At 36.5% G+C, this 105135-nt stretch carries 93 protein-coding genes and 1 riboswitch (1 of these 94 cut by a window edge); of the genes, 16 read left to right on the top strand and 77 right to left on the bottom strand.

The window, feature by feature from the left end:
* Nucleotides 1–248: hypothetical protein (locus ACVYAD_RS17155; protein WP_476427264.1), on the top strand; the 248-nt coding region annotated here is incomplete at its 5' end.
* Nucleotides 249–309: 61 nt separating this feature from the next.
* On the opposite strand, the gene cstA is transcribed toward ACVYAD_RS17155, so the two are convergent.
* The 5 genes from cstA to ACVYAD_RS17130 all read right to left on the bottom strand — a co-directional run bounded on the left by cstA (nucleotide 310) and on the right by ACVYAD_RS17130 (nucleotide 6224).
* Nucleotides 310–2103: a carbon starvation protein CstA gene (gene cstA / locus ACVYAD_RS17150; RefSeq protein ID WP_349661328.1), complete on the bottom strand. Its 1794-nt coding sequence runs from the start codon at nucleotides 2101–2103 to the stop codon at nucleotides 310–312.
* Between the two features lie 118 nt (nucleotides 2104–2221).
* Nucleotides 2222–2968 carry a LytR/AlgR family response regulator transcription factor gene (locus ACVYAD_RS17145; protein ID WP_349661329.1) on the bottom strand — a complete coding sequence of 249 codons (747 nt, stop codon included), beginning with the start codon at nucleotides 2966–2968 and terminating at the stop codon, nucleotides 2222–2224.
* 4 nt (nucleotides 2969–2972) lie between these two features.
* A complete protein-coding gene (locus ACVYAD_RS17140; RefSeq protein ID WP_349661370.1) occupies nucleotides 2973–4724 on the bottom strand; it encodes a sensor histidine kinase in 1752 nt (583 codons plus the stop codon).
* Between the two features lie 23 nt (nucleotides 4725–4747).
* Nucleotides 4748–5245, bottom strand: a complete 498-nt coding sequence (locus ACVYAD_RS17135) for an NUDIX hydrolase (protein WP_349661330.1) — start codon at nucleotides 5243–5245, stop codon at nucleotides 4748–4750.
* A 526-nt stretch (nucleotides 5246–5771) separates the two neighbouring features.
* Nucleotides 5772–6224, bottom strand: a complete 453-nt coding sequence (locus tag ACVYAD_RS17130; protein WP_386830640.1) for a MarR family winged helix-turn-helix transcriptional regulator — start codon at nucleotides 6222–6224, stop codon at nucleotides 5772–5774.
* A gap of 136 nt (nucleotides 6225–6360) precedes the next feature.
* On the opposite strand from ACVYAD_RS17130, the gene ACVYAD_RS17125 reads away from it, so the two are divergent.
* Complete coding sequence (locus ACVYAD_RS17125; protein WP_349661333.1) at nucleotides 6361–6852, top strand: CarD family transcriptional regulator; 492 nt, start codon at nucleotides 6361–6363, stop codon at nucleotides 6850–6852.
* A gap of 1023 nt (nucleotides 6853–7875) precedes the next feature.
* On the opposite strand, the gene ACVYAD_RS17120 is transcribed toward ACVYAD_RS17125, so the two are convergent.
* Complete coding sequence (locus ACVYAD_RS17120; RefSeq protein ID WP_349661334.1) at nucleotides 7876–8250, bottom strand: HesB/IscA family protein; 375 nt, start codon at nucleotides 8248–8250, stop codon at nucleotides 7876–7878.
* Between the two features lie 291 nt (nucleotides 8251–8541).
* Between ACVYAD_RS17120 and ACVYAD_RS17115 the strand changes: the two genes are divergently transcribed.
* On the top strand, nucleotides 8542–9234 hold the full coding sequence (locus tag ACVYAD_RS17115) for a DUF2225 domain-containing protein (RefSeq protein WP_349661335.1): 693 nt from the start codon (nucleotides 8542–8544) through the stop codon (nucleotides 9232–9234).
* Between the two features lie 49 nt (nucleotides 9235–9283).
* Here the strand turns inward: ACVYAD_RS17115 and ACVYAD_RS17110 are convergent, their stop codons facing one another.
* Entirely contained in the window at nucleotides 9284–9520 is a 237-nt protein-coding gene (locus ACVYAD_RS17110; protein ID WP_010857481.1) for a NifU family protein, read from the bottom strand.
* Nucleotides 9521–9603: 83 nt separating this feature from the next.
* Here ACVYAD_RS17110 and ACVYAD_RS17105 point away from each other — a divergent pair, with 83 nt between their 5' ends.
* On the top strand, nucleotides 9604–9939 hold the full coding sequence (locus tag ACVYAD_RS17105; protein ID WP_476427263.1) for a YuzD family protein: 336 nt from the start codon (nucleotides 9604–9606) through the stop codon (nucleotides 9937–9939).
* A 137-nt stretch (nucleotides 9940–10076) separates the two neighbouring features.
* Here ACVYAD_RS17105 and ACVYAD_RS17100 read toward each other — a convergent pair whose 3' ends face one another.
* Entirely contained in the window at nucleotides 10077–11141 is a 1065-nt protein-coding gene (locus ACVYAD_RS17100; RefSeq protein ID WP_386830647.1) for an NAD(P)/FAD-dependent oxidoreductase, read from the bottom strand.
* A 324-nt stretch (nucleotides 11142–11465) separates the two neighbouring features.
* Here ACVYAD_RS17100 and ACVYAD_RS17095 point away from each other — a divergent pair, with 324 nt between their 5' ends.
* Nucleotides 11466–11702 carry a YuzB family protein gene (locus ACVYAD_RS17095; RefSeq protein ID WP_079561500.1) on the top strand — a complete coding sequence of 79 codons (237 nt, stop codon included), beginning with the start codon at nucleotides 11466–11468 and terminating at the stop codon, nucleotides 11700–11702.
* 203 nt (nucleotides 11703–11905) lie between these two features.
* Here ACVYAD_RS17095 and ACVYAD_RS17090 read toward each other — a convergent pair whose 3' ends face one another.
* Together ACVYAD_RS17090 and ACVYAD_RS17085 are read right to left on the bottom strand one after the other, a co-directional pair.
* Complete coding sequence (locus ACVYAD_RS17090) at nucleotides 11906–12658, bottom strand: TIGR01457 family HAD-type hydrolase (RefSeq protein WP_476427262.1); 753 nt, start codon at nucleotides 12656–12658, stop codon at nucleotides 11906–11908.
* Nucleotides 12655–13107 carry a DUF86 domain-containing protein gene (locus ACVYAD_RS17085; RefSeq protein ID WP_349661339.1) on the bottom strand — a complete coding sequence of 151 codons (453 nt, stop codon included), beginning with the start codon at nucleotides 13105–13107 and terminating at the stop codon, nucleotides 12655–12657. Before ACVYAD_RS17085 ends, ACVYAD_RS17090 begins: the two co-directional genes overlap by 4 nt.
* A gap of 89 nt (nucleotides 13108–13196) precedes the next feature.
* Here ACVYAD_RS17085 and ACVYAD_RS17080 point away from each other — a divergent pair, with 89 nt between their 5' ends.
* Complete coding sequence (locus ACVYAD_RS17080; protein WP_079561497.1) at nucleotides 13197–13463, top strand: DUF3055 domain-containing protein; 267 nt, start codon at nucleotides 13197–13199, stop codon at nucleotides 13461–13463.
* A gap of 180 nt (nucleotides 13464–13643) precedes the next feature.
* On the opposite strand, the gene ACVYAD_RS17075 is transcribed toward ACVYAD_RS17080, so the two are convergent.
* The 17 genes from ACVYAD_RS17075 to sufC all read right to left on the bottom strand — a co-directional run bounded on the left by ACVYAD_RS17075 (nucleotide 13644) and on the right by sufC (nucleotide 29283).
* Nucleotides 13644–13838, bottom strand: coding sequence for a hypothetical protein (locus ACVYAD_RS17075; RefSeq protein ID WP_142510565.1), 195 nt, complete (start codon nucleotides 13836–13838; stop codon nucleotides 13644–13646).
* A 64-nt stretch (nucleotides 13839–13902) separates the two neighbouring features.
* On the bottom strand, nucleotides 13903–14430 hold the full coding sequence (locus ACVYAD_RS17070; protein ID WP_476427261.1) for a D-glycero-alpha-D-manno-heptose-1,7-bisphosphate 7-phosphatase: 528 nt from the start codon (nucleotides 14428–14430) through the stop codon (nucleotides 13903–13905).
* A gap of 591 nt (nucleotides 14431–15021) precedes the next feature.
* Nucleotides 15022–15375 carry a YutD family protein gene (locus tag ACVYAD_RS17065; protein WP_349661342.1) on the bottom strand — a complete coding sequence of 118 codons (354 nt, stop codon included), beginning with the start codon at nucleotides 15373–15375 and terminating at the stop codon, nucleotides 15022–15024.
* A 32-nt stretch (nucleotides 15376–15407) separates the two neighbouring features.
* The gene (lipA, locus tag ACVYAD_RS17060) at nucleotides 15408–16331 is read right to left on the bottom strand and encodes a lipoyl synthase (RefSeq protein WP_197143327.1); all 924 of its coding nucleotides are present in this window, start codon (nucleotides 16329–16331) and stop codon (nucleotides 15408–15410) included.
* 105 nt (nucleotides 16332–16436) lie between these two features.
* Nucleotides 16437–17240 carry a sporulation protein YunB gene (gene yunB, locus ACVYAD_RS17055; RefSeq protein WP_349661343.1) on the bottom strand — a complete coding sequence of 268 codons (804 nt, stop codon included), beginning with the start codon at nucleotides 17238–17240 and terminating at the stop codon, nucleotides 16437–16439.
* Nucleotides 17241–17263: 23 nt separating this feature from the next.
* Nucleotides 17264–18373: an HD-GYP domain-containing protein gene (locus tag ACVYAD_RS17050; RefSeq protein WP_476427260.1), complete on the bottom strand. Its 1110-nt coding sequence runs from the start codon at nucleotides 18371–18373 to the stop codon at nucleotides 17264–17266.
* A 38-nt stretch (nucleotides 18374–18411) separates the two neighbouring features.
* On the bottom strand, nucleotides 18412–19779 hold the full coding sequence (locus ACVYAD_RS17045; protein WP_476427259.1) for a bifunctional metallophosphatase/5'-nucleotidase: 1368 nt from the start codon (nucleotides 19777–19779) through the stop codon (nucleotides 18412–18414).
* A 114-nt stretch (nucleotides 19780–19893) separates the two neighbouring features.
* Complete coding sequence (locus ACVYAD_RS17040; RefSeq protein ID WP_349661346.1) at nucleotides 19894–20715, bottom strand: sulfite exporter TauE/SafE family protein; 822 nt, start codon at nucleotides 20713–20715, stop codon at nucleotides 19894–19896.
* Complete coding sequence (locus ACVYAD_RS17035; RefSeq protein WP_349661347.1) at nucleotides 20715–21572, bottom strand: DUF72 domain-containing protein; 858 nt, start codon at nucleotides 21570–21572, stop codon at nucleotides 20715–20717. Before ACVYAD_RS17035 ends, ACVYAD_RS17040 begins: the two co-directional genes overlap by 1 nt.
* Before the next feature lie 358 nt (nucleotides 21573–21930).
* Nucleotides 21931–22533 (bottom strand): nitroreductase family protein, encoded by a 603-nt coding sequence (locus ACVYAD_RS17030; RefSeq protein WP_476427257.1) that lies wholly within the window; start codon nucleotides 22531–22533, stop codon nucleotides 21931–21933.
* Between the two features lie 97 nt (nucleotides 22534–22630).
* Nucleotides 22631–23230 carry a DsbA family oxidoreductase gene (locus ACVYAD_RS17025; protein WP_349661349.1) on the bottom strand — a complete coding sequence of 200 codons (600 nt, stop codon included), beginning with the start codon at nucleotides 23228–23230 and terminating at the stop codon, nucleotides 22631–22633.
* Between the two features lie 81 nt (nucleotides 23231–23311).
* Nucleotides 23312–23749, bottom strand: coding sequence for an Rrf2 family transcriptional regulator (locus ACVYAD_RS17020; protein WP_349661371.1), 438 nt, complete (start codon nucleotides 23747–23749; stop codon nucleotides 23312–23314).
* Between the two features lie 280 nt (nucleotides 23750–24029).
* Nucleotides 24030–25427: a Fe-S cluster assembly protein SufB gene (gene sufB / locus ACVYAD_RS17015; RefSeq protein WP_031417705.1), complete on the bottom strand. Its 1398-nt coding sequence runs from the start codon at nucleotides 25425–25427 to the stop codon at nucleotides 24030–24032.
* Nucleotides 25428–25530: 103 nt separating this feature from the next.
* A complete protein-coding gene (gene sufU, locus ACVYAD_RS17010; RefSeq protein WP_349661351.1) occupies nucleotides 25531–25959 on the bottom strand; it encodes a Fe-S cluster assembly sulfur transfer protein SufU in 429 nt (142 codons plus the stop codon).
* Nucleotides 25949–27178 (bottom strand): cysteine desulfurase, encoded by a 1230-nt coding sequence (locus tag ACVYAD_RS17005; protein ID WP_079561482.1) that lies wholly within the window; start codon nucleotides 27176–27178, stop codon nucleotides 25949–25951. The genes sufU and ACVYAD_RS17005 overlap by 11 nt, the downstream gene beginning before the upstream one ends.
* On the bottom strand, nucleotides 27178–28485 hold the full coding sequence (sufD, locus tag ACVYAD_RS17000) for a Fe-S cluster assembly protein SufD (RefSeq protein ID WP_349661352.1): 1308 nt from the start codon (nucleotides 28483–28485) through the stop codon (nucleotides 27178–27180). The genes ACVYAD_RS17005 and sufD overlap by 1 nt, the downstream gene beginning before the upstream one ends.
* Nucleotides 28486–28503: 18 nt before the next feature.
* Nucleotides 28504–29283 (bottom strand): Fe-S cluster assembly ATPase SufC, encoded by a 780-nt coding sequence (sufC, locus tag ACVYAD_RS16995; RefSeq protein ID WP_476427255.1) that lies wholly within the window; start codon nucleotides 29281–29283, stop codon nucleotides 28504–28506.
* A 768-nt stretch (nucleotides 29284–30051) separates the two neighbouring features.
* Between sufC and gltC the strand changes: the two genes are divergently transcribed.
* From gltC to ACVYAD_RS16980, 3 genes are all read left to right on the top strand, one after another.
* Complete coding sequence (gltC, locus tag ACVYAD_RS16990) at nucleotides 30052–30954, top strand: glutamate biosynthesis transcriptional regulator GltC (protein ID WP_349661353.1); 903 nt, start codon at nucleotides 30052–30054, stop codon at nucleotides 30952–30954.
* A gap of 403 nt (nucleotides 30955–31357) precedes the next feature.
* Nucleotides 31358–32068, top strand: coding sequence for a LytR/AlgR family response regulator transcription factor (locus ACVYAD_RS16985; RefSeq protein WP_476427254.1), 711 nt, complete (start codon nucleotides 31358–31360; stop codon nucleotides 32066–32068).
* Nucleotides 32069–32667: 599 nt separating this feature from the next.
* Nucleotides 32668–33351: a sensor histidine kinase gene (locus ACVYAD_RS16980; RefSeq protein ID WP_476427253.1), complete on the top strand. Its 684-nt coding sequence runs from the start codon at nucleotides 32668–32670 to the stop codon at nucleotides 33349–33351.
* A gap of 193 nt (nucleotides 33352–33544) precedes the next feature.
* Here the strand turns inward: ACVYAD_RS16980 and ACVYAD_RS16975 are convergent, their stop codons facing one another.
* The 26 genes from ACVYAD_RS16975 to ACVYAD_RS16850 all read right to left on the bottom strand — a co-directional run bounded on the left by ACVYAD_RS16975 (nucleotide 33545) and on the right by ACVYAD_RS16850 (nucleotide 68022).
* Complete coding sequence (locus tag ACVYAD_RS16975; RefSeq protein ID WP_476427252.1) at nucleotides 33545–34237, bottom strand: hypothetical protein; 693 nt, start codon at nucleotides 34235–34237, stop codon at nucleotides 33545–33547.
* Nucleotides 34238–34273: 36 nt separating this feature from the next.
* Nucleotides 34274–34984, bottom strand: coding sequence for an ATP-binding cassette domain-containing protein (locus ACVYAD_RS16970; protein WP_476427251.1), 711 nt, complete (start codon nucleotides 34982–34984; stop codon nucleotides 34274–34276).
* 6 nt (nucleotides 34985–34990) lie between these two features.
* Entirely contained in the window at nucleotides 34991–35764 is a 774-nt protein-coding gene (locus ACVYAD_RS16965) for an ABC transporter permease (RefSeq protein WP_476427250.1), read from the bottom strand.
* Nucleotides 35754–36680, bottom strand: coding sequence for an ABC transporter ATP-binding protein (locus ACVYAD_RS16960; protein WP_476427249.1), 927 nt, complete (start codon nucleotides 36678–36680; stop codon nucleotides 35754–35756). The genes ACVYAD_RS16965 and ACVYAD_RS16960 overlap by 11 nt, the downstream gene beginning before the upstream one ends.
* Nucleotides 36681–36712: 32 nt before the next feature.
* Nucleotides 36713–37597 (bottom strand): hypothetical protein, encoded by an 885-nt coding sequence (locus ACVYAD_RS16955; protein ID WP_476427247.1) that lies wholly within the window; start codon nucleotides 37595–37597, stop codon nucleotides 36713–36715.
* A 7-nt stretch (nucleotides 37598–37604) separates the two neighbouring features.
* Nucleotides 37605–38735: a ThiF family adenylyltransferase gene (locus tag ACVYAD_RS16950; protein ID WP_476427246.1), complete on the bottom strand. Its 1131-nt coding sequence runs from the start codon at nucleotides 38733–38735 to the stop codon at nucleotides 37605–37607.
* A gap of 898 nt (nucleotides 38736–39633) precedes the next feature.
* Nucleotides 39634–40680 carry a glycosyl hydrolase family 18 protein gene (locus ACVYAD_RS16945; RefSeq protein ID WP_476427245.1) on the bottom strand — a complete coding sequence of 349 codons (1047 nt, stop codon included), beginning with the start codon at nucleotides 40678–40680 and terminating at the stop codon, nucleotides 39634–39636.
* Between the two features lie 21 nt (nucleotides 40681–40701).
* The gene (locus tag ACVYAD_RS16940; protein ID WP_476427244.1) at nucleotides 40702–42453 is read right to left on the bottom strand and encodes a polysaccharide deacetylase family protein; all 1752 of its coding nucleotides are present in this window, start codon (nucleotides 42451–42453) and stop codon (nucleotides 40702–40704) included.
* Complete coding sequence (locus ACVYAD_RS16935) at nucleotides 42450–44312, bottom strand: glycosyltransferase family 2 protein (RefSeq protein ID WP_349661357.1); 1863 nt, start codon at nucleotides 44310–44312, stop codon at nucleotides 42450–42452. The genes ACVYAD_RS16940 and ACVYAD_RS16935 overlap by 4 nt, the downstream gene beginning before the upstream one ends.
* A 5-nt stretch (nucleotides 44313–44317) precedes the next feature.
* Nucleotides 44318–45754 (bottom strand): polysaccharide deacetylase family protein, encoded by a 1437-nt coding sequence (locus tag ACVYAD_RS16930; RefSeq protein ID WP_476427243.1) that lies wholly within the window; start codon nucleotides 45752–45754, stop codon nucleotides 44318–44320.
* Nucleotides 45755–45764: 10 nt separating this feature from the next.
* Entirely contained in the window at nucleotides 45765–47090 is a 1326-nt protein-coding gene (locus ACVYAD_RS16925; RefSeq protein ID WP_476427242.1) for a nucleotide sugar dehydrogenase, read from the bottom strand.
* Nucleotides 47091–47825: 735 nt separating this feature from the next.
* Nucleotides 47826–48989 (bottom strand): dicarboxylate/amino acid:cation symporter, encoded by a 1164-nt coding sequence (locus ACVYAD_RS16920; protein WP_476427241.1) that lies wholly within the window; start codon nucleotides 48987–48989, stop codon nucleotides 47826–47828.
* A 608-nt stretch (nucleotides 48990–49597) separates the two neighbouring features.
* Nucleotides 49598–52777 (bottom strand): hypothetical protein, encoded by a 3180-nt coding sequence (locus ACVYAD_RS16915; protein ID WP_476427240.1) that lies wholly within the window; start codon nucleotides 52775–52777, stop codon nucleotides 49598–49600.
* Entirely contained in the window at nucleotides 52774–54198 is a 1425-nt protein-coding gene (locus ACVYAD_RS16910; protein ID WP_476427239.1) for a glycosyltransferase family 2 protein, read from the bottom strand. The genes ACVYAD_RS16915 and ACVYAD_RS16910 overlap by 4 nt, the downstream gene beginning before the upstream one ends.
* The gene (locus ACVYAD_RS16905; RefSeq protein WP_476427238.1) at nucleotides 54195–55241 is read right to left on the bottom strand and encodes a HEAT repeat domain-containing protein; all 1047 of its coding nucleotides are present in this window, start codon (nucleotides 55239–55241) and stop codon (nucleotides 54195–54197) included. Before ACVYAD_RS16905 ends, ACVYAD_RS16910 begins: the two co-directional genes overlap by 4 nt.
* Nucleotides 55238–56122, bottom strand: a complete 885-nt coding sequence (locus ACVYAD_RS16900; RefSeq protein WP_476427237.1) for a response regulator — start codon at nucleotides 56120–56122, stop codon at nucleotides 55238–55240. Before ACVYAD_RS16900 ends, ACVYAD_RS16905 begins: the two co-directional genes overlap by 4 nt.
* A gap of 461 nt (nucleotides 56123–56583) precedes the next feature.
* Nucleotides 56584–57441, bottom strand: a complete 858-nt coding sequence (locus tag ACVYAD_RS16895; RefSeq protein ID WP_476427236.1) for a MetQ/NlpA family ABC transporter substrate-binding protein — start codon at nucleotides 57439–57441, stop codon at nucleotides 56584–56586.
* 108 nt (nucleotides 57442–57549) lie between these two features.
* Nucleotides 57550–58218, bottom strand: coding sequence for a methionine ABC transporter permease (locus tag ACVYAD_RS16890; protein WP_349661366.1), 669 nt, complete (start codon nucleotides 58216–58218; stop codon nucleotides 57550–57552).
* Entirely contained in the window at nucleotides 58208–59236 is a 1029-nt protein-coding gene (locus ACVYAD_RS16885; protein WP_476427235.1) for a methionine ABC transporter ATP-binding protein, read from the bottom strand. Before ACVYAD_RS16885 ends, ACVYAD_RS16890 begins: the two co-directional genes overlap by 11 nt.
* Nucleotides 59237–59553: 317 nt before the next feature.
* Nucleotides 59554–59658: riboswitch (SAM riboswitch) on the bottom strand.
* A gap of 62 nt (nucleotides 59659–59720) precedes the next feature.
* Nucleotides 59721–60023: a thioredoxin family protein gene (locus tag ACVYAD_RS16880; RefSeq protein ID WP_349661368.1), complete on the bottom strand. Its 303-nt coding sequence runs from the start codon at nucleotides 60021–60023 to the stop codon at nucleotides 59721–59723.
* A gap of 15 nt (nucleotides 60024–60038) precedes the next feature.
* Nucleotides 60039–60380: a toprim domain-containing protein gene (locus ACVYAD_RS16875; RefSeq protein ID WP_349661369.1), complete on the bottom strand. Its 342-nt coding sequence runs from the start codon at nucleotides 60378–60380 to the stop codon at nucleotides 60039–60041.
* Between the two features lie 380 nt (nucleotides 60381–60760).
* Complete coding sequence (gcvH, locus tag ACVYAD_RS16870) at nucleotides 60761–61141, bottom strand: glycine cleavage system protein GcvH (protein ID WP_079561463.1); 381 nt, start codon at nucleotides 61139–61141, stop codon at nucleotides 60761–60763.
* A 190-nt stretch (nucleotides 61142–61331) separates the two neighbouring features.
* Nucleotides 61332–61688 (bottom strand): arsenate reductase family protein, encoded by a 357-nt coding sequence (locus tag ACVYAD_RS16865; protein ID WP_386830184.1) that lies wholly within the window; start codon nucleotides 61686–61688, stop codon nucleotides 61332–61334.
* 818 nt (nucleotides 61689–62506) lie between these two features.
* Nucleotides 62507–64291: an acyl-CoA dehydrogenase family protein gene (locus ACVYAD_RS16860; RefSeq protein ID WP_476427234.1), complete on the bottom strand. Its 1785-nt coding sequence runs from the start codon at nucleotides 64289–64291 to the stop codon at nucleotides 62507–62509.
* 120 nt (nucleotides 64292–64411) lie between these two features.
* Nucleotides 64412–65584, bottom strand: a complete 1173-nt coding sequence (locus ACVYAD_RS16855) for an acetyl-CoA C-acetyltransferase (protein ID WP_349661641.1) — start codon at nucleotides 65582–65584, stop codon at nucleotides 64412–64414.
* Nucleotides 65585–65637: 53 nt separating this feature from the next.
* Entirely contained in the window at nucleotides 65638–68022 is a 2385-nt protein-coding gene (locus tag ACVYAD_RS16850; protein WP_476427233.1) for a 3-hydroxyacyl-CoA dehydrogenase/enoyl-CoA hydratase family protein, read from the bottom strand.
* A 410-nt stretch (nucleotides 68023–68432) separates the two neighbouring features.
* On the opposite strand from ACVYAD_RS16850, the gene ACVYAD_RS16845 reads away from it, so the two are divergent.
* Both ACVYAD_RS16845 and ACVYAD_RS16840 read left to right on the top strand, forming a co-directional pair.
* Nucleotides 68433–68750, top strand: coding sequence for a thioredoxin family protein (locus ACVYAD_RS16845; protein ID WP_349661643.1), 318 nt, complete (start codon nucleotides 68433–68435; stop codon nucleotides 68748–68750).
* Between the two features lie 255 nt (nucleotides 68751–69005).
* Nucleotides 69006–69509, top strand: coding sequence for a C39 family peptidase (locus ACVYAD_RS16840; protein WP_386830180.1), 504 nt, complete (start codon nucleotides 69006–69008; stop codon nucleotides 69507–69509).
* Nucleotides 69510–69917: 408 nt separating this feature from the next.
* On the opposite strand, the gene ACVYAD_RS16835 is transcribed toward ACVYAD_RS16840, so the two are convergent.
* From ACVYAD_RS16835 to ACVYAD_RS16800, 8 genes are all read right to left on the bottom strand, one after another.
* Complete coding sequence (locus tag ACVYAD_RS16835) at nucleotides 69918–70805, bottom strand: 5'-3' exonuclease (protein WP_476427231.1); 888 nt, start codon at nucleotides 70803–70805, stop codon at nucleotides 69918–69920.
* Between the two features lie 132 nt (nucleotides 70806–70937).
* Entirely contained in the window at nucleotides 70938–71927 is a 990-nt protein-coding gene (locus ACVYAD_RS16830; RefSeq protein WP_476427230.1) for an agmatinase family protein, read from the bottom strand.
* A gap of 590 nt (nucleotides 71928–72517) precedes the next feature.
* Nucleotides 72518–73543 (bottom strand): polysaccharide deacetylase family protein, encoded by a 1026-nt coding sequence (locus ACVYAD_RS16825; RefSeq protein WP_349661646.1) that lies wholly within the window; start codon nucleotides 73541–73543, stop codon nucleotides 72518–72520.
* The gene (locus ACVYAD_RS16820; RefSeq protein ID WP_386830175.1) at nucleotides 73531–74277 is read right to left on the bottom strand and encodes a hypothetical protein; all 747 of its coding nucleotides are present in this window, start codon (nucleotides 74275–74277) and stop codon (nucleotides 73531–73533) included. The genes ACVYAD_RS16825 and ACVYAD_RS16820 overlap by 13 nt, the downstream gene beginning before the upstream one ends.
* Nucleotides 74258–75940: a GNAT family N-acetyltransferase gene (locus ACVYAD_RS16815; RefSeq protein WP_476427269.1), complete on the bottom strand. Its 1683-nt coding sequence runs from the start codon at nucleotides 75938–75940 to the stop codon at nucleotides 74258–74260. The genes ACVYAD_RS16820 and ACVYAD_RS16815 overlap by 20 nt, the downstream gene beginning before the upstream one ends.
* Nucleotides 75933–77060, bottom strand: coding sequence for a glycosyltransferase family 4 protein (locus ACVYAD_RS16810; protein WP_349661649.1), 1128 nt, complete (start codon nucleotides 77058–77060; stop codon nucleotides 75933–75935). The genes ACVYAD_RS16815 and ACVYAD_RS16810 overlap by 8 nt, the downstream gene beginning before the upstream one ends.
* A 14-nt stretch (nucleotides 77061–77074) precedes the next feature.
* Complete coding sequence (locus ACVYAD_RS16805) at nucleotides 77075–77710, bottom strand: sugar transferase (RefSeq protein ID WP_476427229.1); 636 nt, start codon at nucleotides 77708–77710, stop codon at nucleotides 77075–77077.
* 305 nt (nucleotides 77711–78015) lie between these two features.
* On the bottom strand, nucleotides 78016–78459 hold the full coding sequence (locus ACVYAD_RS16800; protein ID WP_476427228.1) for an SACOL1771 family peroxiredoxin: 444 nt from the start codon (nucleotides 78457–78459) through the stop codon (nucleotides 78016–78018).
* Between the two features lie 552 nt (nucleotides 78460–79011).
* Between ACVYAD_RS16800 and ACVYAD_RS16795 the strand changes: the two genes are divergently transcribed.
* Entirely contained in the window at nucleotides 79012–79701 is a 690-nt protein-coding gene (locus ACVYAD_RS16795; RefSeq protein ID WP_476427226.1) for an NUMOD4 domain-containing protein, read from the top strand.
* Between the two features lie 335 nt (nucleotides 79702–80036).
* Here ACVYAD_RS16795 and ACVYAD_RS16790 read toward each other — a convergent pair whose 3' ends face one another.
* Together ACVYAD_RS16790 and ACVYAD_RS16785 are read right to left on the bottom strand one after the other, a co-directional pair.
* Nucleotides 80037–81734 (bottom strand): GNAT family N-acetyltransferase, encoded by a 1698-nt coding sequence (locus ACVYAD_RS16790; protein ID WP_476427225.1) that lies wholly within the window; start codon nucleotides 81732–81734, stop codon nucleotides 80037–80039.
* A 275-nt stretch (nucleotides 81735–82009) separates the two neighbouring features.
* Nucleotides 82010–83698 (bottom strand): FAD-binding protein, encoded by a 1689-nt coding sequence (locus ACVYAD_RS16785; RefSeq protein WP_476427224.1) that lies wholly within the window; start codon nucleotides 83696–83698, stop codon nucleotides 82010–82012.
* Between the two features lie 671 nt (nucleotides 83699–84369).
* On the opposite strand from ACVYAD_RS16785, the gene ACVYAD_RS16780 reads away from it, so the two are divergent.
* A complete protein-coding gene (locus tag ACVYAD_RS16780; RefSeq protein ID WP_476427268.1) occupies nucleotides 84370–85056 on the top strand; it encodes a ZIP family metal transporter in 687 nt (228 codons plus the stop codon).
* Nucleotides 85057–85095: 39 nt separating this feature from the next.
* Here ACVYAD_RS16780 and ACVYAD_RS16775 read toward each other — a convergent pair whose 3' ends face one another.
* The 14 genes from ACVYAD_RS16775 to ACVYAD_RS16710 all read right to left on the bottom strand — a co-directional run bounded on the left by ACVYAD_RS16775 (nucleotide 85096) and on the right by ACVYAD_RS16710 (nucleotide 103073).
* Nucleotides 85096–86118, bottom strand: coding sequence for an S-layer homology domain-containing protein (locus tag ACVYAD_RS16775; RefSeq protein WP_476427222.1), 1023 nt, complete (start codon nucleotides 86116–86118; stop codon nucleotides 85096–85098).
* Between the two features lie 482 nt (nucleotides 86119–86600).
* The gene (locus ACVYAD_RS16770) at nucleotides 86601–87269 is read right to left on the bottom strand and encodes a M15 family metallopeptidase (protein ID WP_476427221.1); all 669 of its coding nucleotides are present in this window, start codon (nucleotides 87267–87269) and stop codon (nucleotides 86601–86603) included.
* A complete protein-coding gene (locus ACVYAD_RS16765; RefSeq protein ID WP_476427220.1) occupies nucleotides 87266–87670 on the bottom strand; it encodes a phage holin family protein in 405 nt (134 codons plus the stop codon). The genes ACVYAD_RS16770 and ACVYAD_RS16765 overlap by 4 nt, the downstream gene beginning before the upstream one ends.
* Nucleotides 87671–87764: 94 nt before the next feature.
* The gene (locus ACVYAD_RS16760) at nucleotides 87765–87959 is read right to left on the bottom strand and encodes a hypothetical protein (RefSeq protein WP_049669061.1); all 195 of its coding nucleotides are present in this window, start codon (nucleotides 87957–87959) and stop codon (nucleotides 87765–87767) included.
* Nucleotides 87960–87988: 29 nt separating this feature from the next.
* On the bottom strand, nucleotides 87989–89794 hold the full coding sequence (locus ACVYAD_RS16755) for a prophage endopeptidase tail family protein (protein ID WP_476427219.1): 1806 nt from the start codon (nucleotides 89792–89794) through the stop codon (nucleotides 87989–87991).
* A 332-nt stretch (nucleotides 89795–90126) separates the two neighbouring features.
* Nucleotides 90127–90360 (bottom strand): hypothetical protein, encoded by a 234-nt coding sequence (locus ACVYAD_RS16750; RefSeq protein WP_476427218.1) that lies wholly within the window; start codon nucleotides 90358–90360, stop codon nucleotides 90127–90129.
* Between the two features lies 1 nt (nucleotide 90361).
* Nucleotides 90362–93940, bottom strand: a complete 3579-nt coding sequence (locus tag ACVYAD_RS16745; RefSeq protein ID WP_476427217.1) for a tail fiber protein — start codon at nucleotides 93938–93940, stop codon at nucleotides 90362–90364.
* A gap of 22 nt (nucleotides 93941–93962) precedes the next feature.
* The gene (locus ACVYAD_RS16740; RefSeq protein WP_476427216.1) at nucleotides 93963–94775 is read right to left on the bottom strand and encodes a distal tail protein Dit; all 813 of its coding nucleotides are present in this window, start codon (nucleotides 94773–94775) and stop codon (nucleotides 93963–93965) included.
* Nucleotides 94772–99811 (bottom strand): phage tail tape measure protein, encoded by a 5040-nt coding sequence (locus ACVYAD_RS16735; protein ID WP_476427215.1) that lies wholly within the window; start codon nucleotides 99809–99811, stop codon nucleotides 94772–94774. Before ACVYAD_RS16735 ends, ACVYAD_RS16740 begins: the two co-directional genes overlap by 4 nt.
* Before the next feature lie 188 nt (nucleotides 99812–99999).
* The gene (gpG, locus tag ACVYAD_RS16730) at nucleotides 100000–100326 is read right to left on the bottom strand and encodes a phage tail assembly chaperone G (protein ID WP_476427214.1); all 327 of its coding nucleotides are present in this window, start codon (nucleotides 100324–100326) and stop codon (nucleotides 100000–100002) included.
* A gap of 104 nt (nucleotides 100327–100430) precedes the next feature.
* The gene (locus tag ACVYAD_RS16725; RefSeq protein ID WP_476427213.1) at nucleotides 100431–101006 is read right to left on the bottom strand and encodes a major tail protein; all 576 of its coding nucleotides are present in this window, start codon (nucleotides 101004–101006) and stop codon (nucleotides 100431–100433) included.
* Between the two features lie 20 nt (nucleotides 101007–101026).
* Nucleotides 101027–101374, bottom strand: coding sequence for a hypothetical protein (locus tag ACVYAD_RS16720; RefSeq protein WP_476427212.1), 348 nt, complete (start codon nucleotides 101372–101374; stop codon nucleotides 101027–101029).
* A 251-nt stretch (nucleotides 101375–101625) separates the two neighbouring features.
* A complete protein-coding gene (locus ACVYAD_RS16715) occupies nucleotides 101626–101934 on the bottom strand; it encodes a hypothetical protein (protein ID WP_476427211.1) in 309 nt (102 codons plus the stop codon).
* 740 nt (nucleotides 101935–102674) lie between these two features.
* Entirely contained in the window at nucleotides 102675–103073 is a 399-nt protein-coding gene (locus ACVYAD_RS16710; RefSeq protein WP_386830155.1) for a hypothetical protein, read from the bottom strand.
* A 342-nt stretch (nucleotides 103074–103415) separates the two neighbouring features.
* Here ACVYAD_RS16710 and ACVYAD_RS16705 point away from each other — a divergent pair, with 342 nt between their 5' ends.
* The 3 genes from ACVYAD_RS16705 to ACVYAD_RS16695 form a co-directional block, all read left to right on the top strand.
* On the top strand, nucleotides 103416–104048 hold the full coding sequence (locus ACVYAD_RS16705) for a LexA family protein (protein ID WP_386830154.1): 633 nt from the start codon (nucleotides 103416–103418) through the stop codon (nucleotides 104046–104048).
* A gap of 279 nt (nucleotides 104049–104327) precedes the next feature.
* Nucleotides 104328–104861, top strand: coding sequence for a hypothetical protein (locus tag ACVYAD_RS16700; protein WP_476427210.1), 534 nt, complete (start codon nucleotides 104328–104330; stop codon nucleotides 104859–104861).
* A gap of 156 nt (nucleotides 104862–105017) precedes the next feature.
* Nucleotides 105018–105135: the beginning of a 3-hydroxyacyl-CoA dehydrogenase gene (locus tag ACVYAD_RS16695; RefSeq protein ID WP_476427209.1), read on the top strand. Its footprint extends 782 nt past the window's final position; 118 of the gene's 900 nt are visible here — the first part of the coding sequence; its start codon is at nucleotides 105018–105020; the stop codon falls past the right edge of the window.

Below are 105135 nucleotides of genomic sequence, written 5' to 3'. Positions count from 1 at the left end.
AGCGGCAAATGTTTTATCTGCGCGAAAGCGAAGCGGCAGCGGCAAATGTTTTATCTGCGCGAAAGCGAAGCGGCAGCGGCAAATGTTTTATCTGCGCGAAAGCGAAGCGGCAGCGGCAAATGTTTTATCTGCGCGAAAGCGAAGCGGCAGCGGCAAATGTTTTAACTGTGCGAAAGCGAAGCGGCAGCAACAAAGCACCCCGTTGGAACGGAAATCAACCACACGCTATGGTCATCCTCCATACATAGAAAATTAAAAAACTATTGAAAACTAGTATACAACTAATTTTCAATAGTTTCTCGCTTTTCATTATGAAGCTGTTTGCGATAATAAAAACTTTGGTGACTTCCAAAGCTCTGCCCATTTTTTAATGGCAGCAATAACAATGATAAAGCCTAACATTAACATAATGACAGACAATATACCATTTAACATATTGTAACCAGCCGCCGCTGTATTCCAATACACATTTTTAATCATCCAAAAGCCCGCTACATTTACAGTGACATATAAATAGGCTAATGGGATAAAGCATGTTAAGGCGTAGATTCGCTTATCTGCAACTTTTAATACGATTGTTACACCACATACTAAACCGATTGTTGCCATCAACTGATTCGAAACGCCGAATAATACCCAAATTGAACTTATATCTCCTGAATACAATAAGTAGCCCCACATGAAACATGCAAGTGCACTTGCAAAGATTGTACCCGGAATCCAATTTGTCCGCTTCAGTGGCTTGTATACATTACCACCAAAATCTTGGATTAAATAGCGCGCTACACGTGTCCCAGCATCAATAGCCGTTAAAATAAAGACCGCTTCAAACATGATTACGAATTGATAGAAATAAGAAGAGAGTTCAGCAAACCAAGGAATTCCTGTGAAAATATCAGTCATCCCAACTGCAAGCGTTACCGCTCCTCCTGTACGTCCTTCTAAATCCATCCCAATACTTTCAGCTAAAGCATGTAAATGAACAGGCTCCATTCCTAATGTAGCAAAAACTGCTGGGGCTGAATTAATCGCAAAATAATCTGCTGGATGAAGGGCTGTTGCTGCGATTAAAGCCATTACACCTACTAAAGATTCTACGAGCATCGCACCAAAACCGACGATGCGAATATCTTCCCAGCGATCAATCATTTTCGGTGTTGTCCCAGAGCCTACAAAAGCATGGAAGCCAGAAATAGCCCCACAAGCAATTGTAATAGAGACGAATGGCCATACTGGACCAGCAATTACTGGACCACCACCATGAATAAACTCGGTAATTGGTGGGAATTGAATAACTGGATTAACGAAAAAGACCCCGATGATTAAAGCAATAAATACACCAATTTTCATGAAACTACTTAAATAATCACGCGGCGCTAATAAGAGCCAAACAGGTAATGCCGCTGCAAAAAATGCATAGATCGGTAAAATAATAGCTAAAGTATCACGGTCAAACGTTAAAAAATCTCCAAATGCTGTTCCTTGAATCATCGGTCCAAGAAATACACCGATCATCAACAAAATAAAGCCAACTGTCGATGTAACAATTAAATTTCCTGTTTTACGATAAGCAATACCAACAAGCATCGCTATTGGAATAGTAATCCCTACTGCAAAAGTTCCCCATGGATTTCGCTCTAACGCACCAAGGACAACCATCGATAGCCCAGCCATTGTAATAGTAATAATGAAAAGCATGGCAAGGCCTGTACAGAATCCTGCAACAGGTCCTAATTCCTTCTTCATGACCTCAGATAAAGACTTACCACCATGGCGCATTGAAGCGAATAACACTACTGCATCATGAACCGCACCACCGATTACCGCACCAATTAACAGCCAAAGGAGCCCAGGCAAATAGCCAAATTGTGCAGCTAAAATAGGTCCGACTAACGGTCCAGCTGCTGCGATTGCAGCAAAGTGATGCCCAAATGTCACCCATTTATTCGTCGGAACATAGTCTTTACCATCCTCCATAGCGTGTGCTGGGGTGGGCGTATCATCTTTTATCTTAAGTACCTTCTTTGTGAAAAATATGCCATACAAACGATAGCTTATCATCAGTACACAAATAGAACCTATCACAATTGTAATAGCATTCATTTTATCACTCCTTTTACTTTTTCCACATCATAGCAAATGAATTGAACAATTATTCACAAAATTCACCAAAATGCAAGAATTCCAAGCTGAAAGGGTGTTTTCTACTGTTGAAATGCAGTTATTTTGATAGCTGAAATATCTTTCGCACATCCTTCATATAAAGCCTGCTGACTGGAATCGAATCCCTATTATGCAAAATCAAATTGTATTTTGAGCTGCTCCATGGCTCGAGCTCTTCAATATGCTCTAAATTAACGATAAATGCCCGATGGACCCGCACAAAGCCTTTTAAAGTAAGTTTATTCTCCAAAGCTGCTAATGACTCTGAAGCAAAATATTTCCCTTTCTCCGTGACAACAATCGTCTTACTATCTTCAGATGTACAATATAAAATTTCCTGAATTTTAATAAGTAAAATTCGATCATTCACATAAACTGTTAATTTATCAAGCTTGTCCAATTGTATATCCTTTAATTTTTCCATCGTCTTAACCTGTGTTGTTCTTTTTTTAGCCACCAGCTTTTCAACAGCACTTTGTACACGCTCTGGCTCAAAGGGTTTCAAAATATAATCAAAGGCATTCACTTCGAATGCCTGCAATGCATATTCATCATAAGCAGTAGCAAAAATAATTTCAGGCTTACGTATGCTTAGTTGCAGCTGTTTTGCCAATTCAAGGCCATTGTTTACGCCTAGCTGTATATCTAAAAACACGCAATCAATTTGCTCAAACTGTGAATCCAACAGTATTTCCTCCAGATCCTCCGATTCACCAATGATCTGCACTAAATTTGTTTGCTCCAATAAAAATCGCAATTCAGCCCTTGCTAACGGTTCATCATCTACAATATAGACATTTAACATTTCTCTACTCCCATCTTGTGGCTTTTAATGGCAGCTGTATCATAATTTTCGTGCCAACATCCAACGTACTTGAAATGTGAAAATCTGCATCAGTTCCATAAATTTCATGGATGCGCTGATAAATATTCCATAAAGCTGTCCCGGTTCCTTGTTCGGATTGCATGATCGTTTTGCCAAGCTGTTTAACCTGCTCTTTTCTCATCCCACAGCCATTGTCTTCTGTTAACAGTACTAACTTATTATTGATTCGCTGCACCTTAACGTCAATCTTGCCTTCCTTGCGATTTTTAAAGGCATGATAAATGGCATTTTCAACAAGTGGCTGTAAGGTAAATGGGGGGATTTGTACGTCAAACAGTGATTCATCCAAGTGAAACTTCACATTATAGCGGTTTGGAAATCTTTTTTGTTCAATCGACAAATAAGCCTCTACATGGTCAATTTCATTTTTTAACGGAATCAGCATTTGGCGAGCTCCCTGCAAATTACTTCTGAAAAACGTACTAAGCTTTATCAATAAAGCTCTAGCCTCATCAGCATCCGTTCGGATCAGACTTGAAATAGTATTGAGACTATTAAAAAAGAAATGAGGATGAACCTGTGCCTGTAGCGCTTTAATCTCGGCATCCTTTAATAACTTTCTTTGCTGCTCAATTTCAGCATATTCAAGCTGCGAGGAAAATAGTCGACTGAGTCCTTCAGCTAGCTCCTTTTTCGCTCCTGTTAATGAAGAAACATTGATAAAATATAGCTTTAAGGTACCTACCGTTTTGTGCTGTACTTTTAATGGTAAGACAATCGCAGCACTTAGCGGACAATCTTCATATGGACAATTGATTTCTTTTGCGGACGTCGCTGTAATAATGCGTCCTTCTACTAATACTCTCTTCGTTAAAGCTGTTATTATTTCTTGATGAATGACGTGATGATCCTCGCCTACTCCTACATGTGCTAAAATTCCATTTGTATCTGTAATCGCGACTGCTTCAACCTTAATCTCTCTTTTAATAATCTCCGCAACAGTTCGGCATGATTCTTCATTTAACCCTTTACGAAAATGTTCGATAGTTTGTTGCGCAATAGAAAAGGCTTGATGCGTTTGTAATGCTTTTGTACGTTCTTCCTCATCAATAAACGTCTTAATAATAATGAAAAATATTAAAATCCCAAGGGCATTCATAATAATCATTGGTAGCGCGATTAAAGAAACTAATTGCAAAGCTTGTTCAAAAGGCTTTGCTATTATTAAAATAACAATCATTTGTAAAGTCTCTGCACAAATTCCGATCATAACAGCCTTTTTATAGGAGAAGGTTTGACGTATTTTTAATTGCCTACTTAAACCACCTGTTATGAATCCTGCTAGTATAGTCGAAACACCACAGGCAACCGCTGTAAATCCGCCAAGGGTAATACGATGAATCCCCGCAATAATCCCCACACTAACGCCAACAAGTGGCCCACCAAAAATACCCGCAATTGCTACGCCAATTAGCCTCGTGTTTGCAATTGCCTCCTCTGCATTTATAGTGCTATGTATCATTTGATTTAAAGGATAAATAGTACCACTTTCAATTTTTATCCCTGTATAGCTGCTCACTATACTTAAAGCACTAAAAATGATAATAAGCCAAACCTTTTCCTGAATCCCTTGATCCTGAAAGAGCATGCCCCGAAAGAGGCGCCACCTTGACATTAAAAAGGCAAACACAATGATTAGCCCTACTCGCTCTAACATAAACAAAAATAGCTCCATCATATGCCCCCTCCTCTATCGCTCTATTTTTTAAAGAACAATTTATAAGAGGAATAACCAAAGACATCTCCTGGATTAATACCTTCTATCCCCTCTAATTGGTGCTTTTCAAATTGGTTAGATGCCATTTCCTTTAACATCACTGATGTCATCTCATCTTGAGCTAGCTCCTTTGGAAACATCCATTTCGCTTCTAATAATTCTTTTTCCTGAAGACAAATCTTCTGTTGCTCATCTTTCATCCGGCAATAAAATATCGCCATATTATCACTAATGTCACCACGAATCACACCCGTTCGAAAACCAATTAAGCCTGATACATAGCAATCAATACCCGTTTCTTCTTTTAATTCCCGAACAACAGCCTCATCTACTGTTTCACCAGCATTGACAAAACCAGCCGGCAATGACCATCTTCCCTTTAATCCGCTATAGGCCTTTTTAACAACTAGCCATTGGCCTAACTCATTTACTGTAACTCCTGCAACACCTAACCAAACTTTTCCTCTGTCTTTTTTCATAATCATCTTCACCTCTATATCACTATTATAACGGCCAATTTTCCATATATAGAAGTATTAATTCAGAATTTTATGATTACTACTCACTCTCAAACATAAAGTATACATGTACGCCAATTTTGTAAATATGTTATACTAGATAAAACGTAGAATATTCACTCTATTTAAAGGTTTCAAAAAAAAAATATACCTATTTGATTACGATTATAACAATTGTGAGCGGTCTGATTTTAGGCTATTTTTCTCTTTTAAGTTATATCGCTATACAGAATACACAAATTGTTTTCAAAGAATATCTCCAAAAAAAAACATATGAATGGCAGGATAGTAAATGAAGTCATTTATGAGTATGAAATAGGTACAGGTGTGTGGACACCTGCTGAAAGAAGTTAAAAAGAAGCCACTTTCGAGTAGAACGAAAGTGGCTTGTGAAATTTTTCTATGCATCTACCTGCTAAATGGTCGCCTAACCTTATTATGTTATAAGATATGTTCCAAACATTTTCCATACCTAAACTACGAATATTTACGCTTCCAGCTGCTCCATATCCCAATTAAGTTTTAATATATTTTTTAAATTGTTTACTTGGTCTACTCCTATAGTATTAATTAGCTGCTGTTCAATATCAGCTTTATAACATTCGTTCTTTTCAAAACATTCTTGACCAAATTCAGTCATACGAATTGCTTTATGTTTTTTACTATGTTCGACATCAGTAACCTTCACTAATCCTTTTGCTTCCAAACTTTTTATAAATTTATGGGTTGCTTGTCTTGTAAATTCAACACCCTTAGCAACGTCTGAAATCATAAATTGTTTTTTATAAATTATCCCTAAAATACACCATTCAGAGTTAGAAATATAAATATTATGATGCTTATTCCACTTCTCTTCAGCAAGTCGTCGAAGTAGTTCGTGACGTTCGCTCAACAAGTCAATTACATCTCGATTCTGCAATTCGTCCTTCAACTGGTTCACCTTCATTCCCTATTTTTCGTTACTAATATACAAAAAAACAACCGCAATCGTCAATCAAGTTGACAAAATTCTTATAATTGCTTACAATTAATTTAGTCAACCAAGTTGACAATATAGTTTGTTGGAGGGAATATACATGTACAATGTTGGCGATGTAGTCATTTATTCATCACATGGACTTTGTTCTATTGAAGATATTTGTGAACAAACCTTTAACGACATTACAAAAACATATTACGTTTTACAACCACTAAATGAACCACAATTAGTCATTCGTACCCCTATTGACAATTCAAAAAAACACCTTAGAGACATTATTAAAAAAGAAGAAGCACTCAATATTTTACATTCATTCACATCTCCTGGCGTAGAATGGATTGAACAAAACACTCATCGATCTAGATTTTATCTAGAAATATTTAAATCCGGTAATCGCCAAAAACAAGCAAACCTTTTAAACACATTGTTACGAAAAAAGATTGAATATAGTGAAAGCGAAAAAAAATTCCCTAACCAAGAAGAGAAATTACTGCAATCTTTACAAGAGAACATTTTTTCAGAGTTCTCATTAGCTCTTAATAAATCCTCAGATGAAATTTATGATTATGTACTAACACAGCTTCATTAGCAGTGAGATATTGGTACATTAATAGGGCCACGATTAGAAATATCGTGGCCTTATTTTTCATTTAAAAAGAAATATAAAAAGGTTCTGCTCCATCAACAATCGTTATCTTTCTTGATTGTATTGGCTTCCCTTGAACCATTCATTTGTATGAATTTTTTATATGAATCAATGAACATAGAATAGCCTGTGGCAAAATCAATTATATTATTTTACCAGTTAACAGACTTCCAAATTTTTGAGAAAATAGTTGTAATACATAAGAATTTCGAGGTATCAATTAATTGAAGAAAAGCATTTTTACAAGCATTATATATATGGTTGTTTTTGTAGGTATGATCATTTCTTTATTTATTGCGTATAAGGATATTAGAAGTGTATTTGCAGCTAAGTTTATATTGTATTATTTAATTTTTCTTGTTTTATTCATTATTTATATAGTAACCGTAACAATAATTAATTTTATAAGGTTAAATAAGATGGCTAAAAGAAAGAGATACTTTTTTCTTATAATTCATTTCATTCTAATTAGTAGTTGTACCTTTATTTTTTACTATATAAAAGAACCATCAAAAATAACTTTTTACAATATTGTACTTAAACCATCATTTATATCATTCATTTTTGTTTTAGCTGATTTACCATTCTCAACGAAAAAAAAAGAAATATGATTGAACTAACTGGATCTTTCAGAATTGGACTTGCATTGATAATTAACTTTCAGATTTGCAAGTCCTTTTGTTACGCCCTAAAACGATTGAAGGCTCGTTGAAAAATTAATCTCACTCCAATGAAAAGTGAATTAGACCTTATCATTATTTTCCCTACGGTAAAGTTGAATCTCTTAAACCATAAAAAAAGCCTCCTTAATTCGTTATGTTTTAGCAACATACAAATCAAAAAGGCTCGGTATCTTTAACCCTAAATCAGTCTTTTTAAGGTTGTGTTTACACATTTTAAGGATTGTGTACGAATCATTTCTAACCGTTATTTACTATCCTACTTCAGCATTTAAACATTTACTTTTTAATCACAAATTTCAGGCGTACCTTCACGTTTTGCTGTTTTGAAAGACGTGCCACAGCCGCATGATGCGATAGCATTTGGATTATCGATCGTGAAGCCACCGCCCATTAGCGATTGTTTATAGTCAATTTTTGTCCCCATTATAATCGGCGCATCTTCACGGGAAACAAGAATTGTTAAACCATGTTGTACATCTTCAAAATCTTCTTCTTTTTTCTCTTGATCAAAATGCATGCCGTATGATAGACCACTGCATCCGCCACCATTAACAACTACACGTAAAAACGCTCCTTGCTCTTCATTGTGCTCCATCATTTCATTAATATGAAAGACAGCTGCTTCAGTAATTTCAATTACTTGCTTTAAACTTGTCATCCCAATCACCTTCCTTCTTACTTATTATCATATCAATTTTGACTATTGTATGACAAATATTCAGCTTTGATTGGAGTGGTGGCTGTATAACTCCATGGTTACCCGATCACTTTTCTAAGACGCTCCCAGGAAAGTGCACAGTCGGAACAGAAATCAGCCTCACATTAATATGACAAAGCTGATATTAGTAAAAATTCTAATATTTTTCACATTAATAGTAATTTATATTCATGTTTATAAGATTAACATTGGTATAATAGTTGTAATGACTCGATGAAAGAGGTATCAAATATGGAGATTTCACCTTATTACGAAAAAAAAACTCAATGTCTTCATTGCAAAAAAGAATTTCCTACATTAAAAGTACGCTCTAAATTCATTAAAGTAGATCATACAGAAACAGATTTTCAACCAATTTATGCAGACGGTGTAAATGCCCTTTATTATAATGTATTTGTTTGTGAACATTGCGGCTTTTCATTTACAGAAGACTTTTCAAAATATTTTGCCCCTGGCACGCAAGATGAAATTCGCACACAAATTACAGAAAAATGGGTACACCATGATTTTAAGGGAGAACGTACTGTATTCCAAGCGATACAAGCTTATAAATTAGCGTTCCTTTGCGGTACGATTAAAAAAGAGAAATTTGTTGCTATAGCCGGGCTTACATTACGTCTTGCATGGCTATATCGTTCACTAAAAAACGAAGGCCAAGAGCAGCGTTTTATGACAATGGCCCGAGATTACTATATGGATTCTTATTCAACTGAGGATTACAGCTCTACTCAAATGTCAGATGTACGAATTATGTATATGATTGCAGAACTATCACGACGCATCGGTGATTTAGAAAATGCTACTCGCTTTTTCTCAAAGGTCATTGAAAAGCAAAATATCGGTGGAGAAGCGAAGATCATTGATATGGCTAAGGAACAATGGGCGATTATTCGAGAAGAAAAAGAACAAGCTCGCCAAGTATAAGAAAAAAAGTTCTAGCGTGAATGAATCAGCTAGAACTTTTTTAGTCGTTTTAGAATACTTGCTCTACTTCAATAATACCTGGTACTTCTTCTAATAATGCGCGTTCGATACCAGCTTTAAGTGTGATTGTTGAACTTGGGCAACTACCACACGCACCTAGTAAACGTAATTTTACGATGCCGTCTTCTACATCTACTAACTCACAGTCTCCACCGTCACGTAGTAAGAATGGGCGTAATTTATCTAATACCTCTTGAACTTGATCGTTAATTGTTGCTTCTGCCATTTGTCTCGACTCCTTTCCTTATAATGATTATAATGTTAGCAACAGAAAAAATCCAATATTGAATCACGAGGAGTGGAAATGCTATGAGTCAAACGAAACCACAGATTGAAATTTACGGAACAGAGGTAATTTGCGCCAGTTGTGTTAATGCACCATCTTCAAAAGATACATATGAATGGCTACAAGCAGCCATAGATCGAAAATATCCAAACCAAGGATATGATATTCGCTATATCGATATTGAAGGACCAATTGAGAATGAGCGCGATCAAGATTATGCTGTACGCATTCAAGAAGATGAATTTTTTTATCCGCTTGTCCTTATAAACAATGAAGTAGTGGGCGAGGGCTATGTGCAACTAAAGCCTGTATTTACTGCACTTGAAAAGCTGGGTTTCACACCTGATGAAACTGTTTAATCTAAGCACAAAGCCTATTCTGGCCGTATTGTTTATGTGCGCGCAAGCGTAGCGACAGCGGCAGTTACGTCGAGGCATAATTGATAAAAAAATAAGGGATTGTTTCGAAGTAAATTTCGAAGCAATCCCTTTTTAATTTAATCATTTTGACGTTTATAATACCATAATAGTCCTGATTTCATTAAGCGTGCGATACGTCCTGTTACTGTTGTATCTGCTAAATAAACAAAGCCTTGTTTTTTACCAAGCGCTCCCATGAAACCTTTTAACTTGATATCAGGCATTTTTTCAGGTAAGCTTTCGCCTTTCCAACGCATGCGAAGTACTTTTACGATTTGTTCTGCTTGTTCCTCTGCTAACTGCGCAGTTGGAGGTAATTCTGAAGCAGCACAGTCACCTACAATATATACATGCTCGTCATCAAGAAGATTGAAATATTGTGTTACAAGAGGACGACCTTGTTTATCTTTCTCAACTTCCAAATCACGAACAATTTTGACTGGCTGTACACCAGCAGTCCATACTACAGTATCGAGTGCAATTTCTTCATCGTGATTGTAAATTTTACCTTGTTCGATTTTTGTAATATTTGAATTGGCAATCACTTCAACATCATTCTTTACGAACCAGTCTTTTACATATTTACTTAGCTTTTCTGGGAAGTCCTTTAGAATACGTGGACCGCGGTCGAATAGCTTTATTTTTAAATCTGAACGGCTTTCACGTAGCTCACTTGCAAGCTCAATACCACTTAAACCCGCTCCTACAATTCCGACTGAAGAGCCTGCTGGTAAACCACAAAGTGCTTGGAATGTTGAACGTGATTTCGCCATTGTCTGAATGCTATATGTGTACTCCTCTGCACCTGGTACACCATGATATTTATCCTCACAGCCAAGACCAACTACTAAATCATCATATTCAATACGTTGTCCATCTTCTAAAATGACTACTTTTTCCGCACGATTAATTTCAACAACTTCTCCGTATACAGCTGTTAAACGTTCATGCTCCGGGAAGCATACACGAACTTCTTTATCTGTTGCAGTCCCTGCTGCTAATGCGTAAAATTCTGTTTTTAAACTATGGAAAGGGGCTCTGTCTACTATTACAACTTCTTTATCTAATGGAAGGTTTGGTAATAGTCGAAGCATGACACGCATATTGCCGTAGCCGCCACCTAAAAGTACTAATTTTCCCATAATAGTCTCCTTTTATATCTCTTATATTAATTGTTCACAAAGTATCCACAAATGAGTATAACCGATTGTGAGAAGTTTCACAATATCATAATGCAATTTTGTGAAAGATTTCACAAAATAAATGATAACTTGCCTTTTTCGAACGGCTTTTGAATGATTACATCCCTTTCATCACTTTTGCAAAGATAGTTTAACACTGTAGCGAGTCATCATTTTGTATGCATCCAGCTTTAACACTGAATATCGGCTTTTATCTCACGGCCAACTCAAATTATTGACGAATGTTTTAAAAGCGAGTAGCATTACCTTGGTGAGGTGACACGTATGAATCCAATGGTTGAATTTTGTATAAGTAATTTAGCGAATGGCTCTCAAAAAACATATGAAGTACTAGAACGCGATCCGAACATCGACGTTTTGGAATATGGCTGCCTTAGTTACTGTACAAAATGTTCAGAATCATTTTATGCAATCGTCAATGGTGAATTAGTTGAAGCTGGTTCTCCTGAAGAGTTGACGAATGCCATTTATCAATTTATCGAAGAAAATCCATTATGGTAATGAAGGCTTAATACCTCATTCATATAATGTTGAAACGCTTACTATTCAATTTGAACATATAAAAAGGATGTTATGCCAAAAAAATCGACATAAGCATCCTTTTTTTATGTTTGAACTTTTTATACGGATATTTAGACAGCAATTGAAAAGTAACTATAAACCCGAATTCATCTCACACCTAGTGAGACTTCGGATGAAAGAAGTTAAATTAATGCTTCTACCACATAAGTAGGTTGCTGTTCCTTCTCAAGTACAACCTTTGAAGGTGTAACACCTGTATTTACATGGATTGTGTCACAGCCAAAACGAATCCCACACATAATATCTGTGTCGTAATTATCGCCAATCATCACCATTTCATCTTTCATAAAGCTATGCTCTGTTGCAATGACTTCAAGCATTGCAGGAGATGGTTTACCGATATAGAGTGGCTCAACGTCTGCAACCTCACCTACTAATCGGGCAAATGACCCATTACCAGGGAGAAATCCATGTTCTGTTGGGAATTTAATATCTTGATTCGTAGCTATAAACGTTGCCCCATTTTGAACAGCAATCGTTGCCTTCGCAAGTGCCATATAATCTAGATTTCGATCAATTCCCATAACAAATACCTCTGGCTCATCCTCGGTAGGTTCAATGCCTTCATTAAATAACGCTTTACGAATACCATCAGAACCTAACATGGCTACTTTTTTGCCAGGGAAATTCAAGGCTACATATTTCGCTGTAACTAATGCACTAGAGTAAATATGATCTAACGGTGCATTCACACCTATAGCGTTTAAAGCTTCCTGCAGCTGCTCCCTTGTCTTAGAAGAATTGTTTGTTACGTAAAATGGCTCAATTCCAGCTTGTTGTAACTGATGTATAAAAGTTATCGCAGAAGGAATTCCGTCCTTTCCACGGTACACTGTCCCATCTAAATCAAAGCAATAGGCATTGTAGGTTTTCATTGATGATCCTCTGGTAAAAATGCTGAAACAGGGCCAAGTTCATTTGTTAAATAACTATTCACAGCTGGTGAGAATTGTTTTAATGCTGGTAAAGTAGCTGTTAATACATTCACAACTTCCTGAACATCTACATCTGTAAATTCACGAACAAGCATTTTACGTAAGCCAACTACTGCTTTTAATGGTTCTTCCATTTCAGTAGATACGACCTTTTCATCGATTAAAATATCAATAATATCCTCATAGCTTCCTGGATCACGCATAATGAAGCCATCAATCATTAAATTTCCAACATCCATCATTGACTCCATCACATTGTGACCAATTCGCTCGATTGCTAATTCCTTAATATCGTTTTCAAGCCAGCTATTTTCTGATTCTAAAATAGCTAATAGCCCATCTAAGTACTGTAAATTTTTTGTGATTTTATTACGATCTACAAAATACACAAGGAAAGCCCCCATTCAAAATCTTTAAAAGTTGATAGTCATTTCTCTTCTATAGTACCATATCTATAGGACTGGAAGGAGATTAAAAGATGGAACGTTTTTTTTTATATGATGATGTAGAAGATACAAAAACACGCTTTGTTAGTTTTGCTGGGGAAAAGTTACGTTATGATTTAGCCATTTTGCAATCGGGTCGTTTCTTTGGGAAAGTGCTTGTCATGGACATCCAATTTGGACGCTTTGCAATAATCGGTCCAGATGATGTAGAAGAGCCTGGCTATCTTGAACACGTTTATAATCGTACAGAGGAAGAGACCGTCGAGCTACGAGAATATTTACGTGAATTATTAAATTAACACCCTCCAAATTGGGTGTTTTTTTGTGCCTGCAATGATAGCAATTAAGAATTTAATACAAAAAAATTCCGCTTTTCTGCGGACATAGGTTTCTACTTTGTGCACCTGCTGCAACAGAAGGTTGGCGGAATTTTTTTGTAAGTATCTTAAATCTAAATCGAGGAGCATTGTATTGTGCGCCTACTTTTCATTATTTAATTTAGCAGGATTATCCTTATTGCGAGGCTTGTCTTTGTTTTCATTGTCGTTTTGTTTTTTGGCTTGTTGATTTTGCCCAATTACTCCTAAATCATCAACACTAATATCAAAGCCAAATCCATATTCTTCTCGATCTAACGATTTTTTATTTTCTTTAGTCAAATTAATCACCTCCAATAAATAAATTATCCTCTTTCAAATGATTTATACGTTTTTTCTTTCTATCTCAACAACACTAGCTTTATGCTGTTGAATCCTTAATAATCCATTCAGCAGCACTAATTAAATCTGGAAAAATCGCATCTGCCAGCGGATCTTTTGCACCTAAAAATATTCCCTTAGTTCCTGCTCGTTTACCTGCTATAATATCTGTATCCGTATCTCCAACCATGTAGGATTTTGCCAAGTCTATATTGTATTTTTCACCAAGATCAACGATTAATTTACTCTTGGGCTTGCGACAGGCACAGCCCGACTTTGGTTTATGGGGACAATAGACGACTTCGTGAATAGTGGCCCCTTCCTTCTTCAATTCTTTTACCATATGCTCATGTATTTTTTGTAGCTGCGTTTCTTTCATAAACCCCAATCCAACGCCACCTTGATTAGTTACTACAAAAATATAGTCAAAGTATTTATTCAATTTTTTTATTGCTTCCGGAACATGCGGTAGGAAATAGAGTTCATTAGGTTTATTTACAAATTTAACGCGATCCGTTAATACTTCATTAATGACCCCATCACGGTCCAAAAATACAGCTTTTTTCATCTAAACAACACACACCTTTAATATAAAACTAGGAATAATTTTTAAAATCCGTTCCGTCCCTTTTGATTCATCACCAAAAATTAGGAATATTACTTTTTAACTATGCCATAATATATAAGTTGATTGGAGCAGAGACTGAGCGACTCCTTTGGGATTAGCGATATAGAGGAACGAAGACTATAAGCATCACATCCTGTGATAACACCTTCGTGACCAACATCCTGCTGTTGCTGTCGCTGTCGCTGCGCTTTCGCACAAACAAAACCAAAACCTTGTTGCTGCCGCTACGTTGCACTCACGCTTTCGCGCAAAAGACATCTGTTGGCCCGAGACCCTGCAGTGAAGCGGGTAGAGGAACGAAGGCTAAAAGCATCACGTCCTGTAATAGCGCCTTCGTGACCAACATCCTGTTGCCCCGACGCCCTAGCTCTGCTCTGTGCGAAAGCGTAGCGACAGCAACAAAGCACCCAGTCGGAACGGAAATCAACCTCACGCTATATTGATAAACTACATTTTTATTATTGCCAATTTATAAAAAACCTATCACTGCAAAGTAAAAACCTGATGCAAATTGCATCAGGTTTTAAATGTTTATTCTGCTATTTGTTCATTCTCAGCAAGCTTTGTCACTTGACTATCTTCACTTACTACAGCTACTGGCTGCTGAGTGGATTTACCGGTTTTGCGCAAGACGAAATAGGCACAGCCAAAATTACAATACTCGTATAGGTAATCTTGTAGTGTACTAATCTTTGTATCGAAAGTGGCTTTCTGATTTTTATCGTCAAAAAAGCCTTTTAAGCGCAATTGATTATAGCCCCAGTCGCCCACAATATAATCATATCTAGCTAAAATATCCGAGTAGCGTTCCTTGAACACTTCCTCTTCGAAAGCTTCTCGGTAATCATTTATAAGCTCGTATTCATATCCTTCAATAGTAATCAAAGTGACACCACCTTCCATTTCAACATTTATTTTTACAGTTCTGTTTGTAATTGACGTTCTTTTGTTGCTTCGTTTACTTGTTCATCAGCATGATAGCTACTACGTACAAGTGGGCCTGCTTCACAATGCTTAAATCCTTTTTCCATTGCGATTTTACGAAGTTTACCAAACTCTATTGGTGAATAATACTTTTTAACAGCTAAATGCTTCTTCGTCGGCTGTAAGTATTGACCAATTGTCATAATATCTACGTTAATTGCTCGTAAATCATCCATAACTTCTAGAATTTCTTCTTCTGTTTCACCTAAACCTATCATTAAAGATGATTTCGTAGGGATGTCAGGCTGCATTTCTTTTGCCAAACGTAGAAACTCTAATGAGCGCTCATATTTTGCACGAGCACGTACTCTTGGCGTTAAGCGACGCACGGTTTCAATATTATGATTTAAAATATCTGGCTTCGCATCCATTAATAATTGAAGGTTCTCTTTCACGCCCCCTAAATCAGACGGTAACACTTCAACCGATGTAGCCGGACTTTTACGACGGATCGCACGCACGGTCTCAGCTAATACTTGTGCACCGCCATCCTTTAAATCATCACGCGCAACCATTGTAATAACAACGTGCTTTAAGTTCATAATAGCAACAGAATCTGCTACGCGTTCTGGCTCAGCTAAGTCTAATTCATTTGGTAAGCCTGTTTTAACAGCACAGAAACGACAAGCACGTGTACAAACAGATCCAAGAATCATCATTGTTGCTGTACGGCGTTCACCCCAGCATTCATGAATATTAGGACAGCGTGCTTCCTCACATACAGTATGCAGATTTTTTTCTCGCATGAGCTTCTTTAGCCCTTTATATTCATCATTTGTGTTTAGTTTAATTTTTAGCCAATCTGGCTTTCTTAAGTATTCTTCTTTGTCTTTACTTGTAGGTTTACAAGATGTCATACGGATATCGCCCCTATCAGAAATGTGCATTTTTTCTATTAACTATCTTCACTGTTGTCAATGTAACATAATATATGAACTCCAACAACTATCACAGCAACATTTCTATTCATTAAAAGGCACTGGTATTTCAAGGGACGGCTGTGTTGCTGAATCACCACTTGAATAAACATTTGGCACTTGCCCCTTCGTTAAACCCATTGCCACCGGAATATCCTGAGATACTGTAGCTGTTTTACTAGCAAAAGGGACAATAATTTGTACATTTACCTCTAAATGAATTCCTACCTGAACAAATGCACTATTAATACCATACTCCGTTATTGAAGAAGTAACTTCACTATGCACATTTCCAACTACGTGAAAGCGTACCGGAATTTTAGGCCCTAAATTCCCGAGTAAAGGGATATTAGCAGCCTGGCTAATAGGTACATAAAAAACGACTCCATTGCCTTCTTTTATCTTGTTAAAATCGTATTCAACATTATCAAGATTTGGTAAGTTGGCCAAGTCTCCTTCCTCAGCCTGCTCTAAATTCATTTTTACTTGCTTTACCGTTTCGGCACGAACTCGATTAATTACTTCAGTATTAATTTTCAAATCAGAGTTGTTGCCAGGGGATACTTCTACAAGAACATCATTAATATCTAAAACATTTGATGTGGCATTACTTACAACATAGGATGCAATCTTATTCGTTTGTATTTCGGCATATTCTAAGTAAGTTGGCATAAGCCGTTCATTCAAAAAATAAATAAATAAAAAAATACCAACAATAACGCTTACAATTAAAAGGGGTATACGATTCAAGCGTTTTTTTCCCCTTTTTCTATAGTTACTATGCTGATTATATGATCGTAATTTCATCCTTTTTCGAGGGAAAAACAAAAAAATCTCCTCCTGTTCCATAACGTATGAACAGGAAAAGATTTTTATTCGATTTTCGATGGGACAACGTAATCCGCTTCAACACTTTCAATGATTAGGTTTGGGTAGTCCACTAAATTAATTTCATATGTAGCTGCTAATATTTGATTTTGCTCTTCAAAAATACGAATCCAGGGCATTGCTGGATCCAATGTATTTTGTCTTGATACGATACCTCGACGGCCGTCAGATAATTTTAAAATAACACCTTTAGGATAATGGACCACAGACTTTTTCAATGCATTGACAACACGTACATCATATATAGTTCCAGAACCAGCTTCTACAATTGCTAGGCCTTGAGAAGGTAGCATTTTTTCACGATATACACGGCTTGTCGTCACTGCATCAAAGACGTCAGCTACACCAATAATTTTGGCAAACGGATGGATTTCAAAATCAACTAAACCCCGTGGATAGCCACTCCCATCAATCCGTTCGTGATGTTGGAAGGCACAATGTGCAACAATCAATGATATGGAATGTAAATTACGTAACAAATCAAACCCATATCGAGTATGCTGCTTCATCGTTTCAAACTCGTCAAACGTTAGGCGCCCAGGTTTTGTCAAAATCTCTTTTGGTACCATCAGCTTCCCTATGTCATGTAACAAAGCGCCAATTCCAATTATACGTAAATCTTCGGCTGAGTAACCAAGCTCTTTAGCAATCGCTATCGAATAAAGAGTGACTTGAAAGGAGTGTTGATATAAATATTCATCAAATAAATACGCATCTGTTAGTATTGTTAAAATTTCATCATTGCCACTAACTACCGATAGTAACTCATCTACAATTGAGAGAATTGCCTTTGATTGTTGGTCAAGCACATAAGAGGCATTTACTGGACTTAAACCATCGATTGATTGGAAAGAATTTTTAATGGTTGAAATCGTTTTATTTCGAACAACAGTTGGGACTGTTTCCTCTACTTCAATACCCTCAGAAATTTTATCGTCAATATACAAATAATGCGTATTTAATTGTTGAAGTCTTTGTATGATACGTTCATTAATAACTACATCTTTTTTTAAAAGAGGGTGTCCCGCCTCGTTCCAAATGGTTCTTGCTAAGACCATTCCTTCTTTTAATACATCGATTGAAATTAACCGCATGACCTTTTCCCCAATCCATTCTAAAAGCGTTTTATCTATTAGTGCTTAAAGAATCTTTGCCCATAATCTATCATAATATTTCTTAAAAATTCTGGTAGAATATATTTTTTCTTAGCATATTTAAAGCTTGGATAAAAATAACCAAACGTAAATAAATCAAGCGTAACTAATTTATAAATTCGATCGTTATCTGCAAGCTTCCCATTGATCAGTAATTGGCGATCTTCATTCATTGAAAAGCCATACGTTAACATCTTCCCAAAGATTACGCCTCTAAATCCTAATCCTTTTAGCTCAATATAAGGCCATTCTTCATTTTTAGATTGCTGGAAAATTTCTTTCATTTCAGCAACCGATAATTCAATCGTACATAAATTTATAGGATGTGGGAATATTCTATGCAAATCAAGTGCCGTCACTGTTCCCTTAGGTAAACCATCTAAAAAAATACCCGCGTTAAATAACGCACAATCCGCTCCACTTTTCTCTAAAATAGCCCGCGCGAACAAATCGGATAATTGCGAATAATGGAACCATTCTTTGTTGTACGATTTTTCTGTAGTGAATACTGGCTTATCGAGTAATCGTTTGCCCTCATCTTCTAAAAACTGAACGATTTCATGTTCATTTTTAACCGTAGGCAAATCTTTATTATGAATTAAGAAATCCTTTTTTTCAACAATTTTCCTCATACTTTTGTCATATTCTAACACAAGATGGCCTGTATATTGACCAAATTTCCCCCCACCAGTTAATAAAACCCCATTAACCAGCTTTCCATTCGGGAGAACATGATGTGTATGTGAGCCGAATATAACATCTATTTCTGGGCATTCCTCAGCTAAAAGTTCATCCTCTGTTATCCCTAAATGCGACAAACAGACTATAATATCTACTTCTTTACGAAGCTGATAGGACAAGTGAATAAGTGAGTTTCGTGCCTCTTCAATCTCCCAGTTTAATTCCTTATAATAAATTTCAAACATAGCCGTTGCTGCAATAACTGCAATCTTTGTGCCATAAGCAGTTGTTAATATAACATACGGCTTCATCCACGCTGGATTTGTTCCATGTGAAGCATTTACATTAGCAACTACTACGTCAAAAGCTGCTCCATCATATAAATGATACAGCTCCTCATGGGACAATGTTATACCTTCATTATTACCGATTGTCACAACATCGTAGCCCGCTTCATTTAATAACTTCACATTGCCCTTACCAACTGTTGCTTCTGTATAAATATTTGAACGATCTAAATGATCGCCGACATCAAATAAATAGCTTGTCTCTCCCATGTTTGTAAGTCTAGTACGCATTTCTTTCACATGACTTTGCATTCGTGGCCAATATTTAAAATGACTATGCAAATCATTCGTATGAAAAATATGAATTTTTTCTAGCAATTAAGCCACCTCTTCTTTAAAATAGCTTCTATGTCTGTAAAAGACTTGCTATCAAAGTCACCTATACTCTTCGGACCTTAACGTCAATGTAAAATCGATTGATAAATATCAACATTACAATAATCCTTCGATAATAGAACGAATTCCTAATAATAATAAAATAACTCGAAGTGCTACTACAAGCGTATCTGATTTAATTCTTTTATTTAATGCTGCCCCTAGCTTTGCTCCAATATAAGCTCCTGGAATAACAGGAATCGTATAAAGCCAAGGCACATTTCCTAAATAAATATGACTCGCTGAATTAACAAGCGACGATAAAAATACTAGGAACATCGATGTTGCCACTGCTACATGTGGTGGGAATAAAAATAAAATAATCATTGCAGGCACAATCATCGAGCCTCCACCGATACCAAATAACCCTGAGGCAAAGCCAATACAAAACGTTAATGCAATGGCAAACCAAATTGGATACCCATATACATAGGTATTTCCTTCTTGATCTTCGAACTCTCGTTGCATACCGTTTTTTACAAACCATTCTACTGGTTTCAATTTATCACGTACAAGTAATATCGTCGCTAAAATAATAAGTAAAATACCAAAATATAAATTAAATGATGGTAAATCTAGCCCCTTATTTACCCATGCGCCCAACATTGTGCCCGGAATACTCCCTATAAAAAAAATCCAACCACTTTTGTAATCTACTGTTTTAGATTTCATATAACTTAGTGTAGAAGCAAGTCCTGTGAAAATCATCATGACAACAGATAATCCAACCACTTTTTGAGGAGTGATATCTGGAATCATCCCTAGATTTAACCCAACGAATAATGTTGCTGGAACTAAGACAACTCCTCCGCCAAGCCCAACCAATGAGCCAATTACCCCAGATAATAATGCAATAATAATTAAAAGAAAAAATTCCATTATAGTTCCCCTTCAAACATGTTTAATTGTTTAGGCGCTAACCCTACATCACTAATCGCTAAAATTCCTTGTAACTCTTTTGCATTTTTAGCGGCATGAAGCCCTGAGTTATTATTAAATAATACATATAGGTCCTGCACTTCTGATTGGAGATGTTTTATATGCTGTCCCATCTGCTGTAACTCTTCCCTATTATAATCATATAAAAAGCGAACTTTCCGCCAGTTTTCGGCATTCCCAGTATTGCGCCATCCATGAATGTTACGTCCATGAATACGTACAAGTGCCTTTGTTGCAGTAACCGTAGGATAAAAAGGTACTGAGCCTACGCCAGCCTGCGGTTCATCACAAATTGTATGAATGAATTGATGCTCTCGTAAAAAATCCATTGTTTGCTGCACTACATTGTCCGCATACCATGTTCGATTGCGAAACTCAATAGCTACGTCAAAGCCTTTAAGCTGCTGCCTAATATACAATAAATATTGTACATTTTTAGTCTGACAATCAAACCACGGTGGGAATTGTGCCAATACCATCGCTAGCTTCCCATGACGTTTAAATTCATTGACACAATCGATAAAGGCATTAAACATGTCATTCTTCGATTCAAACGGTATGTCGCCACGTAAATGACCAGTCATTCCTTGATAAGCCTTCACAACAAAACGGAAATTTCCGGGTGTATCCTCACACCATTTCCGAACATTCTCTTTAGAAGGTATAGCATAAAAAGAGGTATCTACCTCTACCGTTAAAAAATGACCTGTATAATCGAATAATTTGTCCTTTGAGGCAGTCACTCCACTATAAAGTGAAGGATGATCACCCCAACCAGTTAATCCAACTATAATCATGTGACTCCCTCCTTCATGTATATTTATCATAGCATACACCTTCTAATTAAACGTATCGTAAAAAAATCATAGTTCTTAAATAAGGTAAATATGTACATTACCATAATTTACATATACGATAAAATATAGGATTATCAGCAAAACGTAGGGTTGATTTCCGTTCCTGCTGGGGGCTATGTTGCTGACGCTTTGCTTTCGCGCAGAGCATCCTGGGCATCCATCGCTGTAGCAGAAAATACAGGGTTTTCCAATGCTTTTAACTATGTAGGATACGAGTTTTCATTTAACTAATATGTTAGAAACCCCATTAAGTGAACCGTGTCCACTTAATGGGGTTTAATTGTAGTTAGATTTTTAATTAATAAAACTTCACTACATCTTCAAAAGGTAAAGAAGTTTTTTCTCCTGGTTGTTCATTTGGTTCACCAAATGGCATTTGAGCTACAAGACTCCATTCTGCAGGAATATTCCAAGTTTCTTTAACTTCCTCGTCAATAATTGGATTATAGTGCTGAATAGATGCGCCGATCCCTTCAGTAGTTAAAGACATCCATGTTGCGTATTGTAACATTGCATTTCCTTGATGTGACCAGAATGGGAATTGCTCTTTATAAGAAGGCGCGTTTTCTTGCATTCGTTTGATTGTTGCTTGGTCTTCAAAGAACAAAATTGTCCCTACGCCATCTTTAAAGCCTTGTAAGCGTTCTTCAGTCGCTGTAAAATTTTCTGCTGGCACACGTGCACGTAATGTTTCTTTGACAATGTTCCAAAACTTTTCGTGTTCATTATCCATTAAAACTACTACACGTCCACTTTGCATATTAAATGAAGACGGTGCATGTACACTAATTTTTAATAGCTCTTCAATTTTTTCTTTTGTAATTGCTTCGTTCTTTTTCACCTTACGGATTGAACGACGATTAATAATCGCTTCTTTTAAATTAGTTGTTGTTACTGACATTTGTAATTCCTCCAAATTTTAATAAGATTCATTTATCTACACAGATTTTTACAAGTAGCTTTAATTTATATACTACTGTTTAAATCATTTACATAACCTACTTTTTTAATTGCTGATCGATCACTTGTGCTAGTCTTTCTTTACTAGCTAATCCTTGGATCATTTCATCACCAATAATTAAGGTAGGAACGGCAGTAATATTCGCCTCTTCATAAGCATGCTTTAAAGCTTCTTGATGAGCTTCCCGATATTTACCTGAACGTAAAGCTTCTTTGAATTCTTCTGCAGGTAAACCTACCTCATTCGCTAATCGAGTTAACACTTCTACATCCTCAATATTTTGTTCTTCTTGGAAAAACGCTGTGAAAATTCTATGATGAAATTCATTTCCCTTTCCAAGCACCTTAGCAAATTGATATCCTTCAAAAGCTAAATTTGTATAAGGATGTGGCGATACACGCGGTAATCGCATATCAATCCCTAGCTTTTTGGCTGTAGGGAGAATATAGGAATCCCATGATCCTAATTTAGCCGGCTCTTTCCAAGGGTCAATTTTCGGATATGGTTCAGGTCTTAACTCAAATGGCATCCACTCTATTTCAATATTCTTTTCTTTTGCAATTTCATCTAATGGCCCTTTCCCTAAAAAACAGAAAGGACAAATAAAATCCGAATATGCTTTTATTTTAAGAGTCACCACTTAAACCTCCCTTTCTCTTTTAGTTGTAACCATTTTAGTTACAACTAAGTCAAATAAATAATGCATTCAGGAATGCATTTATTGTGATTGTTGCACCTCACGGATTAAAGATGTAATTACATGCTCCATAGTAATATTGGCTAATACTTGCTCCATAGCTTCTTGTGCTTGCACTAAAATTAGCTCTAATACAGCCTGTATATTGGCACCTATAGGACAATCAGGATTTGGATTTTCATGTAAATGAAATAACCGATCTTCTTCTACAACTTCTACTGAACGAAAAACCTCTAGCAAAGTAAGAGCATCCAAATCTTTGATCAAAGAAGCTCCTCCTGTTCCACGGCGCACTTGCACTATACCTGCCTTTTTAAGATAGGACACTATTTTCCTAATTACTACCGGATTTGTATTTACGCTTTCCGCCATAAATTCCGATGTGCAAATGGTCGATGGATTTTGTTTGATGATTGATAAAATATGCACAGCGATTGTAAAACGACTGCTAATTTTAATCTTCATCACCTCCAGCTGTAACCATTATAGTTACAACTTAAAAATAAGTCAACTATTTTATAAAAAATATAAAAACTCGCCCTCGATTGCTAATTTGATAAATCGGATTAGATTCACAAATACGCTGAGCTGTTGAATAAAAGGCTCAAACTCTATATTGTCATCTTGATCCATCAGAACGACATATCCAAGCAAAGCTCTATCCGTCGCTATAGCTCTTCTAATTTTTTCAAAGATGGAAAAACCCGCCACAAACATGTTGTGGCGGGTTTTAAAAGTTTTATCCGATTGAACCTTCCATCTCGAACTTGATTAGGCGGTTCATTTCTACTGCGTATTCCATTGGTAATTCTTTTGTGAATGGCTCGATGAAGCCCATTACGATCATTTCTGTCGCTTCTTCTTCAGAAATACCACGAGACATTAAGTAGAATAATTGTTCCTCTGATACTTTTGAAACTTTCGCTTCATGCTCTAAAGAAACATTATCATTTAAGATTTCGTTGTATGGAATTGTATCTGAAGTAGATTGGTTGTCCATGATTAACGTATCACATTCGATATTAGCACGTGCACCACTTGCTTTAGGGCCGAAACGAACTTGACCCATATATGTTACCTTACCACCTTGTTTGGCAATCGATTTAGAAACGATTGTTGAAGATGTGTTTGGTGCCATATGAATCATTTTCGCACCTGCGTGTTGGTGTTGACCTTTACCTGCTAATGCGATTGATAATGTCATACCACGAGCGCCTTCACCTTTAAGGATACAAGCTGGGTACTTCATTGTTAACTTAGAACCGATGTTACCGTCGATCCATTCCATTGTACCGTTTTCTTCAACAACTGTACGTTTTGTTACTAGGTTGTAAACGTTGTTTGCCCAGTTTTGAATAGTTGTATAACGGCAGTATGCATCTTTACGTACAACAATTTCTACTACTGCTGAGTGTAAAGAGTTTGTTGTGTAAACAGGAGCTGTACAACCTTCAACATAGTGTACGTGTGCGCCTTCATCTACAATAATTAACGTACGTTCGAATTGACCCATGTTTTCAGAGTTAATACGGAAGTAAGCTTGTAATGGCGTTTCCACTTTTACACCTGGTGGTACATAGATGAATGATCCACCTGACCAAACTGCTGAGTTTAGTGCAGCAAATTTGTTGTCAGTGTAAGGAATTACTTTGCCCCAGTATTGTTTGAAAATATCTTCGTTTTCACGTAAAGCTGAGTCAGTATCTTTGAACACAATACCAAGATCTTCAAGGTCTTGTTTCATGTTGTGATAAACAACCTCAGATTCGTACTGAGCAGATACACCTGCAAGGTATTTTTGCTCTGCTTCTGGAATACCTAATTTATCAAAAGTAGCTTTAATTTCATCAGGTACTTCATCCCAAGATTTTTGTGTAGCTTCTGATGGTTTTACGTAATACGTAATTTCATCAAAATCTAAATCTCCTAGGTCGCCACCCCATTGCGGCATTGGTTTTGTATAGAAAGTTTCAAGTGCTTTTAAGCGGTACTCAAGCATCCACTCTGGCTCTTGTTTCATATTAGAAATTTCACGGACGATTTCTTCAGTTAAACCACGTTTTGAACGGAAAATTGATACGTCCTTGTCATGGAATCCGTATTTGTAATCGCCAATATCAGGCATTTTTTTAGCCATCTTTTCTCCTCCGTTCATAAATAATTGTTATTTTGTTTAATGCTCAATAACCTTACTTCAAGTGAAAGCACAAATAATGCTTTCACTTGAAATTAGGATTTATTTATTCCTTAACACCTTTTTCCATCGCTTTCCAAGCTAATGTTGCACATTTAATACGTGCAGGGAATTGAGAAACACCTTGTAGTGCCTCAACATCCTCAAGGTCATATTTATCGCTATAGTCTTCACCCATCATCATTTTAGAAAAAATATCAGCAAGCTCTAATGCTTCATCAATTTTTTTACCTTTGATGAGCTGCGTCATCATGGATGCAGAAGACATCGAAATTGAACAGCCTTCGCCATCAAACTTCGCATCCTCGACAATACCGTCAGTCACTTTTAGCGTTAAGTGAATACGGTCTCCACAAGTCGGGTTGTTCATATCAATCGTTACAGCATCGTTTTCTATAGATCCTTTATTACGAGGATTTTTATAGTGATCCATAATGACTGAACGATATAGTTGATCTAAATTATTAAAAGACATCGCCAAAATACTCCTTCGCAGAACGTAACCCTGCCACTAGGCGGTCAATATCTTCTTCTGTGTTGTACAGATAGAAGCTTGCACGCGCTGTCGCTACTTGTTGAAGACATTTCATTAGTGGCTGCGCGCAATGATGTCCTGCACGAACAGCAATACCGCTCATATCAAGAACCGTTGCCACATCATGTGGATGTACATCGTCTAGGTTAAACGTTACAAGGCCACATCGCTTCATCGGGTCACGTGGGCCAAAAATTTTAAGTCCGTCAATTGTTTCAAGCTGATCCATCGCGTAGCCTGCAAGCTTATGCTCGTGCTCCGCAATTTTATCTAGCCCAATTTCAGTTAAGAAATCAATAGCAGCTCCTAAACCTATTGCACCTGCAATAATAGGAGTTCCGCCTTCAAATTTCCACGGTAATTCTTTCCACGTCGACTCATGAAGTCCAACAAAGTCAATCATTTCGCCACCAAATTCAATTGGCTCCATCTTTTCAAGGTGTTCTTTTTTACCATATAGTACACCTATTCCAGTTGGTCCGCACATTTTATGACCTGAGAACCCTAAGAAATCTACATCCAAATCCTGTACATCGATTTTCATATGTGGTGCTGCTTGTGCAGCATCCGCTACCATTACCGCACCATTAGCATGCGCAATTTGAGCGATTTCTTTAATTGGGTTAATCGTTCCTAGTACGTTTGACGCCATCGACACCGACACAATCTTTGTTTTAGGTGTAATTGTCGCACGAACCTTTTCTAGATTAAGTGTGCCATCTGCTTCAAGCTCAATATATTTCAGTGTTGCATTTTTTTCCTTTGCAAGCTGTTGCCAAGGAATAATATTGGAATGGTGCTCCATGTGGGTAATGACAATTTCATCACCATCAGCCACATTAGCACGACCATAACTTGCTGCTACTGTATTTAAAGCAGTTGTAGTACCGCGAGTAAAAATAATTTCTTGTGTTGAAGTAGCATTAATAAAATTACGAACCTTTTCACGTGCCCCTTCATACTTGTCAGTAGCACGATTACCTAATGTATGCACACCACGGTGAACATTGGAATTATCGAATTCATAATAATGCTTCATCGCTTCAATTACTTGAATAGGTTTTTGAGAAGTGGCTGCGCTATCAAGGTAAACAAGTTTATGACCGTTTACTTCCTGATTTAAAATTGGGAAATAGCTTTTAATGTCTTTATTCATCATTAGCGAACTTTCCTTTCAATAACCTCCGTCAGTTGCTTTTGAACGCCTTCGATTGGTAATTGCGTAACAACTGGCGCAAGGAATCCATGGATAACAAGGCGCTCTGCTTCTGCTTTCGAGATACCACGACTCATTAAGTAGTAAAGTTGTAGTGGATCAACTCGGCCAACAGATGCTGCGTGTCCTGCTGTTACATCGTCTTCATCGATTAATAGAATCGGGTTTGCATCGCCACGAGCTTTTTCAGAAAGCATTAACACACGTGATTCTTGTTGTGCATCCGCTTTTGTCGCACCGTGTTCGATGTAGCCAATACCGTTAAAGATTGATTGTGCCGCATCTTTCATTACACCATGCTTTAAGATATGACCATTTGAGTTCTTACCCCAGTGACGAACTTCAGTAGTGAAGTTAAGTTTTTGTTCACCGCGACCAACAACGACTGTTTTTGTATCAGCATTAGAACCGTCACCGATTAGATGTGTAATGTTTTCAGAAATAGTATCTGAGTCATTCATTAAGCCAAGAGCCCAATCTACTTTCGCATCACGAGCTAGACGTCCACGACGATTTACATAAGTAGTATATCCTTTCGCAAGTACATCAACCGCACCGTAAGTAACTTGTGCATTGTCTTGAACTACTACTTCAGCAATAATATTTGCTTGACCTTTTGCTTCTTCAACTGTTGAAATATATGTTTCAACATATGTTACCGCTGAATTTGCTTCAGCTACAACTAACACGTGGTTATATAATGAAGCTTCTGCGTTATCGTTTAAGAAGATAACTTGAAGTGGCTGTTCAATAATTACATTTTTCGGTACGTATACGAATACACCACCGTTAACAAGTGCCGCATGAAGCGCAGTTAATTTATGCTCATCAACTTTAACAGCTTCTGTCATGAAGTACTTTTTAACAAGGTCACCGTGTTCACGAACCGCCGTTAAGATATCTGTAAAAATAACACCTTTATCAGCTAATTCTTGTGATGTTTTAATGAAAGCTGGTGTATTATTGCGTTGAACATAAAGGTTTTCTTGTGCTTCAAGATCAATTAAACCTTTCGCTTCTTCTGGTAAAGCATCAAGTGAAGCAAATCCTTCACTGTCAACTGTATGAGTTGGGAAATTTAAGAAATCCCATTTTGTAATATTTGTTCTGTCTGGTTTTGGCATATCTAAACCAGTTGCTTTGTCTAGTGCTGCCGCGCGAAGCTCAGTAAACCAAGCCGGTTCTCCCTTTGCTTCTGAGAACGAGCGCACGTCCTGTACTGTTACAGGCAAGTTAAGTTCCACTGTCATGCTAGTTCGTCCTCCCTCTTATGCTTCGTGTTCTTCTGTTTCTTCTTCGATACCTAATTCTTTTTTAATCCAGTCATAGCCTTCCGCTTCTAAACGTTGTGCTAACTCTTCGCCACCTGATTTAACAACACGGCCTTGCATCATTACGTGTACATGGTCTGGTGTAATGTAGTTAAGTAGACGTTGATAGTGAGTGATCATTAAGCAGCCGAAGCCTTCTCCACGCATTGCATTGATTCCTTTTGAAACAACTTTAAGCGCGTCAATATCAAGACCAGAGTCAATTTCATCTAAAATTGCGAAAGTTGGTTTAATCATCATTAATTGAAGAATTTCGTTACGTTTTTTCTCACCGCCAGAGAAACCTTCATTTAAATAACGTTGTGCCATATCTTCATTCATTTCAAGGAATTCCATGTTTTTATCTAATTCACGGATAAATTTCATTAGAGAAATTTCATCGCCCTCTTCACGACGTGCATTGATAGCTGAACGTAAGAAGTCAGCATTTGTTACACCAGCGATTTCAGAAGGATATTGCATAGCTAGGAATAAACCTGCTTGAGCACGCTCGTCTACTTCCATTTCAAGTACATTTTCGCCATCAAGCTCAACTGTACCAGAAGTTACTTCATATTTAGGGTGACCCATAATTGCAGAAGCTAGTGTTGATTTACCAGTTCCGTTTGGTCCCATGATTGCATGAATTTCATTTGTATTGATCGTAAGATTTACGCCTTTTAAAATCTCTTTCCCGTCGATTTCAACGTGAAGATCTTTAATAACTAAAGTTGACATAAAATACCTCCATAGTGTGTTCAGTGAATGGTGAACCATCCCTTAATTATCATCATTCTAATCTTAACTGAAAATCGTTCTCTATGCAAACCATTTCAATCACTTTCACTTTTCTTTGAAACAATCCTTAAAAACAAAGAGTTTGTAAGCATTTTCAAAATATTGCTAATCGTTATTGACAATGAGAATCAACTCCCCGTATTTTCAATAAAATAAACCTAATTGAGAATGGATTTCATCTAGCTACATAGTGGAAACCCCTCAGGAATCGCTAATTGTAGCGGTTTTGTGACAGAAATGTATAAAGAACAGTACCAATACTATAACCTTTTTTATTAGAATAGAATCAAATAAGGGAAAGAAATTTATAGAGTTCTAGTTCGTAAAAAAAGATTTACCATCATAACGCGGGGGATGATTTCCGTTCCGGCTGGGGGCTTTGTTGCTGACGCTTCGCTTTCGCGCAGAGCAGAGCTACCTAGGGGCATCCAGCCTCCACTCAATCAGCCTATTCATTTAACATATTTTTCAGATATCATCCTAAACTTTGATGATAGCCAAAATTAACAATTGAAGATAATGCAATTTCTTTAATTCTCTTTTTCATTTTTACTTTTCTTCTTGAGCTCCAATGAAGTTTCTGAGCATCTCCTTCTATATAAAGCTCGCTAGCTAACATTTGTTTATTTACGGTAAAATTTCATCTTAAATAGTATATAATTGAAGAATAATCAATCGTATTTTTCGATTAATAGAGGTGAATATCTAGTGGAGTTACGTCAATTACGATATTTTGTTGAAGTTGCTGAACGCGAACACATATCAGAGGCTGCCGAACATCTTCATGTTGCTCAATCTGCAATAAGCCGACAAATTGCTAATTTAGAAGATGAATTAGGCACACCACTTTTTGAACGTGTAGGACGCAATGTTAAATTAACACCGATTGGAAAAACATTTCTCGAGCACACCATTACTGCTTTAAAAGCCATTGATTTTGCCGCTAAGCAAGTTGAAGAATATTTAGATCCTGCTAAAGGTACGATAAAAATCGGCTTTCCAACAAGCTTAGCTAGTTATGTATTGCCAACTGTTATTTCTGCCTTTAAGCGTGAATATCCAGATTTGCAATTCCAACTCCGTCAAGGTTCTTATCGTTTTTTAATCGATGCAGTCAAAAACCGCGAGTTAAATTTAGCTTTTTTAGGTCCACTTCCACCGAAGGACGAAACAATTCGTTCAACCATATTATTTACTGAAAATATCGCTGCATTACTGCCAGCAAAACATCCATTAGCCAAAAAAGAAAGTATTCAACTTGCTGATTTACGTAATGATTTATTTGTATTATTCCCAGATGGCTATATACTACATAAAGTAGCTATGGATGCCTGTCGCGCTGCCGGCTTCTTACCAAACATCATCTCTGAGGGTGAGGACTTAGATGCACTAAAAGGTCTTGTCGCTGCGGGCATTGGGGTTAGCTTATTACCAGAAAGCTCCCTATATGATTCAGCCGCTCGTTTCACAGTAAAGGTACCGATTAAATCACCTACAATTCCAAGAACAGTCGGTATTATTTCACCTGTAAACCGCGAAATTGCTCCATCAGAAAAAATATTTTTAGACTTCGTTACCAATTTCTTTTCACGACTTTCTCAATTCCAATAAAAAAAAATCGCCGTATGTGGCGATTTTTTTTTGGGTTTAGATGGTTCTTTCCGTCACTAGCGATTTTATCCGTCATTCTAGCAGTACTTTCCGTCACTTTGATAATCCTATCCGTCGTTCTGGTGGTTCTTTCCGTCGCTCTAGCAGTTCTTTCCGTCGCTTTGATATTTCTATCCACGACTTTTGCTATCCTATCCGTCACTCCAAAGCCCTATCATTCACAGATTTTACACGCCTGTTTCTTTATGCTTCTCTGCCACGAGAATGGCAAACACATATATAGAAATTTTGGTTTCTACACCGCTGATTTATCAAAAATCTACTATATGATTTTCGCTATTCAACACGCCTTGCATTGTTTAAAAATTCAGAAAACTGTATAATAGAAATTGGAGGGATATTTATGATTAAGACAGCTATATGTGATGACATACCCCAAATGGCAGATGCAGTAGAAGAACTTTTAATACAATACAATCAAAAATTATTTGAGGCCAGTGTTTTCTATTTTCCTCAAAATCTAATCAAACATATGAAAAAAACTGAATTTGATTTATTTATTTTAGATATCGAATTTCCTAATACTACAGGTATTGATCTTGCTGAAATAATTCGCAAAAACAATTTAAATGTTCCTATTATATTTTTAACTAATTACAGAGAATATATGGAGGATGTCTTTAAGGTACAAACCTTTGACTACATAATCAAACCTGTAACTAAGGAGAACTTATTTCCAGTTTTAGATAGAGTAATAAGATATCTAGATGTTGGAGAAGAAAGGTTCATTTTTTCCTATAATAAAAAAACCTATAGCCTCAAATTAAATGAGCTTGTTTATTTCGAGAAAAATCGTCGCCAAGTTATTATTCATACGTTAAATAAAGTGTATGTCTCTAACATGTCTACCACTACAATTCTACCTAAACTTAATGACTGTTTTGTTCAAGTACACACGTCTTTTATAGTTAATGTAAAATATATAAAAGAAATAGGGAATAATTTTCTTATATTAAAAAAAGATAATAATAACTCTATCGAAGTACCTTTGAGTAGAAAATATAAAGAAACCGCTCGAGATAAAATACTAATGAAATTAAGGGACATAGTATGATAATCAACCTATTTATCCGACTACTAAGCATTGTAACTTATATCTTCTTACTTAACTTTTTTTTCTCAAGCTGGTCACCGTCCCGAAAATTGTTTAGAAAACTAAATTTGTTAATTATCCTACTTCTTTTCCTGACTGTAGGAAGTTCCTTCATTATAAATGAAACTTTTTTGCCCTTCGTTAATATCATGCTAACAGTTTCATTGATATTGATAATTGCTAAACAACATGATGTTCCAATTAAAGAAACTATTTTTTGGACAATCATACTATTATCCATTAATTTCATATGTGAATCTCTGTCACTTTCATTATTCAAAAAGTTATTCTCATCAACTACCTATTATTCTAATACTATTTTCATTCTTATTACTACTAGTTTTACTACGATTATTGGAATACTAATTTTTTCTGGAATTAAAATCTTATTTCTAAAAAAAGACAATCTTTTTCAATCCATTAATAATTCTGCTTTAGTAGCTCTAATTTCAATCCCTATTATTTCGATAATTGTTTTGCTAGGCTTTTTAGTTTCCGAGATAAACATCAACATTGACTCACAACTAATCGAGTTTTCTGTAGCATCAGGTATTCTATGTATGAACATAGTTGTTTTGTATTTGTATAAGAGTCTAATCACACACTTAAAAAAAATAAACCATATTTCACTCCAAAAAAAAGCACTTGAATCAGAAATAAAATATATTGAAGAAGTTAAAAAAAATCAACTAAATATCAAAGCCATAAAACATGATTTAAAGAATCAGTATCTTGTTTTATTGGGTCTGCTAGATCGAAAAGATACAGTAGAAGCAAAAAATTATTTGATGAGTTCCATTGAAGGATTAAACCAACATTCAAATTTTTACACTAACGACAGTGTACTAAATTATTTATTGAATGAAAAAATCTCAATTGCCAAAAAGGAACAAATCGATTTCAAAGTTAAAATCTTTCTATCTGAAAAAGTTAGTATTGATAACGATATTCTTGCAATAATAATTGGAAACTTAGTCGACAATGCATTAGAAGCTTGCTTTAGAATAAAAAAAAGTGAAGACAAAGAGATATTACTAGTAATTAAACAGTTCAATGAAAACCTTTTGATTGATATATCTAATACTTTCGATCCATTAGAAACTAAATCCAGAAGAAATCGCCAATATGAAGGAATAGGTGTTAGAAGTATAAATGCTTTAGTTAATAAGAATGGTGGTCTATATAAGCATTGGATTGAAAACAAGAAGTACTTCGTAAGTATTGTACTTTTTGATATCTCTTAACCGGTTTGCTAATCCACCATTTTCATCAAATTCATGACAATCTATTCTTAATCAAAATATTTTTAATAGATAATCACTTGAACTCAAGTTCCTAATTTTTAAGGCCGAGTGATTATCTATTTATTGTGTATTTTTGTTTATTTTGAAAAGCGTTCGATTCCCAACAAACGAGGCCAATAGCGATAAGCAAGGTTTATATAGTCTCGCTTTTATCTATTCTTTTACTGACATAACGAAGTATAGGCATCATTGCCAATAATACACATAAAGCTCCTATGGATGCGGCAAATTGATAGTTTATCAACGACAGAGCAGAAACGTTAGCTAATATTACAATAGAAATAATGCTAGTAATTACTGTATACATTGTTGATGCAAAATAAATACCGATAAAACTTGAAAAGAGTACGATTGATGAAGTTAATAGTACACAAACTACTGCAACAAAAATAAAATCTAACCAATAACTTTTAATGGATTTATTCAGTATCGGAAAAATAGTTTCTCCTATAAAAAAAATCGAGTTGACCAATAGAAGTGCTACAAATTGAGACAAACCAAAGATACATCCAAATACTATGTTCTTGATTAAATACAATCTACTCCGCTTTATTGGATATAAAAAAACTCTATTTCTATTATCACCAACATAATTATTAACAATATAACGGCTTATTGCTACAGCCCCATATACAGAAATAATACACATAGTTATTGTGCTTGCTAAACTAACTATTGCTGGGTAACTTGTTAAAATATCATCCCCATCAAATTTTCCTACGATTACAAAAAAATAAGTAAAAATCAATTGAGAAAGAAGGGTTAATACAAATGTTGGAAATATAATTTTCTTCATTTTAGAAATCTCAAAGTGATAATAATTCATTTAATACATAACCTCCTTTACTTTTATTTTATATACTTATTTTGCAGTTAATTGGTTGTAATAGTCTAAAATTCCCCCTTCATAAATACGGTTGATATCATCAATTTTTCTCATCTCACTCGTTCTACCATTTGACATAAAAACAATATCAGTTGAAATATCTTCAAGGTCAGCGAAAGTATGACTCGTTATAAGTATAATTTTTTCTCTCGCTAAAGATTTCAAAATGCTCTTAACTATTTCGATTCCATCAGGGTCTAGTCCATTAAACGGTTCATCTAAAACTAATATTTCCGGATTGTGCGTCAGAGCTACTGCCAATTGTAGCCTTTGCTTCATTCCTAAAGACATTTTTCCAATAACCGCTTCTGGAGAAACATTCAAATTCACCTGCTGCAAAAGAGGGTGCCATGAACTTGGCCTTTTTAACCCATAATAGTGAAAATGTTCTTCAAATAACTCATGAATAGTAAGTTCATAAATACTGTCTAAAGAAGTAAATATCGTCCCAATTTTCTGTAAGTTTTTATAATTATCCGTTTGTGAAACAAGATTATCATCAAACCAGATTTCGCCCTCATCAACAACAACCAACCCACAGATACTTTTCAACAAGGTAGTCTTTCCAGCACCATTGGGCCCTATTAGAGCATGTATTCCTCCTTGTTTGAAACACAAATACTCAACATTGATCACTAAGTCATCTTTAATATATTTTTTTAAATTTATTAGCCTGATTTGATTCATATTGACTTACTCCTTTCTCGACAGGGCAAAAAATGATAATCCAAAAGTAAATAGTGCCCAACTAATAACCACAATTATATTCTCAAATGAAATTGCTCCTAGGCCAAATAGTGTAGCCCTAATCAGATTACTCGCTGGTACAAAGGGAAGTACATTGTATATAACTGCCATCCAATCTGGAAGTCTTTCAGCAGGGTAAGTAATAGGAGAAAATAATAGGCCTCCTATCATAATAATTTGTGTCACCAATGCAACTAAATTCGATGGAAGCCAATATGCTATCGCAAAGCCAATAGAAATCATTGCAACTTGTGCCAGCAGGATAATAAGAAAACTTGTAAGAGATACGTTGATTGATATATTAAATCTAATCATAGCAGCAAAGCACGACATAAATATTCCTGGTATTGAAGCGATACCCCATATGATAATATCCGCAAACAGAATACTCATACGATTAACCGGTAAAGTCTTTTGATATTTCACAATTCCATCTTGTTTTGCAGTATTAACTATTTGGGCTGCTAAAACACAACCAACAGCAATAATCCCCAAAGTAATCGCACCTGAAGATAGATAAAGTGAAGTTTCTTCATCTATTTCCGGTATCAATAAAGCAAGTCCATATACAATGGCAAGAGCTAAAGCCGCTTGAGCTATACTAAAGGTTGGCAATAAATATCTGTGCCTAATCAAACTCCAACGCATCAATCCCCAAAACTGTAGTAAACTATCGTTTTTTGGCATTGCTTCAGAATATATCTCTAGTTTACTTTTCATTTGTTAACTCTCCGTATAGATTATTTACTGAAGATGGTGCAAGCCGATAGTTGACTACTTCTTTTTCATTGATTTTTCTTAACACCCAATTTAAAGCATCTGGAACTTGTTTATGTGTTAGCTTGAAATTATATTGCATTTCTTTATCTTCAAAAACAATATCTAGTGCTTCTGGTAAATTATTTAAGTTAAAAGAATTATTAACCGTTATTGTTAGTACGTTTGGTACAGATAATCCTAAATTTACTTCTCTAATTGGGGAATCCTTAATTAATTTTCCTCGATCCATCAGAAGATATCTGTCAGTATATTGTTCTACTTCTAACAAATTGTGCGTGACTACAACAATAATATGTCCTTTTTGAGCAAGTTTCCTCAAGTATCTCCAGATGATTTTTCTTCTCACAGGGTCTACATCATTTGTAGGTTCATCTAATAAAATAATAGGTGGAGGTGCTACAACTGCCATAGCAAAAGAGGTAAGTCTTTGCAATCCTCCAGATAATTTTTCTCCAGATTTATTTGCCCATTCCTCAATCTGCAATTCCTGAATTATTCCATCAGTCAGTTGCTTATTTTCATATCCACTAATACCTTTTATTCTTAAAACTGACTCAATAGATTGTCTCAATGTCACCCCAGCCAACGGTGCATGAAACTGTGGCATCATTGATATCAAGCTTCGTGCAACTTTAGTTTCTTTAACCAAAGAATGTCCCTGATAAGTTATAAAACCGCTATCCGGTTTTGTTACACCAATTATTTGGTTTAGGAATGTTGTTTTTCCAGCACCATTGTGACCTGTTAGAGCTACAACTTCACCCGCAGAAAAATAAGTCGATATGTTATTGTTTGCTTGTATATTGCCTTTTCGATAGCTTTTACTGATTGAGTGGATGCGTAAATCATTTTGCATTTCTTCACCTCTTTATTTTCTTATAAAAAAAATTAGTGCACTCTGTTAATGACACTATGCACAAAAGGAATAAACCATAGAAAAACTAAGATGAACGTAACGAAGTACCCTATTAAGCGAATTTTACCTAGAAAGGGATTCTGGCTGTTTGAAGCTTTTGAACTGAATTCTACGAAAGGATCGTCAATACTCATAGACACTAAAAATTGACCATCACTTTTTTTGTGAAAGCGTAGCTGCCAAAGAATTCTAATCCATAAGATAGAACATGATACAGGAAGAACCCAGCTATTAATCCAGAACTGAGAATAAGTCAAAATCGAAAGAAGGAATAAATCAAAAATTACTCCCGCACTAATTGCAGTGACTCTACCTAATAATGACCATACCCAGATATGGGACATTGCCACTGTAGCGGTTGCCTTTTTAAAGTTTAAATTCATTCCCCATTTCAACTTTTTCCAATTATCAGAAAAAACAATGTGCATTACCTCATGAATAAAAGTTGTTACCATGGAGAAGAGTATTATAAAAATAATATTTACCCATATATTTGTATGTTTAGAGATTAATTTGCTCCCAATTGGAATACCAAAAAAGAATGTTGAAACAAATATACTTATTAAAGAAATGAAGCCAATAATCAACATCCCTTTTCTAAGAGCGGTCCATTTTTTCGTAACATTTTCTTCTGAAAAATAAAAATTATCTAGTTTATCAGATTGAATAAACCCAGTTTCAGTAAGAGTATTTATGAAATCTTGGTCATAAATTTCTGGATTAAGAACTCCTGATGATAAAGCAGTAGCAATCTCTTCGTCAACAACAATTGGTTCGGATTTAGTTGATACGATTATATAGTCCCCGCACTTTAGTTTTCTACTAAATGTTGGATTCAAGGACAATAATTTCGACATAATTTACTCACTTTCCACCTTCATAGTATTGAAATATTTCCCAATCATCCACCTTTCCTTCACCACAAGTTGGACATTCCTTTGGAAATCTCGGCCATGAAGGATGTTTAAAAGAGGAACCATCTTCATAATTGATTTCGTATTGAGTTCCTAAACTTCTAGGTGTAGCATAATTAGTTACCAATCTGACTAATTCATCAACAATCGATGCGGTTAATTGAAAAATTCCCGGTCCGTATGCAATTGATGGGGGATCAAAATTAATTTCTCTAAATCCCACAAATTGTTCGATGAACTTTGGATCATTTTTACTGAAGTTCAAATTTAAACAGTCGAAACAACCTGTTTCCCTTGGTATCACTGTGTAAACACGCCCTCTACTTACTTGAGAAGCGCCAAATACACATGGTAATCCAGCCTTCACAATCGCCTGGTTAACAATTCTATGAATAATAAAAGGAGGTTCATCAATTGCACAAATTACCACATCCACGTCATTCGTAAATAATAGGACATCTTCAACAGTGACAATTTTTTTATTATGACTTTTAATGATAATGTTTGAATTCATTTGAGAGAGTGCTTCCTCAGCTACTTCGTTTTTCAACCTACCAATATCAGATTCTCTATATAGAAATTGTCTCCCAAGGTTACTTGCTTCGACTCTATCATAGTCAACAATAGTAATCTGTTTTGGACCTAATCCAGCTAAAAGGGTCAAAATATTTGATCCTCCACCTCCAAGTCCCAATAAAAGGATACGTGTATCATTCATTTTTCTTTGAATGTTAAATCGATCACCTTGCGTATTCGTGAATCTACTGAAGTAGTTAACATTGGCAATGTATCTGTCTTGAATTTCTTGTTCAGGTAGTGCTTCTTCAAGGACTCCTTCACTGTCAAGTAATTCTATTCCACCAATAACGTCCTCCTCAGTCAAATCAGGAAACAAGGTCTGCATTCCCTTTACTACTTCATCTATATGTCGTCCGTCCAATCTTGTAGCTAGTTCCCAATACTGTTTTTCCGGATCTTCGAATTCTGTTGTAATTCCCAGTTGAGCTCCAATTCTGAATACTTCGGGATTTAATTGATATAACGGATAAATCGGTTTTATTCGTGGATTTTGAAAAGACACACTAAAGACCTCCCTTATGTTATAATTTCTCAGATGTGTGTTGATTAGCAAAAATCATATAGTAGGTTTTGATAAATCAGTTGCGTAGACACCAATATTTTTGTTATGGGCTTTCGCCATTCTCTTTGCAGAGTAGAGCAGCACAAATAAACAGGCATGTAAAACCCGAAGGAAAAGCATCTTCCATTTCCCCCTATTAATCCGACTATGTAAAAAATCAGAAGCGTGACGAATTCTTTTCCATTCAAATGTCACTGCTCCAAACAAGTAAGAAACAAATGTGGAAACATCACATTTACTGGCAATATCAGACATGACTATTTCTCGTATTAATTAAATAAAAACCAAAAGCAAGATTATTAGATAACCTCGCTTTTGGTTTGTGGCTATCATTAAACGATAATCCACCATGCTGTAGCATCAACTTTTACCGCTTTGATAACTTTAACATTTTTCATAGTTATCCCCCCTTCGTATTAAATTACACCTATGCATAATAAGGTGCATTAAAATCACAATTAGAACTTAAATAGCAACAATATTCTTTTCACTTTTAAATCAAAAGTATTTGCTTGCTATCATTACATTCATAATAATGCTAAATTCAAAAAAATTGGTAAGCTGTAACAATTAACAATCTAGTTGTAATAATCAACCTTGTATGACTCGTAAATCAAAGCAGGAAAAAAGCAATAATGACCTCAAATGAGACCATTATTGCTTTTTCGTAAATACTTCCTTATGAAAAGATACCTTAAATGTTGATTTTTGTTGACCTAATTTATTCTTTTCGTCACTTTAATGATTCTATCCACGATTTCGGCTACTCTATCCGCCACTTTGACGTTTCTATCCACTATTTCGCCTGTGCCATCTGTCTCTCTAGCAATCGAATCCGTCACTCCACTGATTGTTCGTTAATCCATTGTAACGTTTTCGAACTTAGACCTCCGGCACGCCATAAAACAATCTCATTGTAGCGTTTCTTTCGTACGTGTGCTGTCCATTTCTCAAGTGTTTCCTGATCGGCATACCAAACTTCATGCTTCACTTTTTGTTCATCTACATACGTGAAATATACAGCACCACTTGCTTTATCTCGTTGTTTAACCGCTTTCGTTTTGTTCAGTAATTCCTCTGCCTCTATCTCTGTTAATGCAACTGTTTTGCCTTGATTTACCCATTCAAATCCGCCAGTTGCAAAAGCAATCGCTAGTTTTTGATTGGACTTCTTAATTTTTTTTATTAAGTCATTTAAAAATGAAAAGTTTGCCTTTGCACCTGGACCACTATGATATCCGTGCACATTATAAGCCATCACTGTATATTTAGGTCCATTTGGCAATTTAACATCAAATGGGAAGCTAGGCTCAAGTACGACATGTAATGAAATACCTTTTTTTGATAACTGTTTATAAAGTTCGTTTAGGAAACGGACATACCCAGGAAGGTCCTCTTTAGTAACCTTTTCATAATCAATTTCGATACCATTCACATTGTATTGGTCAACAACTCGCAAAATATTATCAATATGTCGCTGCCTTGATGACGCATTTTGAAACAACCGATTTAATAACGTGCTATCCTTCTGAACTGAAGGGGCGTTATCTGTAACAGTGTCGTTAATTAACGTAAGTATCACTTGATGTGATTCATTAAATTGTTGCTGTGTTTGTTTCAACATTTCTATCGTATCTTCAGTTAATAATAATTGTTCATTCTCATTAAAATAAGCACCAAAAACGCGAATGTCTTGTAAGCCATGTTCTGAATTTTCTACATCCTCGATGGCAGATTTGATTTGCCATTCAGGTAACCAAATAGATAGTTGAAGCTTTTCTTTGTTCTTCAATGGTTCTCTCGCCTTCACAGGTTCTTCTTTACTATTACTACAGGCCGTGATAATTAGTAGTGCTAGACAGATAAACAATAAAATTTTTTTCACTTGAATTTAGTTCCCCCCGCTTTAGAAGGTTTCAATAAAGAAATCCACAACGCTATTAATTAAAGTCATTGTTTTGTGCTTTACTTTATCGAAGTTCGTGTATTGGTTAGTAAAAAGTGTACGATCGTTACTATCTGTAATCAAAATATCTTCGATGAATGTATCATAAATATCATCTGCATACTGTTCATGCGAAGTTTCTTTTGTGCTGAACATCGCACCAAATCCAATTTGTGATCCTTGAATATCAGGATTTACTTGTATTGTTTTGGATAATACCGTATCTACGTCAATCTTAATTTTATCCTTATTAACAGCAATGTTAAATTCTCTTGTTTTTGTTAGGTTTCGTGGATATTCTTCCTTATCAATTCTAGAGCCTTTTTGCGTATCCTGATAATTGTATACAGTAGCCTTATTAAATGCATACTCTTCTTCATTCCACTTTATTTCATTTAACGGGAAACGCCCCTTCTCTACAACGCTTGATTCTGGTGATTTCTCAAAAACAACAATCTCATTATCGATTAATGCTACCCGAATATAGCTATCATTTTTTTCATCATAGTTTAAATAAATAGATTGTTGCCCAACGACATTCCCTTTAAAGGCAAAGTTTATATGATATTGCTCTGGAAGTGTTTCCTTCAATATTACCCGACCTTCACTAGCGGGTGCAGACGTTATAGTAATCGCATTATTTTCATATTCTGCTGCACCATTCATGACAGACCATTCTTTTGCTCGTTTAGGATCTCCGACTTCAAATTCTACATTTTGCTTACTAGCTTGGCGTATTTTCATCATCAAGTGATTGGTAGACCAATAAGGAGAAACTTGCAATCTACTTAAGTTGTAAAGATTAGCATCCGCATCATTATATGCCCCTAGCTCCAAATTGAAATGCATTTTAAATTTATCTTTAATTTCTTTATTATTCGCACGTTCAACTAACGAATCCATATTATTATAAAGTGAGTTGGCATGCATAATCGCATAAGCTTTAGGAACTTCTCCTAATTCCTCCTCATAAATATCTTGCATTAGCTTGTAATCTTTTTGGATACGTTTTTCCATTTCCTGTCGCGTTTCACTTGGTATCATATATTGATTGCGGATGAAGTCCATTAAATAATGATTATAATATTCGATAGTCGTTTTATTTGGCACATTATTTTCATCTATTACACCTAACGACTGTCCTTTATTATTAAAAATATTTATATATGTTAGACGGTACCCATTAGAGCCCAACTCCCAATACCCACTTTTCTCCATGAGCAATAAGTCTTTCGGCTTTAAAAATTTGTTGTCCCGTGTATCCATTTTATTGGCGTACGTAAACATCGTAGCTTTATAGTTTAGATCCTCCATGATGTTTTGAGCAAATATACTAGAATCTGTCCGTCCATCTTCAAATGATAAAAACAAAGCTTTTTCTGGCAACGGTTTGTCTTTCTGATAAAAATCTAAAATATCTTGCTGAGTAATTGTTTGATAACCTTGACTTTCAAGTAATTCTAGTTGTTTTTTTAAATTCTCTTTAGATACGTATTTAGGAGACTCGCCTCTGCTCACACCAAAATATGATAATGCGATGAAACCATCTTTATTTTCTAGAGGAACCGTTTCCTCTACCCTTTTTTCTGTTAAAAACACTACACGGATTAAAATAATCGCTAAAAATATAACGATAATCGCTTGAACAATGGATCGTATTATTTTCCTTCGATTTTTTTTGGCTGGATTTAATACAACATTTTTTTCACTCATTTCTTCTCACCCATTTTTCTATTTAGAATCGAAAATCGGGATTTTCGCAATTTTTGTTTTTCCAATTTCTTTTCTTTGGCGATGACATCTTGAGGTGTTTCTCTCGTACCCCATGTTGATTTCCAAAATGTAACCCATGCAACAGGCATTTGCCACAGCAAAATAAATTCATAGAAAAGTACAAAGATAAAGCCAAATGTCCATAACTTACTTTTTCTAAAGAAAAGATGGGCCAAACTCATTAGCATTGCCATCAGGAACAAGCCCATTAAAAACGTAGTTGGAAAAACGCCATGCATAATTGGCACATAAAGTAGATTGTAAACAACAACAATAGGGGCTGCTATCGGTACGATTAAACCGATGATGAAGAAAAGAAACATAAAAGGTTCCTTCTTCCACATAAATAAAAATGCTCGTAACGATTCGCGTAGCCATGATCGTTTCCATCTCATTTGTTGAGATAAAAAGACTTTTGAATCTGATGGAACAATTGTAGAACATACGGCATTGTCTTGATATCCCGTTCGATGTGTTTTTAAAATATAGTTTGTCATACTACGGTCATCACCGAATGTTGCGGGTTGTCCAAGAAATTTTTGGTTTAACCATGCTGATTCATTCTTTAAAATAAGCTCTTTTCGATAACATGCTAATGGACCAGATAAACAAGTTACTGTATCAAACCAAGACTCAGCAGCTTTCATTATCCGGAAGGCTATATAATAGCGAACGGTTTGCAATTTTGTCAGAGCATTTGTAAATTTATTTTCAACCTCTGTTCTTCCAGCCACACCGCCCATTTTAGGATCTTGGAAAGGCTGCACTATATTTCGAATAGCATGAGGTTCTAAAAAACTATCTGAATCTACGAAAACGACTAAGTCGTGTTTGGCTAGATGCACTCCGGCAACTAGAGCCTCACGTTTCCCTCCATTTTGAGGTAGCTTATGGAAACTTAAACGATTCTTTGTTTTAAAGCGCTCACCCTCACTATGAATAAGTTCAATCATTTCCTTTGCTTTTTCCTCAGTTCTATCTGTTGAATAGTCATCTACAACAATAACTTCTAATTTGTCTACAGGATAATACTGATTAATACAGCTTAAAATTGTTCTATGAATCCACTCTTCCTCGTTAAACACTGGAATAATAATAGAAACGCCCGGTTCAAATTGAGGATTTATCGGGACATTCCTATAGAAAATACCGAATAAATATCGGCTTAAAAGAAATGTTGCAGCAATAATACTATATAGATATAGGAATTTATTGAATCTGAAATAAATAACACTTTCAGCCCTCATTAATACCACAATAAGAGAAACAATCAATAGAAATAAACTTGCCACAAAGATTGATAGTCCCCAACGTTTTTTAGTCATATAGTCATTTAAAGGCTGTAGAAATTCACATGCATAATAGCATCTAGTTTCACCATCTACTTCTTTCGTAAAATGACGAACAACTTTCGCTTTTACCTTTACCTTAGATTCATAGCCCTCAGGCATCGCACCACCAGGTATAGTAAATTTCATCGTAATAATTTCATCTATTACAAAATTAGTAGGACTATTTGAAAATATAAGGATACCTGTAACCGAAATATCCTCCGCATAATGTTTGTCACTAACCTTTTGCTTTACTCTTTTAATTTGTACTTCAAAATTAGTTTCATAGCGTAAACTTAACAGCTGTAAACGATATATTTCATTGACATCTGTAGGATCGATTTCTTCCTTTTGATACGAAGCACCTCGTCGATTAACGAGATTTCGCACATTTTCTGGATCAGGAATATTCGATAAAATTCGTCGATCAGAGCGCGGTATCGTTAAAATCTCTTTTTTCTTATTCATGATTATCAATTCACTTTCTTATTTGAATCTTCTTCAATCCAAGTCGACATTTTTGCAAAGCTATATCCATCTTTTTGCAGCTTTTCAATGATTACTGGTAAAGCCTCAACTGTTTTTGTACCATCTAAAATGTGCATAACAATTACTTTTCCTGGACCAATCCTACTCATCACACGATTATAAATATCCGAAACGCTATATTCTAAATTCCAATCGAATGATGCAATATCGTACATAGCAATGGATTTGATACCTGTTGCGGCAATAATTTTCGCTGATTCTTCATTAATAGCACCTTTATTAGGTCTGAAATACAGTAAAGGTTCTTCCTGTAAGGCGTATGTTAACGCCCTATGTGCCTTCACGACATCCTCTTGGAGTTCCTCCGGTGTCATTGTCGTAACATCAAGGTGACTGTAGGAGTGGCTTGCAATCTCATGGCCTCTCTCAACAATTAATCGCGCTAGTTGTGGATCCTTTTCCACACCTTTGCCAATTAAAAAGAATGTAGAGTAAACGTTATACTTATCAAGAACATCTAAAATTTCTTTAAGTCTCTCCTCACTCGCCCAATCATCAAAGGTTAAAGCAACTTCCTTTTTAGAAGTATTTTTACGGTAGTACATATTTGGTTTTACATTTTCATAATCCAGATTCACTTTAATCGCGTCATAACCTTCTATTGCCTCTAAGGGTTTTACTATATATTGCTCATCTAATACGTCTGTTAATGTAGAGAATGCATATCCTTGTTCTTTCCCCAATTGAGACAATAGTGGTACAACATCAATAATTGCAGGATTAATGTATGTGTTTAAATGAATGACTGATCCACTGTTGATAAAACGATGAATATAATCCGTTATCTCTTCGGCACTTTGCATATTTCGATCTTTCGGATTAATGGAAGATTCTACGACTCCCTGCATATTGAGCGTTTTAGTTGCTAAACGCATATTGTCAGTTGAGTCACCAGAACGACTTCGGACGTATTTTGGTGTATAACCTAGATGCTCTTCAAAAACTTGATTTGCTAAATAAATCTCTTTATAGGTTTCTTCATAATTTAAATCGGTCATATCAGGAAACGTCAGCGTACCATTTTCTACTTCATGACCTTTTGCTAAAATGTCCTTCACTAACTCAGGATCTTGTGCCACTCGCGTTCCTTCTACAAAAAATGTTGCCTTCATGTTACATTGGTCTAATACCTTTAATAGCTTCTGCATTGTTTCATTGTCAGCAAGCCCATTAAAGGTTAATGCTATCTTCGGACTAAGAATACTCGCATGACTATAAATTTCACTCATTGTCCCATCATGTTCCTTCACCTCAATTGTTGAATCAACTGGTTGAATCTGATTAGTTTGAGCAGACGATTGACATCCTGTTAAAAATAAAATGAATAATAGACTACATATTTTTAGTCGACTCGCGTTCACAGAACCCCTCCTATAATTTGTAGTATTTTTCATTCTCGAATAAATAATGGGTATTACGTGTATCAAAAATTAAAGCAGCGTGTTGATCAATTAAAGAATAATCAATAGTTGTATGATTCGTTAAAATGACTACAGCATCTGCTTTTTGAATGATTTCTTTTGTAAGTGAAACTGTATTCAACATGTAATTACCAACTGTAAACGTATCAATAAATGGATCAATAACATTTAGCCCACATTGCTTGTCCATTAATTCGTCAATGACACGTAATGCTGGTGATTCTCTAAAATCATTAATATTTGGCTTATAGGAAACTCCAATCACTACAATTTCCGCATCACTTATCTCTTTACCTTGCGCATTTAAATAACTTTCAAGTCTTGTAACTACAAAGCTTGGCATGGAATCATTTATTTTATCAGCGGTCTCAATTAAAGTTGCAGCAATACCATGTTGCTGGCCAGCCCATAATAAATATTTAGGATCCACCGGGATACAATGACCACCTACTCCTGGGCCTGGTGTAAATGGCATAAAACCATAAGGCTTTGTCGAAGCTGCTTCAATAACTTCCCACACATCAATATCCATCTTATGACAAATCTGACTTAATTCATTAACAAGAGCAATATTAATTTGCCTAAATGTGTTTTCTAGTAACTTTTCCATTTCGGCAACCTTTGGACTTGTTACAGCAAATACATTTGTATTGATTACTGATTCATAAAAAAGCTTAGAAATTTCTAAACAAGATGGTGTTATTCCACCAACTACTTTAGGCGTGTTCGAAACTGAAAAATTAAAATTTCCAGGGTCGACACGTTCAGGTGAATAAGCTAAAAATAGATCTTGTCCAATAACAAAGTTACCATTTTCTAAGATTGGTTGAACTACTTCTTCTGTTGTTCCAGGGTAAGTTGTACTTTCAAGAATAACTAAAGTATTTGAGGATACGTTCTGTACGATTGCATTTGATGCATCAACAATATACGAGATATTAGGTGTTCCATCTGCAGTTGTAGGTGTTGGTACACAAATAATAATAATATCTACTTGTGCAAGTTTAGAAAAATCATTTGTCGGCTTAAATTTATGTTCATTAACCGCTTTTTCTATGGCTGCATTAGACATATCAGCAATATAACTATTACCGCTTTTTAATTTGGTGATTTTTTCATTATCTTTGTCGAGGCCAATTACTGCAAAGCCTTTATTGACGATTTCCAGGGCTAATGGGAGCCCCACATAACCAAGTCCAACAATTCCAATTGTTGCACTTTTTGTTTTGATTTTTTTTGATAAAGCTAATCCCCTTAACTCAATTTTTATCCCCATAAACAAATTCCTCCTTTGTCTAAGTTATTATCAATTATGTCTCGGCAAAATTGCGTCCAGAATCGATTTTGTACATAGGCCTACACGTCGCTACGAAAAACACTTGTAGCTGGCGTTTCACTTTCGCTACGAAAACATTTGTAGCTGGCGTTTCACTTTCGCTACGAAAACATTTGCTGAAAGAAAGTTAAAAGCCTAATTCGAAGATTATCTCTACAATTGTAATTTCATTTATGATTCATTTTTCGTACATGTATTCCCTCATCGCACATCTAACGAAGTAACATTATCCTAAATTCCAAAATGCGAATCTCTCTAATACATATATAGTACTAAACAAAACTTAACATTTTCTATACAATTTACTTTTTAAATGAAAAAATAACTATTTTACCAATAACCAGTCTCCTAGATAAATCCATTTTACCTTTCTTTAGAACTACGAATTTTCGATATATCCCTACATAAACATGTAATTTTATTAAATTTCAACAAGAAATATTTTTAATTATTTATCACTAAAAATTTTTCCTAGTCTTAAAAAATGTGCGCTATTTAATTAACCATTAAATCCGTAACGCTTTATATTCTCCATTAGCTATTTATCTTGAAAAGTAGTACTCTCTAATTAATCTGTAAGAGAATTTCCACATTATTTCGCGTCCTAAACAAAAAAAATCGCCATAGCAGGCGATTTTTTTCTTTAGTGATTCTATCCGTTCACACTGTTATTTATTAATTTGTTGGTTTGCTGAAACGGTCAACAATCATGGCTAATGCACCATCTCCCGTTACATTTGTAGCTGTACCAAAGCTGTCTTGCGCTATGTACAGTGCGATCATTAGTGCAACCATTGTTTCATCGAAGCCGAGCATTGTTTGCAGTAAACCTATTGCTGCCATGACTCCTCCTCCTGGGACGCCAGGTGCAGCAACCATTGTAATACCTAGCATAAATATAAAGCCGATATATTGTGTAAAGCCTATATCCATACCGTTCATCATCATAACACCTAAAGAACAAGTTACGATTGTAATTGTACTACCCGATAAATGGATAGTTGCAAACAGTGGGATTGTAAAATTCGTTACTTTTTCTGAAGTCCCTGTTTTTTGTGATTGTCGCAGTGTAACCGGAATAGCTGCCGCTGAAGATTGTGTGCCTAATGCTGTAAAATACGCAGGTAGCATTGTTCGAAGTAACTTAAGCGGATTTTTCTTATTTAAAGTTCCCGCAGTAGTGTATTGCACTAGCAAGATGATCCAATGCATCGCAATTATAAGTACGAAGACAATTGCGAAGACAGATAATATTTTTGCTACTTGACCTCCATATGTCATGTTCAAGAAGATCCCAAAAATATGAAATGGTAAAAGTGGAATAATGACAAATGAAATTAACTTTTCAATGATTACATTAAACTCTTCAAAACCACGTTTCATCACATCGCCTTTGATGACTGTCATACCAATCCCTACGATGAATGCAAAAATTAATGCTGACATCACACCCATTAATGGCGGCATTTCAACTTTAAAGAATGCCTGTGCTAAAAATTCCTCTGGGTTTTTCATACTTTCCATAGCACCATTTGATATGAAGTTAGGCAACACATTTCGCGCTACTAAAAAGGCGAACATGCCTGCAATGATTGTTGAGAAATAGGCAAAAAATGTTGCCAAACCTAATAATTTTCCTGAGCCTTTCCCAAGCTGAGCAATGCCCGGTGCAATAAATGCAATAATAATAAGTGGTACAACAAAATTTAAGAAATTACCGAATAAGCCATTGAATGTTGCAAATATACGTACAAATGGCTCTGGCATAAAACCTCCAAGTATTACCGCTAAAAAGATAGCGACAATAATTTTTGCCAATAGACCAAATTTAAACTTCACTAAAATGTCCTCCTTAAAAAAACAACTGTCTTTCTCGAATGTATTAGTAGTAATTTAACATAAACAGTTGCAAGAATATACAGCTTACGAAATAGACGGAATTGTAAAATATTTTTGTATTTTTAAATAAAAATAGTTCCCCACCATAATGCGGGGTTGATTTCCGTTCCGACTGGACGCTTTGTTGTTGCTGTCGCTTCGCTTTCGCACAGTTAAAACGTTTGTTGCTGTCGCTTCGCTTTCGCACAGTTAAAACATTTGTTGCTGTCGCTTCGCTTTCGCACAGTTAAAACATTTGTTGCTGTCGCTTCGCTTTCGCACAGTTAAAACATTTGTTGCTGTCGCTTCGCTTTCACACAGTTAAAACATTTGCTGCTGTCGCTTCGCTTTCGCACAGTTAAAACATTTGTTGTTGGTCACGGAGGCGTTATTACAGGATGTGATGTTTTTAACCTCCGCTCCTCTATTGCTAATCTCTAAGGAATCGCCCAGTCGTAACGAAGATCAACGTATATTTCATACGTTTTAATAAATAACATCCCAACTTTTAGTAATGAGCCAAAAAAAACTTAGAATAGGCAAAAAAATCACCTATCCTAAGCTCTCATTTAATATGCTTTAAATAATTTTTGTAAAATATAATATGATTGTTTTAAACGCTCTTCAAACTTAGGCGTTTGCCATGGTTCCCAAGTATAAGGTGAGAGTTTCGGTAAGACTTGGCCATTTGTCTCTGGTAAAGATTTTACAGTTTTGCCCTCTTTATCTACAAAGACCGCACCAATATAAATATTATCGACTTTCGTCGAAGCTGTCTCTCCATCTTTATATAAGTCCCCCATAAACTCACGCTGGCTTGGATCTCTAGTTTGGATTAGTAGCCAAGGAATTCGTAGCTCAATCACATTATCATCCGTCCACGTATAGTCTACTAACGAATTATAATCTTTTGCTTTTGGATTGGCATTCCCTTGAAGCAGCTTCCCTGTTTCATAATGACTGAAATCAGTAGTAATGTTTTGCTCTGGTAAGTACAACTCTTTATTTAACACATAATAAATTGGTGCAAACTTACCACTATTTTTTGTTGGAACTGCCATACGAGGTGGAATCAGATTTATATTATGACCGTAAAAATAATCATAGAAATCATAGTATTCATCTATGACCACTCGAGAGTCTCCACTTTTATTTAATTCCACAATAAAATCTACGCCATTTGAAAACGTCATATCTTTTATTGATGTAGCTGAAGTATTCCCTTGATTTGGTACTACATCAAGTAAAATACGAGGTGATGTTTTTTCTAAAACATCACTTTTTAATTTGAGATACAAATATCTTTCATCATAATCGACAGCAAAATCTGTTGAGTCAGAAGGTGAGGTATTGTACATTTGAGTACCTTTCCATTCCTTAGTATCGCCGTCTACTTTTACTTTAAATCGATCAAAGCTTAGTACGCCAAATTGCTGTTCATTTGTTTGTGCATTAGACCAAAATGGTCGACGGTTTGGATCATCATAATCCATCGTATTCCACGTCCGCTTAAACCACTCGTCCTGCCATGTAAAGACTAGGCCTCCGAGCAAGCCTTCATGCATAATATCTTCATATAAATGTTGTAGCGTTTCACCTTGTTGCTGTTCGGACATATGGCCCTGATTCCAGCCATAAACATTTTCATGTGTCATACCACGAGCTGCAGGTATTCCAAATTCTGCAACAAGAACAGGCATTTTATGCGCTTCATGTAGTTCTTTTAAATACCCTGCATAACTATTTTTATTGCCCCGGAAATCTTTATAATTTAAATATTTTTGATCGTAGTTAAAGAAGTCAGGGTAATAAGGATAAACATGATAGGAAGCAAATTGACCTGGTGCCTGCATCTCACCTTTCGTATAGATGACATTTGGATTTACGCCTACCAAATCCTCATCCTCAGAAGGCTCAGATGGATGGTCTAGTAAGTCGGTTGTTACCCAGTTTGTGAAACTCATTGGACGGATCCAATTATACTTATCCTTCTCGTAAACAGTAATAAGATCCATTTGCTCGGCTAACCAATGTTCAAATGGTGCAGCATTTTTCGTTTCAAAATACGTCCCATTGTATTCACCTATATTAGCGTGTTTCTCGTTCGTACCAACAACCATTTGCGGATACCATTCGATTCCTAGCACCCAGCCTATTATATATTTTGAAACGTCCACATCATATAATCCTGAGGCATGTCCTGCTACTGGCTTCACGTAAGTATTACCGTGGATAACGTCCACCATTCGTTTCATTTCAAGTTGAAAATCCTTTAGAGTAGCTTCATCATAGGCATCTAATGAATCAACCAAACCTTCTTCATTAATCCATACACCATGCAATACATACAGTGGTTTATCTGGATTTTCTTCATTGTATTTTGCAAGTGCCCGATAAAAACCTGGCGGGTGTAATGTATATATACGAATCGTATTGGCATTCATGTCAGCAATTTGACGGAACCATCGATAGTACTCTTCTTCCGTAATAGCAGCCTCGCCAGGAAATGCTCCTGGTTTACCCATACCTATATTAACGCCCTTAAAGACTATCGGCTCCCATTTTCCATCTCGTAAGACTTCAAATGATTCGCCCTTAATACGTGCGTTATAATTTAATTTGCCATGATTAACGGTTTCTTGAACTTCTTTTTGCTCAAACGTTTCGAAAATTTTATGCATGACTGGTATATAAATTGACCAATAAAACGAACTATCTGCATACTTCTCAGCATATTTATAAATGGTCGGTAATCCTTTTATTTTGTAAAGGGTCGGCACACGGGACATATCGTTAAAGTCTCCTGCAAAATAATAGCTTGTCGTGTAGCGTTTATCCTGTGAAACAATTGCCGCAAATTGCTGTGGAATATCGTTGTCCTCTAATAGTTTTTCCCCTTCTTTTGTTAAGTCCCATTCATAATTAGCGAGAGCATCCTCTGCATATTTAGGTGTGATAATATCAAACCAATAGCCATATTCTGCACGAGCAGAGGTGTTGAAGAACTTTTTCCCTTCTTCAGTAAATTGCACCTGAATACCTTCTGTGTTTACATGCTTGTCCAACTCTAACACAATGAGCTTTTCTGTAATTTCATTAAATAGAAGAAAGCCTCCGCCTTTGTATGGCCAATTATCACCATGTTCATCTATGACCCATTGTGGAATTTCCGTATTTTTATGATAATCAAGCTCATCAAAATATCGCCCAATCCATCCAGACCATGAAATTCCTAAATAATCCTGTAACTCTTTTCTAACTTCCGCTGACGTCGGTGATGCAAATGTATTGTATTCAGCAATTAACATACTTTTCTTGTTGCTTGCTAAACGATCTACTATAGACTGCCATTCATCCATTTCCAAGCCGCCTACAATTTTTTCTGAACGTTTACCTAAGCGCTTTTTTTCATCTAAATCATCCTTATAAACGCCGTACGTATCAGCCAAATAAATAACATCATAATTACTATAGTCAGTCGGAAACTTTTTTTCTGACACGTTCTTCGTTTTATCATTCGGAAGTGTACCAAAGTAATTTTTTTGTACATCATACGGATGCTCATCGATCGTGTATTTATAATGGTTTAAAAACCAGTTCACACCTAAATGCTCTCGATAAGTTTCATTCGGAACCGTTTTATCTAGAATCGCAACGTTGAGCGGTTTTTCATCGCTGAAATACCACCATGCTATAGGTGTAATAACGAGAATTAGAACGACTATAATTCCTATATATATACGCTTCATACACTTTTCTCCTTTTCACCGATGCCGACACGCTTCATATTGCCCCAATCGCTTCTTCTTAGCACAAACCGAATTAATCCCTCACATCGCCAAAAAAGAGTGAGTGGTCGATACCAGAAAATTTCAGTAAATGCTAAAATTATCATGCGTAGTAGCTCTCTCGGTTTCGGATAAGTATTCAAAATCCATGCTTCGAATAATATAGAAGCTATTGAAAAAATCACCCCATAAATAACGAAAAGCAGTAACAGAATTATGGCTATTTCATAATAGATTTTCCCTAAGAAAAATGCCACTATGATATAAATATAACCACCTAACTCAACTAGTGGACCTAGGCATTCTACTAGCCAAAAGTATGGAAATGAAAGCAAGCCTATTAAGCCATACTTAGGATTCAACGTCATCGTCTTATGCTTCCATAGGCTTTCAAATAATCCTTGATGCCAACGTCTACGCTGGTTTCGCAAAACCCCTAATGACTGAGGTGCTTCAGTCCAGCACACAGGATCTGGAACAAATTCTATACGTTTCTTTTCTTTTTTCTTTCTTATCAAACGGTGAATATTCACGACAAGCTCCATGTCTTCTCCAATAATATTCGTTGAATAACCGCCCGCTTCCACAGCCCATTCCTTCGAAAACACACTAAATGCTCCCGAAATAATAAGCACAAGATTGTATTTACTTAAAGCTATTCGCCCCATTAAAAAGGCTCGCGCATATTCTATTATTTGCATGATCACTAAGTAATTATTTGATAAGTGTGTTTCAGTAACGGAACCAAGCTGCATTTTTGCGCCATTGGCAATTCGGATATTTCCTCCTGCCGCAATCACTTCACCATCAGATAAAACAATCGGCTTCATCACACGAAGCAATGATTTTTCATCTAAGATTGAATCACCATCAATAGAGCAGAAATATGGATATTGAGATACATTAATACCTACATTTAATGCATCTGCCTTACCACCATTTTCTTTATCTACTAAAATACAATTTTTATAGATTTCAGATTCATAAATTTGTTTAACTTGATTTGTAGGGATATGTGTACGAACAATTTTATCAACGGGCTTCATTCGGAAATGCTCGATTACGGTTTGTAGTGTAGAGTCAGTAGACCCGTCGTTAATAATGATAATTTCCGTTTGTGGATATCGTAAATTCAACAATGAATAGACTGTGTCTACAACGCCAATCTCTTCATTGTAAGCAGGGACTAATAAGGATACTGGTTTTGAGTAAAAGGCATCTGTATGCGCATCATCATACTCTGAGGGGTCTAATTTATAGCGTTTTCGCATAACTAGCATGGCGATAACAAACATGGCGCAATACGAAACAATAACAAACAACATATAAAATAGAATAAATCCACCAAAGAACCACATACAAAAATCTAAAAATACTTTCATTTGTTCCCTCGCTTTCTGACGATTGTTTCACGAGCCATGTCAATTGCATATGGGTCATTTGAGGACTCCATAAATTGCTGTAATTTTGCAATTCCATCTCTATTTTCTGCAATTGTTTTAGCAGCCTGTGAGCGAACCCACCAATTTTCATCTTGAAGAAGCTGTTCTAAATAAGCATAGGTATAGTTTAGTGGTACATGCTTAAAGATTTTCGCAACCATTAATCTTATTTCCCAAATATCTGATGTCACAAATGGGACATAAGGATCGATTTCATCAATTACACCAATTTCATAAAGACCTTTTAATGCTCTGATTTGTATTTCTGGAACCTCATGCGTTAATAGCTGTTTTAACTGATCAATGTATTGTATATTTCTTTTGACAGCTGCAGTATCAATTGCAGCAAATTGGATATTTGTTGTCCAACTATTAAAGTCTTCAAATAATCGAATAAATACGTCATCCTCTAACAAGACAAATACTCTTCTATACTCGCTTTCAGAATAATGAATGTTCGATTCTTTAATTTTTTCGATAAACATTTCAGGTCGGAAGAGAGAGTAAATTTTTAACAGTTGAAAATATTCCTCCTCCGAAATTTTGGTTTTTTCGAATTGAAGACATGCCTCTAATAAATCCTCTATCTGTAAATCAGCAATATGATATAAAGCATTCATCCTAATGCTCCATCGTTTACTGGATAAATCCTTTTCATAAAACTTTTTTAAATAGAGATTAGAAAACTCTTTTATTTTGTGTTCAACTATTTCATTGCTTATATTTTTCAAATAAGATGAAAAGATTATTTCTATAGCTGCTACTTGAGCTCTCCCTCTGGGTACAAGCACTATAGAGAAAATTTCATCATTCATTAAATAGTTGTACCACTGCTGTGAGGAGTTTTGTAAAAAAGTATCACGCACTTCTGCAAAACGAATCTCCCGCTTGCGCTGAACAAGTATATAGATCGTAAATAAAAATAGAACTGTTAATAAAACACCGCTGACCGTTAAAAGAAAAGGAATCGACAGCTTGATCATAGCCAAAACCTCGCAAAAGTCTTCTTAATTTTTGCTTCTAACAAACGTAAATTAAATGGTTTGACGATATATTCATCGACACCACCTTCATAAGCATTCAGTGTTGCACCCTCTGAGTTTCGTTCAGACATCATATAAATGATGAACTTTTTCTCATTCGGCATTTCTCGCAAAATGTGCAAAATTTCTAAGCCATTTTTACGTGGTAAAATATCGTTCATCACAACTAAATGCATATGGCCAGATTTATAGTGATCGGACTGTAAAAAATCATAGCCATCCTCATAGGTCGACACGTCAAAAGTATAATGAGGAATGTCTAAATTTTCGAGTGTCGTTTCTAGCACCTTTCTAAAGATTTCATTCTGTTCAATAATGCTAACCTTTACTTGCTCCATCGGTTGTACCCGATAATCTGTAACCTGTTCTACTGACCAAGTTGGCTGTTCTTCATCAGCTAGTTTGTGCTTATTTTTCTCTAACAATGTTTCAAAATCAACATTATTATTTCTTATTTCAGTAACGGAAGCTTTTAACGCTATTTGTTGAAATTCCCTTTCTTGCGTTAGAATTGCGAAAATCCGTTTTAAAAATGCTTTTACCTCTACTTCACTACTTTGTAGAAAAAATATTCCCCAATGCATGCCATCTGCTAGTTGGAAAAGTAAATCTGTTTTTCGTATTTTAGATTTTAGAAAGGCTGAAATTTGATGATTCACTTGATTACAATCTATATCAGTTTCTTGTGAGGAATTCGCTACTTTAAAAAAGACTGCAGTCATTGTTAAACGTGAACGAATAACACTCTCACGCAAAATTTCAAAATAACCTTTCACCTCATGCTCTTGCATGATATCTTCCGCAACAATTAATTTATTCATTTGTGTTCACTCCAGTTGATGGAAGAAGCATTGTATTCTTCTTCATTATTTTTCTATCATTTTTTTGATTTATAAACACAACAACTATAGTAATAAATATGACTAAACAATTTCTATATAAAATTTTTGGTAAATCGATTACTTGTAAAATATTATTATATTTTTGCTATAAACTACAGAATAATACCTTCCCTGACAAAAAGTTATATTTTTCTGATAAAAGACAGCCTTTTTACAGTAAGAAGAAAGGGTATGTAATCTTTTAAACTACATACCCTTTCAAACTCAAAAAAACTCTATTTTATTCCAGCTTGTCGACTTATACTGCGATGGGAAGAGTGAAGCCAAACCCGGGGAAAGCGCCAACTCGGAGTGAAAATCAACTTTTAAAATTCTTTTAATAACAAGGAAAAAGGGTATGTAAGTTTTATACTTACATACCCTTATCGATAAATTTCAAATTATTTAACTGGTACAACTGAACCTTTCCATTCTTCAATAATGAAGTCTTGGATTTCTTTAGATTTTAATACTTCTATCAATTTTTTAATTTCTGGTTTTGTTTCATCACCAGCACGTACAGCTATAATATTTACATAAGGAGATTCTTTATCTTCAAGAGAAATTGCATCTTTCAATGGATTAATGTTGTTATCGATTGCAAAGTTCGAGTTAATTAAAACTGCATCGCCTTCATTATTTTCATACATTTGTACAAGCATTTCCGGAGCTGTATTTGCATCGAATTTGAAGTTTTTAGGGTTTTCTGCGATATCTTTTATTTCTGCTGCTGTTTTATCGACGCCATCTTTTAATTTAATTAAGCCCTTAGCTTCTAACAATGAAAGCATACGACCGTGGTCTGAAACTGAGCTAGAAAGTAAAATTGTTGCACCTTTTGGTAGATCCTCAAGAGATTTATATTTTTTAGAGTAAATTCCGATTGGTTCAATATGAATGGAACCAGCATTTACAAAGTCATAGCCATTTTCTTTCATGCTAAGCTCCAAGAATGGTAGGTGTTGGAAATAGTTTGCATCAAGTTCACCTGACTCTAAATGTTGGTTTGGTAATACATAGTCTTGATACGTTTCAATTTTAAGATCGATACCTTCTTTAGCTAAAGCTGGTTTTGCTTTTTCCAAAATAACCGCATGTGGTGTATTAGAAGCACCTATTGTTAATGTTACATTTTCTTTATTGTCTGATTTATCACCAGATGATGCGTTTGAGTTTGTATCATCTTTTTTACCAGCACCACAAGCAGCTAAAGCTAATACTAATACTGATAAAAATAATCCTGCTAATAATTTCTTCATTTTATTGCACTCCCTTTTAACTAATTTAAAATATGTTAGCGGTATAAAACCGAAATAACCTTTTGGATGTCCGTAGCGAGCTACGCTTTTTTTGTCATTAGCGCCTTTTTAGCGTTTATCTGTTTTGGCTGTAATTAAGTCGCCAATCCATTGAATAATAAATACTACTATTAAGATTAATATAGTCGCCATTAAAGTTACATCTTGGCGATTACGTTGGAAACCATCTAAGAATGCTAAGTTTCCTAGACCACCTGCACCGATAATACCTGCCATCGCAGTATAGCCAACAAGTGCTACAGCCGTTACAGTAAGACCAGAAATAAGCGCTGGTAACGATTCTGGAATTAATACTTTCCAAATAATCGTTGACGTTTTAGCACCCATTGAACGAGCCGCTTCAATAACGCCTTTATCGATTTCACGTAATGAAATTAATACCATACGCGCATAAAATGGTGCAGCTCCGATAATTAGTGCCGGTAAAGCCGCATCTGCTCCACGAATTGTGCCGAGTAAAAATTTCGTAAACGGAATTAATAAAATAATCAAAACGATAAACGGAATCGAACGGAAAATATTAACGATTGAGCCTGTTAAAAAGTTCACCAGTTTATTGGCCCATATTTGGTTAGGACTTGATAAAAACAATAAGATCCCAATTACTAATCCAAGTATAAATGTGATCACCGTAGAGATTGTTGTCATATACAACGTTTCATACGTAGCTTCCCACATTTTTTCCCAGTCAACATTCGGAAAGAGACTAGTTAGCATTGGCAATCACCTCCGTTTGTACTTCGACTGTATGCAAGTAGCTCAGTGCAGCTGCAACATTCGACTCTGTGCCTTCAATTTGTACGATAAGTGTACCGTACGCGCCATTTTTAGTTTGCGAAATATTACCATGTACTATACTTACTTCTACATCACACTGTTTCACAAGATGTGAGATGACAGGCTGTTCTGTTTTTTCTCCTACAAATATTAGCTTTACAAGTTGTCCATTAGGGTAGTTTGCTTTAATTTGTGCCACAGTTTCCTGTGTTTCCTTCGTATCTGTAATTTGAGAAACGAATTTTTTTGTAATGTCAGCTTGTGGCGCTTGGAATACTTGTAATACTTCACCACGTTCTACAATTACTCCAGCTTCCATAACCGCTACACGGTGGCAAATTTTACGAATAACATGCATTTCATGTGTGATTAACACGATCGTTAAACCTAGTCGCTCATTAATATCGACAAGTAAATCTAGGATAGCATCTGTTGTCTCCGGATCGAGTGCGGATGTTGCCTCATCACATAACAATACTTCTGGATCATTAGCAAGTGCACGAGCGATGCCTACACGTTGCTTTTGTCCCCCTGATAGTTGTGATGGATACGCTTTAGCACGTCCGTCTAAGCCAACTAATGTGATCAATTCTTTCACACGTGCCTCACGTTTTGCCTTTGGAACACCTGCGATTTCTAGTGGGAAAGCAATGTTTTCCGCAACAGTTCGAGACCAAAGTAAATTGAAATGTTGGAAAATCATACTGACCTTTTGTCTAGCATTTCTAAGCTTTTGCCCCTTTATGGATGAAAATTCTTGATTGTTAACCGTTACCGTACCTGATGTAGGCTTTTCCAAACCGTTTAACAAGCGAATCATTGTACTTTTACCAGCGCCACTATAGCCGATAATGCCATAAATTTCACCTTTATCGATAGAAAGGTTGACGTCTTTAACTGCTGTTAATTCGCCATTCGAGGTTTTGTATTTCTTCGTAATATTTTGAAGCTGAATCATAGCGAATTCTCCTTTTTTTTATCAATTGAGCCTCGGCATAATTGCGTCCGGAATCGACTTTGTGCTTGCACAAAGAAATCCTTTTCGATTCCATGACATCCGCCGGAGGCTTTAGGCCAACAAATGTTTTCTGTGCGAAAGCGTAGTGATAACGCAGCGGCGGCAACATGACGTTGGTCACTCAGTCGTTGCCACAGGATGTGACGTTCTTAGACTGAGTTCCTCTATTTCAGCGGGTGTTTCGGTGAAAGAAGTAAAAAAACCCCTTCAACTATAGACAAGTAGAAGGGGTCACGTAACTTATACGCTGAACCGTTCTCTCATCTTTCAAAGATAAAATCTTTGGGTGATTTGGCACCTTTTCACTTTGTGATGGTTGCCGGGCTTCATAGGGCACTTCCCTCAGCCGCTCTTTATAAGAGTTCGATATATTTATATTTTTTAGTATATTCGTACTTTACCACGTGAGTAAAGTTCAGTCAATTTATTTTTTTAACAATTCGTATAAATACGGTACGGATTGAAAAGCATAAACCTTTTCCGTCACTTTTCCGCCTTCACATACAAGTAAACACGGTACACTTTCGATTTTATTATCATAAGCGATTTGTTCGATAAAATTAATATTCGCTTTACCAACCTGTAGCTGTGGTAGCAATTGCTCAACAACCGACATCATTTTCGATGCAACTACACACGTTCCACACATTGGTGTATATAAATAAAAAGCAGCCTTTTCACCCGACTGGATAGCCACGTCCCACTGCTCTTTTGACCATTCTTCCATTTTTTTCACGCAACCTTACAAAATATATTCATTATGGATTGAGAAATGCGCACGAATTAAGATTGCCGCTAACACCTTTCTCGGAGTTGTCTCTACTTCCTTATATGTTGGCATAGTACGTAAATGCTCAGCCTCTGGATAATGTCTGTCCATTAATGCTCGTAGCTTATCACCCGATGTATCTGCATCAAAAAATGTATAAAGCTCACAGCCTTCATATGGATCAAGTAACTCTTCTAATTGATGCACACCAATTGTACCATTCGTGCAAAGTATTTTAACATGTTCATTTAAAATAGGTTCAATTTGAAGCTTATCCGAACGGCCTTCGACAATTAAGCATTTCCCCTCGAACATAACGCCACCCCCGTTTAGACATATCCCTTATCATTATTATATCAATAAATCTTGTCATTGATACTGTTAGACACCTATTGTTAAGGGAATATACTTGCATTCACCCTCATCCACTATGATGGCAGAATGGATGAAGATAATAAAAAACGTCGGTAGTTTCCGACGTTTTTCTAATCAATTATGCCTCGGCATAATTGTGTCTGGAATCGGCTTTGTGCTTGCACAAAGCCGATTCCGTGACATCCGCCGGAGGCTTTAACTTCTTTCAGCGGCTATTGGGACACCCACTGAAAAGTATCTTAATCAACATTCATCTCAACATCTAAAGAGGTAGGAGACTATTGCTGAAAGAAGTTAAAGGCTTGTCTTATAAGCTTGTCTTATTCTGCAATCATTTCATCGTATTGCTCAGCTGTCATAAGCTTTTCAACTTCTGATGCATCAGCAGGCTCTACAACGATCATCCATGCTTTTTCATATGGTGATTCATTAACGAATTCTGGGCTATCTTCTAAATCTGCATTTACTTCAACTACTGTACCTGAGATTGGTGCATATAATTCAGAAACTGTTTTTACAGATTCTACGCTACCAAATGGATCATCTGTTTTGATTTCGTCACCAACTTGTGGAAGTTCAACGAAAACGATATCTCCAAGTTCAGATTGTGCGAAATGAGAAATACCGATACGTACTTTTCCGTCTTCTACTTTAACCCATTCGTGCTCTTCAGAGTAACGTAAGTCTTTAGGTGTGTTCATGCAAAAACCCCTCCATAAATATGTAATATATTCACTTTCAGTGTGCCATACTTCTTCCATAAAAACAAGAATCAATTATGCCTCGGCATAATTGTGTCCGGGATCGGCTTTGTGCTAGCACAAAGAACTCTTTTCCGATTTCCATGACATCCGCCGGAGGCATTAACTTCTTTCTAAGAAGTTAATATCGTTATTTCCAAGCTTGCTCAAAATCTGATTCTTTAAACCCTAACGTAACTTTTTTTCCATCAGTTACGATTGGACGTTTAATTAACATACCATCTGAAGCAAGCAGTTCAAGTTGCTCCTCTTCAGTCATTTCAGCAAGCTTATCTTTCAAGCCAAGCTCACGATATTTCATACCAGAAGTATTAAAAAATTTCTTTAAAGGTAGTCCACTTACTTGCCATAAGTTTGATAGTTCGTCCTTTGTTGGCGGTTGTTCGACAATGTGTACATCTTCATATGAAACTCCATTGTCATTTAGCCATTTTTGTGCTTTTTTACAAGTAGTACATTTCGGATATTGAATAAATTGAATCGTCATTTAAAGGCTCCTCTACTATCATTTTTAGGAACTACACTTTCAGTGTATCCCTCATTTTCTGTAGTATACCATCATAACCGTTACGAACCAAAATGAAACTCATCATATTAAAGTGTATGGATGATTCCCGTTCCGGCTGGGCGCTTTGTTGCTGACGCTTCGCTTTCGCACAGTTAAAACATTTGCCGCTGTCGCTTCGCTTTCGCGCAGTTAAAACATTTGTTGCTGACGCTTCGCTTTCGCACAGTTAAAATATTTGCCGCTGTCGCTTCGCTTTCGCGCAGTTAAAACATTTGCCGCTGTCGCTTCGCTTTCGCGCAGTTAAAACATTTGTTGTTGTCGCTTCGCTTTCGCGCAGTTAAAACATTTGCCGCTATCGCTTCGCTTTCACACAGTTAAAATATTTGCCGACAGATGTACAATCGCCTTCACTATTCTGATTGATTATGGTGAGTAGTCATAGAGCCCTCATTTGACTTACATAAAATTTATTAAAGTTCTACGGTATTGTGGATTGGTGTGAAAGGCTACTCGACTCCCGTGGGAAAGCGAGACAGTCGAGACCCTGAGGCCAACATGATGTTGGTCACGGAGGCATTGTCACAGGACGTGACGCATTTAGCCTTCGTTCCTTTAGCGAAGGAAGCTGCTCGACGCTCGCCCACAGGAAGCTTTGCTCTGCGCGAAAGCGAAGCGGCAGCGACAAAGCGAGTAGCCTGGAACGGAAATTACCCCTCGTTTTGCAGCGCTATACTTTATTTCCAACAAAAAAACCTAGCTATCACATCTCTGTGGATAGCTAGGTTAAACCTGCCATATTAAACTACGAATTTTTCTGCTTCAATTAATTTAACAGAAGCTTCACGTTTCTTCGAGATTAAGTTATATGGGTTATTGCGAGTTAATTTACGTAGTGCAGACAATGTCATGCGTGCAGCGTCGCCATCTGCTGAAGCAAGAATCGTATCTTTTGCTTCTTTTTCAATTTCTGCAAATGCTTCTTGGCAGAAGATTTGAGTGTACAGTAATTTTTGATGAGCTTTTTCAGCACCGTCACGAGCAATCGCTTTTTCTGTACGCAATACAGCAGATTCCATAGCGAATAGTTGGTTTGCGATATTTGCAATCTTCACTAATACTTCTTGCTCTTGATCAAGCTTCGCACCGAAGCGTTGTGCTGCTAAACCTGATGCTAATACAGCAATTTTCTTCGCATTTTTTACAAGATATTTTTCCTGTGCTAACGGCTCTGTGCCTACGTCTTCAGGCATTAGCATAAGAAGCTCTTGTTGTAAATTTTGAGCAACTTGTAGTAATGGCAATTCACCTTTTATTGCCTTTTTCATAAATGTACCTGGTACAATCATGCGGTTAATTTCATTTGTACCTTCAAAAATACGATTAATACGAGAATCACGATAAATACGCTCTACTTCGTATTCAGCCATAAAGCCGTAACCACCGTGTAATTGAACCGCTTCATCCGCAATGTAATCCAAAGTCTCAGAACCAAATACTTTAGCAATAGAACATTCAATAGCATACTCAGCAATTGCACTAGCAATCACTTTTCCTTGTTTTTGCTCATCTGGGCTTAGCTGACTTAAGCGGTCCTCAAATAAACCTACTGTACGATAGTTTAATGACTCAGACGCATACAATTGTGATGCCATTGTCGATAATTTTTCTTTTGTTAGATTGAAATCAGACAGCTTCGTTTTAAACTGCTGACGTTGATTTGTATATTGAATAGCAAGCTCTAATGCACGTTTCGAGCCACCGATTGTTCCAACCCCTAATTTATAGCGACCGATATTTAAAATATTAAAGGCAATAACGTGTCCGCGACCTACTTCACCTAAAAGGTTTTCTACAGGTACTTCTGCATCTTCAAGGATTAAAGTACGTGTCGATGAAGATTTGATTCCCATTTTTTTCTCTTCTGCGCCAACTGAAACGCCATTGAAGGCACGTTCTACGATAAATGCTGAGAATTTATCGCCATCGATTTTTGCATAGACAACAAATACATCTGCAAAGCCTGCATTTGTAATCCATTGTTTTTCACCATTTAAAATATAGTGTGTCCCTGCATCGTTTAACTTCGCAGTCGTTTTTGCACCTAATGCATCAGAACCTGAACCTGGCTCTGTTAAAGCGTAAGCAGCGATTAATTCACCTGACGCAAGCTTTGGTAAATACGTCTTCTTTTGATCTTCATTTCCGAATAGGACGATTGGTAAAGAACCAATACCTACGTGGGCACCATGTGTAATAGAGAAGCCGCCAGCAACAGACATTTTTTCTGCGATTAATGCAGAAGAAACTTTGTCTAATCCTAGACCTTCATATTCTTCAGGTACATCCGCGCTTAGTAAGCCGAGCTCACCTGCACTTTTTAGTAGACGAACCGAATGCTCAAATTCATGGTTTTCTAAATTTTCAACGACTGGTAACACTTCATTTGCTACATACTCTTCAGTAGTTTTAGCAATCATTTTATGCTCATCTGTGAAATCTTCTGGTGTAAACACACGATCTAATTCCACATCTTCAATAATAAATCCGCCGCCTTTAATGAAATCCGTTGTTTTTTCTGTCATTCTAAATTCCTCCCTATATATCTATTTTTAATAGTTTTTATCCCCAATATATAGAAAAGCTTGAAGTACTACGTTCGGAGGCAACCGAAAACGCTGCACTCCAAGCTGATCTAGCAAAAATTATAGAAGTTCAAATACTCCCGCAGCACCCATACCGCCACCGATACACATTGTTACGACACCATATTTCTTACCTTGACGCTTCAATTCATGAATGAGCTTTAATGTTAAAATAGCTCCCGTTGCACCAAGTGGGTGACCTAGGGCAATTGCTCCACCATTAACGTTTACTTTGTTTTGGTCAATGCCTAAATGACGTACGACTTGTAAGGATTGTGACGCAAATGCTTCGTTAATTTCCCATAAATCAATGTCATCTATTGATAAGCCTGCGATTTCAAGCGCTTTAGGTACTGCCACGATTGGTCCAATACCCATCACCTCAGGAGGTACGCCACCAACTGCAAAGCCTAAAAACTTCGCCATCGGAGTAAGCCCTTGTTTTTCTGCTTCTTCACGGTCCATCACAAGTACCGCTGCTGCACCATCTGAAGTTTGAGAAGCATTACCTGCTGTAACACTACCTTTAACATGGAAGGCCGGACGAAGCTTCGCTAAACCTTCTACTGATGTACCTGGACGTACACCTTCATCCGTGCTAAACGTGAATTTTTTCACCTGTAGTTTGTTGTTGTCATCTACATAATGTTGCTCCACTTCAATTGGTACGATTTCATCATTGAATTTACCTTCTTTAATCGCCTTTTCCGCAAGCTCATGTGAACGAACAGCAAAAGCATCCTGATCTTCTCTACTAACATTGTATTGACGTGCCACTTCCTCAGCTGTATGCCCCATCCCCATATAATATTGTGGAGCAGTCTCAGCTAATGTTGGATTTAAGCGAGGTGTATTACCTACCATTGGCACCATACTCATAGATTCGACGCCACCAGCAAGAATTGCCTTAGAATGTCCTAGCATAATACGCTCTGCTGCAAAAGCAATTGCTTGTAAACCCGACGAACAGAATCTATTAATTGTTAGCGCTGGCGTTGTATCTGGTAGTCCAGCAAGCGCTCCAATACTACGGGCTACGTTCATGCCCTGCTCGGCTTCCGGCATTGCACATCCTAAAATTAAATCGTCAATCGGACCTTCATAGCCCGCTCTTTTTAATGTTTCTTTGACAACAACCGCTCCAAAATCATCTGGTCTAACTGTTGCTAAAGAACCCTTCTTCGCTTTTCCAATCGGAGTTCGTGCTCCTGCTACAATAACGGCTTCACGCATCGTATTAATCCCCCTTTGTTTCATGTGCAAGTATAGTGAATTCAGTCTTAAAGTTAGTTACGCAGTGGTTTTCCCTTTAAAAGCATGTGCTGCATTCTTTGTTGAGATAACGGATCTGCCACTAAGTTTAGGAATGCCTCACGCTCAAGGTTTAATAGGTATTGTTCATCTACTAATGTGCCATATGGAACTTTACCACCAGCAATGACATACGCTAATTTTTTAGCGATTTTTAAATCGTGTTCACTAATATAGCCTGACTCAAACATTCCTTGAGCACCGATTAATAGCGTACCGTATCCTGATGCACCGACTACAGGAACTTTCGTAGGAACAGGTGGTAAATAGCCTGCCTCATAAAGCGCTAGTGCAGCTTGTTTTGCATCATATAGTTGGTGATCTGGGTTAACAGAAATCCCGTCAGCAAAGTTTAAGAAGTTATTTTCACGTGCTTCTTCACCAGAAGTCGAAACTTTTGCCATCGCAATCGATTCAAATACTTTATTAGCAATATGTTGATAGTCTACTTCAACGCCATTCGGTAACCCTTTTAGGAATTTTTGGTAAAGCGCCTTGTTACCGCCTCCACCAGGGATTAATCCTACGCCAACTTCGACTAGGCCCATATACGTTTCCATTGTTGCTTGAATATGTGCAGCTGGTAAGCAAACCTCTGCTCCGCCACCTAGCGTCATAGCAAAAGGCGCTGCTACAACAGGCTTGCGAGAGTATTTAATCTTTTGCATCGCATCTTGGAATGCTTTAATAACGAAATCTAGTTCAAAAATATTATCATCCTGTGCTTCTACTAAAATCATTCCTAGATTTGCACCAACACAGAAGTTTTTTCCTTGGTTACCGATGACTAAGCCTTTATAGTTCGCTTCTACTTCATCGATTGCAAAGTTAATCATTTGGATAATGTCTAAGCCAATTGCATTTGATTGGGAATGAAATTCAAGTAATGCAATTCCATCACCTATATCTATTAAACTAGCACCTGTATTTGATTTAATAACGCCGTGCTTTTTCTTATAGCGTTTTAAGTTAATTTCCTTCTCATTCACTGGCACTTTTACGTATTCAGATCCATTATAATAGGCTAGGTCACCGTCCAAGTCGGAATAGAAAGTTTCAAAGCCGCTTGCTAACATATCTTTGACGAATGCCGGTACCTCACGACCTTCTTCCTCCATTTTAGCTACGGACTCTTTGACGCCAATTGCATCCCATATTTCAAATGGTCCTTGCTGCCAGCCGAAGCCCCATTTCATAGCATTGTCAATGGCAACAATATCATCAGCAATTTCACCGTGTAGCTGTGCAGAGTAAATGAGCGTCGGAGCGAAGATACCCCATAATAATTCTCCGGTACGATCCTTAGCATAAGTTAATGCTTTCACTTTATTTGCTAATCCACGAGTTTGTTTTGCCATTTCGATAGAAGGAGTTTTTAACTTTTTAACTGGGCTATACTCTAAAGTGTTTGGATCAATTTCAAGTATTTCTTTGCCTTGCTTTAAGAAGAACCCTTGACCTGATTTTGCTCCGAGCCAGCCGTTTGTGACCATTTTCTGTAGGAAATCTGGTACTGCAAAAACTTGCTGCTCTTCACCAGCTGTTTGATCATAAACGTTTTTCGCTACATGGATAAATGTATCTAAACCAACAACATCCAACGTTCGGAAAGTTGCTGATTTTGGACGACCGATTAATGGACCTGTTATAGAATCCACCTCGCCAACTGAATAGCTACCCTTCATCATTTCTTGTAAAGTAATTAGTAAACCGTACGTTCCGATACGATTGGCAATGAAGTTCGGTGTATCCTTAGCAAGTACGACACCTTTCCCAAGCACATCTTCGCCAAATGTTTTCATAAAGCTGACAACTTCTGGCGCTGTTGTGTTTGCTGGAATGACTTCAAGTAATTTTAAATAGCGTGGCGGATTGAAGAAGTGAGTTCCTAGGAAATGCTTTTTAAAATCTTCTGAACGCCCTTCCGCCATTGCATCGATACTTATGCCAGATGTGTTTGAACTAATAATTGTGCCTGGCTTACGTACAGCATCAACTTTTTCATATAGGCTTTGTTTAATCGCTAAATTTTCAACGACAACTTCAATAACCCAATCTACATCTTTTAATTTCTCTAAATCGTCCTCAAAGTTACCAACCGTTAGTAGTGATAAATTTTTCTTAGAAGTAAGTGGTGCTGGCTTTTGCTTTAATAACTTTTGCAGAGCTCCGTTGGCGATACGATTTCTCACAGCAGGATGCTCTAAGGAAAGACCCTTTGCTTCTTCCTCTTTTGTTAGTTCCTTCGGCGCAATGTCTAATAATAATGTTGGAATACCGATGTTTGCTAAATGTGCTGCAATTCCAGAGCCCATTACCCCAGAACCTAGAACAGCTGCTTTTTTAATGTTGTAAGTCACAAGCAATTCCCCCTTATTCTCCCATTGAATGAATAGCCATTCATTTTTTGACCAAAAAAATATCAAAGTTTGCCTTCGTGTATTTTTGTCCAGAATTTGAATCAGTCTAGCTCTATTCAAATTTAATCTGTGACATACAACTAAGGCTTATCTTCGTTCAACTACCATTTTAGTTTTTGAGGTTATTTTTTCCGTTGAATGAAGATAAAACTACTTTTTCTGTTTTCAGTGTAGAATATTTTGTTTCATTTAGCAATCTTTTTTCACCAATTATTTTTGCAATATACAACTTTTTTCGTTTTTTACGAGCGAAAACAAGACAATAAGCAGATAGCGATTATTCCAAACAGAAAACTTTCAGGTTGCGTTAAAAATGTGTAGAATGGTAAGCGAGGAGAGTGAAATAACAAATGAAAACAATTACAACTGCTGACCAATTTAATGAACTGATCTCTGGTGACCAAAAAGTGCTAGTAAAATTTTACGCTGGATGGTGCCCAGATTGCACACGCATGAATATGTTCATCGATCCAATTATCGAAGAGTACAACCAATTTGACTGGTATGAACTTAACCGTGATGAACTTCCAGAAATTGCGGACAAATATGATGTAATGGGTATTCCAAGCCTACTAATTTTCCAAAACGGTGAAAAATTAGCACACTTACATAGTGCTAATGCTAAAACACCTCAGCAAGTTACTGAGTTTTTATCTGCACAACAATAATTTAGATAGGCTATATTAGCAAATTTGATGTAGAAGAGCTACGTATCTGTGGCGAAAGCGAAGCGTCAGCCACAAGTTACTGAGTTTTTATCTGCACAGAAATAATTAACTAGGCTAAAATAGCAAAGTTAATATAGAAGAACTACTGAGCTGTGGCGAAAGCGAAGTATCAGCCGCAAGTTACAGAATTCTATCTGCGATGAAAGAGCTGCATTTCTTTTTGAAATGCAGCTCTTTTTTAGAAAGGAGATTATGATGCGCCAACAATTGTCGCTACTTGGAAAATCACAATATGATGCAGCCATTTCACCCAACTATCGTAATTCCGCTTGTGGACCTACAACGGTACACGTAATCTTAAACTACTTGGAAGATCAAGCTCCTTCGGTAAATGAGCTTTATAAACTTCTCGGTGGCACGAAAATCGGGTTATTTAAGTGGCGTCTAATTCGCAATCTTCGTCAGCTCCGTCCGACATGGGATATTCGTGATTGTACTTTAAAGGAGGCTATGCAGGAAATCGATGCAGGTCGATCTGTCGCCATGCGCTTTGACCGATATTTTAGCCTGAATTGGTGCGATAAAAAGGCTGCCTTCGCGTATCATTGGGTACCTCTGATTGGTTATGAAATACGAAATGATGAGCTGTTGTTAATGTTCCATGATAATGGTGGCCCTAATCGTGAAAGTAAAATTCGAACGGCTCCTTTTAAAGATAATGAGAAAGTATTGAGCTTCGTCAAAATCAAACCGAACTAACGAAAGCGTGCCTACAATGTTAGACACGTTCTTTTTTCACTTATTTACTGTTCAAGAATACCTTTTAGAACTTATGCAAAAAGCATGATCATGGAGATCTTGTTTATAGCTATAAAAAAGCAGAGCATATTTCTATACTCTGCGTGAATAACTTGAAGTTTATTAATCAATTATACCTCGGCATAATTGCATCCGGAATCGGCTTTGTGCTTAGTCCCGCAGATGTTTTTTGTGCGAAAGCGCAGTGCTAACGTAGCGTCAGCAACACGAGGGCCGACACGATGTCGGTCATTTCGGTAATGCCACAGGACGTGGCGCTTTTACCGATGCAGGTCAGTGGATGCGATGATTTTAGGCTAACATCCTCTGGAACTCCTTTTCGATTTTCGTGACATGCGCTGAAAGAAGTTAAATAAGTGAATACAACGAGCGTGCCTGCTTTGCGATTAATGTGTAGCCACTTTGTTCTATTTCTTTGAACGTTTGGGGCTCGTAGTTCGGTAATACTAAGCTCGCTAAATCTGCCTCGATTGGCACGTTCGTTTGAATCGTTGCAAGCTCATGTGACAATTTTAGCATCTCTAAATTCTCTTTAATTTTCGTACGTTGACCAGGCTTTAATTCGTCTAGTGATGTAAGAACATTTTCTATAGAACCATATGTTTGAATTAACGTAAGTGCCTGCTTAGGTCCAATTCCCTTAACGCCTGGGTAACCGTCACTCGTATCCCCCATAAAAGCCTTGACCTGTGCAAATTGAATAGGTTCAATGCCAAATTCCTCTTGAAAGCGTGTATGTGTATAAACGTCATATTCTGTGTAGCCTTTTTTCGTAAAAGCAATTTCCGTTGACGGTCTTAAAAGCTGCAGTAAATCCTTGTCTCCACTAATTACCGTAATGTCAGCCTCATCCTGAAATTTTGTAATCATTGAGCCAATTAAATCATCTGCCTCCATCCCTTTCACACCGAAGTTTTGCCAGCCGATTTGTTGAGATAAATTTTTCGCCATATCAAATTGCGGTAGCATTTCCTCTGGTGGTGATGGTCGATTAGCCTTATAGCCATCAAATAATTCATTGCGGAATGTGTGTGCACCCATATCCCAACAAACAGCAAGGTGTGTCGGCTTCATAATAGATTGTGCCATTAATACATGACGCACAAATCCTTGAGCGCCATTCGAAGGTGTCCCATCTGCAAGGCGAATATAATGCCCCATCGCTGCAGATGCAAAAAATGAACGGAATAATAGCGCCATGCCATCAACAATTAGTAGTTTTGGTTTTGTTGTCATGATAAATAATCCTCTCTATAACAATACAATGATTGTAGTAATTCATTAGTAAGCATTGTTCTATTATAGCAAACTATTATCAAACTTCATTGTAAATATATACAAGCCATCATTCTACGTCTCATTTTCGAACTATCTAATTAGGGCGTTGCCTCTTTTTGAAATTCGGTTGCGGTAATCCAGTCGAATACCTGTTAACCATTGCAAAAATGCTGTTACGCCCATCTTTACGGTTTCTGGACGTAGGTCCCCCTCTTTTGGATCCGCATAAACAAAGTCAATATGGCGGACTCCTTCATTTTCTCCAATAAGCTTTAGGATATCGAATAATTCATAAGCCGTTAATCCACCCGGTGTTGCTGCAGGAACATCTGGGGCGAATGTAATATCAAGTACATCCAAATCGACAGATACATAAATGCGATCTACCTCATACATAAGCTGACGGAGCATTTCGCGAATGGTTAATTGAATGCCATCACGACGCATTTGCTTTAACGTAATCATATGAATTCCTTGTTCTTTCGCATAGTGAATCATTTCTGGGGAATTAAAAAAGCCGTGTAGCCCGACATTATAAATATGTTTTCCCTCTACAATCCCTGTTGCAATAAGCCTCTGCATTGGAGAATCCATAGCTAAACCAATTTCCTCCTGATTCCGGGCATCCAAATGCGTATCAATTTGAATAATCCCTATGCGATCCTTTGGAAAAGCATTCTTTATTCCTCTTAAGGAGCAAGCTGTAATCGCATGATCCCCACCTATAAGACAGGTGAAACTTTTAGAATATGCGGTACTTAAGCTTTCTGCAGCAGCTTCAATAGCTGACTCTGAAAGCATTCGATCCGTCTCGTGGATAGCCACATCGCCTACATCAACGACTGCCAACGAGCGCAAATCTACTTGCTCATCTAAATTATAAGATTGAAAGCTTGGCCAAGCCTTTCGGAACGCTGTTGGATATAGTGCTTTCTTGGATGGTTTACTACTATACGATAATAAAGCTCCGTACAAAATTATATCTACATCACTTGGAACCGGATTTTCTTTTTGTTTAACCCATTGATGCATAGCTGAACCATTTTCTTGCTTATACTGCCATTCTGGTTGAATAAACATGTTTTCGACCACCTTCATGCATTTTTCTATATCTTAGCGTGGGATTGATTTCCGTTCTGACTGGGCGCTTTGTTGCTGCCGCTTCGCTTTCGCACAGTTAAAACATTTGTTGCTGCCGCTTCGCTTTCGCACAGTTAAAACATTTGTTGCTGCCGTTTCTCTTTCGCACAGTTAAAACATTTGTTGCTGCCGCTTCGCTATCGCGCAGAGCATAGCTTCCTGGGGGCTTCGATGAGCCTTCGTTCCTCTATCGCTGATCCCCGAGGAGTCGCCCAGCCTCCACTCCAATCAATTTATCCACATAACATAAGTTCTAACAAAATGTCATCCCCATCTTTCAGGTGATGAGCAAAATTAAAGTCAATTGCCCTGTATTATTTTTCGTCCTCTTTAAAAATACCTAGAGAATTACCTATAACATTAATAGTACCATTAGTACATATAATTTCGTCAAAGTTCAGGATTTTTCCTCTTAATTTTGAAAAATTCCCCACAATCCATTTACCCCTAGAACATAAAAAGGAGCAAACTAGGCAATTTTCTAGTTTGCTCCTTTTCCTATACAGTGGGGTTTTTCACCTCACCGATTATTAGTCTTCACCGATAGGGCTTTTGCGGGATAAAGATTGGCAAAGCTCTGCGACCTCGTGCATCGTATAGCTTTGAAAGTTATATTGTTGACGCAATTCCTGATAGTACTGTAAAAGTTCCTCAAGCATTGCTAAATTTTTTTCTATGTTCTTGCCAAAATTATGAGGGTGCCACCATAAATGATAAAAAGCTTGAGACATTGCAGCTGCATGCATTCCCTCTTTAATACGCTTAACCTTGAAGCCTTCAAATAATCGTAATGGGCTACAATAAGGTCTTAAAAATGCACTTGAACGAATGTTAATAAAGGAATCCTTTTGCATTTCTTCTAGTGTTACTAGATGATTTCCTGTTACATTCACATAGCTATCCAGCCATTTTTTTGCACCTAATAGTCGACCTTTTTTTGTGAATTTTTGAGGATCGTATAACGGATGTTTTTCATTTCCGCGATAGCATATAAACCCTACTTCCTGACATGCTGGGAAATATGCTTCATTCACTTGATTTCGTGGAAAAACAATCGATTTCATCGGTGTGATATATTCTTCAGAAATCATTGCAGTTGCGTGTAAATCTGCACGAAAATCTGCTTCAGTTTGTCCACTTTCTAAACAGTAAAAATGTGAAAATGTATGACTTCCTATTTCTTGATGTGGTGTATGTTTAATTTTCTCAATTAAGGATTTGCCGAAATGTAAGAGGTCATCCTGCTCATCTTCTCCTACTTTTGCAAATTGTGTATGTGCTGCATAATGCCTGTTTTTATATTTTACAGGGATCCCTCTTAAGTAGTGAGCCATTTCTGCTTTTGTTTCTGCAAACAATAGGCCAACCGTAGCCCAAGTCGCATGAATGCCATATTGTTCAAACAACTCTAGTATTTTAGGCAGCGCCTCACGCACACCATATAAATTTTTATTGTATTGTCCGTACTTAAATACATCGTGGACACCCCAATTTAGCTCAAAATCCAATGATATAACAAGTCCTCCACGATTCACTTCAATTACTACTTCCTCCATTTTTGCACGCCCAATAACAGTGCACGTATTTTTGATTGAGTAATGTAGCCAGAGTATACATCGACGACTTGTCCACCGAAGCCTTGCTTAAATGCACGAACATTTTGGTCATCCGTTAGCTTCCCCATATCATATAAACTAAAGCCCTGCTCCTTTAAATGCAATAAATTGTGCCAGAGTAAGAAACGATTTGCATAACGAACTGGTCTTTTTAAATGATCTGGCACCGATTGAGAATGACAAGTCGCTACATAATAGGACATTGCTTTTTTACCGTAAACAATATCGAGTCTATAGCAAAGTGTTTGTCCACAAATACTTCGAATCTCAGACAACCATAACGCTCCTTTATCTTTTAAGAGCGTAATAGCTTCCATTTGAGACTTACTTATAAGCTCGAGTTTTTTCCTTTTCGCAAAATTATTATAAAACTGTTGAAAGGCTCGTAAATTTTCATCTGATGGTTCTTTATAAATAAAAACTTGATAGGACTCTTTTTGTGCACGACGAAGTATTTTTCGATTACTTTCGGAAAGAGCAAGATACAATGATAACTCACTATCTGTCAGGTGAATATGAACCGTTTCACTTTTAACAAGCTTACGGCTCGGTACAAGTGAATTTGTATAGCCAACGACCTTCATTGATTTTCTAACATTGGCTGGCTTTTCTACAAAATAAAAATGCTGCATTGCGATATTCCATCGCTTACTTTTAATGGACAGAATGAACATCGCCCCCACTCTCTGTGTATTTTTCTACATGATTTCGCTCATAACGAGCACATTTAAAATGTTTCATTCGAGAAATACGTTTATAGCCTAGCTGCAATAATCGTTTACGCTTTCGCCAGTGCCAAAAGCTTGCAGTAACCCAAAGTGTTTGTGCAGGTTTCATTTTTTGGAAAAAGGCTGTGATAATATCGATATTTTTATAAACATCATAGGTTAAAAAACATGTCTGCTTCGGCAATGCTTCAACAATTTGCAATTCATCTATACGCCAGTTCACCGCATGTAACGCAAACGCAGGCTTATTCGTTGTTGCAAAAGAATCTTTATAAATAGTGTATCCCTTATAAAATAAAGAAATAATTTCCTCATCATCGAGTTGCATCGCCTCCTGAATCGACAACTCCTCAAACAAATCACCTACAGGCCGATTCGGTGTCACACTATCTGATGGGGATAATTCATACAAATCCACTTGCTTATAACGAATAAATTTTTCTACGAATAGTTGTCCATATTCTAGCCAATCTTTCACTTTTCCATACTTTACTAAGTAACGTAATTGACCTAGAGTATTGCGTTTCCACTCAACAATACGATGATTGCCTTTTAATAATTCCTTTAGTCGTTCCTTCAGCGTAAAATGACCCGCCAATAGCTTCGCTCGTTTCGTTCCACTGCTTACGAGCATACGCCTTGTAAAATCAATATTAGAGCGCCAATCGAACTTATACGGCTCATAGCCAATACTCATATCGAACAAGCGATAATCTTCAGAATAGATTCGCTTGATCGTTTCTTGATTCACTAATCTACCTGGCCCAAATATATTAAATGTCGGCTCATGCGCTAGTGCATAAGTGACATAACGTCCTCGACAGCAAATTCCATAGGTAAAAGCAATCCATTGGTCTTCAAAAACAAGTGCGTCTACCTTAGCTTGCAACGCTTCCCCTTGAAGAAACGTTAACTGTTCGAAGAAATCCTTTTTCTTGCCCTTCGTAAAATTACTTGTGTCTATTTTTTTTGCCCATCGTCGATTAAATAATTTAAACATTTGCCAAAGCTCATCCTGTGAAGGTATTTTCCTCGTTAATGAGCCTAATTTCCGTAGCTTCCGTTCTCTTCGATCCACACCATGCATTTTTCTACGTTGATTGAAATAGCTATGAAAATCTATATCGCGAAAGGCGAGATACGGTGTTACTACACGAAAAATACTCGGGCGTAACTGCCTTTCAACAAAATATTGCTCGATAACCTTTGTAGAGTCTTTGCTTTCCAATAAACCATGAAACGAAAATAGTAGATGTTTATACTTTTCAATGAGCTGATCAAATACAAAGGTCGTAGCAGGAAACAGCCAATCTTTTTCCGCTACAACACCGGAGTAATTTGCAATATTTTCTCCAGCAAAGGCATAAATTCGTACTCCCCATCGAAGTCGAATCGTAAAGGGGAAAAAGGCAATGATCGCACCATTTTCTTCAACAGCATAGAGTTCAACGCGCTCTCTACGCCCAACAATTTGCCACCAGTTATAAAACCAAGCAAATTCTATAAATGGATTATCATTGCCCTCCGCTTCTAAAATTCCATCCCAAATATCCTTGTACCACATAAGCTCATCATCTGTTCGAATGCGAATTAATTGCAAATTAATCACCTTTCTTAACGGACTTTGATACAGCTTGTTCGTAGACAAATAGAGTCTTCTGATACATTGGTAGAAACGTAAAATCCCTTAAAAATCTACGCTCACTTGCGTCCCCCATTTTTTGACGACTGTTCTTATCCATCAACAGTTGTTTAAGCCTGTTCTTTAATAGGTCTTTATCATCTCGGTTAATTAAAAATCCATTTTCATTATCAGAAACTAACTCATTGACGCCACCTACATTCGTGGCAATAATCGGAAGCCCTGCTCGCATCGCTTCAATAATTGAAATCGGTAAGCCCTCCCAATCTGATAGCAAAACAAATAAATGACTTTCCTCAAGTAAAGAGGCGACATCTAATTGATTGCCCAAAAATGAGACACGATCCGTTAAACCTTTAGTAGCAATAAATTGTTCTAAATTAGGACGTAATGAGCCATCACCTATTAATTGAAGGTGCCAAGGTATATCAGAAAGCTCCGCTAAAGCCTCTAGCAATAAATCCTGTCTTTTTGGCACTTCAAAACGAGCAACCATCACAATTAATGGGTGCTCCTGCTTCTCTCTATTAGGCGCTACTTGCTTCTCTATTTGGTCAATGCCATTATGAATCGTCAGCATTTTTTGAGCAGGAGCAATTTTTTTCGTTAATGCTAACTTGCGATCGTATTCTGATACCGTAATAATCTTAGCTGTTAACGGCTGAACTGATTTTTCCATTCGACGATACACCATCTTTTTTTTATGTGGTACGCCTTCGGTAAAACTCCAGCTATGGGCTGTAAAAACAGTAGGAATACGTAAAAGCCTACCTACTACACGTCCAATCGCTCCTGCCTTTGATGAATGGGCTGCAATAATATCTGGCTTTATTTTTTTAAATTCGGTTCTTAATTGCCAAAAGGTTTGTAAATCCTTTTTTAAGTGAATCTCCCGCTGCATAGCTGGAATACTAATAACATCAATTTTTTCTTCTTGAAAGCGCCACAATGATGGATCATAATGGCCCGTTACAATAGTTACCTCGTGAGCATCTTGCTTCAATTTTATGGCAAGAGCCTCCACATGCTTTTGTGCTCCACCAATCTTATCCATCCGTGTAATAAGCTGAACGATCTTCAGTACCAAACACTCCTTAATATTTAATAAGCACCTGTTCTCGCTAAAACTACGAAAAGTGTTTTGATAATAATTTTTATATCCATCCAAAATGAATATTTAACAACGTATTCTAGGTCATATGAAATTTTTTGTCCGTGAGAAATATTTGAGCGGCCGTTAATTTGAGCAAGCCCAGTTAAACCAGGCTTCACTTCTAAACGTCGTGCCTGTAAATTGTTATAAGCATTTGTAATGGTTGGAACTTCTGGCCGTGGTCCAACAATACTCATATCTCCTTTTAAGACATTAATGAGCTGAGGAATTTCATCAATACTTAACTTCCGAAGAACAGCCCCAACCTTTGTGATCCGTGCATCCTGTTCAGTTTTAAAATAAAAATCATCCGGAATTCCGTCAACACACAATCTTGGCATTTTTACTGGAACTGCCTGTATGGTCATTGTCCGCAGCTTCCAAATAACAAAGCGCTGATGTTCCTGTCCAGTACGGATTTGTTTAAAAAAAACAGGGCGACCTGTACTAATGAGTAGAATGAGGAAAACTACTAACATAAGAGGAATTGTTATGAAAAGTAATAGGAGTGCCCCCACAATATCAAAAATTCTTTTTCCGTTTTTACTATAAAATGTTCTAGTCTGAGCTAACTGCCCGTGCAATACATCATCCTTTGCATTTTTTTAGCACTTAACTTTATATATTCATTTGGGACATTTATAGAACTACTTTTGATAAAGCATTTTCATAATAAAATAGTAAAAAGGGGTCATCACCATGACGTAGGTTGATTTCCGTTCCGACTGGGCGCTTTCCCCGAGGCATCCTGTCTTCACTTCAATCAGCTTACAGTTTATGCATACATTTCCCTAACTTTGGGGATGCATCAAAAAAGGAGTTTTCCAAAATTATTTTGAAAAACTCCTAAATTATTATATATTCTGCCTTGAATGGATATGTTCAAATGTTACCCTTGTATAATTTGCACATCACATGCAATGTGAACATTGCCTTTTAATGCCTTACTAATCATACATGTTTGTTCTGCCTTCTCAGCTAATCGATTAATTCTCTTTTGTTCTCGCTCCGTTAAATTTTGTACAACAATTTTTGGCTTATGAACGATTCGCTCATAAGTAAAAACACCATTCGTGACATCTACATAACCTTCAGCTTGCATAGACAAATCCAACAGATCAACCTTCGCATTTTCAAGTAATGCAGCCAGTGTAATTAAATAGCACGTCGCTGCCGCTCCAAGCAGCATTTCATCAGGATTTGTCCCAACCCCTGGTCCATTCATTTCTCGAGGAATAGAAATTTTCGTATGGAGATTGTCCGCAACAATCGTACCTGTCCCATTTCTCCCCTCCGACCATTTTAAATTCATATTAAATAAATGTTGAACCATAATAAAATCCTCCCTCTAGTTATATAGATATGATTAGAGCAGTTACCCAGCAGTTACCCAGCAGTTCCACACGCTCGGATCAGTTTTCTTGATTACCCGACCAATTCTATTACCAACCGAATCAGTTTGCAAGGTTGCCCCAAGCGGCTCATCGTACACCCCCAGGAAGCTTTGCTCTGTGCGAAAGCGAAGCGGCAGCAACAACAAATGTTTTATCTGCGCGAAAGCGAAGCGTCAGCGGCAAATGTTTTAACTGTGCGAAAGCGTAGCGTCAGCAACAAATGTTTTAACTGTGCGAAAGCGTAGCGTCAGCAACAAATGTTTTAACTGTGCGAAAGCGTAGCGGCAGCAACAAATGTTTTAACTGTGCGAAAGCGAAGCGACAGCAACAACAAAGCGCCCAGCCGGAGCGGAAATCAACCTCTCACTATGGCGATAAACGCTTTTCTTAGAATTATTAAGTGCAATAATATATCATCAAATATTTAAGAAAAACAGAGAAGCTGATTTTATGGTAGAATAGAAAAAACAATTCTTTAGGAGATTTAAAAAATGATTTTAACAAAGCAACAAGCAATACAAGCACTTAAAAAGAACAAATTTATCGGTTTTACTACTAAAACAGGAAATATTATTATGAAAAAAATGAATAAAACCGATTATAATATTTTCGTGTTTGAAGAAGGTAAAGATAAACCAGTGCGTTATGTAGGCTCTATTATGAACATAATGGCTACAATGAGCGACAAAGCTTCTAACAAGGATTTTGTCATTATGGAACAGCTTGCACCTCAAAATAACGAAGAGGCTACGACTGTGGAGACAGAGGAAGTAAAAGAAGTAGCTACGCCTGTAGAAAAAGAAGAAGTTCAAGAAGCTACTAAGCCTGTAGAAAAAAATGAAGTCAAAGAAGCAAAAAAAGAAAAGAAAGAAAAAGTAGAAAAAACAGCTGAGATTAATGAAGAAAAACGTGCCATTTCAGGTTACGAAGGCTTGTATGAAGTTACAGCGAGCGGTCGAATCATTAATGTGCGTGTAAATCGTCCATTAGCTCGATGCAATGATGAATATGGTTTCCATATTGTTCGACTAACAAAAGAAGGTACTGCTTCAAGTCACAATGTGTTTGAACTTTGGAAACAAGCATACCCTGAACTTGAGCAAACTAATTTTAAAGGTGCTCTAAAAGCGAAATATGGTACCGGCTGCAAGCTATCTGATAAACCAGGCATACACTTTTAATCATAAAAATCCCTAGCGTCGTTGTATTGACGCTAGGGGTTTTTTTATCAATTATGCCTCGGCATAATTGCGTCTGGAATCGGCTTTGTGCTTAGGCCTGCACGAGGGCCGACACGATGTCGGTCATTTCGGTAATGCCACAGGACGTGGCGTTTTTACCGATGCAGGTCAGTTAGCCGTTATCGCATGGATGCGATGATCTTAGGCTAACATCCTCTAAGAACTCCTTTCCGATTCCGTGACATCCGCCGGAGGCTTTCACTTCTTTCAGCCGGTGTTTGGACACCTGTATCTGTAACTACACATTCGGTACAAAAGACATTTGCTGAAAGAAGTTAGATTAATAAAGGTAATAGCGCTAATTGCCATAGTTGGTCAATATTTTGCCCTTGTGATTGAAGATATGTTAACCAATTGCTTTCTTGGCAGTATATCTTTTTCTTATTAAATAATTGAATTATTTTTATCCTCTCTATCCTTTGAAAGCCTAATTGCGCTAGCTCTCTACGTCTTTTTCTTTCATACCAATAAACGGATGTACAGACGGCGATTCCTTCCTTCTGCACATTGGCAACTATATCGGACAGCTGTTGATTTTTTTCTTTAATGTAGGAAACATTTGATGGAAGCTTGAGTGTAAATCCTGTCGCTTCTTCACGAAATAGCTGATCATGTCTTACATAAGCTATTTCATTCGCGCTATTTCTAAAGATCCGATAGCCTTTATGATAGTTTGATACGTAATTAGCACGCCCCTCCCATGCCATCACATCCTGAATAAACACTTCATTAAAACTGGATGTAGTTTTACATTGTCCATTCTTAGCAACATAAATATCAAACATATAAACAGCTATCATGCGATTAATTCCCTTTTTGAAAGAACGGAACCAATCCTTTAGTCTGGCATTTTTTAAAAAATAGCACAGCTCCCCTAATCGATTTCGTTTAAATTTTACAAGCTGGTGATTATTTTTTAATTGACCTTGTAATCTGTCTCGTAAGACAATCATCAACCGTAAAATACGCTCTCTTTTGCCGTTTGTACTCATTACAAATTTTCTTGAAAAATCAACATCCGTATACCACTCAAACTTGTAGGGCTCATAACCGCTACCTAAATCATAAAAACGATAGTTCTTAGCGTGTGCTTTGAGCATATTTTCTCTCTCGATTATACGACCAGGTCCGAACATATTAAAATCAGGTTCATGTCCCATAGCTTGGCAAAAATTTCGATCTCTACAGCAAATATCGATAGTAAAGCCAATCCAATATCCCCCAAACTGGAGACTATCTACTTCTACTCGAAACGCGTTACTTTTCTCCTTTGCCAATCGCTCAAAAAAGAGTCGTGTTTTAGCTTCTGTAAACCCACTTGTATCGAGTTTCTTCCGCCACCTTCTCGCAAACAAATTAAACATGCCAGCTAGACCTTCAGGATGTACCTCTTGAAAAGATACTTGACCAAGCGCCTTTAACTTTTTTTCACGCCGTTGAATCGATTTAAATTTTTTTCTATGCTTATGAAGAAAATCCTCTAGCTTTATAGATTGAAAATCAATATAAGACGTGACCGTACGAAAAATAGAATGAGGTACTTGATGCTCTATTGCATATTTTTCTAATATTTGAGATGTATGTTCACTTTCTAACAAGCCATTTAACGCTATAATAAACCGACCATCTTTCTGAGAAAGCTCCTTTAGTAAGTATTTTATTGCGGGTTCCTTCCATTGCTTCTCTGCAATGACGTCCATATACGATGCAAACCCTTGTCCTAAAAAAATATAATACTGTATACCACCTAATCGTTGACAACGAACAAACGGGAAAAAGGCTATCGCCATACCTTTATGCTCGACTATGTAAATCTCTACGTTGTCATGAATACCTAACGTCGTCCACCATGTCGAAACCCATTCAAATTCAATGAATGGATTATTATTTTTTTCACGTTCAAGTATTTGTGACCAAGTACTTTTATAGAACTCTAACTCTTCTATCGTTGTTACGAGTCTATAAGATAGCACGTGTATAATCTCTCCCTTCTATTTTTTACAGTTCATCTCCATAAAGTGGGATCTCCATTCCTACGTAGTGTCGCTCAGGCTCTACACCATAACTTATAGTTGACATGCATTTTGATAAATATCATCCCTATTTTTGGGTAGAAACAAATTTAACACTTAATTGAATCTATATTCGTATCTATTAACTTATAGAACCCTTTATTAATCAATTGAATGAAGATCAAACGAAAAAACCTAAATTCAGTAAAATACTGAACTTAGGCATTATGACAATGTTAAACTTTTAACAAAGTCAATTGTTCTTTATTACCTTCTTTCGCCATATGCGTTGTTGCAATATAGCTTAATGTCATACCAGGGCCCAATGTTGCACCTGGTCCCGGATAGGTCTCTCCCATTATAGAGGCTGAGCAATTTCCTGAAGCATATAACCCTTCAATTGCCGTACCGTCTGCCTTTAAAACGCGCGCATGCTCATCTACCACTAAGCCTCCTTTAGTCCCAATATCTCCTGGATATAAGGCAAGTGCATAAAATGGAGCATTAGTAAGCTCTGCTAGGTTCGGATTCTTCAAAGTAGGATCTCCATAATAATTATCATAGGCACTATCTCCTCGAAGGAAATCTTCATCTCGACCATTACGAGCGAAGGTATTGAAACGCTCTACAGTTTCCACTAAATTTTCTGCTGGCACATTCATTTGCTCTGCAAGCTCTTCGATTGTTTGTGCACTTTTCACTATACCATTATCAAACCAACTTTTCGGGAAAGCTTGGCCTGGGAATAAGCCTGTGAAAATATAACGGCTCTTTGCAGTTGCATCGATGACAATCCAAGAAGGTATAGCCTGGTTTGTTTTTTGATGATGAATATGCATATTATCTACAAATTCATGATAAGGTGCCGCTTCATTCAAATATCGTTTCCCAACACCATCCACAACGATCATATTAGGCACTCCGCGGTCTGCAACAAGGAAGAAAGGTTGCCCTTGTGGATCAATAACGGAAGGGGCTCCCCATACTTTATCCATTAAATCTAGCGTCGCCCCTATTTTCACACTTGGCTCGATAATATCTCCCGTTTGTCCCTCTGGCGTAGAAGTCCATTTTGAGTTTGTTGGTGCCGGCAAATATTTTTCGCGATATGCTTGATTATGAGAAAATCCACCTGAAGAAAGGACTACTCCACTCTTCGCCTCGATCCGCATCTCCTGCCCATTTCGTACAACTACAAGACCAGTCACTCGATTATTTTCCACGATAAAATCTTTAAATGCAGTCGAGATCCACAGTTCTCCATTCGCTTCTGCAAGTGACATTCGTAATCGAGCAATAAGCGCCTCCCCTAATGCAACAGGCAGACTTCCTGTTACTTTCGATTTCACTAGTCGTAAGCCTAGCTTTAACGCAGTTGTTTTCCCTTCTGTCGTGCGTCTAATCATATTTACCTTATGAAATTCAGAGCTATTCATCGTAAAGCCTTTAGTGGACAATGAAGAACGACGCATCGTATCTGCTAATGTCCCCATTTTCTTCAAATCAAAAATAAGTGGCTCAATCGACCGTCCTTGTGAGAAGCCACCTGGTTTTTCAGGATAGTAATCCGAATAACCTTTTGCATATTGGAAACGCATATGCCGAGTATGATTATCGAAATACCTTAACATTTCCGGTCCTCGTTTAATATAAGCTTCCTTTAAAGCCTCTGGTACACGATCACCTATCGTTGAATCTAAGTATAAACGCGCTAGTTTATGTGTATCAGGAACACCTTCACCCTTAATCACATGATTATTTGGAATCCATAGTGCTCCACCAGACAAGGCAGATGCCCCGCCATAACGCTCTGTCTTTTCAATGACTAATGATTTCATCCCCTGTAGCTTTGCTGTCAGACCTGCTGTTAGCCCCGCTGCACCTGAACCTACTACGACCACATCATAACTCGCATCCCATTTCATACTTCCATTCCTCACCTTCATTAGTAGTTACTAAATCAATGAATCTGGTATTACTACTAAAAAGTATAAAATTTAAACAATATTCAGTCAATTTAATATCACCAACATGTCAAAGACGCAAAATTCGATAATAAAACACCTAAAAAGAGATTTATCGAGAAAATGATCTTTTAATTTTTAGTAATGAATACAAAGAATCTTTTTCTAAAAACTGACTATTATCATATTCGTTTCTATTTAGCATATATTTTATCAATTATGCCTCGGCAAAATTGCGTCCGGAATCGGCTTTGTGCTTAGGCCTGTACGAGGGCCGACACGAGGGCGGTCATTTCGGTAGTGCCACAGGACGTGGCGTTTTTACCGATGCAGGTCAGTTAGCCGTTATCGCATGGATGCGATGATTTTAGGCTAACATCCTATGCGACCTCCTTTCTGATTCCGTGACTTCTGCCGGAGGCTTTAGGCCAATATGATGTTGGTCACTCGGTCGTGTGTTGCTGTCGCTGCGCTTTCGCACAGATAAATTGCCACAAGATGTGGCGTTCTTAGACTGAGTTCCTCTCTTTCAGCGGGTGTCAAATAGGCTTTCGGTACAAAAGATATTTGCTGAAAGAAGTTAAAACAACTTAAAGTATATATAGGGTGGAGGAATTTTGCAGTTGAGTGCAATGATACTTGGTGGTTTTCTATTTTTTAGTGCTAGCATTGGAGGAGCCCTAGCTTGGGTATTCTCAAGGCTATTTCAACATACAACTCATGGATTATCATTATTATGTGGCGGATTTTTAGTGGGCTTACTTGTAGTAGACGTCATTCCTTCTTCTTTTCAATTATATAATTCACTAGGCCTTTTACTCGGAATTTTGATGGGCTATTTAATATTTGAAATACTGAATAGTTTATTTCACACTTCCCATACACAAAATCCCTCTGTATCACTACTTGCCATCGCTATCATTATCCATACGATTCCGATGAGCCTTACTGTCGGACAGTTACTAGGGAAATCCGCATTAAGTATTGCCATAACAGCTTCCATTATTCTACATCATCTACCAGAAGGCTTTGCACTTTCAACAGCATTACTATCACAGGGAGAAAGGCTATGGAGACTCTTTATTTATTTTGTAGCATTTTCGATTTTCTTCAGTATTTTTATACAGATCGGCCAATATTGGCAGTTATCCGATAATGCACAAGGCGTACTAATGGGTGTATCGATTGGGTTAATCGCAACCGCCAGTATTTCAGAATTTATTTTGCATCATATTCGATCAGTATCACGAACATCCTTTATAGCATATATTTTATTAGGTTATTTATTAAGTCACGTATTTCATTTGCTAGTCGAATAAAAAAGCAATCCACCAAATTTGTGGATTGCTTTTTATTAATTACTCAGCATCATCAAATAACGCTAATGTTAGTGTGAAAATTTTAGAGAACTCGGCACGTGTAAGATTACCTTTTGGATTAAATTGACCGTTCACTCCATCAATTATACCTAATTGCTTTAATAATCCGATAGATTCAACAGTTTCTTGACGCATTTTACCTTTGTCTGTAAATGGGTTATTTTTGCTAACCTTACTTACATCATAGTCCGTTCCTTCAATATATCTTGCTGTTACAAATGCCATTTCCTCACGTGTAGCAGGTTTATTTGGCTCAAAATTAGCACCATCAAAAATATCAAGTAAGCCATATGCTTCTAAAATCGCTACTTCTTTGGCACCTGCAAATTTCTCCAAATCCTTATATGAAGCAGGACCTTCATATTCTTCCTTCACATCTAATCCAGAAGCACGGAAAATCATAGAAGCTAATTGTCCGCGTGTTACTTTTCCGTTTGGATTAAATGTTGTAGCGGATGTACCATTAATAATGTCAAATTGATAAAGTACTTGGATATAGCTCTCAGCCCAGTGACCTATAGAATCTGTGAAGTAACCGCCTGGTTTTAAATCAATCGTTTCATCTCGGAATATTTCTTTAATAAACTCATTTAATTCTTCCTTATCTAAAGGTATCCATTTTCCTTTAATCAAAACTTCTCCTTTAAATGAATTCCCAGATGGAGTAAATTTTACTTGCATAGCGTTACCGTACAACTCTTTAAATTCTTTTTGTTCCTGTGGAGTCATTTCAGGATCTATTGCCCACTTTGCTGTAATACTATTTTTTGTTGTTACAATACCACGATGATCAATAGCTAATTCGGAAATTAACAGTTGTTTATAAAGGTCCTGGTAAGTCAATGATTGCCATGGAATAACTACAGCAACTTCTTGTTTTGGATGGATAATGCTAGCAACATCTAAGTTTTCTCGTACATGTTCTTGTGCATTAGCTTGTAATCCAAAACCTCCTGTAAAACATGCAATACTAAGTGCACCAGCTATAAGTGTCTTTTTCATTATTATTCTTGCCCCTTTCAATTCATAAATTTAGTGTACTAAAACAACTGTTAGTAAATCTATAAAATTATGTAAGTTATTCAAAATTATAAGAAAGTCCTATTTTTATTAACGTAAAAATTTACTAAATCCCTATGTAAATCTAGATAACATATTGCATATTTCTACAATGCATTACGAATTTTCCCCAGTAAATCCAACGAATTGTATCATTATTTCTTATTTTGAATAAACACCCTATTATAAATATGCTTTATTCCTCTTTTTAATTTATGTAGAAAAAATAGTAAACTCATTTATCCTATAATAGGTATAAAGTATAGTAACGAATAATAAATATGAGGATATTCCTATTAGGGTAAAACTATATTGATTGTAGAGGGTAAGTAATAGCGAATCATTTGAAATAAAATCTCTTTGCAAAAAAATAAAACTACGCTAAGCTAATGAACACCGCCATTATTTTGGCGGTGTCTTTCAAACTAATTAGCTCGACGTTGCTGAATTGTAATATACAGACCTAATAATCGGTCAGTTGTCATTACACCATTTTTTAAATCTTTTAAATGCGAATCTTGAATAATACCTTCTTTGGTTGCTTGTGCTATATAATTTTCTGTTTCTGTGCGCATTGTTGGTGATACAGGATTCCATACTTGTGACACTTTGTTGTCCTCCTTCTTGTCTTCTACAATTAACTGCACTGTTGTCTTGCTACTGCTAGGAACGATTACTTGACCTTCTAACTTATAACCTGTAGGCATCTTCCAAGTTGATTTAACTTCAAAATGTGGTCGGTCAATGCTACCGATCCAATCCCCGCCCCATGTAATGCCCAGCTTGCGTGCGATAGTTCCTACTTTATTAAGTGTAGTTACATCATAAAGTGTTTTTGGAGGACCAACGGCAATATCCCAAGCTAAACGACTACTATGGTTGCTTTTAAGCGTCCAAGTAACAACCTGCCCCGGTCTAGTACGTCCTTGGGCATATAAATAATTTTGTCGTTCCTGTGAGCGATATGTTTCGGTAATAAAAATGTTACGAATGCCTGCCTTGTAGCATTCTTGAAATAAGAGTCGACATGCTAATTGCGAAGCCGGTAATAATTGTGCCAAATCTCTGCACGTTGTTGTACTATTCGTACTCATTTATTGTCCCCCTCTCCTGTTTTATCTTTGACAATCGCTAAAATATTTTTAATGAAAGTTGGTGTAGGAAACCCCATCTTTGTGCCATTTTCTGTTATAGAAATAAACTCTATAACACAAAAAGCAATCGCCGCTCCATCCCCTGCATATTCAATCCCTGGTATTACTAAAGCTAATAAATAGACCGATCCAACTAACATCAAATAATAGATTTTTCGAATAATACCATTCACACCAACTCGGCTATTTAAATTATGATTAGCTATACCAGACAAAATACCCGTGAGATAATCAATCGCCATAAATCCTATTAAAACCGTTACTGCCATGCCGAAACCATTCACCGAATAAGAAATAAGTGCTCCAATAAAACCACTCCAAGTTGCTATCCATTTGTCCACTCCACCACTTCTTCCTTTTTGTAGTCCATAAGAAAAGCCCTCCACATATGTGGAAGGCATCTACTCAAAATTGAATAAAAAAATAACGCCCGTCTTAAGACTGCGTTTCAGTTTGTGTGGCTGTCGCTGGTAATACACTCACGATAATGTGCTTATTAATGATAGCCCCACCAATATTTACGAAAGAAATTTTTTGATCGTTTAATGTTGCTGTAAATGCCGTAGCATCAAACTCAGCATTTTTTAAATTAATTGCTTGTCCATTGTTTAGTTGTACTTGATAATCCATGTTTATCATTCTCCTTTTTGATCAAATTCTTAAGCGTCAAACTTAATTGTTCCAATATCTTGGCCAGATGAATTTCGCAAATATAAACGCCCAGAAGCACCTGTAGAACGATTCCAAGCTAAACTTAAACCATCCATATTAGTAGTCATGATGTGTTTTCCGTTTGCTGTTACACCCTCAAGTGCACTCAAATTTAAAGTGTCACCCGAGTGCTGAATAGAGCCACCAGACCAACTTCCAAAACGAATCATTTTTGGCGAACTATCTTGCCAACTCGGACCGATTTGTAATGTATTACCGATATAGACATCTTCATTAATTCTTATATAAGCAGAATTAATATTCACGGAATTCAATGTACCAGTATTTATCGTTCCTAAATTCCCTGTAATGTCGGACAACACGTTAACCGCACCAATCAAGTTAATCTTTGAAGCTTGTATACTAATAGTTGTTGCTGTTTGGTTAATTTTAGACACAACAGTATTCCCTGTAAAATCGGACTCACTAACTTTCGATTCAATCTGATATGCTTGTTGCGTGATACTACTTTCAGCATTGCTCATTCGAGAACCCAAACCACTGATTTGTGTCTGTTGACTTGTGACAGTTGACTGTATTTGTGAGGCTGTTTGTGTAACAGCAGATACATCATTTCGGACTGTTTGAATATTGTTATTAATTGTAGTTACTTGAGCAGTTACTTCACTTCGTATCTCAGTAGCTGTTTGAGTGATACGACTACTTAAATTGTTATTTAAGTCTGTTACACTTTGAGTAATACTATCAGCACGATAATGAATTTCAGCAATCGATTCTCCAATTTCTTCTACTTCTATATCAATTCGATCATTCGTTTGTTCAAATTTAGAACGATAACGTTTATCGTTAGCATTAATAGTTGCATGTTGATTTAACAGAGCATCTACAATACTTTTCGCTTGTGTATTCCCAACCTCTACCTCCGAATTACTATAGTCTCTTTTTGTCTTTTTACTTAGAATTCGAGTTTGGTATTCTAGCGCAAGATCCTCATGTATAAGCCAAACCATGTCCCCTACATTACCATCTACACTCGTAACCTTTACTTTAATGCTCGTTTCAGGTGCTGGAGGCAGCTCACTAGCTAAACGTGTTGTCATTTCTTCAGCAGATTCTATCTTCTCGTCATGAATAGGATCTTCAACGCGGATTCCAATTCTAGGTGAATCGGCTAATGGCGAAGTATACGTTATATCAATTCCCTCTGCACCATACCCACGAATTTGTGTTTTTAAATTTGCAGTATTTACGCTGTATGATAAGGTTTCGATGTTATGACGATAGCGGAATTGTATGTCATGATCCGCACCAATTTTCTTTGTGAAGCGAAGAACTTTACCAGGTAGTATTTGACGTTCACAATTAAATACTGCACATAATTGATCAATTAAAACAATTGGATTTGCTTCGCCGAAATTCGGTAACAATTGATGCCCGTCTACATCTTCATTGATAAAAGTCCAGCCAGTCCCAGCAAGAACAAATGACATAAAATCATCGAAAGTCCGTGTGCCGCCATAAATATCATATTTAAACCCATCAGCTAAAGAAAAGTATAAGTGAACAGCAGTCGCCTTTTTAGAAATGGTGTCACCACCGAAATCTTTAACTACATATTCGTGGCCATCCTCATCTTCGATAATTGTTTCAAAATCTAACAGTGGATGTCCTGGATTTCTTTCATGTAAAAAAGAGTTAAATGAGATACGTAATGCCCCATTTAACTCTTCAAATTTTTCATAATTTGTTTCTAAAATAGGTTCAACTTGCGTTCCATTCGATACAATGAGCAAGAAATATCACCTTCTTTTTAATAAAAATATACTACCCGATGCGAGCAGCGTTTACTGAACAATATGGAACTATCAATCATTAACAATAACTTCTGTATAACCGTCGGTACGTAGTATCCTTTCAAAGGCGATACCATAGCAGTTGGCCTTTTCTTCTTTTTTTATTACTCTGTTATTAATTAATTTTGGATAGCTTTTACCCATCCACTTCAGAAACACACAATAATTTATTAGCTGTAAATCTGAATTGACGTTTATCATTAAAACAATACAAAGATATAAGTATCATCATGTAGTTAACTTAATAATGCTCTTTAATGTTTACTAGTAGATTAATTTTGTATTTCCTCATGTTCATTTTGAATATAATTTTCAATAGTCTCGGTAATTTCTTTCTCTGTTGCTTTCATAGGTACATCTTCCTTCGTAAATGACATATGTCTATCTTCACCATTTACAATAGCAAACACTCTTCTTCCAATATAATGTCCTTCAATAGGTCTTGTAGGTAGTCCTAAAACTGGATTTTTAAATTGCATTCTCAATTCTTTTATAATAATATCCATCTTATCCCTCCGTTACTTCGCTTACTTCCATATATTCACTAACTTCTATCAACTCTGTTAAACCACTCCAATTAACACCTTTTTCTTTTTCAACCCCCATCATATACCAGTCTTGTACATTTTCATCGTTACGAGTTCCAAACAATGCTACATTATAGTTTTTTAAACTATTTAATGTTAATTCTAAAATCCCGGTTTCTCTTTTAACTTCTCCAAAACCTAAACCAAAGTGTTTATCTGCATTTATAAAAACCTGCTCATTGATATTTAAGTAAATCCAATAATCTGGCAAAGTTATGGAAATTAAAAACGTTCCATCATCTTGTTCTAATACAGGTAATTCAATTTCATTATTTTCACCAAATAACGTTATTTTAGCTTTCTTTGTCTCACTATTAATTTTTACCGAATATCTGTACAATGTATCACCAGTTGTTGGAGATTCAACTGCGCCATGTCTTATGTCATGTGTACTATTTTTTTCTGGCTTTGGATGGGAGATCTCAAAGTTTTTCGTTCCTGATACTGAAAAATTGCCACTACAATAGAATGAATCTGCAAGGGTTCTGACTTGTCTATATCCATCATTATATCCAAACCCTAATTGTATTTCTCTCGTCATACCACTATATGCTAGTTCATAACCTATTAACATACCTTTATTTCCACTAGTAATGCTATTATTGTATCCAAATGTTGACACTTTAGTTCCGTCAATAGAATGTTTTGTTCCAATTGCTAAATTATCATTTCCCCCTGTAGCCTTTGTTGAATACCCAATTGCAATACTCTGGTCATTACTAACAGAAGAGCCGTAACCAATGACGACAGCATCTGGACCTCCGCTATTCGAAGCTACTGCTCCGCCAATTGTAAGTTTTCTTGCATTAATTATGTTATTTGTATCGTTTAATCTGTTATTTACTTGTGATAAGGCATAAGGTGTTGTTGCTTGATTTTGTTCGCTAGTAGTATAAGAATTTGATAATTGAACTATTCCTTTTTGACTTGTAGACGCATCTTGAACCGTCATACTTTTTTGTGAAAGTTCGTTAATGATACCATTAATATCATGCTTTTCTGTAGTTTTTAAAATTGTTGGATTTAATTTTGGTACAATTATCCATTCTGTCCAAGTATCGTTGAAATGCCGTTCCCACTCGTTGCTGTATTTATTTGTAGATATGTTACCTGTAATATATTCAATTTTTTGAGTTACCGTAGCGCCATTCCCTGCAATTACAGTAATCCTACAGTTAGTAGTTGGTTTTACGCCTGTCGGAGCGTTTAATAATAATTGGCTACCTGTATAATCTACACAATAATATACACCTGCCGTTTTAAAGCTATTTAAATCCGTTTCCTTTCTAATAAGAGAACCACGAGTAAATGCTTGGTCGCCAATTCTAGCCCATGTACTCCAAATATTATCAATTAACTGTCGAGTCCATGTTCCACTATTTACTGTTTCTCCAGTTTTGTAATATGACCACTCTTGATACCATACATCATTACCTTTAAATACACGCAAATATCCAGTACCGCTAGGAACATCTATAGGATAATTTAAAACATTTTCTCCATATGTGTAATATTCTCCAGTCTCCAATAAGGTATTTAAATCAACATTAATGTGTGCGTTTTGATATCCTAAGCCACGAGATTTCATAAAGTCATTTAAAGTCTTTACTGCTTCTGCTGATGCTACCTTGTCAGAACCACCAGTAATAAAATTGTCTACAATGTCTGTTTCATCTAAAACTTTAGTCCATTCGCCTTTTTCTACTATACTTCCATTATTTTTATCGAAATACCATATTGTCTTATATATGTGATTCGGATTGTTCGTAGAAACTCCTTTTACAGTCATTGTCTTAACAATATAATCACCCACTAGAGTAACATCAAATCTTACAATGACATTCCCTTTATTATGTTCAGCAGGTAAATCTGGAATATTGTTATTGAAATCATAGTCAATATAATATATTCCAGATTCATTGAAATTAACTAACTCGGTAAACTTAACTTTTTTTAGCATATCTCCTAACCCATGTTCTTTTACCCATTGTTTAACTTCATCTGCATTGCCGCTTTTATTAATAGCCTTTTGAACATCTTGTCCTAATTTTTCTAAAGATACCGTACCATCTTCTATTAAACTACCACTGAAACGCTCTGTTCCATCCGTAGGGAGGTTTTTAAAAACTATAATTCTGAGGTTGTTATCTACAATAGAAGTGATAGGGTTGTCAGGAATATTTAAGACGTAGCCATTTAACACATCACCTGAAATATTCCATGAAGTAGGGGATAGGTAAAACCCATTATGAAAAACAATAATAAAGTCGTTATTTTTAACATAAGATTTTTTAGGTAAATTCCATGATTTTTGACTTTCTTCTGTTGTAGGTAAGTCGTAGGTTTCGGCACTAAATTTGAATCCTCCACCAACTCCACTTCCGGAGCCTCCACCTTCAATCCAGCCAGAATCATCTTTATGACCTTTTGTTTGTCCATCCTTTTCAATTACCCTTGTATATGTCTTAGCCGTTTCTTGAGAGATCGCTAAAAATGTTTGATAAATATTTGTTTCATCCGCTTTCATGCCCACATAAACATGAAAATCTTCTGTATCGTTCGGTAGTGCAGTTGATCCTGGTGTATTTTTAACATTCCAAAAGCCCGACTCAGTTTTATTCAATAAAGAATCAGGTGAAGCTATCAATCCTGGTTTGTCAGTCCCTAAACCATGTGCCTGCACCCACTCCTTAATTCCATCTGCTTTTTCCTGCGCTCCATGAGGAGTTTCTGCGCCAATATCGGCTGGAATTAATGATACATTCCCATCAACGTCAGGAGATTTACTAGCAACCTTAGAAACAGAGCCATTACCGTCTACCCCACGCTGAGCAAGTAAAATCCAGTCTGTATTAAATTCTGAAGGAATCGAATTTATATTAGTCGATAATGATTGCCATGTAGAGCCGTTGTAAGTTGTTACATTGTTCTTAACATACTCAACAGTTGCATTCCATGCTGTAGCTGTACCCCAACCAGCAATAACTTGTGCGGCATTATTTGCTCTTTGCGCCGCATCTCTCGCTTCTGCCATTGCCTCATTTAATACATTGGCTATGTCCGTTGCTATTTGTGCAGCATTGTTGGCATTTATCGTGGCTGTTTCAGCGCTTGTCGTAGCTGTAGCTAGCTGTTGCTTCATTTGCTCTAATCGAGCTTGTAAAGTCTCTAAATTCTCCAACATTTGTGTCGCTTCTGCCACTGTTTCATAAACTACTTGAACTGCAGTATTAGCATTTGTTGTAGCTTCCTGCGCTTCTGTGGCAACTATGTTAGCATCATTAATCGCTTTTTTAGTATCTTGTAAAGCGTTAGATACCGTATCAATTGCATCATTAATGCGTTGAATTAACTCGTCAACTTCTTCTCCACCAGCTAAAATATTGACTTGATACTGTAATCTTGATAACCCTTCAATAATCTTTTGCCAGTTCTCATTTATTTTAATACGTTCTGATCGACTGACTGGTGATTGTGTCGTGTGTAAATTAATGACCATTTCTTTACTTCACCATCCTTATTTACATATATAAAAATCTAAAATTAAAAACGATACTGTGAACAGTACCGCCTGAGATTGAAAAACTATTATCTCCAACTGCTAGTGAGAGGAGTTTTTTATTTGTCTGTTTAAAAACTGAAGTACCATTTTTAAACGATTGAATACCGCTAATGTTTAATCCATCAGAAGAAGATAAAGCACCATTCCATTGATACACTTCTCCTGTAGTGTTATTTGTAATAGTAACGCTATCATTGAAAATACCTTTTAAAGTAATAGCAAGCTCATTTTGGCGTGGATCCACAGCAACATTTCCGTAATTTTTAATGGTGAAGTCGTTGCTATTAAATGAGTAGGCTAAATCTTCATCCCAATCAAGACCCATGCCCCACGCCCATTTGTCAATGTCCCATTCCTTTAAATCTAAAGTGGTAGGAACGGATTCAGCATAAATATTTTCACAAATAAATTGTATGTCGAGCTCTCCTACTTTTCGTAAAAGCTCATTTGGTTGGTAGCTGTTTGCCAGACGTACTTTCCAGCGCTTTCCTGGCTCTGCATCAAAAATAATATAAAAATATTCTTTTCGAGCAAACAGCATATTGATGTCTGCAATAAACAATTTAAAATCGTGATAGTCAAATGCTTTATACATAAATTTTGCAGTAATCGTTCGTCCACTAAAACGCGTACTCGTGAAGATCGCTCCATCACTGCCATCGACCTCAGACGATTGATGCTCTATTGATACAGAAGGAATGTAATATTTTAATAATTTTAAACTGTAGTCGCTCATCAGCATTTCACGGCCATCCTTTAAAATCATCTTCATATACCACTTAACCCCCTCGTCAATGCATGAATGCTTGCATTGCTATATTGTTTGCCGCTTACGACATCTACAACTGATTCTCCTAAAACTTGTCCATCTAATATGGATTGCACAACAATAGTTGAAGGCCCTGAATTTTGTGATGTTTTGTTATTCTTAGATTTTTGTATTGGCAATAAAGAAGAAGACTCGTGGGTAACACTATTTGCTAGAAGTTTACTAACGTTAGTAGCTTTATTCATAATAGAGTCAAACCCATCGACTACACCATCTCCAACCTTTTTCAATAGAGAAGATTTTGGTTTTAGATTTAGCGCATCTCTTAATGTATCCGAAACATTTCTGACAAGGTTATTTGCTGTTTGTTGTAATGCCGATTGCATTCCCTTCATGCCATCAATCAAACCTTGAATCGCATTTTTCCCAATATCATTCATTGAACCTAGGGTTTCTTCTGTTCCCAGAACAACTTCCTTGATTTTCATTTGCCATTCGCTATTTAGTGTGTTCAATTCCGAGTTTGCTGTTTTACGTAAACCCTCTATTTTTGCCTTCGTTTCAGCTTCTAATGGCTCTAGTTCCTTTATCGCTGATTCACGTGCTATTAGTAGCTTTTTCTCATACAAGTCTTGATACTGAAGCATTTCTGAATCTGTCATTCGATTTAAAGCTTCAAGCTGTGCAAGGACACTCGGGCCCATTGCCTCGAGCTCATCAATAATCGCACTTGATAATCCACGAATTTCAAGTTTTGATAACTCAATACGCCATTGAGATAAGGCATTCACTTGCTCACTTAAATTTTGCGTTAAGCTGGAAGAATCAACAGGATCGGCTACTTTCACTTCATCAAATAAACCAAAGTAACCTTTGATACTTTTAACACGACTTTCTAGAGCATTATTGTAAGCATCATTAAGTTTTTTCTCTTCATCCAATAATTTTTTGTTAACATCCTGCGTCTGCTTTAAATAATCATTGTTGATAGTTTTAATTTTTTCGCTTATTTCTTTTTTCGTATTATAAAATTTTTCTTCATAATACGTGCGTTCGTCTGTACCAGCCTCATATTGTCCTAGATAGCGTTCATAAATTTTCAATTCCTCTGCTAGAGAGATTGAATTGTACTTTTTACGTTTTTCAACGTAGTCCTTCTCTTTTTCGAATTGTTCCTTAACCATCTCAGAATACGCTTTTTTGAACTCTTTTAATGCATTTGTTTTTTCTTTTGTACCTTCTTTAAATGCCGTTGCACTATAGCGCCAAAATTCAGCTTCTTGTTTTGCCGACATTTCTCCGGCCGATTTCTGAGCTTCAACATATTCTTTTAAGGCTCTGAATTTTTCAGCTGCAGACCTAGATTCCACTTTTGCCATTTTATCTGCATATTGATTTGTAATCGCTTCGCGGTCTTTTAATGATTGTTCTTCTATCTTCTTGATTTGGGCTACCTGATCTGCTGTAAGCGCTACATGTTTTTTTGCTGCGTTGTTTTTGATTGCCGTAATTTTGTCTGAAGCCTGTTGAGAAATCTCAGCTCTTTTATTCTCCGCTTCTTTCTGCAAGGCCTGCATTTCAGCTGCATTTACTTTTATTACATTGCTTACGATTTGCTGGGCTTTTTCGATGGCCTCTTTAGAAATTGATAATCGCTCGGTTAAATCTGGAATTGCAGCCTCTGCTAATTTCTCAGCAGCTTTGTTAACTCCATCACTGCCTTTCTCAATCCCTATTGCTAAGCCTTCACCAACACCTTTACCGATTGCAATCATTACTCGTGAAGGAGAATTGATTTTCAAAGTTCTCTTTATTGCATCACCTATTGATGTTGCAATTGATTTAGCTTTTTCCCATACAAGATCTGCCATGTCGCCAATACCATTAATTAGACCTTGAATAATATCGTTACCAATTTTACGCAAATCGAGGGCTTTGAAAATACTAAGTATTTTATCCCAAATATCAGTAACAACTTTTTTAGCCTCATTCATCTTTGTTTCTATTGCCATTTTAATATCGAGGAATTTTTGGATAGTGCTTGTTACTAATTGAGTTGCTGTATTTACTACCGTAGTTTTAATAGATTCCCATACATTACTCAAAAAGTTTTTTATCGTATTAAATGTATTTGTTGTCATCTGGCTGAACCTTGTCCATCCCGATACGACTAAATCAACAATACTTCCTACCGTGCCTACAATCATATTTTTCACGTTATTCCATACATCACTCAAAAATGACTTAACAACATTAAATACAATTTCGGTAGTTTCTTTTAATTTATTCCATCCAACTTCTATTCCATTAATAATAGTTGTAACGATTTCGATAATCGCAGATGAAATGGTACCCCATATTTCGGTAGCTACTCCAACTATTGATGACCAGATTTCTGATAGGCTTTCTACAAAGCTAGTCCATATTTCTATCGCTCCGTCTACAATCGACGTCCATAAGTCTGAGAGTAGTTGGCTGAACTCTCCCCACGCAATAGAAGCTATTTCTGTAATACTTGTCCACAACTCCGAGAAGAAGGTTACCATGCCTTCCCATATTTCTATAGCTCCCTCTATTATTGACGTCCACAGTTCTGTAAGTAGTAGGCTAAACTCTTCCCATGCGATAGAGGCTATTTCTGTGATATTTGTCCACAATTCGGAGAAGAAGGTCACCATGCCTTCCCATATTACTAAAGCACCGTCTACAATTGACGTCCACAATTCTGAAAGTAGTAGGCTAAACTCTTCCCATGCGATAGAGGCTATTTCTGTGATGTTTGTCCACAATTCTGAGAAGAACTCTACTATGCCTCCCCATATCTCTAAAGCTCCTTCTATTATTGACGTCCATAAGTCTGAGAGTAACTGCGTGAACTCTTCCCACGCGATAGAAGCTATTTCTGTAATAGTTGTCCACAATTCAGAGAAGAAGGTTACCAACCCTTCCCATATTTCTATAGCTCCCTCTATTATTGACGTCCATAAATCTGAAAGTAACTGGGTAAACTCTTCCCATGCTACCGAAGTCGATTCTGTAATGCTTGTCCATATGCCTGCAAGTAGATCTACCAAGCCTGTCCATATTGCTTCTGCTCCTACTACTAACCCCGTCCATAAGTCTGAGAGTAGTTGGGTAAATCCTTCCCATGCAGCCGAGGCCGCTTCTGTAATGCTTGTCCATATGCCTGCAAGTAGATCTACCAAGCCTGTCCATATTGCTTCTGCTCCTACTACTAATCCCGTCCATAAGTCTGAGAGTAGCTGGGTAAACCCTTCCCATGCAGCGGAAGCCGCTTCTGTAATGCTTGTCCACAATCCTGAGAAAAAGCTTGCTATGCCTTCCCATATTTCAACTGCTTTTGCGCTAACTACATCCCAATTTTTATATAATGCTATCCCGCCAGCAATTAGTACAGCAATACCAGCAACAATCAAGCCTATTGGTCCGGTTAATATGGATAAAGCCGGTCCTAATTTACTAAACGCTCCTATAATTGTACCGACAGTTGATATTACTGATCCAAATGCTACAAGAACTGGCCCAATAACTGCCGCAATCCCACCAATAATCGTAATTAGCGTTTTGGTACCATCGCTTAGGTTAGAAAACTTTTCAATCCATGGTTGTAGCTTTTCTAAAAAACTCTTCACGATCGGTATTAAAATATTCCCGATACTAATCCCAATATCTGTTAGTTCATTTTTCATTGTTGCTATTTGAGACTCTGTCGTTTTATAGCGTTCAGCTGCTTTATCTGATAAAGCCGTGTTTTCTTCCCATGCAGCTGAGGATGAATTAACAGCCGATGACAGTAAATCTGAGGCACCAGCCATGCTTAAAAGTACATCTGTTTCGTTACCGCTCACGCCCAAGTCTGAAAGTATACTTGTTAAGTTAGCTCCACCTTCTGCTGATTCAGCTAACCCCTTCACTAATACATCTAATGCAGAGGCAGCATCTGTTTCAAAGGCCTTTTTAAAATCTGCACTAGACATGTTGGCCGCTTTAGCAAACCCTGATAAGCTATCGCCACCGTCCCCTACTGCTTTTTGGATTTTTTGGAGAACCGAAGTCATCGCTGCTCCCCCGGTTTCAGCGTTAATCCCTAGACTAGACATAGTAGCCGCTAGTCCCATAATTTGCGCCTCTGTTAGACCCGCTTTGGAAGCTTGCTCAGCAAATCCCATTCCCATTGCCATAATATCAGAAGCAGAAACGTTCATTTTGCTGCTAAGTTCAACAATTGAAGAGCCTAAACGGTCAAAATCACCTTGCCCCATTCCAACAATATTTGCAAAATCAGCAAATTCCTTCGCCGCCTGCTCACGGGTCATACTCGTGGAATTACCCATATCAATAACTGTTCGTGAAAAAGATAAAAGGTGTTCTTCAGCAATTCCTAGCTGTCCAGCTGATTCAACTACTCCCGCAATTTCGGTAGCACTAACAGGCAGCTCCTTAGCCATACCTCGTATACCATCTTCAAGCTTTTTAAAACCTTCCTCGCTCGTATTTACCGTTTGACGCACTCCTGCAAAAGCACTTTCAAAATCTACTGCAGCAGTAAGAGCAAACGCACCAAAACCTTTAATAGGGGCTGTAATAGAGGATATGCTTTCGCCAACAGATTTTACTTTACCGCCAGCTTCCTGAAATTTATTCCAGCTTGATGACTGTACATTTAATTGATTATCTACATCTTTTAACTGTGCAGTTAAACGATTGTATTCAACGAGAGCTTCATTAACAGCGATTGCTTGTTTTTCAATCGCTTCTGTATTCGCTGACTCGGAGGCTATTAATTCTTCATATTTATTACGTTGCTCCGTTAGTTTATGGTTCGATACTTCAACTGACCGTGAGAGTACATCTTGTTTTTTGGATAAACCCTCCATAGAGTTTTCGTAATTAGTACCAAGCGCCTGTAAAGCCTGTAATTCTGCCCCCATTGCGGTCAATCTCCTTATAGATTGCTCAATGGATCCATCGAAATTAGAAGTATTTAGACTAAGTTCTACTGCACCAATTTCCGCCATTTTTCATCACCGCCTTTTTTGGAAAATAAATCACAACCAAGAAATTTCATCAGCTGTGACCTCCTCCATTTCATCAAAATCACTTGTAAGTTCGAACCAAAAATGAATATCCATTTCGTCGACTTCATGTAATTTATAACCTTCTTTTATCAAATCTCGATAAAATTTTTTAATATACTCATAAGGAGTTATTCCACTAGCTTTCCCTCAGCATCATTAAGGGCCTGTTTTGTTTCAAGTCCGCCAATATTTAGCACGTTATTGAAAACTCGCATAATTTCATCTTGTAATTTTCCGGCCTCTAAACCATCCCATACATCATCAATTGTGAATTGATTATCAAATACATTCACAACAAAGGAAATCATCTCATCAAATGTTTCTACGGAAATTTCATTACCTTCTTTACGCATTTTCTCGTTCATCTTTAGTGCATTTCGGAACACTCGTGCTTTCACAAAGTCATTTGCGAAAATTTTCTCTTGTCCGTTCATTTTTAATGTGATTTGCATCATTCATCCATCCTTTTCTAGTTATCTTCGTTAATAATGCTTTCATTGCTATTCAAAAGAGACTTTAAATAAAAAAGAAAAGAAACCCTTAAAGGGCTTCTCTCTAATTATGGTGTTTCAACTGTTTCGCTTGGTTTTGCAACCGTTTTAAAGAATGTTTCTGCAGTCACTGTTACACCTGCATCTCGTGTATCTACCGTATGTTTGATAACACCATCGATTAGTGGTAATGCTTCACCGCCGAATGGATATACTTTATAACTTGTTTCACCTTTTTTACGAGTTGTATTTGTTTCTTCACCTGGTTTTAATTTCGCCTTTAATAGCCAAACCACCTTAGAGCCTGATTCAAAACCAATTGCAATCGCGTTCGGTGTATCATTTGCGTTTGTAATAATACCGCCTTCTGCAGATTTTTTGTGTCCATACCAATCTACTAGCACTTCTGTTGGTAAATCAGCTGTTTCACCAGCAATTGTGATAGAATCCAATTGCGCTTCCTGATCCACTACACGATCCCCAGCATCTAAATGCGCCTCTGAGAAGTTCGGTGTTAGTGTCATAGAAATAGGCATTGTTAAAGTTTTCACTTCACCCCATGTCTCTGTTTGTTCATTTGTCATTAGTGCATAGTGGATACGTTTTAAGCTAATTTTTTGTGGTTTTTCATTTACTGTTGTCATTTACATGACCTCCTGATTTTTTATAATTTTTCATCAAAAAAGACGAATCGTAGCACCCTATTAGAGTGAGACTCGCCTGTAGTATTTGGTTCATCATATTCTAAAGTTCGCTCATAGCCCGCACTTCCCATCAATCGTTTGATGTTCTCTGCAAGCTGATGATAATTCGAATTGGACCATACATTGATTTGTATAATCCTCTCGATTTCCAGTTCATCTCCATCTACTTCAAAGATAGGCTTTGCACTTAACTCTAAAAAGGTAATGAACTGATTTGGCTTTTCTGAGCCCGTAGGATATCCATTAAAGATAATAGGCAGACCTAATGGCTCTAATATAGCAGGTATGTGATTCATTAGATCTCTCATAGTTTTCTCCTAATCTACTTTTTTTTAAGTAGGTAAGACTTAAATATAGTATCTCCTTTTAGTGAATGAAATATTGAACTTCTTAAATAAAGTAAGAGTTCTAATGATGTTGGCTTCTCGGAATATAAAAGCTGTTTACAATTACTGATTTTTGGAATATCAAAAACGCCTACTGAAAAGAAACTAGTAGACGTTTTTATTCTTGCGTTCCTATTCACTTTATTCACCTCCTTTCAAGAGCATGGATTCAATTAGCCTTCAATCAATTTTTTAGCACTAGCCATACCGTTCGAAATTAATTGTTTTAAGTCGGACTCTTTTCTCTTTAGCCCCTCTAGCTCATCTTTTTCAATCCATTTCATTTCTCGATGCAGCTCTCTTAATGTAGCTTGAAGCTTTCGTGTATGATCATCCGTGTAAAAGCATACATACTCTCGACCACAGTTTGGACAAGTAAAATACGTTTTCTCAATCGCATCCTGCAGCTTGTCTTTCTTAAAATGTTGAACATAAAATTTGTGACCACATGATTTATTGCACTTTGCGTAAATAGGCTCCACCTACTCACCCCCTTCTATTTATTCATTTTCATGAGCAAAAAAACCACTCGGCTTGAGTGGTTTCTAGCTCATAGTTATTTATCTTTGCTGTATATGTTGCTCGTCAATCGAACTTTTACATTACCATCATATAATGGATTTTCAATCGTTTCTATTCCCATTACTGAGTGTCAGTTAAAGGAAAGTTCACTTTTCTGAACTTCCCACTAAAAAAGATCACCTTTTTCTAAGTGATCTCTAACTAAAGTATATGTTGTTCAATAATCGAACTTTTACACTACCATCATATAATGGATTTTCAATCGTTTCTATTCCTATTACTGAGTGTCAGTTAAAGGAAAGTTCACTTTTCTAAACTTCCCATTAAAAAAGATCACCTTTTTCTAGGTGATTGCTAACTAAAGTATATGTTGTTCATTAACCGAACTTTTACACTACCATCATATAATGGATTTTCAATCGTTTCTATTCTCATTACTGAGTGTCAGTTAAAGGAAGGTTCACTTTTCTGAACTTCTCATTAAAAAAGATCACCTTTTTCTAGGTGATCTCTAACTAAAGTATATGTTGTTCATTAACCAAACTTTTACACTACCATCATATAATGGATTTGCAATCGTTTCTATTCATACTGCTGGGTGTCAGTTCAGGGAAACTCATCTACCGTTGTCCATAAAAAAAGACCACTTTTCAAAAGTGGTCTCTAGCTACAGTTAATAAAAATTTCATACTATAAGGTATCAATGTGTAAGTTTTATTTCGTGAGCAAATCTAATCATTTTAGCAATCTCTGCATGTTTTTTATAAATATAGCTTGCACTGTAATTTAACTCTTCCGCTATTTCTTCTAATGTCATACCATCTACATACTTCGATTTTAAAATTTTATGATTCAATCCACTGAATTTACTAATAAGCTCCATAAAATTCTTCTGTTCAGCAAGCTTAATTTGTAATTCTCTTTCAATTCGCTCTATCCGTTCCTCTAGTTTCGCGCCATCAGATTCTGCAGTAAGCTTTACTCCTGCTAAATCGCCACTGACCCAACGTTTTAACTCCTTTTGTGATCGTTCTAAATTAAATTCCAAATATATAATCTCATCTTCAATTTGCTGATAATCTCTTAACCATTCGTACATACTTAGCACCTGCTTATGTTTATTTTTTATTTACCTCTGAATCATAAATAACGAGAAAATACCTTTAAACGGTATCTCTATTTAAAATTTTTTATCTCATTGAGAAATAACTTACATATGCTAATTCTATCAATTGCCTTTTCAACTAAACAATCCTTTGTTTTTTTTTTGCCATTCGAAATCCATCTCCTTATATTAGATTCTGTTACTTCTTTTTACAATGTAAATTAATTGTAATACCTTTAAACGGTATGGTCAAGTAAATAATTCCTTTAAAAGGTACTTTAAAGTTTACACAACTACTGATTATCGGTATTATTGTAGGTAAGGAGGTGCTTTAATTTGGATAAATCAGATAAACTAAAAATCGTCTTTTCCATAAACTTAAAACAACAATTGGATAAAAGAGGTTTAAATCAAACAGACATGGCTAGAGATTTAAATTTACCAGAGACAACCGTTTCTAATTGGATGAAAGCTAGCACATACCCTAGACCGGATAAAATTCAGTTAATGGCGAACTACTTTAATATTAGGCGTTCGGATTTAACGGAAGAGCAGCCAACAAATTTAATAGAAATACAGCCAAACTTTATGAAAATCCCAATCTTAGGTACCATCGCTTGCGGAGAGCCTATTCTAGCGGAGCAAAATGTCGAAGGATATATGTACGAGTTTTCCGAGTTATTACCCGCAGGAAATATTTTTGCTTTAGTGGCAAAAGGTGATTCGATGGAGCCGACTATACCAAATGGCTCTAAGGTTTTGATTAGAGAGCAAAGTGAAGTTGAATACGGTGAGATAGCAGCCGTACTTGTAAACGGAGATACAGAAGCAACTCTTAAGCGTGTTAAAAAACAAGGTAATACCATTTTACTTATGCCAGATAATCCAAAACATGAACCTTATATAGTAGATCAAAATAATCCTGCAAAGATTATTGGAAAAGCGATCAGTTTTAAAGTTACACTATAAGTAGCAAGTGAAATTTTATTTTAATGCAAGGGCAGCTCAAGAGCTGTTCTTTTTTATAGCATAAAATTTTAGCTAGATTGTAGTTCTATTTTATTCTATATATTAAAATATTTGATAAATAAAAGATTTCGATCTAAGGAAAGGAGTTTTAAAAAATTGGTAAATACCCTCGTAAATATATTAGTCCTTATTACTCTTATCAGTATCATTATGGTAGTTGTTTTTCTTCTTCTTGCCGTTTTCCATTTCATCAAATTGGATAGAATTAAAGCTCTAAAAATGCTCAAATTCACCGCGATTCCCATCATCTTTATGATTTTATGTATGTTAGCCTATTGGGATATTTCACCTGAATATGAAGCACATAAAGCAAATATAGCTAATACGTCTGAAAAAGAGCCTGTAGCTAAAGTAGAAACAACAGAAGATGTAACTTGGCAGGATAAAGTAAAGGAAATTGCTTCTCTTAATAGTCCTCCTACTGAAAAGTTCGATTCAATTGTAGCCTACGCTAAAAAGTATCCGTCTACAAAAGCTGAAATCAAAGAATTCGAGGATTACATTATTGCCGAATATAAAAACAAAACATATTTGGCAGACGTACACAATGATGAATATATGCTAGGAAATATTTTCAAGGCAACTGTAGTGAATAGATATTATGGAGAAGAAGAAACACCTATTAACGATTTTGTCTTTGGGTTTTATCAAAATTCTAATTATACTTTTAAGGGACTCGAATCGACTAATAGTAATGCAATAAAATATAATGAACGCCAAATGGATAATGCGCTAGCAGCTATTGAAAATTAAACGTCACTCTATGGCGTTTTTTTTATTGTTATACTCTCGGAAAAATGAATATAGCTTAGAATTCTTTATATCATTGGCTATCATTTGATTTTTCAAAATTGAAAGGAGTAGTATGGAATTGTAATAAGGAAAAAAATAACAAAGGAGGAATTTAGGATGGATTATCAAAATATTACGGTTGCAGGTAGCGGTGTTCTAGGTAGTCAAATTGCTTATCAATCAGCTTTTAAAGGATTTAATGTAACAGTATACGATATTAATGATGAAGCATTAA

This window comes from Lysinibacillus sp. G1-3 (assembly GCF_056322905.1).
The sequence above is the reverse complement of the archived record's forward strand: the minus strand, read 5'-3'. Positions and strand labels throughout refer to the sequence as shown.

Bases quoted from the DNA above. Each gene is read 5' to 3' on its own strand.
- cstA (WP_349661328.1), bottom strand. From the start codon at position 2,103: ATGAATGCTATTACAATTGTGATAGGTTCTATTTGTGTACTGATGATA.
- ACVYAD_RS17145 (WP_349661329.1), bottom strand. From the start codon at position 2,968: ATGTTAAATGTCTATATTGTAGATGATGAACCGTTAGCAAGGGCTGAA.
- ACVYAD_RS17140 (WP_349661370.1), bottom strand. From the start codon at position 4,724: ATGGAGCTATTTTTGTTTATGTTAGAGCGAGTAGGGCTAATCATTGTG.
- ACVYAD_RS17135 (WP_349661330.1), bottom strand. From the start codon at position 5,245: ATGAAAAAAGACAGAGGAAAAGTTTGGTTAGGTGTTGCAGGAGTTACA.
- ACVYAD_RS17125 (WP_349661333.1), top strand. From the start codon at position 6,361: ATGTACAATGTTGGCGATGTAGTCATTTATTCATCACATGGACTTTGT.
- ACVYAD_RS17120 (WP_349661334.1), bottom strand. From the start codon at position 8,250: ATGACAAGTTTAAAGCAAGTAATTGAAATTACTGAAGCAGCTGTCTTT.
- ACVYAD_RS17115 (WP_349661335.1), top strand. From the start codon at position 8,542: ATGGAGATTTCACCTTATTACGAAAAAAAAACTCAATGTCTTCATTGC.
- ACVYAD_RS17110 (WP_010857481.1), bottom strand. From the start codon at position 9,520: ATGGCAGAAGCAACAATTAACGATCAAGTTCAAGAGGTATTAGATAAA.
- ACVYAD_RS17105 (WP_476427263.1), top strand. From the start codon at position 9,604: ATGAGTCAAACGAAACCACAGATTGAAATTTACGGAACAGAGGTAATT.
- ACVYAD_RS17100 (WP_386830647.1), bottom strand. From the start codon at position 11,141: ATGGGAAAATTAGTACTTTTAGGTGGCGGCTACGGCAATATGCGTGTC.
- ACVYAD_RS17095 (WP_079561500.1), top strand. From the start codon at position 11,466: ATGAATCCAATGGTTGAATTTTGTATAAGTAATTTAGCGAATGGCTCT.
- ACVYAD_RS17090 (WP_476427262.1), bottom strand. From the start codon at position 12,658: ATGAAAACCTACAATGCCTATTGCTTTGATTTAGATGGGACAGTGTAC.
- ACVYAD_RS17080 (WP_079561497.1), top strand. From the start codon at position 13,197: ATGGAACGTTTTTTTTTATATGATGATGTAGAAGATACAAAAACACGC.
- ACVYAD_RS17070 (WP_476427261.1), bottom strand. From the start codon at position 14,430: ATGAAAAAAGCTGTATTTTTGGACCGTGATGGGGTCATTAATGAAGTA.
- lipA (WP_197143327.1), bottom strand. From the start codon at position 16,331: ATGACATCTTGTAAACCTACAAGTAAAGACAAAGAAGAATACTTAAGA.
- yunB (WP_349661343.1), bottom strand. From the start codon at position 17,240: ATGGAACAGGAGGAGATTTTTTTGTTTTTCCCTCGAAAAAGGATGAAA.
- ACVYAD_RS17050 (WP_476427260.1), bottom strand. From the start codon at position 18,373: ATGCGGTTAATTTCAATCGATGTATTAAAAGAAGGAATGGTCTTAGCA.
- ACVYAD_RS17040 (WP_349661346.1), bottom strand. From the start codon at position 20,715: ATGGAATTTTTTCTTTTAATTATTATTGCATTATTATCTGGGGTAATT.
- ACVYAD_RS17035 (WP_349661347.1), bottom strand. From the start codon at position 21,572: ATGATTATAGTTGGATTAACTGGTTGGGGTGATCATCCTTCACTTTAT.
- ACVYAD_RS17030 (WP_476427257.1), bottom strand. From the start codon at position 22,533: ATGTCAGTAACAACAACTAATTTAAAAGAAGCGATTATTAATCGTCGT.
- sufB (WP_031417705.1), bottom strand. From the start codon at position 25,427: ATGGCTAAAAAAATGCCTGATATTGGCGATTACAAATACGGATTCCAT.
- sufU (WP_349661351.1), bottom strand. From the start codon at position 25,959: ATGTCTTTTAATAATTTAGATCAACTATATCGTTCAGTCATTATGGAT.
- ACVYAD_RS17005 (WP_079561482.1), bottom strand. From the start codon at position 27,178: ATGATGAATAAAGACATTAAAAGCTATTTCCCAATTTTAAATCAGGAA.
- sufD (WP_349661352.1), bottom strand. From the start codon at position 28,485: ATGACAGTGGAACTTAACTTGCCTGTAACAGTACAGGACGTGCGCTCG.
- sufC (WP_476427255.1), bottom strand. From the start codon at position 29,283: ATGTCAACTTTAGTTATTAAAGATCTTCACGTTGAAATCGACGGGAAA.
- ACVYAD_RS16985 (WP_476427254.1), top strand. From the start codon at position 31,358: ATGATTAAGACAGCTATATGTGATGACATACCCCAAATGGCAGATGCA.
- ACVYAD_RS16980 (WP_476427253.1), top strand. From the start codon at position 32,668: ATGAACATAGTTGTTTTGTATTTGTATAAGAGTCTAATCACACACTTA.
- ACVYAD_RS16975 (WP_476427252.1), bottom strand. From the start codon at position 34,237: ATGAATTATTATCACTTTGAGATTTCTAAAATGAAGAAAATTATATTT.
- ACVYAD_RS16970 (WP_476427251.1), bottom strand. From the start codon at position 34,984: ATGAATCAAATCAGGCTAATAAATTTAAAAAAATATATTAAAGATGAC.
- ACVYAD_RS16965 (WP_476427250.1), bottom strand. From the start codon at position 35,764: ATGAAAAGTAAACTAGAGATATATTCTGAAGCAATGCCAAAAAACGAT.
- ACVYAD_RS16960 (WP_476427249.1), bottom strand. From the start codon at position 36,680: ATGCAAAATGATTTACGCATCCACTCAATCAGTAAAAGCTATCGAAAA.
- ACVYAD_RS16955 (WP_476427247.1), bottom strand. From the start codon at position 37,597: ATGTCGAAATTATTGTCCTTGAATCCAACATTTAGTAGAAAACTAAAG.
- ACVYAD_RS16940 (WP_476427244.1), bottom strand. From the start codon at position 42,453: ATGAGTGAAAAAAATGTTGTATTAAATCCAGCCAAAAAAAATCGAAGG.
- ACVYAD_RS16935 (WP_349661357.1), bottom strand. From the start codon at position 44,312: ATGAATAAGAAAAAAGAGATTTTAACGATACCGCGCTCTGATCGACGA.
- ACVYAD_RS16925 (WP_476427242.1), bottom strand. From the start codon at position 47,090: ATGGGGATAAAAATTGAGTTAAGGGGATTAGCTTTATCAAAAAAAATC.
- ACVYAD_RS16915 (WP_476427240.1), bottom strand. From the start codon at position 52,777: ATGAAGCGTATATATATAGGAATTATAGTCGTTCTAATTCTCGTTATT.
- ACVYAD_RS16910 (WP_476427239.1), bottom strand. From the start codon at position 54,198: ATGAAAGTATTTTTAGATTTTTGTATGTGGTTCTTTGGTGGATTTATT.
- ACVYAD_RS16905 (WP_476427238.1), bottom strand. From the start codon at position 55,241: ATGATCAAGCTGTCGATTCCTTTTCTTTTAACGGTCAGCGGTGTTTTA.
- ACVYAD_RS16900 (WP_476427237.1), bottom strand. From the start codon at position 56,122: ATGAATAAATTAATTGTTGCGGAAGATATCATGCAAGAGCATGAGGTG.
- ACVYAD_RS16895 (WP_476427236.1), bottom strand. From the start codon at position 57,441: ATGAAGAAATTATTAGCAGGATTATTTTTATCAGTATTAGTATTAGCT.
- ACVYAD_RS16890 (WP_349661366.1), bottom strand. From the start codon at position 58,218: ATGCTAACTAGTCTCTTTCCGAATGTTGACTGGGAAAAAATGTGGGAA.
- ACVYAD_RS16885 (WP_476427235.1), bottom strand. From the start codon at position 59,236: ATGATTCAGCTTCAAAATATTACGAAGAAATACAAAACCTCGAATGGC.
- ACVYAD_RS16880 (WP_349661368.1), bottom strand. From the start codon at position 60,023: ATGGAAGAATGGTCAAAAGAGCAGTGGGACGTGGCTATCCAGTCGGGT.
- ACVYAD_RS16875 (WP_349661369.1), bottom strand. From the start codon at position 60,380: ATGTTCGAGGGGAAATGCTTAATTGTCGAAGGCCGTTCGGATAAGCTT.
- gcvH (WP_079561463.1), bottom strand. From the start codon at position 61,141: ATGAACACACCTAAAGACTTACGTTACTCTGAAGAGCACGAATGGGTT.
- ACVYAD_RS16865 (WP_386830184.1), bottom strand. From the start codon at position 61,688: ATGACGATTCAATTTATTCAATATCCGAAATGTACTACTTGTAAAAAA.
- ACVYAD_RS16860 (WP_476427234.1), bottom strand. From the start codon at position 64,291: ATGACAGAAAAAACAACGGATTTCATTAAAGGCGGCGGATTTATTATT.
- ACVYAD_RS16855 (WP_349661641.1), bottom strand. From the start codon at position 65,584: ATGCGTGAAGCCGTTATTGTAGCAGGAGCACGAACTCCGATTGGAAAA.
- ACVYAD_RS16845 (WP_349661643.1), top strand. From the start codon at position 68,433: ATGAAAACAATTACAACTGCTGACCAATTTAATGAACTGATCTCTGGT.
- ACVYAD_RS16840 (WP_386830180.1), top strand. From the start codon at position 69,006: ATGCGCCAACAATTGTCGCTACTTGGAAAATCACAATATGATGCAGCC.
- ACVYAD_RS16835 (WP_476427231.1), bottom strand. From the start codon at position 70,805: ATGACAACAAAACCAAAACTACTAATTGTTGATGGCATGGCGCTATTA.
- ACVYAD_RS16830 (WP_476427230.1), bottom strand. From the start codon at position 71,927: ATGTTTATTCAACCAGAATGGCAGTATAAGCAAGAAAATGGTTCAGCT.
- ACVYAD_RS16825 (WP_349661646.1), bottom strand. From the start codon at position 73,543: ATGGAGGAAGTAGTAATTGAAGTGAATCGTGGAGGACTTGTTATATCA.
- ACVYAD_RS16820 (WP_386830175.1), bottom strand. From the start codon at position 74,277: ATGTTCATTCTGTCCATTAAAAGTAAGCGATGGAATATCGCAATGCAG.
- ACVYAD_RS16800 (WP_476427228.1), bottom strand. From the start codon at position 78,459: ATGGTTCAACATTTATTTAATATGAATTTAAAATGGTCGGAGGGGAGA.
- ACVYAD_RS16795 (WP_476427226.1), top strand. From the start codon at position 79,012: ATGATTTTAACAAAGCAACAAGCAATACAAGCACTTAAAAAGAACAAA.
- ACVYAD_RS16785 (WP_476427224.1), bottom strand. From the start codon at position 83,698: ATGAAATGGGATGCGAGTTATGATGTGGTCGTAGTAGGTTCAGGTGCA.
- ACVYAD_RS16780 (WP_476427268.1), top strand. From the start codon at position 84,370: ATGATACTTGGTGGTTTTCTATTTTTTAGTGCTAGCATTGGAGGAGCC.
- ACVYAD_RS16775 (WP_476427222.1), bottom strand. From the start codon at position 86,118: ATGAAAAAGACACTTATAGCTGGTGCACTTAGTATTGCATGTTTTACA.
- ACVYAD_RS16770 (WP_476427221.1), bottom strand. From the start codon at position 87,269: ATGAGTACGAATAGTACAACAACGTGCAGAGATTTGGCACAATTATTA.
- ACVYAD_RS16760 (WP_049669061.1), bottom strand. From the start codon at position 87,959: ATGGATTATCAAGTACAACTAAACAATGGACAAGCAATTAATTTAAAA.
- ACVYAD_RS16750 (WP_476427218.1), bottom strand. From the start codon at position 90,360: ATGGATATTATTATAAAAGAATTGAGAATGCAATTTAAAAATCCAGTT.
- ACVYAD_RS16745 (WP_476427217.1), bottom strand. From the start codon at position 93,940: ATGGTCATTAATTTACACACGACACAATCACCAGTCAGTCGATCAGAA.
- ACVYAD_RS16740 (WP_476427216.1), bottom strand. From the start codon at position 94,775: ATGAAGATGATTTTAAAGGATGGCCGTGAAATGCTGATGAGCGACTAC.
- ACVYAD_RS16735 (WP_476427215.1), bottom strand. From the start codon at position 99,811: ATGGCGGAAATTGGTGCAGTAGAACTTAGTCTAAATACTTCTAATTTC.
- gpG (WP_476427214.1), bottom strand. From the start codon at position 100,326: ATGATGCAAATCACATTAAAAATGAACGGACAAGAGAAAATTTTCGCA.
- ACVYAD_RS16725 (WP_476427213.1), bottom strand. From the start codon at position 101,006: ATGACAACAGTAAATGAAAAACCACAAAAAATTAGCTTAAAACGTATC.
- ACVYAD_RS16720 (WP_476427212.1), bottom strand. From the start codon at position 101,374: ATGAGAGATCTAATGAATCACATACCTGCTATATTAGAGCCATTAGGT.
- ACVYAD_RS16710 (WP_386830155.1), bottom strand. From the start codon at position 103,073: ATGTACGAATGGTTAAGAGATTATCAGCAAATTGAAGATGAGATTATA.
- ACVYAD_RS16700 (WP_476427210.1), top strand. From the start codon at position 104,328: ATGCTCAAATTCACCGCGATTCCCATCATCTTTATGATTTTATGTATG.